At 69.8% G+C, this 111,679-nt stretch carries 120 protein-coding genes, 2 pseudogenes and 1 riboswitch (2 of these 123 cut by a window edge); of the genes and pseudogenes, 54 read left to right on the top strand and 68 right to left on the bottom strand.

Translation table 11 applies throughout. The features are described from left to right. The 6 genes from FG385_RS07015 to FG385_RS06995 form a co-directional block, all read left to right on the top strand. Nucleotides 1-257, top strand: partial view of a biliverdin-producing heme oxygenase gene (locus FG385_RS07015; RefSeq protein WP_139095784.1) — the 3' end only. 400 nt of this gene lie to the left of the window's left edge; the window shows 257 of its 657 coding nt (coding positions 401-657); the start codon falls outside the window, past its left edge; its stop codon occupies nt 255-257. A gap of 161 nt (nt 258-418) precedes the next feature. Beyond that, nucleotides 419-1,039: a superoxide dismutase gene (locus FG385_RS07010; RefSeq protein WP_139095783.1), complete on the top strand. Its 621-nt coding sequence runs from the start codon at nt 419-421 to the stop codon at nt 1,037-1,039. Nucleotides 1,040-1,143: 104 nt separating this feature from the next. Then, entirely contained in the window at nt 1,144-1,515 is a 372-nt protein-coding gene (locus tag FG385_RS34715) for a hypothetical protein (RefSeq protein WP_235022425.1), read from the top strand. Continuing rightward, nucleotides 1,410-2,324: an MFS transporter gene (locus FG385_RS07005; RefSeq protein WP_235022434.1), complete on the top strand. Its 915-nt coding sequence runs from the start codon at nt 1,410-1,412 to the stop codon at nt 2,322-2,324. Before FG385_RS34715 ends, FG385_RS07005 begins: the two co-directional genes overlap by 106 nt. A gap of 33 nt (nt 2,325-2,357) precedes the next feature. After that, entirely contained in the window at nt 2,358-3,122 is a 765-nt protein-coding gene (locus FG385_RS07000) for an arylamine N-acetyltransferase family protein (RefSeq protein ID WP_139095782.1), read from the top strand. Nucleotides 3,123-3,294: 172 nt separating this feature from the next. Then, nucleotides 3,295-4,254 carry a hypothetical protein gene (locus FG385_RS06995; RefSeq protein ID WP_139095781.1) on the top strand — a complete coding sequence of 320 codons (960 nt, stop codon included), beginning with the start codon at nt 3,295-3,297 and terminating at the stop codon, nt 4,252-4,254. 248 nt (nt 4,255-4,502) lie between these two features. On the opposite strand, the gene FG385_RS06990 is transcribed toward FG385_RS06995, so the two are convergent. The 9 genes from FG385_RS06990 to FG385_RS06950 all read right to left on the bottom strand — a co-directional run bounded on the left by FG385_RS06990 (nt 4,503) and on the right by FG385_RS06950 (nt 13,369). Further along, nucleotides 4,503-5,276 carry an inositol monophosphatase family protein gene (locus FG385_RS06990; protein ID WP_139095780.1) on the bottom strand — a complete coding sequence of 258 codons (774 nt, stop codon included), beginning with the start codon at nt 5,274-5,276 and terminating at the stop codon, nt 4,503-4,505. Beyond that, nucleotides 5,273-5,962, bottom strand: coding sequence for a glycerophosphodiester phosphodiesterase (locus FG385_RS06985; protein WP_139095779.1), 690 nt, complete (start codon nt 5,960-5,962; stop codon nt 5,273-5,275). Before FG385_RS06985 ends, FG385_RS06990 begins: the two co-directional genes overlap by 4 nt. Beyond that, nucleotides 5,959-6,984, bottom strand: a complete 1,026-nt coding sequence (locus FG385_RS06980) for an ABC transporter ATP-binding protein (RefSeq protein WP_139095778.1) — start codon at nt 6,982-6,984, stop codon at nt 5,959-5,961. Before FG385_RS06980 ends, FG385_RS06985 begins: the two co-directional genes overlap by 4 nt. A gap of 4 nt (nt 6,985-6,988) precedes the next feature. Further along, nucleotides 6,989-7,795 carry an ABC transporter permease gene (locus tag FG385_RS06975; RefSeq protein WP_139095777.1) on the bottom strand — a complete coding sequence of 269 codons (807 nt, stop codon included), beginning with the start codon at nt 7,793-7,795 and terminating at the stop codon, nt 6,989-6,991. Further along, a complete protein-coding gene (locus tag FG385_RS06970) occupies nt 7,792-8,652 on the bottom strand; it encodes an ABC transporter permease (RefSeq protein ID WP_139095776.1) in 861 nt (286 codons plus the stop codon). The genes FG385_RS06975 and FG385_RS06970 overlap by 4 nt, the downstream gene beginning before the upstream one ends. Continuing rightward, complete coding sequence (locus tag FG385_RS06965; RefSeq protein WP_139095775.1) at nt 8,645-9,754, bottom strand: extracellular solute-binding protein; 1,110 nt, start codon at nt 9,752-9,754, stop codon at nt 8,645-8,647. Before FG385_RS06965 ends, FG385_RS06970 begins: the two co-directional genes overlap by 8 nt. Before the next feature lie 289 nt (nt 9,755-10,043). Continuing rightward, entirely contained in the window at nt 10,044-11,327 is a 1,284-nt protein-coding gene (locus FG385_RS06960; protein WP_139095774.1) for an MFS transporter, read from the bottom strand. A gap of 107 nt (nt 11,328-11,434) precedes the next feature. Continuing rightward, nucleotides 11,435-11,857: a MarR family winged helix-turn-helix transcriptional regulator gene (locus FG385_RS06955; RefSeq protein ID WP_139095773.1), complete on the bottom strand. Its 423-nt coding sequence runs from the start codon at nt 11,855-11,857 to the stop codon at nt 11,435-11,437. 54 nt (nt 11,858-11,911) lie between these two features. Further along, nucleotides 11,912-13,369 carry an NCS2 family permease gene (locus FG385_RS06950; RefSeq protein WP_139095772.1) on the bottom strand — a complete coding sequence of 486 codons (1,458 nt, stop codon included), beginning with the start codon at nt 13,367-13,369 and terminating at the stop codon, nt 11,912-11,914. Between the two features lie 16 nt (nt 13,370-13,385). Between FG385_RS06950 and FG385_RS06945 the strand changes: the two genes are divergently transcribed. Beyond that, on the top strand, nt 13,386-13,673 hold the full coding sequence (locus FG385_RS06945; protein ID WP_235022424.1) for a DUF2530 domain-containing protein: 288 nt from the start codon (nt 13,386-13,388) through the stop codon (nt 13,671-13,673). A gap of 11 nt (nt 13,674-13,684) precedes the next feature. On the opposite strand, the gene FG385_RS06940 is transcribed toward FG385_RS06945, so the two are convergent. Genes FG385_RS06940 through FG385_RS06930 form a run of 3 tightly spaced genes read right to left on the bottom strand, consistent with a single transcriptional unit; the run spans nt 13,685 to nt 17,621 of the window. After that, the gene (locus tag FG385_RS06940) at nt 13,685-14,104 is read right to left on the bottom strand and encodes a hypothetical protein (RefSeq protein WP_139095771.1); all 420 of its coding nucleotides are present in this window, start codon (nt 14,102-14,104) and stop codon (nt 13,685-13,687) included. A 60-nt stretch (nt 14,105-14,164) separates the two neighbouring features. After that, nucleotides 14,165-16,873, bottom strand: a complete 2,709-nt coding sequence (locus FG385_RS06935) for a sacsin N-terminal ATP-binding-like domain-containing protein (RefSeq protein WP_139095770.1) — start codon at nt 16,871-16,873, stop codon at nt 14,165-14,167. Next, a complete protein-coding gene (locus FG385_RS06930; RefSeq protein WP_139095769.1) occupies nt 16,863-17,621 on the bottom strand; it encodes a DUF3027 domain-containing protein in 759 nt (252 codons plus the stop codon). The genes FG385_RS06935 and FG385_RS06930 overlap by 11 nt, the downstream gene beginning before the upstream one ends. Before the next feature lie 50 nt (nt 17,622-17,671). Here FG385_RS06930 and FG385_RS06925 point away from each other — a divergent pair, with 50 nt between their 5' ends. The 3 genes from FG385_RS06925 to FG385_RS06915 are packed head-to-tail and all read left to right on the top strand — an operon-like array spanning nt 17,672 to nt 20,663. Next, nucleotides 17,672-18,448 carry a glutaminyl-peptide cyclotransferase gene (locus FG385_RS06925; protein ID WP_139095768.1) on the top strand — a complete coding sequence of 259 codons (777 nt, stop codon included), beginning with the start codon at nt 17,672-17,674 and terminating at the stop codon, nt 18,446-18,448. A 23-nt stretch (nt 18,449-18,471) separates the two neighbouring features. After that, nucleotides 18,472-20,151, top strand: a complete 1,680-nt coding sequence (locus FG385_RS06920) for an MFS transporter (RefSeq protein WP_139095767.1) — start codon at nt 18,472-18,474, stop codon at nt 20,149-20,151. 14 nt (nt 20,152-20,165) lie between these two features. Continuing rightward, nucleotides 20,166-20,663, top strand: a complete 498-nt coding sequence (locus tag FG385_RS06915; protein ID WP_139095766.1) for a DUF2771 family protein — start codon at nt 20,166-20,168, stop codon at nt 20,661-20,663. Here the strand turns inward: FG385_RS06915 and FG385_RS06910 are convergent. Then, nucleotides 20,660-21,046 carry a cold-shock protein gene (locus tag FG385_RS06910; RefSeq protein ID WP_139095897.1) on the bottom strand — a complete coding sequence of 129 codons (387 nt, stop codon included), beginning with the start codon at nt 21,044-21,046 and terminating at the stop codon, nt 20,660-20,662. The genes FG385_RS06915 and FG385_RS06910 overlap by 4 nt on opposite strands. A 135-nt stretch (nt 21,047-21,181) precedes the next feature. Between FG385_RS06910 and FG385_RS06905 the strand changes: the two genes are divergently transcribed. Continuing rightward, nucleotides 21,182-21,403 carry a hypothetical protein gene (locus FG385_RS06905; protein ID WP_139095765.1) on the top strand — a complete coding sequence of 74 codons (222 nt, stop codon included), beginning with the start codon at nt 21,182-21,184 and terminating at the stop codon, nt 21,401-21,403. On the opposite strand, the gene FG385_RS06900 is transcribed toward FG385_RS06905, so the two are convergent. After that, complete coding sequence (locus FG385_RS06900) at nt 21,369-21,992, bottom strand: HAD family hydrolase (protein ID WP_139095764.1); 624 nt, start codon at nt 21,990-21,992, stop codon at nt 21,369-21,371. The two genes, FG385_RS06905 and FG385_RS06900, sit on opposite strands and share 35 nt — an antisense overlap. A gap of 83 nt (nt 21,993-22,075) precedes the next feature. Between FG385_RS06900 and FG385_RS06895 the strand changes: the two genes are divergently transcribed. Together FG385_RS06895 and FG385_RS06890 are read left to right on the top strand one after the other, a co-directional pair. Continuing rightward, nucleotides 22,076-22,681 (top strand): TetR/AcrR family transcriptional regulator, encoded by a 606-nt coding sequence (locus tag FG385_RS06895; protein ID WP_139095763.1) that lies wholly within the window; start codon nt 22,076-22,078, stop codon nt 22,679-22,681. Nucleotides 22,682-22,684: 3 nt separating this feature from the next. Next, the gene (locus tag FG385_RS06890) at nt 22,685-23,641 is read left to right on the top strand and encodes a R2-like ligand-binding oxidase (protein ID WP_139095762.1); all 957 of its coding nucleotides are present in this window, start codon (nt 22,685-22,687) and stop codon (nt 23,639-23,641) included. 66 nt (nt 23,642-23,707) lie between these two features. On the opposite strand, the pseudogene FG385_RS06885 reads toward FG385_RS06890, so the two are convergent. Next, nucleotides 23,708-23,971, bottom strand: a pseudogene (locus tag FG385_RS06885) (VOC family protein); the annotation flags it as partial. A 10-nt stretch (nt 23,972-23,981) separates the two neighbouring features. Next, the gene (locus FG385_RS06880; RefSeq protein ID WP_139095760.1) at nt 23,982-25,619 is read right to left on the bottom strand and encodes an AMP-binding protein; all 1,638 of its coding nucleotides are present in this window, start codon (nt 25,617-25,619) and stop codon (nt 23,982-23,984) included. Nucleotides 25,620-25,674: 55 nt separating this feature from the next. Here FG385_RS06880 and FG385_RS06875 point away from each other — a divergent pair, with 55 nt between their 5' ends. Further along, nucleotides 25,675-26,430: a PhzF family phenazine biosynthesis protein gene (locus tag FG385_RS06875; RefSeq protein ID WP_139095759.1), complete on the top strand. Its 756-nt coding sequence runs from the start codon at nt 25,675-25,677 to the stop codon at nt 26,428-26,430. Continuing rightward, a complete protein-coding gene (locus FG385_RS06870; RefSeq protein WP_139095758.1) occupies nt 26,430-26,804 on the top strand; it encodes a YccF domain-containing protein in 375 nt (124 codons plus the stop codon). Before FG385_RS06875 ends, FG385_RS06870 begins: the two co-directional genes overlap by 1 nt. On the opposite strand, the gene FG385_RS06865 is transcribed toward FG385_RS06870, so the two are convergent. The 7 genes from FG385_RS06865 to FG385_RS06835 are packed head-to-tail and all read right to left on the bottom strand — an operon-like array spanning nt 26,801 to nt 32,015. Then, entirely contained in the window at nt 26,801-27,601 is an 801-nt protein-coding gene (locus FG385_RS06865; protein ID WP_139095757.1) for a metallophosphoesterase, read from the bottom strand. The genes FG385_RS06870 and FG385_RS06865 overlap by 4 nt on opposite strands. A 30-nt stretch (nt 27,602-27,631) precedes the next feature. Further along, on the bottom strand, nt 27,632-28,429 hold the full coding sequence (locus FG385_RS06860; protein WP_139095756.1) for an HAD-IIA family hydrolase: 798 nt from the start codon (nt 28,427-28,429) through the stop codon (nt 27,632-27,634). Beyond that, nucleotides 28,426-29,538, bottom strand: coding sequence for a sulfate/molybdate ABC transporter ATP-binding protein (locus FG385_RS06855; RefSeq protein ID WP_139095755.1), 1,113 nt, complete (start codon nt 29,536-29,538; stop codon nt 28,426-28,428). Before FG385_RS06855 ends, FG385_RS06860 begins: the two co-directional genes overlap by 4 nt. Then, nucleotides 29,535-30,350, bottom strand: a complete 816-nt coding sequence (locus FG385_RS06850) for an ABC transporter permease (protein ID WP_139095754.1) — start codon at nt 30,348-30,350, stop codon at nt 29,535-29,537. The genes FG385_RS06855 and FG385_RS06850 overlap by 4 nt, the downstream gene beginning before the upstream one ends. Continuing rightward, on the bottom strand, nt 30,331-31,098 hold the full coding sequence (gene modA / locus FG385_RS06845; protein WP_139095753.1) for a molybdate ABC transporter substrate-binding protein: 768 nt from the start codon (nt 31,096-31,098) through the stop codon (nt 30,331-30,333). The genes FG385_RS06850 and modA overlap by 20 nt, the downstream gene beginning before the upstream one ends. After that, entirely contained in the window at nt 31,095-31,499 is a 405-nt protein-coding gene (locus tag FG385_RS06840; RefSeq protein ID WP_139095752.1) for a TOBE domain-containing protein, read from the bottom strand. Before FG385_RS06840 ends, modA begins: the two co-directional genes overlap by 4 nt. A gap of 33 nt (nt 31,500-31,532) precedes the next feature. Next, nucleotides 31,533-32,015 (bottom strand): MarR family transcriptional regulator, encoded by a 483-nt coding sequence (locus tag FG385_RS06835; protein WP_200834334.1) that lies wholly within the window; start codon nt 32,013-32,015, stop codon nt 31,533-31,535. Between the two features lie 91 nt (nt 32,016-32,106). Here FG385_RS06835 and moaA point away from each other — a divergent pair, with 91 nt between their 5' ends. The 4 genes from moaA (at nt 32,107) to FG385_RS06815 (ending at nt 34,826) form a co-directional block, all read left to right on the top strand. After that, nucleotides 32,107-33,168: a GTP 3',8-cyclase MoaA gene (gene moaA, locus FG385_RS06830; RefSeq protein ID WP_139095751.1), complete on the top strand. Its 1,062-nt coding sequence runs from the start codon at nt 32,107-32,109 to the stop codon at nt 33,166-33,168. Between the two features lie 7 nt (nt 33,169-33,175). Next, nucleotides 33,176-33,433 (top strand): MoaD/ThiS family protein, encoded by a 258-nt coding sequence (locus FG385_RS06825; RefSeq protein WP_139095750.1) that lies wholly within the window; start codon nt 33,176-33,178, stop codon nt 33,431-33,433. Nucleotides 33,434-33,913: 480 nt separating this feature from the next. Continuing rightward, entirely contained in the window at nt 33,914-34,543 is a 630-nt protein-coding gene (locus tag FG385_RS06820; RefSeq protein WP_139095749.1) for a LysM peptidoglycan-binding domain-containing protein, read from the top strand. Nucleotides 34,544-34,601: 58 nt separating this feature from the next. Continuing rightward, on the top strand, nt 34,602-34,826 hold the full coding sequence (locus FG385_RS06815; protein WP_139095748.1) for a hypothetical protein: 225 nt from the start codon (nt 34,602-34,604) through the stop codon (nt 34,824-34,826). 85 nt (nt 34,827-34,911) lie between these two features. Here the strand turns inward: FG385_RS06815 and FG385_RS06810 are convergent, their stop codons facing one another. From FG385_RS06810 to FG385_RS06795, 4 genes are all read right to left on the bottom strand, one after another. Beyond that, the gene (locus FG385_RS06810; RefSeq protein ID WP_139095747.1) at nt 34,912-35,856 is read right to left on the bottom strand and encodes a molybdenum cofactor biosynthesis protein MoaE; all 945 of its coding nucleotides are present in this window, start codon (nt 35,854-35,856) and stop codon (nt 34,912-34,914) included. A 67-nt stretch (nt 35,857-35,923) separates the two neighbouring features. Next, a complete protein-coding gene (gene moaC, locus FG385_RS06805) occupies nt 35,924-36,394 on the bottom strand; it encodes a cyclic pyranopterin monophosphate synthase MoaC (RefSeq protein ID WP_139095746.1) in 471 nt (156 codons plus the stop codon). 10 nt (nt 36,395-36,404) lie between these two features. Beyond that, a complete protein-coding gene (locus tag FG385_RS06800; RefSeq protein WP_139095745.1) occupies nt 36,405-37,835 on the bottom strand; it encodes an NAD-dependent malic enzyme in 1,431 nt (476 codons plus the stop codon). A 12-nt stretch (nt 37,836-37,847) separates the two neighbouring features. Beyond that, the gene (locus FG385_RS06795) at nt 37,848-38,036 is read right to left on the bottom strand and encodes a hypothetical protein (RefSeq protein WP_139095744.1); all 189 of its coding nucleotides are present in this window, start codon (nt 38,034-38,036) and stop codon (nt 37,848-37,850) included. Between the two features lie 84 nt (nt 38,037-38,120). Here FG385_RS06795 and FG385_RS06790 point away from each other — a divergent pair, with 84 nt between their 5' ends. After that, nucleotides 38,121-40,352 (top strand): helicase-associated domain-containing protein, encoded by a 2,232-nt coding sequence (locus tag FG385_RS06790; protein ID WP_139095743.1) that lies wholly within the window; start codon nt 38,121-38,123, stop codon nt 40,350-40,352. A 57-nt stretch (nt 40,353-40,409) separates the two neighbouring features. On the opposite strand, the gene FG385_RS06785 is transcribed toward FG385_RS06790, so the two are convergent. From FG385_RS06785 to FG385_RS06760, 6 genes are all read right to left on the bottom strand, one after another. Then, nucleotides 40,410-41,024, bottom strand: a complete 615-nt coding sequence (locus FG385_RS06785; RefSeq protein ID WP_200834333.1) for a DUF742 domain-containing protein — start codon at nt 41,022-41,024, stop codon at nt 40,410-40,412. A 2-nt stretch (nt 41,025-41,026) separates the two neighbouring features. Next, nucleotides 41,027-41,449 carry a roadblock/LC7 domain-containing protein gene (locus FG385_RS06780; RefSeq protein ID WP_139095742.1) on the bottom strand — a complete coding sequence of 141 codons (423 nt, stop codon included), beginning with the start codon at nt 41,447-41,449 and terminating at the stop codon, nt 41,027-41,029. A 140-nt stretch (nt 41,450-41,589) separates the two neighbouring features. After that, nucleotides 41,590-42,198, bottom strand: a complete 609-nt coding sequence (locus FG385_RS06775; protein ID WP_139095741.1) for a GTP-binding protein — start codon at nt 42,196-42,198, stop codon at nt 41,590-41,592. Further along, entirely contained in the window at nt 42,179-42,946 is a 768-nt protein-coding gene (locus FG385_RS06770; RefSeq protein ID WP_139095894.1) for a DUF742 domain-containing protein, read from the bottom strand. The genes FG385_RS06775 and FG385_RS06770 overlap by 20 nt, the downstream gene beginning before the upstream one ends. A gap of 50 nt (nt 42,947-42,996) precedes the next feature. Beyond that, a complete protein-coding gene (locus FG385_RS06765; RefSeq protein ID WP_200834332.1) occupies nt 42,997-43,458 on the bottom strand; it encodes a roadblock/LC7 domain-containing protein in 462 nt (153 codons plus the stop codon). 4 nt (nt 43,459-43,462) lie between these two features. Then, entirely contained in the window at nt 43,463-46,198 is a 2,736-nt protein-coding gene (locus FG385_RS06760; RefSeq protein ID WP_235022422.1) for a sensor histidine kinase, read from the bottom strand. 384 nt (nt 46,199-46,582) lie between these two features. On the opposite strand from FG385_RS06760, the gene FG385_RS06755 reads away from it, so the two are divergent. Together FG385_RS06755 and mdlC are read left to right on the top strand one after the other, a co-directional pair. Beyond that, nucleotides 46,583-47,371, top strand: coding sequence for an ABC transporter ATP-binding protein (locus FG385_RS06755; protein WP_139095739.1), 789 nt, complete (start codon nt 46,583-46,585; stop codon nt 47,369-47,371). Beyond that, nucleotides 47,372-48,937 (top strand): benzoylformate decarboxylase, encoded by a 1,566-nt coding sequence (gene mdlC / locus FG385_RS06750; RefSeq protein ID WP_139095738.1) that lies wholly within the window; start codon nt 47,372-47,374, stop codon nt 48,935-48,937. A 68-nt stretch (nt 48,938-49,005) separates the two neighbouring features. On the opposite strand, the gene FG385_RS06745 is transcribed toward mdlC, so the two are convergent. The 4 genes from FG385_RS06745 to FG385_RS06730 form a co-directional block, all read right to left on the bottom strand. Further along, nucleotides 49,006-49,782, bottom strand: coding sequence for an ABC transporter permease (locus tag FG385_RS06745; RefSeq protein ID WP_139095737.1), 777 nt, complete (start codon nt 49,780-49,782; stop codon nt 49,006-49,008). After that, a complete protein-coding gene (locus FG385_RS06740; protein WP_139095736.1) occupies nt 49,779-50,543 on the bottom strand; it encodes an ABC transporter permease in 765 nt (254 codons plus the stop codon). Before FG385_RS06740 ends, FG385_RS06745 begins: the two co-directional genes overlap by 4 nt. Before the next feature lie 4 nt (nt 50,544-50,547). Continuing rightward, entirely contained in the window at nt 50,548-51,552 is a 1,005-nt protein-coding gene (locus tag FG385_RS06735) for an ABC transporter substrate-binding protein (RefSeq protein ID WP_160148738.1), read from the bottom strand. 427 nt (nt 51,553-51,979) lie between these two features. Then, the gene (locus tag FG385_RS06730) at nt 51,980-54,472 is read right to left on the bottom strand and encodes a sensor histidine kinase (protein WP_139095734.1); all 2,493 of its coding nucleotides are present in this window, start codon (nt 54,470-54,472) and stop codon (nt 51,980-51,982) included. A gap of 197 nt (nt 54,473-54,669) precedes the next feature. Here FG385_RS06730 and FG385_RS06725 point away from each other — a divergent pair, with 197 nt between their 5' ends. Further along, the gene (locus tag FG385_RS06725) at nt 54,670-55,626 is read left to right on the top strand and encodes an ABC transporter substrate-binding protein (RefSeq protein WP_139095733.1); all 957 of its coding nucleotides are present in this window, start codon (nt 54,670-54,672) and stop codon (nt 55,624-55,626) included. On the opposite strand, the gene FG385_RS06720 is transcribed toward FG385_RS06725, so the two are convergent. Beyond that, nucleotides 55,623-56,237: a TetR family transcriptional regulator gene (locus tag FG385_RS06720; protein WP_139095732.1), complete on the bottom strand. Its 615-nt coding sequence runs from the start codon at nt 56,235-56,237 to the stop codon at nt 55,623-55,625. The genes FG385_RS06725 and FG385_RS06720 overlap by 4 nt on opposite strands. 62 nt (nt 56,238-56,299) lie before the next feature. On the opposite strand from FG385_RS06720, the pseudogene FG385_RS06715 reads away from it, so the two are divergent. From FG385_RS06715 to FG385_RS06695, 6 genes and pseudogenes are all read left to right on the top strand, one after another. Then, nucleotides 56,300-57,202, top strand: a pseudogene (locus tag FG385_RS06715) (FAD-dependent oxidoreductase); the annotation flags it as partial. 175 nt (nt 57,203-57,377) lie between these two features. After that, nucleotides 57,378-57,662 carry an aromatic-ring hydroxylase C-terminal domain-containing protein gene (locus FG385_RS35415; protein ID WP_327436818.1) on the top strand — a complete coding sequence of 95 codons (285 nt, stop codon included), beginning with the start codon at nt 57,378-57,380 and terminating at the stop codon, nt 57,660-57,662. Between the two features lie 8 nt (nt 57,663-57,670). Further along, nucleotides 57,671-59,323 carry a DNA repair helicase XPB gene (locus tag FG385_RS06710; RefSeq protein ID WP_139095731.1) on the top strand — a complete coding sequence of 551 codons (1,653 nt, stop codon included), beginning with the start codon at nt 57,671-57,673 and terminating at the stop codon, nt 59,321-59,323. Nucleotides 59,324-59,430: 107 nt separating this feature from the next. Beyond that, nucleotides 59,431-60,015: a DUF4175 domain-containing protein gene (locus tag FG385_RS06705; protein ID WP_139095730.1), complete on the top strand. Its 585-nt coding sequence runs from the start codon at nt 59,431-59,433 to the stop codon at nt 60,013-60,015. Nucleotides 60,016-60,056: 41 nt separating this feature from the next. Next, nucleotides 60,057-60,815: a DUF4253 domain-containing protein gene (locus FG385_RS06700; RefSeq protein WP_139095729.1), complete on the top strand. Its 759-nt coding sequence runs from the start codon at nt 60,057-60,059 to the stop codon at nt 60,813-60,815. Between the two features lie 25 nt (nt 60,816-60,840). Continuing rightward, complete coding sequence (locus FG385_RS06695) at nt 60,841-61,638, top strand: DUF72 domain-containing protein (protein ID WP_139095728.1); 798 nt, start codon at nt 60,841-60,843, stop codon at nt 61,636-61,638. A 3-nt stretch (nt 61,639-61,641) separates the two neighbouring features. Here the strand turns inward: FG385_RS06695 and FG385_RS06690 are convergent, their stop codons facing one another. Continuing rightward, a complete protein-coding gene (locus tag FG385_RS06690) occupies nt 61,642-62,220 on the bottom strand; it encodes a type 1 glutamine amidotransferase domain-containing protein (protein ID WP_139095727.1) in 579 nt (192 codons plus the stop codon). Nucleotides 62,221-62,411: 191 nt separating this feature from the next. Here FG385_RS06690 and FG385_RS06685 point away from each other — a divergent pair, with 191 nt between their 5' ends. The 4 genes from FG385_RS06685 (at nt 62,412) to FG385_RS06670 (ending at nt 66,133) form a co-directional block, all read left to right on the top strand. After that, a complete protein-coding gene (locus FG385_RS06685) occupies nt 62,412-63,134 on the top strand; it encodes a helix-turn-helix domain-containing protein (protein ID WP_235022420.1) in 723 nt (240 codons plus the stop codon). 66 nt (nt 63,135-63,200) lie between these two features. Further along, complete coding sequence (locus FG385_RS06680) at nt 63,201-64,013, top strand: MurR/RpiR family transcriptional regulator (RefSeq protein ID WP_139095725.1); 813 nt, start codon at nt 63,201-63,203, stop codon at nt 64,011-64,013. A gap of 11 nt (nt 64,014-64,024) precedes the next feature. Further along, complete coding sequence (locus FG385_RS06675) at nt 64,025-65,161, top strand: M20 family metallopeptidase (RefSeq protein WP_139095724.1); 1,137 nt, start codon at nt 64,025-64,027, stop codon at nt 65,159-65,161. Between the two features lie 21 nt (nt 65,162-65,182). Then, nucleotides 65,183-66,133: an o-succinylbenzoate synthase gene (locus FG385_RS06670; RefSeq protein ID WP_139095723.1), complete on the top strand. Its 951-nt coding sequence runs from the start codon at nt 65,183-65,185 to the stop codon at nt 66,131-66,133. Nucleotides 66,134-66,199: 66 nt separating this feature from the next. Here the strand turns inward: FG385_RS06670 and FG385_RS06665 are convergent, their stop codons facing one another. Beyond that, the gene (locus FG385_RS06665) at nt 66,200-68,566 is read right to left on the bottom strand and encodes a xanthine dehydrogenase family protein molybdopterin-binding subunit (protein WP_139095722.1); all 2,367 of its coding nucleotides are present in this window, start codon (nt 68,564-68,566) and stop codon (nt 66,200-66,202) included. Between the two features lie 128 nt (nt 68,567-68,694). Here FG385_RS06665 and FG385_RS06660 point away from each other — a divergent pair, with 128 nt between their 5' ends. Next, nucleotides 68,695-68,907: a PspC domain-containing protein gene (locus FG385_RS06660; RefSeq protein ID WP_139095721.1), complete on the top strand. Its 213-nt coding sequence runs from the start codon at nt 68,695-68,697 to the stop codon at nt 68,905-68,907. Nucleotides 68,908-68,965: 58 nt separating this feature from the next. Here the strand turns inward: FG385_RS06660 and groL are convergent, their stop codons facing one another. The 4 genes from groL to FG385_RS06640 form a co-directional block, all read right to left on the bottom strand. Continuing rightward, complete coding sequence (gene groL, locus FG385_RS06655; protein ID WP_139095720.1) at nt 68,966-70,597, bottom strand: chaperonin GroEL; 1,632 nt, start codon at nt 70,595-70,597, stop codon at nt 68,966-68,968. Nucleotides 70,598-70,842: 245 nt separating this feature from the next. Continuing rightward, a complete protein-coding gene (locus FG385_RS06650; protein WP_139095719.1) occupies nt 70,843-72,189 on the bottom strand; it encodes a serine/threonine-protein kinase in 1,347 nt (448 codons plus the stop codon). Nucleotides 72,190-72,214: 25 nt separating this feature from the next. Then, the gene (locus tag FG385_RS06645) at nt 72,215-72,421 is read right to left on the bottom strand and encodes a cold-shock protein (RefSeq protein ID WP_139095718.1); all 207 of its coding nucleotides are present in this window, start codon (nt 72,419-72,421) and stop codon (nt 72,215-72,217) included. 101 nt (nt 72,422-72,522) lie between these two features. Continuing rightward, nucleotides 72,523-73,137 (bottom strand): AIM24 family protein, encoded by a 615-nt coding sequence (locus FG385_RS06640; protein ID WP_139095717.1) that lies wholly within the window; start codon nt 73,135-73,137, stop codon nt 72,523-72,525. A 73-nt stretch (nt 73,138-73,210) separates the two neighbouring features. Between FG385_RS06640 and moeA the strand changes: the two genes are divergently transcribed. Then, nucleotides 73,211-74,413: a molybdopterin molybdotransferase MoeA gene (gene moeA, locus FG385_RS06635; protein ID WP_200834346.1), complete on the top strand. Its 1,203-nt coding sequence runs from the start codon at nt 73,211-73,213 to the stop codon at nt 74,411-74,413. A 10-nt stretch (nt 74,414-74,423) separates the two neighbouring features. Here the strand turns inward: moeA and FG385_RS34310 are convergent, their stop codons facing one another. Further along, the gene (locus FG385_RS34310; RefSeq protein WP_200834330.1) at nt 74,424-74,591 is read right to left on the bottom strand and encodes a hypothetical protein; all 168 of its coding nucleotides are present in this window, start codon (nt 74,589-74,591) and stop codon (nt 74,424-74,426) included. Nucleotides 74,592-74,815: 224 nt separating this feature from the next. On the opposite strand from FG385_RS34310, the gene FG385_RS06630 reads away from it, so the two are divergent. The 3 genes from FG385_RS06630 to FG385_RS06620 are packed head-to-tail and all read left to right on the top strand — an operon-like array spanning nt 74,816 to nt 78,764. Then, the gene (locus FG385_RS06630; RefSeq protein WP_139095715.1) at nt 74,816-75,535 is read left to right on the top strand and encodes a phosphatidylserine decarboxylase; all 720 of its coding nucleotides are present in this window, start codon (nt 74,816-74,818) and stop codon (nt 75,533-75,535) included. A 3-nt stretch (nt 75,536-75,538) separates the two neighbouring features. Next, the gene (gene pssA, locus FG385_RS06625; protein WP_139095714.1) at nt 75,539-76,492 is read left to right on the top strand and encodes a CDP-diacylglycerol--serine O-phosphatidyltransferase; all 954 of its coding nucleotides are present in this window, start codon (nt 75,539-75,541) and stop codon (nt 76,490-76,492) included. A gap of 55 nt (nt 76,493-76,547) precedes the next feature. Continuing rightward, a complete protein-coding gene (locus tag FG385_RS06620; RefSeq protein WP_139095713.1) occupies nt 76,548-78,764 on the top strand; it encodes an AAA family ATPase in 2,217 nt (738 codons plus the stop codon). A gap of 24 nt (nt 78,765-78,788) precedes the next feature. Here FG385_RS06620 and FG385_RS06615 read toward each other — a convergent pair whose 3' ends face one another. Further along, the gene (locus FG385_RS06615) at nt 78,789-79,421 is read right to left on the bottom strand and encodes a LytR C-terminal domain-containing protein (protein WP_139095712.1); all 633 of its coding nucleotides are present in this window, start codon (nt 79,419-79,421) and stop codon (nt 78,789-78,791) included. Beyond that, nucleotides 79,418-79,726, bottom strand: a complete 309-nt coding sequence (locus FG385_RS06610) for a DUF3263 domain-containing protein (protein ID WP_139095711.1) — start codon at nt 79,724-79,726, stop codon at nt 79,418-79,420. Before FG385_RS06610 ends, FG385_RS06615 begins: the two co-directional genes overlap by 4 nt. Nucleotides 79,727-79,853: 127 nt before the next feature. On the opposite strand from FG385_RS06610, the gene FG385_RS06605 reads away from it, so the two are divergent. From FG385_RS06605 to thiD (FG385_RS06585), 5 genes are all read left to right on the top strand, one after another. After that, on the top strand, nt 79,854-80,417 hold the full coding sequence (locus FG385_RS06605; protein ID WP_139095710.1) for a peptide deformylase: 564 nt from the start codon (nt 79,854-79,856) through the stop codon (nt 80,415-80,417). 247 nt (nt 80,418-80,664) lie between these two features. Continuing rightward, nucleotides 80,665-81,579, top strand: coding sequence for a S1C family serine protease (locus FG385_RS06600; RefSeq protein ID WP_139095709.1), 915 nt, complete (start codon nt 80,665-80,667; stop codon nt 81,577-81,579). A gap of 190 nt (nt 81,580-81,769) precedes the next feature. Further along, complete coding sequence (gene thiC, locus FG385_RS06595; RefSeq protein WP_327436817.1) at nt 81,770-83,398, top strand: phosphomethylpyrimidine synthase ThiC; 1,629 nt, start codon at nt 81,770-81,772, stop codon at nt 83,396-83,398. Then, nucleotides 83,398-84,216, top strand: coding sequence for a bifunctional hydroxymethylpyrimidine kinase/phosphomethylpyrimidine kinase (thiD, locus tag FG385_RS06590; RefSeq protein WP_139095708.1), 819 nt, complete (start codon nt 83,398-83,400; stop codon nt 84,214-84,216). Before thiC ends, thiD (FG385_RS06590) begins: the two co-directional genes overlap by 1 nt. A 5-nt stretch (nt 84,217-84,221) precedes the next feature. Continuing rightward, a complete protein-coding gene (thiD, locus tag FG385_RS06585) occupies nt 84,222-85,046 on the top strand; it encodes a bifunctional hydroxymethylpyrimidine kinase/phosphomethylpyrimidine kinase (protein ID WP_139095707.1) in 825 nt (274 codons plus the stop codon). Here thiD (FG385_RS06585) and FG385_RS06580 read toward each other — a convergent pair. The 4 genes from FG385_RS06580 to thiO form a co-directional block, all read right to left on the bottom strand. Further along, a complete protein-coding gene (locus FG385_RS06580; protein ID WP_139095706.1) occupies nt 85,043-85,510 on the bottom strand; it encodes a MarR family winged helix-turn-helix transcriptional regulator in 468 nt (155 codons plus the stop codon). The two genes, thiD (FG385_RS06585) and FG385_RS06580, sit on opposite strands and share 4 nt — an antisense overlap. Before the next feature lie 73 nt (nt 85,511-85,583). Further along, a complete protein-coding gene (thiG, locus tag FG385_RS06575; RefSeq protein WP_200834329.1) occupies nt 85,584-86,345 on the bottom strand; it encodes a thiazole synthase in 762 nt (253 codons plus the stop codon). A 4-nt stretch (nt 86,346-86,349) separates the two neighbouring features. Beyond that, nucleotides 86,350-86,550, bottom strand: coding sequence for a sulfur carrier protein ThiS (gene thiS / locus FG385_RS06570; protein WP_139095705.1), 201 nt, complete (start codon nt 86,548-86,550; stop codon nt 86,350-86,352). Next, nucleotides 86,550-87,638 (bottom strand): glycine oxidase ThiO, encoded by a 1,089-nt coding sequence (gene thiO, locus FG385_RS06565; RefSeq protein ID WP_139095890.1) that lies wholly within the window; start codon nt 87,636-87,638, stop codon nt 86,550-86,552. The genes thiS and thiO overlap by 1 nt, the downstream gene beginning before the upstream one ends. Continuing rightward, nucleotides 87,633-87,741: riboswitch (TPP riboswitch) on the bottom strand. It overlaps the preceding gene by 6 nt. Nucleotides 87,742-87,771: 30 nt before the next feature. Here thiO and thiE point away from each other — a divergent pair. Further along, complete coding sequence (gene thiE / locus FG385_RS06560; protein ID WP_139095704.1) at nt 87,772-88,431, top strand: thiamine phosphate synthase; 660 nt, start codon at nt 87,772-87,774, stop codon at nt 88,429-88,431. Here the strand turns inward: thiE and FG385_RS06555 are convergent. The 3 genes from FG385_RS06555 to FG385_RS06545 all read right to left on the bottom strand — a co-directional run bounded on the left by FG385_RS06555 (nt 88,428) and on the right by FG385_RS06545 (nt 91,581). Further along, nucleotides 88,428-89,252, bottom strand: a complete 825-nt coding sequence (locus FG385_RS06555; protein ID WP_139095703.1) for a hypothetical protein — start codon at nt 89,250-89,252, stop codon at nt 88,428-88,430. The genes thiE and FG385_RS06555 overlap by 4 nt on opposite strands. Before the next feature lie 128 nt (nt 89,253-89,380). Then, nucleotides 89,381-90,856 (bottom strand): MFS transporter, encoded by a 1,476-nt coding sequence (locus tag FG385_RS06550; RefSeq protein ID WP_139095702.1) that lies wholly within the window; start codon nt 90,854-90,856, stop codon nt 89,381-89,383. Continuing rightward, complete coding sequence (locus FG385_RS06545) at nt 90,853-91,581, bottom strand: GntR family transcriptional regulator (RefSeq protein ID WP_139095701.1); 729 nt, start codon at nt 91,579-91,581, stop codon at nt 90,853-90,855. Before FG385_RS06545 ends, FG385_RS06550 begins: the two co-directional genes overlap by 4 nt. Nucleotides 91,582-91,806: 225 nt before the next feature. On the opposite strand from FG385_RS06545, the gene FG385_RS06540 reads away from it, so the two are divergent. Then, on the top strand, nt 91,807-92,814 hold the full coding sequence (locus FG385_RS06540; protein WP_407645466.1) for an SIS domain-containing protein: 1,008 nt from the start codon (nt 91,807-91,809) through the stop codon (nt 92,812-92,814). Further along, the gene (locus FG385_RS06535) at nt 92,811-93,725 is read left to right on the top strand and encodes an N-acetylglucosamine kinase (protein WP_139095699.1); all 915 of its coding nucleotides are present in this window, start codon (nt 92,811-92,813) and stop codon (nt 93,723-93,725) included. Before FG385_RS06540 ends, FG385_RS06535 begins: the two co-directional genes overlap by 4 nt. Here the strand turns inward: FG385_RS06535 and FG385_RS06530 are convergent. Beyond that, nucleotides 93,703-94,353, bottom strand: coding sequence for a DUF3159 domain-containing protein (locus FG385_RS06530; RefSeq protein ID WP_139095698.1), 651 nt, complete (start codon nt 94,351-94,353; stop codon nt 93,703-93,705). The genes FG385_RS06535 and FG385_RS06530 overlap by 23 nt on opposite strands. A 217-nt stretch (nt 94,354-94,570) precedes the next feature. On the opposite strand from FG385_RS06530, the gene FG385_RS06525 reads away from it, so the two are divergent. From FG385_RS06525 to FG385_RS06505, 5 genes are read left to right on the top strand one after another with little or no spacing between them, the layout of a single operon-like run. Further along, the gene (locus tag FG385_RS06525) at nt 94,571-95,374 is read left to right on the top strand and encodes an SGNH/GDSL hydrolase family protein (RefSeq protein WP_139095697.1); all 804 of its coding nucleotides are present in this window, start codon (nt 94,571-94,573) and stop codon (nt 95,372-95,374) included. A gap of 36 nt (nt 95,375-95,410) precedes the next feature. Then, on the top strand, nt 95,411-95,875 hold the full coding sequence (locus tag FG385_RS06520) for an OmpA family protein (protein ID WP_139095696.1): 465 nt from the start codon (nt 95,411-95,413) through the stop codon (nt 95,873-95,875). Further along, nucleotides 95,875-96,108, top strand: coding sequence for a hypothetical protein (locus FG385_RS06515; RefSeq protein ID WP_139095695.1), 234 nt, complete (start codon nt 95,875-95,877; stop codon nt 96,106-96,108). Before FG385_RS06520 ends, FG385_RS06515 begins: the two co-directional genes overlap by 1 nt. 13 nt (nt 96,109-96,121) lie before the next feature. Then, nucleotides 96,122-96,601: a DUF6932 family protein gene (locus FG385_RS06510; protein WP_139095694.1), complete on the top strand. Its 480-nt coding sequence runs from the start codon at nt 96,122-96,124 to the stop codon at nt 96,599-96,601. After that, on the top strand, nt 96,595-97,479 hold the full coding sequence (locus FG385_RS06505; RefSeq protein WP_139095693.1) for a hypothetical protein: 885 nt from the start codon (nt 96,595-96,597) through the stop codon (nt 97,477-97,479). The genes FG385_RS06510 and FG385_RS06505 overlap by 7 nt, the downstream gene beginning before the upstream one ends. Nucleotides 97,480-97,719: 240 nt before the next feature. Here FG385_RS06505 and thpD read toward each other — a convergent pair whose 3' ends face one another. The 8 genes from thpD to FG385_RS06465 form a co-directional block, all read right to left on the bottom strand. Further along, nucleotides 97,720-98,613, bottom strand: a complete 894-nt coding sequence (thpD, locus tag FG385_RS06500) for an ectoine hydroxylase (RefSeq protein ID WP_407645465.1) — start codon at nt 98,611-98,613, stop codon at nt 97,720-97,722. 58 nt (nt 98,614-98,671) lie between these two features. Then, nucleotides 98,672-99,061, bottom strand: a complete 390-nt coding sequence (locus FG385_RS06495; RefSeq protein ID WP_139095691.1) for an ectoine synthase — start codon at nt 99,059-99,061, stop codon at nt 98,672-98,674. A gap of 13 nt (nt 99,062-99,074) precedes the next feature. Continuing rightward, nucleotides 99,075-100,325 carry a diaminobutyrate--2-oxoglutarate transaminase gene (ectB, locus tag FG385_RS06490; RefSeq protein WP_139095690.1) on the bottom strand — a complete coding sequence of 417 codons (1,251 nt, stop codon included), beginning with the start codon at nt 100,323-100,325 and terminating at the stop codon, nt 99,075-99,077. Between the two features lie 52 nt (nt 100,326-100,377). Then, on the bottom strand, nt 100,378-100,875 hold the full coding sequence (gene ectA, locus FG385_RS06485; protein WP_139095689.1) for a diaminobutyrate acetyltransferase: 498 nt from the start codon (nt 100,873-100,875) through the stop codon (nt 100,378-100,380). 217 nt (nt 100,876-101,092) lie between these two features. Next, the gene (locus FG385_RS06480; protein WP_200834328.1) at nt 101,093-101,839 is read right to left on the bottom strand and encodes an Abi-alpha family protein; all 747 of its coding nucleotides are present in this window, start codon (nt 101,837-101,839) and stop codon (nt 101,093-101,095) included. Nucleotides 101,840-101,869: 30 nt separating this feature from the next. Then, nucleotides 101,870-102,190 (bottom strand): LapA family protein, encoded by a 321-nt coding sequence (locus FG385_RS06475; protein WP_139095688.1) that lies wholly within the window; start codon nt 102,188-102,190, stop codon nt 101,870-101,872. A 7-nt stretch (nt 102,191-102,197) separates the two neighbouring features. After that, on the bottom strand, nt 102,198-103,058 hold the full coding sequence (locus tag FG385_RS06470) for a class I SAM-dependent methyltransferase (RefSeq protein WP_139095687.1): 861 nt from the start codon (nt 103,056-103,058) through the stop codon (nt 102,198-102,200). A gap of 66 nt (nt 103,059-103,124) precedes the next feature. Beyond that, nucleotides 103,125-104,087 carry a ring-cleaving dioxygenase gene (locus tag FG385_RS06465; protein WP_139095686.1) on the bottom strand — a complete coding sequence of 321 codons (963 nt, stop codon included), beginning with the start codon at nt 104,085-104,087 and terminating at the stop codon, nt 103,125-103,127. Nucleotides 104,088-104,184: 97 nt separating this feature from the next. Between FG385_RS06465 and FG385_RS06460 the strand changes: the two genes are divergently transcribed. Beyond that, a complete protein-coding gene (locus FG385_RS06460) occupies nt 104,185-104,628 on the top strand; it encodes a MarR family winged helix-turn-helix transcriptional regulator (protein WP_139095685.1) in 444 nt (147 codons plus the stop codon). A 286-nt stretch (nt 104,629-104,914) separates the two neighbouring features. Here the strand turns inward: FG385_RS06460 and FG385_RS06455 are convergent, their stop codons facing one another. From FG385_RS06455 to FG385_RS06435, 5 genes are all read right to left on the bottom strand, one after another. Next, nucleotides 104,915-105,772 (bottom strand): amidohydrolase family protein, encoded by an 858-nt coding sequence (locus FG385_RS06455; protein ID WP_139095684.1) that lies wholly within the window; start codon nt 105,770-105,772, stop codon nt 104,915-104,917. Then, nucleotides 105,769-107,331: a benzoate-CoA ligase family protein gene (locus FG385_RS06450; protein ID WP_139095683.1), complete on the bottom strand. Its 1,563-nt coding sequence runs from the start codon at nt 107,329-107,331 to the stop codon at nt 105,769-105,771. The genes FG385_RS06455 and FG385_RS06450 overlap by 4 nt, the downstream gene beginning before the upstream one ends. Nucleotides 107,332-107,344: 13 nt before the next feature. Further along, nucleotides 107,345-108,763 carry a benzoyl-CoA 2,3-epoxidase subunit BoxB gene (boxB, locus tag FG385_RS06445; RefSeq protein ID WP_139095682.1) on the bottom strand — a complete coding sequence of 473 codons (1,419 nt, stop codon included), beginning with the start codon at nt 108,761-108,763 and terminating at the stop codon, nt 107,345-107,347. 3 nt (nt 108,764-108,766) lie between these two features. Beyond that, a complete protein-coding gene (gene boxC / locus FG385_RS06440) occupies nt 108,767-110,383 on the bottom strand; it encodes a 2,3-epoxybenzoyl-CoA dihydrolase (protein WP_139095681.1) in 1,617 nt (538 codons plus the stop codon). Between the two features lie 64 nt (nt 110,384-110,447). Continuing rightward, nucleotides 110,448-110,852, bottom strand: a complete 405-nt coding sequence (locus tag FG385_RS06435) for a hypothetical protein (protein WP_235022418.1) — start codon at nt 110,850-110,852, stop codon at nt 110,448-110,450. 71 nt (nt 110,853-110,923) lie between these two features. Between FG385_RS06435 and FG385_RS06430 the strand changes: the two genes are divergently transcribed. Together FG385_RS06430 and FG385_RS06425 are read left to right on the top strand one after the other, a co-directional pair. Next, the gene (locus tag FG385_RS06430) at nt 110,924-111,337 is read left to right on the top strand and encodes a CoA-binding protein (protein WP_139095680.1); all 414 of its coding nucleotides are present in this window, start codon (nt 110,924-110,926) and stop codon (nt 111,335-111,337) included. 59 nt (nt 111,338-111,396) lie between these two features. Then, nucleotides 111,397-111,679 carry the start of a glycosyltransferase family 39 protein gene (locus FG385_RS06425; protein ID WP_139095679.1) on the top strand. It continues 1,574 nt past the right edge of the window, so the window shows 283 of its 1,857 coding nt (coding positions 1-283); it begins with the start codon at nt 111,397-111,399; its stop codon lies off the right edge, out of view.

Below are 111,679 nucleotides of genomic sequence, written 5' to 3'. Positions count from 1 at the left end.
GGTACCTCGGCGATCTCGCCGGTGGCCAGGCGGTGCGGGGCCTGCTCGCGCGCACGTACGGCGTCGAGGGGCCCGGTGCGCTCTTCTACCACTTCGACCTCGAAAGCGTCCCGGCCTTCCGCAAGCGCTATCGCGGCCTGCTCGACGAAGCACCGTGGGACGAAGCCGAACGGCAGCGCATCGTCACCGAGACGCTCGTCGCCTTCGAGTTCAACGTCGCGGTGCTCGCCGACCTCGCCGCCGAAGCCGGCGCGTGATCACCCGCACACGCGGATTGACCTGAAGCAAACTGGAGATTGCAGGCTTGCGGCGGGTATCTTCCCGGGGTTTGGCACGCTCCGTCCCCGGTTAGCCACCCGATACGGTTGCTACTAGGTTGGTAGCGCAGGGATTTTGCGCACACGAAGAAGGAGGGCTGATGGCCCGGTACGAGCTTCCCGATCTGGACTACGACTACGGCGCCCTGGCTCCGCACATCTCCGCTCAGATCAACGAGCTGCACCACAGCAAGCACCACGCCGCCTACGTCAAGGGCGCGAACGACACCCTGGACAAGCTCGCCGACGCGCGCGACAAGGGCGACTTCGGTTCGATCGTCGGGTTGGAGACCACGCTGGCCTTCAACCTGGCCGGCCACGCGAACCACGTCGTGTGGTGGAAGATCCTCTCCCCCGAGGGCGGCGACAAGCCGACCGGCGAGCTCGCGCAGGCGATCGACGACGCGTTCGGCTCCTGGGACAAGTTCCAGGCGCAGTTCACCGCGGTCGCCACCACGATCCAGGGCAACGGCTGGGCCGCGCTGTCGTGGGACCCGGTCGGCAAGACGCTGATCACCCAGCAGCTGCGCGACCATCACAACAACCTGATCCTGCCGACCGTCCCGATTCTGCTCGTGGACGTGTGGGAGCACGCGTTCTACCTGGACTACAAGAACGTCAAGGCGGACTACGTCAAGGCGCTCTGGAACATCTACAACTGGGCCGAGGTCAGCAAGCGGTTCGACAACGCCGTCTCCGGCGGCAACGGCCTGCTGCTGTAGAAACACGACTACGGCAACGGGGTCCTTCCGATCGGGAAGGGCCCCGTTTCTTGCCGCCGGCAGGACTTGACCTCGACTTGACTCGAAGTCCTAGCGTCGTCGCCATGGCATCGACGGCGATCGCGGGCACGCGGCACGGGCCTCGCGCGATGCGGGCGACACTGCTCGGCGTCAGCACCATGACGATCATGGCGAGCGCCACGATCACGCCCGCCCTACCGGAGACGGAGCGGCATTTCGCCGCCCAGCCGCAGGCCGAACTGCTCGTCCGCCTGGTCCTCACCCTGCCGGGCCTGGCGATCATGCTCTCCGCACCGCCGCTCGCGCGGCTGAGCGTGCGGTGGGCCGGGTCCGGGTGCTCGCGGCGTGCCTGGGGCTCTACCTCGTGGGCGGCGGCTCAGGTCTGGTGCTGGACTGGCTCCCGGGGCTGCTCGCCGGACGGTCCGTGCTCGGCATCGGTATCGCCGGGATCATGACCACCTCGACCGCGCTACTGGCCGACCTGCACGAGCCCGAACAGCACAGCCGCGTGCTCGGCTGGCAGGGCGCGGCGATGGGTTTCGGCGGCGTGGTCGCGCTGCTGCTCGGCGGGCTGCTGGCGGCGCTCAGCTGGCGCGGGCCGTTCGGGATCTACCTGCTGGCGCTGCCGTTCGTGGTCCTGGTGCTGCGCTACGTGCCGGAGCCCGGCGTGCGCCACGCCGCCACCGGAAACGTGGACGCGAACCCGTGGACGCCCCGGTTGCTCGGCCTGTACGCCATGATGTTCGTCGGGATCGTGGTGTTCTACACCGTCCCGACGCAGGCGCCGTTCTGGCTGGCGGAGGTCGGCGGTGCCGGGCCCGCGGTGACCGGGGCGCTGATCGCGGCGGTGAACCTGGTGATGACGCTGGTCGGGCTCACCTTCGGGCGCTTGCGTGCCCGCTGGGATTTCCCCAGGCTCGCGGCCGCCCTGTTCGCCGCCTACGCCGTCGGACTGATCGTGATCGGGTTGGCGGGATCGCTGTGGGTGACGGCGCTGGGCATGCTCGTGGTGGGCCTCGGAATCGGGCTGCAGAACCCGACCATGAACGGGTGGGTGGTCGCCTCGGTCGCGCCCGGCGCCCGCACCCGCGCGCTCGGCTTCCTGACCTCGGCGCTGTTCCTGGGCCAGTTCGGCTCGCCGCTGCTCGCGCAGCCGGTGATCGGCTCGGCCGGGCTCGGCGGCACGTTCGCCTTCGCCGGTCTGCTCGGCGCGCCCGTCGCGATACTGCTGGCCGTCGCCGGGCTGCGGCGCCGCGGGGCTTGACCTCGACCCTGGTCGAGGTGCGAATGTACCGGTATGGATGTCGATGGCTATCTCGCCCGGATCGGCGCCGCCCGGCCGTCCGCGCCGACCGCGGAAGCGCTGGCGGACCTGCATGAGCGCCACGTCACGACGGTTCCCTTCGAGAACCTCAGCGTGCACCTGCGGGAGCCGATCGTCCTCGACGAGGAGAAGCTGGTCGAGAAGATCGTCCGGCGGCGGCGCGGCGGGTTCTGCTACGAACTGAACGGGGCGTTCGCGGCTTTGCTGCGGGAACTGGGGTTCGCGGTCTCGCTGCTGCCCGCGCGCGTTTCGAGGGGCGGCGACGGGTTCGGCGCGCCGTTCGATCACCTGACGTTGCGCGTCGACCTCGACGAACCGTGGCTGGCGGACGTCGGCTTCGGCCGGTTCGCGCGGCGGCCGTTGCGGTTGGCCGCATGCGAGCCACAGGCCGACGCCGAAGGCGAGTTCATGCTCCTCGACGCCGCGGGCGGAGACATCGACGTCCGGCACAACGGTGAGCCCGCGTACCGGCTCGAGCAGCGGGCGCGGGAGCTCGAGGACTTCGTGCCGTCCTGCTGGTGGCAGGCGACGTCCCCGGACTCGCATTTCACCCAGGGTCTGCTGTGCACGCTCCCGACGAGTTCGGGCCGGGTGACCCTGACCGGCGACCAGCTGATCGAGACGGTGGACGGGAAGCGGGTCGAGCGGGAGCTCTCGCCGGACGAGGTCCTCGAGGCGTACCGGACGTATTTCGGGATCTCCCTGGAGACGGCTCCCGTCGCCGGGGCTTTCGGCTGACCGGGCCCCGCCACCGGAATCTCTCCCGGCGACGGGGCCCGCCCGTTCCCGAACTGACTGCCGCTCCCACCACGAAGCGGACAAGATGAGGTTAGCCTAACCTCATCTTGTCGCGCAAGGGGAACGCCACCGCCCTGATCGAGTGACCCGACCGGTAGGTAACCTGCCGGGCGTGAAGACGTCGACCGTACTGGGGATCGTGCTGGCGGTGCTCTTCTCGTTCGCCGGCGTCGCCACCGCCGCGGGTTACCTGTGGGCCCAGGCCGACAGCGACCATCCTCCCGCCGCCCGCGCGCTGCCCGCCCAATGGCCGTCCAACGGTGGCACGGCGTTGCGCCCGGTGCCGATGCCGACCGGTGAGATGGTGACCGCTCTCCCGCCGGACACCGCCGGGCAGGTGCTCTGCCAGTCCCTGAGCCTGGCGCGGTGGGAGGCGCTCCTCGGCGGCAAGGCACTCCGCGAAGTCCGCGGCGCGGACTGCCACATCGTCACGACGACCACGGACATCACGCTCGCCCTCGACTCCGGCCCGGCGAACCTGCAGGAGCCGCGCGAAACCGAGGTCGCGGGACATACCGCTCAGCTCGAATACCTGCCGCCCAAGGTCAGCAGCCGGCTCGACGTGCGGCTCGCCGACGCCCCGGGATCCAGCCAGATCAAGCCGTACCTGCGGGTCGAACTACGCGGCGACGCACCGGCACTCGACACGCTGGCCGAGTCCATCGCGTCGGAAGTCGTGGCGGCCACGACGAAACCCGGTCCCGCGCTCCCGCCGGTCCGCGAGAACGGTTCGATCCCCCTCGAGCGTCCGGCGCCGACCGCGATCGCCGACCTGCCGTTGCCGATGATCTCGTGGCAGCTGTGCGCGGCGCTGACCCGCGAACTCGGTGGCACGGCCCGCCCCTACATCGACGGGCGCTGCATGGTGCGCGGTGTCCAGGCCGCGTATACCGACACCGTGTCACCGCGCGCTTTCCCGCTCAGCCTCGCCGGGCGGCCGGCGCTGATCACGGACAACCTCGTCGCGGTGCGGTTGACCGACGGCACCTCACAGGAACTCGCGTTCACCGGCGACCGGCGCTCGCTGGAGAAGATCGCCCGGGCGGTGCTCCCCCGCCTGCTCGGGCACTAGTGTTTCGTGATCTTGTTGTCTTTGCGCGCGGGTGTGTTTGTTTGCCAGGGTGCTGAGTTGGCCCTCGGCGTCGCTGAGTTGGCTCGGGGCGTTATCGAGTTGGCCGGCCGCTGTCGCCGGGGGCACAGTCAGCGACCGGACCAGCCAACTCGACACCGCAGCGGACAAACCCACCGACCCTACGGGCAAACACGGCAACGTAAACCGGGCAGGATCACACGACACTAGGGAGCCCGCGAAAGCCGGACTCACCCGCGGCGGAAGCCCAACTCGCGGATGGACTGGGCGAGGGCGGGGGGTGCGGCGAGCAGGCCGCCATCGCCTGCGGCGGGTAGGACGGTCTCGCGGCCGTCGCGGCCCAGCACCGCGCATCCCGCCTCGCGACAGAGCAGGACCCCGGCGAGGACGTCCAAAGTGGAGTATCCGCCGAGCACCACCGCTGACGCGCGCCCCGCCGCGACGCTGGCCAGCGACAGCGCCGACGAACCGAGCACCCTCGTCGTGCACTGCTCGGCCGCCAGCGCCGCGAGAAGCTCGTTCTGCCCCGGCCAAGGCCGCCAGGCGGCCCATTCGGTCAGCACCAGCGCCCCGGGCAACTCGCGGGTGTCCGCGCACCGGATCGGCCTGCCGTCGAGCCGGGCGCCGCCGCCCCGCGACGCGCCGAACACCTCGCCGCGCGACGGGTCGGCCACCACTCCGGCGAGCGCGCCCGCCGAGTCCGCGACCGCAAGGCTGAACGACGACCACGGCAGGCCGTGCGCGAAGTTCGTCGTGCCATCGACCGGATCGACGTACCAGGTCGGCTCCCCGCCACCGCTCGTGCCGTACTCCTCACCGACGATCCGGTGCCCGGGGTAGCGTTCGGCGATCCTCGCCCGCACCTCGCGTTCCACGTCGAGGTCGGTCTCGGTCACGAAGTCCGCGGGCCCGCTCTTCGTGGACACCGTCGCGGGCCGCCGCTGCCGGATCCGGTCGACCGCCCACAGCGCGAGTTCCTCCGCGAAGTACAGGTACTCGCTCACTCGCCTTCCTCCCGCAGCGAGAGGAAGTGCCGCAGCCGGTTGGTGATCACCGCGTCCACCCCCATTTCGAGCATCCGCGCCATGTTGCTCGGGCTGTCCACAGTCCAGGTCGACACGCGCAGCGCGAGTTCGTGCATACGCTCGACCACCTCCCGCGTCAGCAGCGTCCACTGTGGATTGAAGAACTCCGGCTTCAGTTCGGCCAGCAACTCCGCCGCCGGTAACTCCGGCTCGTTCCACGACAGCGCGATCCGCGCCTCGGGCCACCGCTTCCGCACCCGCCGCAGGCTGTCCAGGTGCCCGGCGAACACCGTCCGGTCGAAAGCGTCGTAGCGGGCGACGATCTCCGCCGTGGGTTCCGCGGCGGCGGGCACCGGCAGGTCCGCCATCAGCCCGCCGTCACCCGCGACCAGCAGGCGCATCACCTGCTCGAAGCCGGGAATCTCGTACCGCCCGTGCCGGTTCCGCCTCAGTTCGGCGAAGTCGGCGTCGGCGACCGGCACATCACGGGCCCACAGCCGGGTCAGCGTGCGGTCGTGCAGCAGGACGACCGTTCCGTCGCGGGTAAGCGCGAGATCGATCTCCACGAGGTCGGCGCCCTGTTCCAGGGCGGCGAGCACCGCGGGCACGGTGTTCTCACGATGTCCGTGCGGATCGCCGCGGTGCGCGATCGCGAGCGTGCTCATACGAGCCGCCCTTCGCGGTAGACGAGCGCCCGCGCAAACCGGACGCGCGGCTCTCGCAGCGCGAAATCCGGGGCCACGAAGGCCCGGAGCCGCAGGGTTCCCACTTCGACGACGACCTCCTTGTAGTGCCCGCGGGGCAGTTCGCGCACGACGCTCCCCGCGGGCCCCGGCCCGTCCGGGGTGAGCCGCACATCCTCCGGCCGCACCCGGATCTCCACGGGTTCGGCCACCGTTCGGCCGATGCCGGCGCATGGGACGGTCAGGCCGTCCACCAGGATTCCCGCCTCGGCGGGTGTGCCGGTGAACGTGTTCATCGTGCCGAGGAACTCCGCCACGAACCCGGTCTCCGGGCGGGCGTACAGATCCGCGCCACCGGCGTACTGCTCGACCGCACCCGCGTTCATCACCGCGATCCGGTCCGAAATGGACAGCGCCTCGTCCTGATCGTGGGTGACCACGACCGTCGTGATACCCAGCCGCTGCTGGATCTCGCGGATGTCGTCACGGACCTTGACCCGCAGCTTCGCATCCAGATTGGACAGTGGTTCGTCGAGTAGCAGCACCTTCGGTTCGAGCACCAGCGCCCGCGCCAGCGCGACCCGTTGCTGCTCGCCGCCGGAGATCGCGTGCGGTGACGAGTGCACGTGATGGGTCAGGTTCACCAGGCCGAGCGCGTGCTCCACCCGCTCGGCGATCTCGCGCTTCGGCAGCTTCCGCAGTTTCAGTCCGAACGCGACATTCCGGAACACCGACATATGCGGCCACAGCGCGTAGTTCTGGAACACCATCGCGGTGGGCCGCCGTTCGGGCGGGTCGGCGGTGACGTCCTTGTCGCCGATCAGGATCCGGCCGGAATCGGGTCGCAGGAACCCGCCGATCATCCGCAGCGTCGTGGTCTTCCCGCAGCCGGACGGGCCGAGCAGGCACACCAGTTCGCCCGCCTCCACCTTGAGATCCAGCCCGGGGATGATGCGCCGGCCACCGAGTTCCTTCGTGACACCGGTCAGGGTCAGTGCGGCCATTTCCTCACCTCAGCTGGAATCCGGCGGCGAGCCGCCCGCCCATGACGTGCTTGCGGACCAGCAGCATGAGCACGGTGGACGGCACGGCCAGCAGGATCGCGAACACCGCCGCCGCCTGCTCCGGATAGTTGTTGACGAGTTCGTACATCTTCGTCGGCATGGTCACGTACGTGGGCGCGCCGACCAGGTAGGTGCCCTGTGCCTCGTCGAACGCGGCAAGGAAGGACATGATCATCGCGGTCGCGATCCCGGGCAGCGCCAGCGGCAGCGTCACCTTCGCGAACACGCCGAGCGGCCCGGCCCCGGCGTCGCGCGCCGCCTCTTCGAGGCTGCGTGGCACAGCCGCGAACGCCGCGGACGGGATCCAGGTCATGAACACGATCGTGCCCAGCAACTGCACGATCACCACCCCGGCGAACGTGGTCATCAGGTTCAGCCCGTAGAACAGTCCCGCCAGCGCGACGTAGAGCCCGATCTTCGGGAACGCGTTGGTCGCGAACAGCGACACCAGCAGGAAGCGCCTGCCGGGAAAGGAAAACCGCGCGAACGCGTAGGCCGCGGGCAGGCAGATCGCCGCCGAAACCAGGGTCACGATCGGCGCGAAGGTGAACGAGAGCCCGACGGAGGACGACAGGTCGTTGCCGGAGAACACGAACGACCACCACCGCAAGGTCCAGCCGTCCGGTGTCCACGACGGATAGTGCCAGGACGTCACGAACGCCCGCAGGGCAAGCCATACCAGCGGTCCGAGCATGAACACCGCCACCAGCGCGACCCACAGCGCGAGCGCGGCGCGGCCGGCGATCCTCATCGCGCGCTCCGCACGTTGGCCCGCACGTACCAGACGCCGATCAGCGCGGCGGCGACGAACACCACCATCGCCATCACCTCGGACTGCTGCGGTTGGTTGAACGAGATGAAGTAGTTCGTCATGGTGACGCCGAGCATGTTGGGCGACGCGGGCCCGGTCATGTACGGCACCGTGAAACTGCCCATCACGTTGATCGCCGTGAACGTCGTGACAATGACGACGGACGTGCTGCTCATCGGCAGAATCACCGCGCGGACCGTCCTGGCGACCGACGCGCCCGCGTCACGAGCCGCCTCGATCTGCGCATCGGGCACCGCGGCGAACCCGGAAGTCAGCAGCAGCACGCCGAACGGCACGCTGGTCCAGATCTCCCCGATGGTGATCGCGCCCATCGTGTAGGACAGCGTCGGCGCGTTCCAGCCGAGGTGCTCGGCGAACGTGCGGAAGAACCCGTCGGAGGCATAGAAACCACGGATCGCGTACGCACCGATGACCACCGGGATGAACAGCGGCACCACCGACAGCGCGGCCAGCAGCTTCGCCGTCCGGCTCCCGGTCAGCCGCACATGCAGCGCGATCGCGCCCGCGAGCAGCAGCACCACGACCACGGTCAGCACGGTGACGGCCAGGGTCACCACCAGGTCACGCAGCACCTGCGGATCGCCGAGCACCTCGGCATACGCGGCGAAGGTGCCGCTCGAGGCGAGGTGCTGGTTCTGGGCGATCGCGGCGATCACCGAGTTCGGCCCGCCGCCGAATCCGAAAGTGTAGAGCACCGCGGCGACCACCGGGAAGCCGATGAACGCGGCGATCACCAGGATCGGCGGCGAGGCCAGTAAAAGCGGCTTGCTACGCAACCTGCGCCTGCCACTGCTGGTTCAGGTCGTTGTTCACATTGGACTGGTACGGCTGCCGGAAGTCGTTGTTGGACATGCCGTCGAACTTGGCCTGCTCCCCCGCGGGCAGCTTGCTCAGGTCGATCGCCGGGAACCCGTTCATCGCGTCCACGATGCTCGCCTGTGCCTGGGGAGTGAGCAGGAAGTTCAGCAGTTTGCTCACCGCGGCGGTCCGCGTGTCGTTCTTCGGCACGCCGAGGTAGGCGCCCTGCCCGGTGAACGACGGGTCCGAGATCTGGGTGACCTTCACGGTGGCGGGCAGCGTGCCCTTCGCCTTGGCGGTCAGCGCCTGGTCGACCCACACCGGAGCCATCCAGATGGTCCCCTTGCCGAGCAGATCGAGCACGCCCTGGTTGCCGTTGGGGTAGGTGTGCTGGTAGACGGACGGGCCGAGGTCCTTCAGCGCCGACAGGCCCTGGGCCCAGTACTTCTCGTCGGCCTTGTCGTAGCTCGTGGCCAGTTTCGTGCGCGCGTCGGCGGGCACGTACTTGTCCAGCACGGTGGTCACGAACGACTGGCCGGAGCCGCCGCTGTTGGGCGAATTGTAGGTGAACTCGCCGGGGTTCGCCTTGATCCAGGCGAGCAGATCGTCGAGCGTTTTCGGCGGGCTGGTCACATGTGCCGAGTCGTAGGCCAGTGCGACGGACGTGCCGCGGTAGGGCAGCGCCATGCCGTTCACCGGGGCGAGCAACTGCGGCGGGACGGCGGAAGTGTCGGCGTCCGGTTTGGCCAGCAGGCCGCTCGACGCCGCTGTCGTCGTGATGCCCGAGTCGATCAGGTCGAAGCCGAAGTCGTGGCCCGTCTTGACCGCACTGCCCAGTTTGGCCAGTTGTGTGGTGGAGTTCTGGCCGTGCAGATCGAAGGTGAGCTTGACGGTGTAGCCGGGGTCGGCCTTTTCGAAGGCGGGGATCAGCGTGTTCTGCCACAGGCTCTGCACGTTGACATCGCCGTCGGCATACAGCCTGATTTCCTTGCTGCCGCCGGAACCGCTGCTCGCGCCGCCGCATGCGGCCAGGGTCGCCGCGGAGAGAGTAGCGAGGACCGCAACTAGAATTTTTCGCACGGCCGCAAGCCTGCGTGAGCGTCTGTGCCATTACTAGAGCGCGCTACCAACGGTCGGTGATCATTCTTCAGTTCGTAACCCGCTGTCTGGCAACCGGCAAGAATCGGCGGCGCTTTACCGCGCAAGGTCCGTTTACCAGGGAACAACGCCCCTTGCCGTGGACAGAACCGCCGGTAGGCCCGTCGTCGCCCAGCGTGGCGAGAACGACGAAGATCCCGGCTCCACGCGAGCCACGATCAGGTCGGCAACCTCCTGCCGGACTGCTCCGCGGAGTCCTCCGGCTCGGCCGCTAGCGCACCTGCTTCGCGTGGCTCACCGCGCCGACGCGTCCGCTGGAGAACAGCACACGCAGCCCGGCGGGCCGGTAGCCCGTCGCGACCCCGCGCCGCGCGAGCACGGCCGCGCAGGCGACCGCCGCCAGCACCGAAATCGCGCCACCGATGTAGAACGGCGACCGGCCGCCGAACGTGCTAGCCATCCAGCCGACCATCGGCCCGCCGATCGGGTTGCCGCCGATCAGCACGAGCACGTAGATCCCCATCACGCGGCCGCGCATCTCCGCGCTGACCGCGGTCTGGACCAGCGAGTTCGCCGTGTTGAGGAAGGTGATCGTGGCGAACCCGAGCGGGATCAGCGCGATCCCGAACGCCAGATACGTCGGCATGAACGAGGCCACGAACTCGACCGCGCCGAGCCCGAACGCGGCCGCCAGCAGCAGTCGCACCCGCGGCCTGCCCTTCGCGCCCCGCCGCGCCGCCAGCAGCGAACCGGTGAACGTGCCGACCGCGAGCAGCGTCGACAGCATCCCGTACCCGTCCGCCTGCGTACCGAACACGTTGCCGGCCACGATCGCCAGCGACGTGAAGAAGGTGATCCCGAACGTGCTGACGAAGAACACCAGCACCATCACCGTCATCAGGTCCGCCCGCCCGCGCACGTAGGCGAGCCCGTCACGCAACTGCCCCTTCGCCCGCACGACGGCCGGGCCGCGGAAGAGCTTGTCCGGATTCATCAGCGCCAGACCGGTGATCACGGCGAGCGTGCTGACCGCGTTGGCCAGGAACATCCAGCCCGTGCCGACCCAGGTGATCGCGAACCCGGCGATCGCGGGCCCGACGATCCGGGCCATGTTGAACACCGACGAGTTGAGCGCGACGGCGTTCGGGATCTGCTTACGCCCCACCATCTCCGCGACGAACGCCTGCCGCGTGGGCACGTCCAGCGCGCTGAAGATGCCCAGCACGAAGCACAGCAGGTACACCTGCCACAGCGCGACCGCTCCACTCACGTCGAGCAGCCCCAGGACGAGCGCCTGCAGGCCCATCCCGCTCTGGATGACGATGCCCAGCTTGCGCTTGTCGACCCGGTCGGCGAGCACGCCCGCCCACAGTGACAACGCCAGCGTCGGGACGAACTGGAGCGCGACGGCGATACCGAGCGCGATCGGGTTGTTGCCCGAGAGCTGGAACACCAGCCAGTCCTGCGCGATGCGCTGCATCCAGGTGCCGATGTTGGAGATGACCTGACCGGAGAAGAACAACCGGTAGTTGCGCACGCGCAGCGACGCGAACATACCGCGCTTGTTCGGCGGATCCTCGGCGGTCGCCGGTGGTGCCTGGCCCCGGGTAGCTTCCGTTGTCGGATAGGACTTCGCCTGGCTACCCGTGTCTGGCCGCACCGTTACCCGTTCCCCGCCATTCTGTCGATGATCTCCGCGGCTCTCGCGAGTACCTCTCGTTCGTCGCCGCTCAGTTCCGCGAGCTTGCGGTCCAACCAGGCCTCCCGCACCGAGATGGTCGCCTCGACGAACGAGGCTCCCGCTTCGGTCAGCGTGACGATCGCCTGCCGCCCGTCCGTGGGATGCGGCGTGCGCGCTACGTACCCCATCTCCTCGAGCGCGGTGATCACCCGCGTCATCGACGGCGGCTGCACGCCCTCCTTGGCGGCCAGCCTGCCTGGCGTGAGCGCCCCGCACTTGTGCAAAGTGGACAGTGCGGCGAGCTGCGTCAGTGAGACGTTCTGGTCGGTCCGCTGCGCCCGAAGCTTCCGGTTGAGTCGCACGACGGCGAGCCTCAACCGGCCGGCCAACGCTGGCTCACGCATTTCGGGCACATAGTTAGCCTACCTCACGATCCACCCGCGCGCGTGTGCGGTTCGTTACCGTAACGCCGCCTGGATCGGACCGACGGCGAAGTAGGCGACGAACGCGACCGCGATCACCCACATCAGCGGATGGATCCGGCGGGCCTTGCCGGTCGCCGCCCGGATCACCACGTAGCTGATGAAGCCCGCGCCGATCCCGTTCGCGATCGAGTAGGTGAACGGCATCACCACGATCGTCAGGAACGCCGGGAGCGCGACCGAGAAGTCGGTGAAGTCGATGTCCCGGACCTGCCCGATCAGCAGCGCGCCGACGACGACGAGCGCGGGCGCCGCGGCCTCGACGGGTACGGACTCGTACAGCGGGGTGAGGAACATCGCGGCGATGAACAGCACGCCGGTGACGATGTTGGCCAGCCCCGTGCGCGCCCCCTCGGCGATGCCCGACGCGGATTCGACGAACACCGTGTTGGAGCTCGCCGAACCGAACCCGCCCGCGGCGCCGGCGAGCCCTTCGACGAACAGCGCGCGGCCGACCCGCGGCAACTGGCCGTCCGGGCCGAGCTGGCCGGCCTCCTTCGCGAGCCCGGTCATCGTGCCCATGGCGTCGAAGAAGTCGGCGAGGACGAGGGTGAACACCAGCAGGATCACGGTGATGATCGGCAGCCGGGTCCAGGCGCCGAACGAAATGTCACCGACGAGCGACAGGTCCGGCAGGCCGAGGACATTCCCCGGCAGGGCCGGGTAGCCGAGGTTCCAGCCCTTGGCGTTGGTGCCGCCCGACGGGCCGGCGTGCACGATGGCCTCGACGATGATCGCCAGCACGGTCGTGCCGAGCACGCCGATCAGGATGCCGCCGCGGATCTTCTTCGCCACCAGGGTGCCGGTGAACAGGAGCCCGACCACGAACACCGCGGTGGGCCACGACGCGATCGAACCGCTGATGCCCAGCCCGACCGGGACGGTCGTGTTCGCCGCGTCCGGCAGCCGCCGCACGAACCCGGCGTCGACGAGGCCGATGAAGCAGATGAACAGCCCGATCCCGGCCGCGATCGCCGATTTCAGCGCGGCGGGCACGGCGTTGAACACGGCCGTGCGGAAGCCGGTGAGCACCAGGACCACGATGACCAGGCCCTCGATCACGACCAGGCCCATCGCCTCGGGCCAGGTGACCTGCGGGGCGATGGTGACCGCGACGAGGCTGTTGATGCCGAGGCCGGTGGCGATGGCGAACGGGTACTGCGCGATCAGCCCCATCAGGATCGTCATCACCCCGGCGACGAGCGCGGTGACCGCGGCGACCTGCGGCACCGGGAGGATGTGGCCGAGGACGTCCTTGTGCGCGCCGGAGTCCGAAGGCGAGAAGCTGCCGATGATCAGCGGGTTGAGTACCACGATGTAGGCCATCGTGACGAACGTGACCAGACCGCCCCGGATCTCGCGGCCGGTGGTCGAGCCCCGCTCGCTGATCTTGAAGAAGCGGTCGACCGCGGATCGCGTGTACTGCTGAGTCATCGGTAGCCTTCCTGATGTGACCGACCCGATCAACGGTGGCGATCGTAAAGGCTCCCTGCGGCCGGTACCGGAACTGCCCGCCAGGCTGACGGCGCTGCTGCCGATCGTGATCGCGGGCACGAGCGCCTGGTTCGCCGGTTTCGTCGTGTTCGCGATCCTCGACTTCGGTGGCGGCCGGACGCCGAGCATCTGGCTGTGGACGTGCCTGGCCGGGGTCGTGATCAGCCTGATCGGGATCGGGATCATGACCTGGCAGCGGGCCGCGGCCCGGCGCGGATCGCGGTCGGCCCAGACCGGGATCTGAGGTCGGAGAGGCTAGCCGTCCTGGTTGATCAGCGTGGTGAGCAGGTCCACGATCTGCTGCTGGCCGGCCGCCTGGACGTCGAACTTGCCACGCATCTCCGCGAAGCCACGGTCGACGTTCTCGAAACGGCCGTCCACGTGCTCGAAACGGCCGTCTATGTGCTCGAAGCGGCGGTCCATGTGCTCGAAGCGGCGGTTCATATCCTGGCGGAGATCGTTCAGGTCCTCGCGCATCGCGTTGAAGCTGCCGGTGGTCGCCTGGCGGAAGTCCCGGATCTCCTTGCGCATCTCGGCGGCGTCGCGGTCTGCTCCTCTCGCGAGTACCCGCGCCGCCGCCGCGTCCTGCTCCGCGCGGTGGACGCGAGGTTTGAGGTCGGCGACGTCGGACTCCAGCGAAGTCATCCGGTTTTCCATGTCATCGGGCTGAGGCATGACCAGGATCGTACCGGGGCCACAATCCGGCCGAACCGCGTCCGCGCACGTCACTGCACGTCAGGCCAGCAATGTCAGCGGGTCCGGATCGTCGAGCAGGGCCGTGATCAGATGCCGGTCCGCCCAGTGGCCCGAGGCCCAGGCGAACGCCCGCGCGAGCCCGGCCGGGCTGTCCTCGGCGTGATGTTCCCCGTGAAACCCGTTACTTTCCACCCACCACGGCGCGGCGCGCTTGACTCCGTCGATCTCGACCGCCAGCTCCTCGTGCACCACGACCCCGCCTTCGGGGAACGGGATGTCGAGCAACTCGGCCGCGAGCCGGATCGCGGTCAGCTCGGACCACGGCAGAAACTCGCCCTCGGGCAGCCGCGCGGAGATCAGCTCGCTCAGCAGCGGCACATCCAGCAGTTCGGCGAGCCGCCCGGCGTCCGAGCGTGCCGCGACGAGCCGTCCCGGCGGCCAGACCGCGGCGAGCCAGGGCCGGTCCAGGACCGCGGCCCGCTCAGCGTCGACCACCGAACCGTCGACGGCGCGGACTCGCTCCGGCGCGTCGAGCCGCGACCAGTCCAGATCCGCGTCGGCGAGGGCCGCGTACGTCCGCGAGACCAGGCCGGGCGCGATCGTGCGCGCCGGGTCGCCGAGGCGGTCCAGCAGATCGGCCGCGTCGTCGAGGCCCGTCACCGCCAGTTCCGCCCGAACCCCCGCGAGCGCCAGCACCTCCGGCGTCAGGCCGACGTCGGGCACCGGGTCGTACAACCCGGCGAGCCCTTCGGCCTCCGGCAACCGCCACTCCTGGGGCGCCCGCCCGGCCAGCAGGGCGTTCCGCGCGATCCAATCGCCCGCCTCGCCGGACAGCGCATGCCACGTCTCGCGTTCGCCGGCGAGGATCCGCAGCGCCTCCGGCCAGGCCTCGTCCGCCACGAGATCCAGGTCGCGGATACCGTCTTCGGTCACCACGAACCCGTTGAGCACACCGACGCCCGCGAGCGCGTCCGGCGACCAGTCCTCGGCGAAGTCGCCGTCCAGTACGGAAAGCGCGCCATCCTCACCGAGCGCCTCCGGATCGAACACCGCCAGCAGCGGCGAAGTCGGCAGCACCAGCTCGTCGGCTCGCCGCCAGCCGTCCCGCGACGGCAACGCGAGCGCGCCTAGCCCGTCGACGGGACTGTCCGATTGCAGGCGCAGCACGGCATCCGCGAGGGGTCGGACGTCCAAACCGGACTGAGCGTCCTCGACGCTCCGTTCGACCGCCTCACGCAAGGCCGGCGATTCCAGCAAGTCCGCGGAGTCGGCCCGTTTCGCACCGAGCCGTTCCAGCAGCGGATGCGCGGCATCGGGATGCACGAGCCGCAACCCGACCACGTCGGCCTCGTCGATCAGCTCGAGCACATCGGCGGACGCGCCGTACAGGAACGTGCCCCGCGGGCCCGGCAACGTCCGGCCGTCCGCGAGCGGAGCCGGCAGGGCGCCGAGGTCGTCGGCCGACACGGAATGCGCTTCCAGCAACGGCAGGAGCGCGTCGTATAGCGAATACCACCACGACGGCCGGCGTTCGAGGCCGGTCAGGATCTCGACCAGCTCGGGCACTTCGAGTGGGTTCGCCTCGACGATCGCGAGCGCCCGGGCCACGTCCGGCCCGGAAAGCGAAACGAGCCGCGGCACCACTCCGCCGAGCAGTTCGACGAGCTCCGGTGACTCGACGGTCAGCACGCGCGCGCCGAGCGCGGGCAGCTCCTCCGGCCCGGGAAGCCAGGGCTGGCCGCCTAGCTCCCGCAGCACGGCCTCGCGCAGCTGTCCGTCCACTTCGGACAATGGGAAGCCCGGCTTCGGCACCAGCGACAGCCGCTGCCGCGCCGGGAACTTCCTGACCAGTGCGGGATACGAGCGGGCAAGGCCGGTGAGGTCGGTGCCGGGCAGCACGCGCCGCCTGGACGGTTCCATCGGCACCGGCGCGATCAGCCGGGCCGGGAGCGACAGGCGCTCGTCGGTCGGCGTCGGTGCACGCAGGACGTCGCTTTCCAGCGGCACGGGACCTTCGTCGACCGGCACCGCCCACAGCGCTTCGGGCGTCTGGTGCGTCAGCCAGCGGCGGACCGCGCCCTCGGGGGAGTCGATCTCGACCACGTCGTCCACGGAGGACCGTCGCCACACCGAGCCCGCCACGTCGATCCGCGCCAGCCATGGCAACGCCAGCAACAGGTCCTCGGCCTCGGCGGACGCGCGGGCCAGCAGTTCAGCGGGATCGATCCCGTCCCGCAACGGCAGCCGGACCTCGGTGTCGAACCCCTCCGGCACGTCCTCCTCGGCGGGCCACGGCAACCGCAGCACCGGCACTTCGCCCCGCGAGACGGCCTCTCGCGTGCGGGCTTCGGAGAAGGCGACCCCTCCGCCCCGCGAGATCACGCCCGGCTCGGAACTGACGGCGAGCACCGCGGCGAAGCCGACGCCGAACTCGCCGACCATGCCCTCCTTGGCCGAGGCGCGCAGCGAGGACAGCGAAGCAACCCCGCGCGCGTCGAGCGGCGTACCGGTGTTGGCGACCCGCAGCTCACCATCCACAACGGACACTCGCAGTACGGCGGGTGCACCGGCGTCCTTCGCGGCGTCGGCCGCGTTCTGCGCCAGCTCGACGAACAGCCGGTCGCGGTAGGCGCCGACCCGCAGGTCGCGCTCCGCGTTGGTGTCCTCGATCAGGCGGGTCGGCGAGTCGGCCCACGCCCGCAGCACGGAGGTTCGCAGCGCCTCGGTGCCGAACGGATCACTGCTCATCCATGTCCAGCAGCGAATCGTCGTAGACCAGCTCGGCGACCGGCACCGACGGGGTCGCTTCGACCTCGACCTCGGAATGCGCGCCGCAGCCGTACTCGACGTTCACCACATGCCCGTCCGCGGGCGAGAACTCGTTCCCGCACGCGCCGAACCCGGCCCGCAGCGAACCCGCGAGCGGCAGGTAGAAACCGCAGGTGCCGCATACGGCCGGCGCGCTGCGCGCCATGTCGGAACGCGGCCCGAACTCGCCGGAGCGCCAGCGCGACGCGGCCTCCAGCCGGCCGGTGCGGGACATCACGTGCACCCGGCCGAGACCGGCTTCGGTGGCGACCTCCTCGACCGCCGGATCGTCGGACCGCAGGTACCCCGGCACCAGGCGCGGATCGTCCTCGCTGGTCGGGAAGATGTCCCCGACGCCGAGGTCGCCGGGGCGCACGCGGCGCTCCCACGGCACCCAGTTCGGCGCGACGAGCGCGTCCGGGCCCGGGGTCAGCGCGACCTCGCTGACGGTCACGGCCGAATCCGGCCCGGCCATCGCGACGGTCACCGACCACCGCCAGCCGCGGTAGCCGGGCATCGTCGCTTCGAACAGGTGACTCGCGGACATGGCGTCCTCGTGGACGACACCGGCGTGCGGGCCGACCTGCTCAGCCCCGGCATCGGCCACCGCGGCTTCGCGCGCGAGCTCCACGGCGTCGACCAGGGCCCGCTGGACCGAGCCGTCGTCCAAGGTGAGCAGGAGGGTCATAGGCTCATTGTGCAGCGGCGTATTCACACGCGTCATGTCAGGGTAAGGCCGTGCGCATCCTGCTGTCGGTCTGCCTCGCACTGGTCACGGCGCTGGCCGCCTGTGCCGCGAGCGCTCCGCGAACGCCTGACTCCGTTCCGCAGCTGCGGGTGCGGGTGCTCGGCACCCTGCCGCACGACACTTCGGCCTTCACCGAGGGCCTGGAACTCGACGACGGCCTGCTCTACGAGAGCACCGGGCTCGTCGGGCGGTCCGAAGTGCGGGCCGGTCCGCCCGGCGCCGCGCCGACCGTCCGGGCGGCGCTGCCGGCACCGCTGTTCGGTGAGGGGATCACCGTCGTCGGCTCGAAGCTGTGGCAGCTGACCTGGCAAGACGGGATCGCGATCGAGCGGGACGCCCGTACCCTCGCCGAGCTGCGGCGGGTCAGCTACCAGGGCGAAGGCTGGGGGCTATGCCACCAGCAGGACCGGCTGGTCATGAGCAACGGCTCGGACCAGCTGACCTTCCGCGACCCGGTGAGCTTCGCGCCGCTGGGCACCGTGACCGTCCACGCGGGCGGCCAGACGTTCGACCAGCTCAACGAGCTGGAGTGCGTCGGCGGCACCGTCTACGCCAACGTGTGGCGGACCAACACGATCCTGCGTATCGATCCGGCCAGCGGCGCGGTCACCGCCCGGATCGACGCATCCGGCCTGCTCACGAGCGACCAGCAGCGGCAGGCGGACGTGCTCAACGGGATCGCGGCGATCCCCGGCACGGACGAGTTCCTGATCACCGGCAAGCTCTGGCCCGAGCTGTTCCGGGTGAAATTCACCGATCAGGGTTGATCCCTGAGCACGGCGACCTGCGGATGAGGCAAGATTGGGGCGTGGGGCGCAAACGGAAGTGGACGCCGGAGCCCGGGTCCGGGCAGAGCTGGCGCCCGTCCACGCACACCCGCGCCACGCCGACGGCCGACGAAGCGCCCACGGGCGCTGTCCATTCGTCCCCTCCCCGCTCGTCGGTTCCGCCGCGAGGCGCCCGGCCGTACCCGCCGCGGCAGAGCGATCCGCCGCCACGCCGCACTGAGCCGCTGTACGAGCACTACGGCACCGACGGATATCCCCGCGGCTCGCAGCGTCACGAGGAGCCGCCGCCGCACGAGCACCGCACGGAGGCCGCGGCGGGCGCGATGCCGCGGATGCCGAAGAAGATCACCGTCACCCGCGTGGCCGCGATGCGCAGCCGCGAACTCGGCGGCAAGGCGGTCGGCGCGTTCCAGCGCGCGGCGAAGGCCGACGGGGCGGACAAGTCCGGCCTGACAGCGCTGACGTACGCGGTGATGCTCAACTACGCCAGCGACGCGGCGATGGCCGTCGCGCTGGCCAACACGCTGTTCTTCGCGGCCACCAGCGGCGAGAGCAAGGACCGCGTCGCGCTGTACCTGCTCATCACCATCGCGCCGTTCGCGCTCGTCGCACCAGTGATCGGCCCGGCGCTGGACCGGATCCAGCGCGGGCGGCGGCTCGCCATGTGCGTGTCCTCACTCGGGCAGGGCCTGATGGCGGCCATCATGGCGCTGCACTTCAACGACTGGGGGCTCTACCCGGCCGCGCTGGGCATGATGGTGCTGTCGAAGTCGTTCACCGTGCTCAAGTCCGCGGTCACGCCACGGGTCGTACCGGGCGGGGTCACGCTGTCGAAGACCAACGCACGGCTGACCGTGTTCGGGCTCGCCGCCGGCGGGGTGTTCGGCGGGATCGCGAGCGGCGTCAACTCGGTGACCGGCTCGGCCGGCGCGCTGTGGTTCACGGGACTGATCTGCGTCGCGGCCGCCGTGCAGTCGATGCGCATCCCGTCCTGGGTCGAGGCCACCGAAGGCGAGGTACCCGCCTCCCTGAAGGCGCACCCTGGCAAGAAGAAGCGCCAGCCGCTCGGCCGGGATGTCGTGATTTCGTTGTGGGGCAACGGTTCCGTGCGGGTGCTCACCGGGTTCCTGATGATGTTCGCCGCGTTCGCGGTGAAGGCGCACGCCGAACAGCAGGGCCAGGGCCCGTTCACCCAGTTGCTCCTGCTCGGCATCATCGGCGCCGCCGCCGGCGCCGGCGGGTTCGTCGGCAACGCGCTCGGTTCACGGCTGCAGTTCGGGCATCCGACGCAGGTGGTGCTCGGCAGCCTCGGCGCCGCGCTCGCCTCGACGGTGCTCGCCGCGATCTTCGCCGGCATCGCGACAGCCGCGATCGTCGGTCTCGTCGGCGCCACCGCGAGCGCGCTCGCGAAGATCAGCCTCGACGCGTCGATCCAGGCGGATCTGCCCGAAGAGTCGCGCGCGTCGGCGTTCGGCCGCTCGGAAACGGTGCTGCAGCTGGCCTGGTGCTTCGGTGGCGCGGTCGGCCTGCTGCTGCCGCCCACGTACTGGATCGGGTTCCTGGTCGTGTCGCTGCTGCTGGCGATCGGCCTGGCGCAGACGTTCCTGCTGCAACGCGGCGGCGCGCTGCTGCCGTTCCTCGGCTCGAAGCGGCCCCGCCACCCGGCCCGCACTTCCGCCTAATTAGTGTTTAAGTCATGCGGCGGAGTGGTTGGCTAGGGCTGTTGGCGGCGGGAGCGCTGGCACTGACGGGATGTTCGGCGACGGTCGGCCCGCCCGAGGTCACGTTCTACGGCGACGGGCATTCGATCGCCACCGGCCCGGCGGTCCACTGCGACGCGCTCGTGCGCAACTGCGACAAGAACCCCGAGGACATCGTCACGCTCAACGTGCGCAAGGGCATGCCGGTGCAGATCTCGGTACCCACGGAACTGAGCAAGACGCCGTGGCTGGTGAACGTCCAGTACGCCGACGCCAAGGGCGACCTGCAGGTCAAGCAGCAGTTCTTCGCGCCGGGCAGCACGCTCGCCTACACCGCGACCCCTGGCGGCGCGGACAACCAGCTTGTCGTGGTCGAGGTGCAGCAGATCGGCGCGGCCTACGCCGCCGACCAGGACGGGAAGCCGATCCTCGACGAGAACGGCAACCCGCAGCTGGTCGCCCGCGCGTACTGGTCCCTGCAGATCAAGCCTTAGGGATCGAGGTCACGCGCGACCGCGCGCATGACCTCGGCGATCCGCTTGGTGTTCTTGCGGTCGGGATAGCGGCCGCGGCGCAGATCGGGCTGCACCTTCATTTCCAGGAGCTTGATCATGTCCTCGATGAGGCCGTGCAGCTCCTCGGCCGGCCGTCGCCGCGCTTCCGCGACCGAGGGCGGGGAGTCGATCAGCCGGACGGACAGGGCCTGCGGCCCGCGCCGGCCGTCGGCGACCCCGAACTCGAGCCGCTGACCTGCTTTGAGTGCCTCTACCCCGGGAGGTAGCGCGGTCTTGCGGATGTAGACGTCCTCGCCACCGTCCTGTGTGACGAAACCGAACCCCTTCTCCGCGTCGTACCACTTGACCTTGCCGGTCGGCACTTCCCTCACCCGTTTCTTCACTCTGCATCGTCAGCTCGTCTGCACGACGAACGCGCCCCGGGCGTACCCAGGACGCGTAGCGACCAGCCTATCCCGCCACACGCCCTGTGGAGAAGTGCGTTCTACGCTTTACCCATGAACGACGCAGCGAAAACCGCCGAAGGCAAGCCCTGGCTGATGCGGGTGGGAATCGGCGTGTTCGCCGTCGGAGTACTCGGCGTGCTCGCCGTGTTCGTCATGTTCGCCGCTGGGATGCACGATCTGCCGGTATGGCTGAGCCTCGTCGCCGGCGTGCTGACCCCGCTAGGGATGGTGCTCGGGTTCATCGCACTGGTTCAGGAGCACCGAAAGCGCTGAACCACGCGGGAAACTCCGCCAGGCTGTCGAAGATCACCTCGGCACCGGCGGCGGCGAGTTCCTCGCGGCTGCACGGGCCGGTGGTGACCGCGATGGGCGTGATCCCCGCCGCGAGCGCGCCGCGCACATCGCCGAGATGGTCGCCGGCGTAGGCCTTCGCGCCGTGCTCGGTCAGCGCCGCCGCCTTGCCGTCGGCCCACAGTTCGCCGACCAGCACGTCCACCTCGAAGCCGAGCGCCTTGATGTGCCTGGCCGCGTTCGGCCCGTACTTTCCGGTCACCACAACGGTCTGCCCGCCCGCGCGACGCACCGTTTCCAGTGCCGCGTGCGCGCCCGGCAATGCGATCGTCGAGGGGACGACGACCTCCGGGTACAGCTCGCGGTACCGGGCGACGAGTCCGGGGATCAGCTCCTCCGGCGCCCCGCAGTCGCGCAACACCATGTCGAGCGGCGGGCCGAGGTTGCTCGCGAAGTACTCGCCGTCGAGTCGCAGCCCGGCCTCTTCGCCGATCGCGTTCATCACCGCGACCATCCCCGGCCGCGGATCGATCAGCGTCATGTCCAGGTCGAAGCCCACCGTTGTCCCCACGCCGACCACCGTAGCTTGCTTTACAGCGCCGCCATTCGAGTCAAGAACATTGACATTTGCGCTGATCGTGTCAAGCTAGGTCTGTGTCCGAGATCACCTCGTCGTTCGCGGAACGGACCAAGGCCTCGCTGCGGGAGACCCTCCTCGACGCGGCGACCGTGCTGCTCGCCGAGCACGGTCACGCCGGGTTGCGCATGGCCGACGTCGCCGCGGCGGCGGGCGTGAGCAGGCAGACCGTCTACAACGAGTTCGGCAACAAGACGGCGCTGGTGGAGGCCGTCACGTTGCGCACGACGGCGGAGTTCCTCGAGGGCATCCGTGTCCGGTTCGAGTCAGCACCCGATCTGGTCACCGGGATCCACCACGCGGTCGTGTACACGATCGAGCACGGCCGCGAGAACAGGTTGGTCGCCGCCGCCCTGGGGACTCAGGCCGGCGAGGACCTGCTGCCACTGCTCACCACGAGAGGCGCGCCGGTGCTGTCGGCCGCGTCGGAGATGGCCGCCACGCAGTACCGGGCGAGGCTGCCCCTGCTCGGTGAGCGGGCGGCGGACCTGCTCGCCGAGACCGTGACCCGGCTGGTGCTGAGCCATCTCGTCCTGCCCACCCATTCCGCCACCGAAGCGGCCGACATGGTGTGCGCCGCGGTCGGCCCCATCGTCGATCATTATTTGTCCACAATGGAGTGAGAGATGACCGGAACACTGGCCCGCACGGGCTTCACGTCGCTGCGCCGTGGCGGGCTCAACTGGGACGCGTTCCCGCTGCGTCTTTTCGTCAAGGGCAACAAGAAGTTCTGGAACCCCGCCGACATCGACTTCAGCCAGGATCGCGAGGGCTGGGAGTCGCTCGACGACGAGGAACGCCGCTCGGCGACCTACCTGTGCGCGCAGTTCATCGCGGGCGAGGAGGCGGTCACCGAGGACATCCAGCCGTTCATGAAGGCGATGGCGACCGAAGGCCGGTTCGGCGACGAGATGTACCTGACCCAGTTCTGCTTCGAGGAGGCCAAGCACACCGAGGTGTTCCGGCGCTGGATGGACGCGGTCGGGCTGACCGAAGACCTCACGCCGTTCGTGTCGGAAAATCCCCACTACCGCAAGCTTTTCTACGAGGAGCTGCCGGAGTCGCTCGGGATCCTCGCCGATGATCCCAGCCCCCTCAACCAGATCAGGGCGAGCGTCACGTACAACCACGTGATCGAAGGCAGCCTCGCGCTCACCGGGTACTACGCGTGGCAGAAGGTGTGCACGCGGCGCGGCATCCTGCCGGGTATGCAGCAGCTGGTGAAGCACATCGGCGACGACGAGCGCCGGCATATGGCGTGGGGCACGTTCACCTGCCGCCGGCACATCGCCGCGGACGACTCGTTGTGGGACGCGGTCCAGCAGCGGATGGGCGAGCTCCTGCCGCATGCGCTGGGCATGATCCAGTGGGTCAACGACCAGTTCGAGGAGCCGCCGTTCGAGAACGACCCGCAGGAGTTCATCGACTACGCGGCCGACCGGGCGCAGCGAAGGCTGGGCGCGATCGAGTCCGCGCGCGGGGTCCCTGTCGAGCAGATCGACCTCGACTACTCGCCCGAGCAGCTCGAAGAAACCTTCGGCGAAGAAGACGCCAAAGCCTTCGCCGAGGCCGTCTCCTCCTGACCCACGCGCGCGAGTCGGGCTCTAACCGCAGGTGAGAGCCCGACTGGCGAAGGGGGTCGGCTGCGGTCAGGGCTGTGGCTGCGAGATGTTCACCAGCCAGTGCACGCCGAACCGGTCGACGCACCAGCCGAACTCGTCACCCCACATCTGCTTCTCCAGCGGTGTGCGCGCGGTCCCGCCTTCGGACAGCTTCGCCCAGTAGCCGCGCAGCTCGTCGGCGTCGTCGCCGCTGAGGCTGACCGACATCGTGTTGCCCGGCTGGTACTCCATATCCGGCGGCAGGTCCGAGCGCATCAGGGTGAACCCTCGCTCGGTTTCGAGCAGGCTGTGAAAAGTCAGCTCACGCGTGCCGAGCCGCCGCCGCGTTCTGCAGGCCCAACAGGGACACTGCCTGCTCGCGCATCTCCACCTTGCGGATCTTGCCGGTGATGGTCATCGGGAACTCGTCGACGATGTGCACGTACCGCGGGATCTTGTAGTGGGCGAGCTTGCCGGTGCAGTACGCACGCAACGACTCGGCGTCCAGCGGCGCGGCGCCTTCGCGCATCCGGATCCACGCCATCAGCTCCTCGCCGTAGCGCTCGTCCGGCACGCCGATGACCTGCGCGTCGAGGATGTCCGGGTGGGTGTAGAGGAACTCCTCGATCTCGCGCGGGTACACGTTCTCGCCACCACGGATGACCATGTCCTTGATGCGGCCGGTGATGTTGAGGTACCCCTCGTCGTCCATGACCGCCAGATCACCCGTGTGCATCCAGCGCGCCTTGTCGATCGCCTCCGCCGTCTTGTCCGGCTGTTCCCAGTAACCGAGCATCACCGAGTACCCGCGCGTGCACAGCTCGCCCGGCTCGCCGCGCGGCACGGTCAGCCCGGTCTCCGGGTCGACGACCTTGACCTCCAGATGCGGCCCGACCCGCCCCACCGTGGACACCCGGCGTTCGATCGAATCGTCGGCGCGGGTCTGCGTCGACACCGGCGACGTCTCGGTCATGCCGTAGCAGATCGACACCTCGGCCATCCCCATCCGCTCGATGACCTGCTTCATCACCTCCACCGGGCAAGGCGAGCCAGCCATGATCCCGGTGCGCAGGCTCGACAGGTCGTAGGAATCGAAATCGGCGCACGCCAGTTCGGCGATGAACATCGTCGGCACCCCGTACAGCGACGTGCACCGCTCGGCCTGCACGGCTTCGAGCGTGGCCTTCGGGTCGAACGCCGGGGCCGGGATGACCATGCAGGCGCCGTGGCTGGTCGCCGCGAGGTTGCCCATCACCATGCCGAAGCAGTGATAGAACGGCACGGGAATGCAGATCCGGTCGGCTTCGGTGTAGTTGCACAGCTCCCCGACGAAGAAGCCGTTGTTGAGGATGTTGTGGTGGGAAAGCGTGGCGCCCTTGGGAAAACCGGTCGTGCCCGAGGTGTACTGGATGTTGATCGGGTCGTCGGCGGAGAGCCGGATTTCCGCGAGCGCCGCCGGGTCGGCCTGCTTTCCGTTCTCCAGCAAGGAATTCCACAGCTCGTCACCGATCAGCACGACGTGCTGCAGGCGCTGGCAGCGCGGCCGGACCTCGTCGATCATGGCGGCGTAGTCGGAGCTCTTGAACTCCTTCGCGGACACCAGCATCCGGATTCCGGCCTGGTTGAGCACGAATTCCAGCTCGTGCGAACGGTAAGCGGGGTTGATGTTGACCAGGATCGCGCCGATCTTCGCGGTCGCGTACTGGGTGAGTGTCCACTCGGCACAGTTGGGCGACCAGATGCCGACCCGGTCGCCCTTGCCGATGCCGAGCTCGAGCAGCCCCAGCGCGAGCGCGTCGACCTCGGCGGCCAGTTCGGCATACGTCCAGCGGCGGCCCCGGTCGACCAGCGCGTCACGAGCACCGAACGCCTGCACGGTCCGGTCGAAGTTGTCACCGATGGTGTCGCCCAGCATGGGCACGTCGGAGGTTCCCGAGGAGTAGCTCGGCACGGCAGGCATGGTTCTCCTCCTGGAAATGGTCAACAGTGACTCGCCCCGAGTCTAAGGTGGGGATATGCGCCTGTACATCGTCGACGCGTTCACCGGGACGGCCTTCGCGGGCAACCCGGCCGGCGTCGTCCTTCTGGACGAGCCGGCCGATCCCGCCTGGATGCAATCGGTCGCGGCCGAGCTGAAACACGCCGAAACGGCCTTCGTCGAGGTGGGTGGCGAGGGTCCGAAATCGCTGCGCTGGTTCACTCCGACGGTCGAGGTCGACCTGTGCGGGCACGCGACCCTCGCGACCGGCCACGCGCTCGGCGGCTCGCAGGTCTTCACCACGCGCAGCGGCGAACTCCGCACGACGGCCGAGGATGGCTGGGTGCACATGGACTTCCCGGCCGACCCACCGGCCGCGGCCACCGACGAGATCACCCTGCCCGGGGTGACCGTCAAGGAGGTGCTGCGCGGCAAGTGGGACATCCTCGTCCGCGCCGGTGACGCCGGCGAGGTCCGGGGCCTCGAGCCGGATCTGGACACCATCGCCGGCTGGGACGCGCGGTGCGTCATCGTGACCGCGCCGGGTGACAGGCCGGGGATCGACTTCGTCAGCCGCGTGTTCGGCCCGGCCGTCGGCGTCCCCGAGGACCCGGTGACCGGATCGGCGCATTGCGCGCTTTCGCCGTACTGGTCGGCCGAGCTTGGCCGGGACGAGCTGGTGGGCGAGCAGGCGTCGGCACGCGGCGGCACGGTCCGCGTGTCGTTGCGGGGAGACCGGGTCGGGCTGGCCGGGCAGGCCGTGACCACGGTGCGCGGGGAGCTGATGGTCTGATGCGACTGCTGCTGAACGTGATCTGGCTGGTGCTGGCCGGGTTCTGGATGGCCGTGGGGTACGCGGTCGCCGGGCTAGTCTGCTTCGTGCTGATCGTGACGATCCCGTTCGGCATCGCCTCGTTCCGGATCGCGAACTACGCGCTGTGGCCGTTCGGCCGCACCGTCGTCGACCGGCGGGACGCGGGCGTGGGCTCCGTGCTCGGGAACATCGTGTGGATCATCGTCGCCGGCTGGTGGCTCGCGCTCGGGCACATCGTGACCGGGCTGCTGCTGTGCATCACGATCATCGGGATTCCCCTCGGCCTCGCGAACTTCAAGCTGGTGCCGATTTCGCTGATCCCGCTGGGCCGGGCGATCGTTCCCGCTCCCTAGTCTTCTGGCTCCCACGGCAGCGGCACCACCAGGCACGGTCCGCCGGCGAACAGCCCGCCGTCCACGCCCAGCACCGTGCCCCCGGCGTACAGGTACGGCGCCTCGATCTGCGTGGGATGGATCCCCAACTGGTCGGCGATCACGCTGTGCCCGTGCACGATCCGTTCGCCACCGAGCTGCGCCAGCAGCTGCGCGGCGACCTCGCCGCCGTGCGGCCCGCGGAACGCGTACCTGGTCGTCATCCGGCGCCAGACGTCCCACCATGCGGCGATGTCGTTGCCCGCGAGGATCTCCTGCGCGGTCTCGTTGATCTCCTCCTCGGTGTCGCCCCAGTCGAGGTACTCGAGCGTGTCCGAATGCAGCAGCAGGTGCTCACCGGCGTGCGCGACCAGCGGCCGCGTCGACAACCATTCGACGTGATCGTCGGTCAGCGCGTCCTGGTCCTCGGACACCCCGCCGTTGATCTCCCAGCTTCGCGCGAAACTGCGCGGACCGAAGTCCGAAGGCACCTCGGTGGCGCCGAAGTGGTACATGCCCAGCAACAGGATCTCGTGGTTGCCCAGCAGCGCCTCGACCGACCCACCGGCCGGCACCGCCTGCTCCTGCAGCCGCATCACCAGGTCGATCGCACCGATCCCGTCCGGCCCGCGGTCGACGAAGTCGCCGAGGAACCACAGGTGCGCGTCCGCACCGCACCAGCTGTCGTTCTCGTCGATCAGCTTGCTCTCGCGCAGGGCTTCGGCGAGCTCGTCCCGATGCCCGTGCACGTCGCCTACGACATACGTCGGGACATCCACCCCTCCGACGATAAGCCCCGGTCAGTCCCGCTATCCGACCAGCCCGCCGGTGAACGGGTCCTGCGTGCGCCCGACCAGGTCCGCGACCGAGTCGACCACCATCGTCGGCCGGTACGGGTAGCGGTCCGCGGTCTCCTTCGTCGAGATACCGGTGAGCGCCAGGATCGTCTGCAGCCCGGCTTCGATCCCCGAGTGCACGTCGGTGTCCATCCGGTCACCGATCATGATCGTGCTCTCCGAATGCGCGCCCAGCGATCGCAGCGCCGAGCGCATCATCAGCGGGTTCGGCTTGCCCACGAAGTACGGCGAGCGGCCGGTGGCCCGCTCGATCAGCGCGGCGATCGACCCTGTCGCGGGCAGGCTGCCTTCGAGGCTCGGTCCGGTGGCGTCGGGGTTGGTCGCGATGAACCTCGCACCCGCTTCGATCAGCCGGATCGCCGCCGTGATCGCGGTGAAACTGTACGTTCGCGTTTCGCCCAGTACCACGTAGTCCGGATCGCGGTCGGTAAGCACGTACCCGGCTTCGTGCAGCGCGGTGGTCAAGCCCGCTTCGCCGATGACGAACGCCGAGCCGTTCGGGCGCTGACTGTCGAGGAACTTCGCGGTGGCCAGCGCCGAGGTCCAGATCCGGTCCTCCGGCACGTCCAGCCCGGTCCGGTGCAGCCGCGCCCGCAGGTCACGGGGGGTGTAGATCGAATTGTTGGTGAGCACCAGGAACGGCGTGTCGTGGGCGCGCAACTCGGCGAGGAACTCGTCGGCGCCGGGGACCAGGTGCTCCTCGTGCACCAGGACCCCGTCCATGTCGGTCAGATACGTCCACTGGGTCATGTTCCGGGATTATCCGTGACGCGGAGTGTCTCCGTCGAGGGCGAGGGCGAGGGCCCGGCGGTAGCTGGATAAACGGTCACCGTCGTCGCCTTGATGTCGAGCCGGACGGGCGTACCCGGTTCGAGCCGCAGGTCGGCGACCGCCGCCGGGGTGAGGTCGGCGGCGAGGCCCGCGTCGGTGCGCAGCCGGATCACCGGACCGTGTGGTTCGAGCGCGGTCACCGCGGCGGCGATCGTGTTGCGCGGGCTGCCCGGATGCGCTTCTCCACCGGGGTAGACCGCCACCGCGTTCGGCGCGAACACGGCGACGGCCGGTCCACCCATCGTCGTGTCCTCGGCGAGCATGCCCGCGATCAGCCGCCCAGCCTCCGTGCGGAGCCCGCCGCCGACCGCGATGCCTGCGATCAGGTTGAGCCCGGCGATCCGCGCGGTGAAGGCGGTCCGCGGGGCGGCCAGCACCTCGCGCGTCGGCCCGCGCTCCACCGCGCGGCCGTCGGTCAGCACCAGCACGTGATCGGCCAGCGCCAGCGCGTCCAACGGATCGTGCGTGACCAGCACGGTCGCGCGCTTCCGCTGGAGACCGAGCACCCGGCGCAGGAGCCCGCGGATCGCCGGGGCGGCGTCGACGTCGAGCGCGGCCATCGGCTCGTCGAGCAGCAGCAGGTCCGGCTCACCGGCGAGCGCCCGCGCGATCGCGACCCGCTGCGCCTGCCCGCCGGACAGCTGCGCCGGCTTGCGCTTCTCGAACTGTGCCGCGTCCACCTCCGCCAGCCAGCGCCGGGCGATCTCCCGCGCGCCGGCCCGCCCGGCGCCCTTCGACCGGGGCGAGAACGCCACGTTGTCCAGCACGGAAAGGTGCGGGAACAGCAGCGGATCCTGGGACAGCAGCCCCACCGACCGGTCGTGCGGCGGCAGGCCGTGCAGGTCCTTCTCCCCGAGCCGGATCTTCGCCCGCCGCGGCCGCAGCAGGCCCGACAAGCTGCCGAGCAGGCTGGACTTGCCCGATCCGTTGGGCCCGAGGATCGCCAGCACGGACCCTGCGGGTACCTTGAAGTCCACCGAGAGGTCGAAGGTGCCGCGGGTCAGCTCGATCTCGGCGCGCAGCGTCACACGGCACCCCCCTCCACCGCGCGTGGGCGCGCCACGATGATCACCACGAGCGCGACCACCACCAGCAGCAGCGCGACCGCGACCGCACTGTCGATGTCGGCCTGCACCTGCGTGTAGACCTCGAGCGGCAGCGTCCTGGTCACACCCTCGAGGCTGCCGGCGAACGTGATCGTCGCCCCGAACTCCCCAAGCGACCGCGCGAAGCTCAGCACCGCGCCCGAGCCGAGCGCCGGCAGCAGCATCGGCAGCGTGACCCGGCGGAACACCGTCCACGGCCTCGCGCCCAGCGTGGCACCTATCTGTTCATAGGAGTCGCCCGCGTTCCGCAGCGCGCCTTCGAGGCTCACCACGAGGAACGGCATGGCCACGAAGGTCTGCGCGATCACCACCGCGGTCGTGGTGAACGGCACCGTCACGCCGAGGGTCACGTCGAGCAGGTACCCGAGAAAACCCTTGCGACCCAACAGGTACAGCAGCGCCAGCCCGCCGACGACCGGCGGCAGCACGAGCGGTAGCAGCACGATCGCGCGCAGCACCCGGATGCCGGGCACCGCCGACCGGGCGAGCACGACCGCGAGCGGCACGCCGAGCACGATGCACCCGACCGTCGACATCGCGGCCGTCTCGAACGAAAGCCGCAGCGCCGCGAGTGAGGAGTCGGACACGATCAGCGACGGCAGCCGGCTCAGGTCCGTGCGGACCAGCAGCCCGACGACCGGCAGCACGACGAGTGCGAGCGCGAGTCCCGCGGGCACCCACAGCGCCCACGGGACCTTCGCGCGCGGAACGGGGTTACTTGGCCGGCGTGCCAAAGCCCACCTTGGTCAGCTCGGCCTTGCCCTGCGCGCCGAGCACGAACTGCTCGAACTGCCGCGCGAGATCGACCTGCGGGGCGCCCTTGACCACGGCCATCGGGTAGTTGTTGATCGCCTGTGCCGATTCGGGGAAGTCGACCTGGGTCACCTTGCCGGGTGCGCTGTTCGCGTCGGTCACGTAGACCAGGCCGGCGTCCGCGTCCCCGGACTCGACCTTGGTCAGCACCTGCTTGACGTCGTCCTCCTCGCTGACCGGCTTGAGCGTCACGCCGGTGCCCTTCTCGACCTTCTGCGTGGCCGCGCCGCACGGCACCGGAGCCGCGCACACGACGACCTTCAGCCCCGGCCTGGTGAGGTCGGCGAAACCCTTGATGCCCTTCGGGTTGCCGGGGGCGACCGCGATGGTGAGCTTGTTGGTCGCGAACACCGTCGGCGAGCCGTCGATCGACCCGCCCTGCACCGCCTTGTTCATGTTCGTCTGGTCCGCGGACGCGAACACATCGACCTTCGCGCCGTTGTTGATCTGCTGTACGAGCGTCGAGGAGCCGCCGAAGTCGTACTTCACCGTGACGCCCGGATGCGCCGCCTCGAACTCGGACTTCAGCGCGTTGAACGACTCGGTCAGCGAAGCCGCGGCGAACACCGTGAGCGTCTTCGCCGGTGGCGCGCTGCTGCCGGACGAGCTCGAACCGCAGCCGGTGGCCAGCAACGCGACACCGGCCAGTACGGCTAAGACCTTCTTCAACGCTCTCCTCCTGGAGTCTCTACGACGACCGTCGTCGCCTTCACCACCGCCACCGCGAGCACGCCGGGCCGCAGCCCCAGCTCGCGTACCGCCTCGGTGCTCATCAGCGACACCACCCGGTGCGGCCCGCACTGCAGCTCGACCTGGGCCATCACCTTGTCGGTGAGGACGTCGGTGACGAGCCCGACGAACCGGTTCCGCGCGGAGCGCCCGACGTCCGAGGGATCCTCGGGGCGGGCGGCCTGGGAGCGGGCGAACGCGGCCAGCTCGGCGCCGTCGACGACCTTCCGGCCGGCGGCATCCACACTGGAACCGAGCTGCCCGGCACGAACCCAGCGGCGCACGGTGTCGTCGCTGACGCCGAGCAGGCCGGCGGCTTCTGAGAACCGAAATTGCGGCATGGCCGCGACATTATCGCCGTGGCTGCGGAAAAACTAGGCGCTTGCGCCCTCATCGAGGATCTCGTTACGCATCAGACGCTGGATCTCGCGTTGATAACGTTCCACTATGTCCCGTTCCTCCGGCGAGAACCTTTCGAGCACCTGCTCGACCGCGTCCAGCGCCGAGTCGAACAGCGGCGCGTACTTCTCCTCGTCGAGGGGCAGGATCTCGACGAGGACCTTGCGGCGGTCCTGCCGGTCGCGCACGCGGCGGACGAACCCGGCTCGCTCGAGCCTGTCGATGACACCCGTGACCGCACCCGTCGACAGGCCTGTGAGCTGGGCTATCCGGCCCGCGGTCAGCGGCCCTTCCGCGCGCGAGGCCAGATCCAGTGCTTTGTGATCGGTGCCGGACAGGCCCATCCGCTGCGCGATCCGCGCATGCCGCAGCACGGCGAGCGTGCTGCCTTCGCGGCCGAGGTCGGCGAACCGCGCGAGCACGTCGGGCGGCACCGGGTACCTCGGCTCGACTGCCATCGACCGCTTTCCTCCCGGCCCTTGAAACACGGCGTGTTCTCAATATTCTAGTGATCGTCGCTCCGGGGTGACTCGGGTTAGGCTGGTGCCAATGAGTGCGGTGAATCTCGGTCTGCCCCGTCTTCGGGGTCCCCATGTCGTGTCCGAAGCAAGGCCGGACAGCCCGGCCCTCATCGACACCTTCGGGCGGGTGGCCACCGATCTCCGGGTCTCGCTGACGGATCGGTGCAACCTCCGGTGCACCTACTGCATGCCGGCCGAAGGCCTCCCGTGGCTGCCGGGCGAGGACGTGCTGACCGACGAAGAACTGTTGCGGCTGTTGAGAATCGCGGTCGAGCGGCTCGGCGTCACCGACATCCGGCTCACCGGCGGCGAGCCGATGCTGCGGCCCGGCCTCGAGGGGCTCATCGGCCGCATCGCGGCACTGCGGCCCCGGCCCCGGCTCTCCATGACGACCAACGGAATCGGCCTCGCCAAGCGGGCCGCGGGGATCGCCGCGGCCGGGCTGGACCGGATCAACGTCTCGCTCGACACGACGGATCCGGAGACGTTCCGCACGATCACCCGCCGCGACCGGCTGTCCCACGTGCTGGACGGTCTCGAGGCGGCCCGCGCGGCCGGGCTGAACCCGGTCAAGGTCAACGCAGTGCTGCTGCGCGGGGTCAACGAGCACGAGGCCGCGAGCCTGCTGCGGTTCTGCCTCGACCATGGCTACCACCTCCGGTTCATCGAACAGATGCCGCTGGACGCGCAGCACGGCTGGAACCGCCGCGACATGGTGACCGCGGAAGAGATCCTCGGCCTGCTGCGGAAGGAGTTCGAGCTGACGCCGAGCCCCGTCGAGCGCGGTGGCGCGCCGGCCGAACGCTGGCAGGTCGACGGCGGTCCCGGCGAGGTGGGCGTCATCGCCTCGGTGACAAGGCCGTTCTGCGCCGCCTGCGAGCGCACCCGGCTGACCGCCGACGGCGCGGTCCGCTCCTGCCTGTTCAGCAACGACGAGACGGACCTGCGCGGGCTGCTCCGGTCCGGTCTCGGCGACGAATCGGTGGCCGACGCGTGGCGGATGACGATGTGGGGCAAACTCGCCGGCCACGAGATCAACGACGCCGGATTCGCGCAGCCGCTCCGGCCGATGAGCGCGATCGGGGGCTGAGTCGGCCTTGACGACCACGGTGCTGGTGCGTTATTTCGCGTCCGCGCGGGCCGCGTCGGGAGTGGAGCAGGAGACGCTCCAGCTGCCGGCCGGCACGTCCGTCAGCGACGTGCTCGGGGTCCTGCGAGGGCGGCATCCGGAGAAGCTGCCGAAGGTACTCGAAGCGGCCAGTTTCCTGCTCGACGGAATCGCGGTCCGTGATCGCTCGCGTACGGTCCCGGACGGGGCGGAGCTCGATGTGCTCCCCCCGTTTGCCGGCGGTTGACCGGAGGTTTCCAGCCCGTTTCCGGGCCTTCACGAACGGCCCAATCGCGCCCAAACGACGTGACACAGGCCTCACGATCAGTGAAATATCTCGGGCAGGAAACGGGACGATAACGGGCCGTCGACCAGGGGAAACAGCTAGATCGCAGAAGGTTGCGTGCCGTTACTGTGATGTAGGTCACGCACCGAATAATTTCCGATCACGGTCTCGGTTACGTACCGTCGCTTTTCGGCTGGCCCCGACCGGCCACGCAAGACCGGGATTCCGAAGCGCCAAACCCTGTCCGGCGGAATCCCGGACAACAAACCCCGAGCGAAAGTAGCTTCCGGACAGGGACGGAGGGAGCCCGAGCCGCGTCCAGTACGCGGGCCGGGCCGGCGACCTGGATCCCGCCGGGAAGCCACGGGCCCGCGAGGGCCCGCCCCGTAAGCCTGGTCCCCTCAGGGCAGGCTCGACGGCGCGGAGGCCCGAGTAGATCGAATGTCCTACCGAGGCAAGCACCGCAGGATGTCCCCCGCCGCCCGCCACATCGCCCGCGTTGCTGTCGCGGGTATCGCGGTCGGCACCCCGCTGGCAATCGCTGCGACCCCCGCGCAGGCCGCCAGCGTGAACTGGGACGCCATCGCGCAGTGCGAGAGCGGTGGCAACTGGAGCACGAACACCGGTAACGGCTACTACGGCGGTCTGCAGTTCACGCAGAGCACCTGGAAGGCCTACGGCGGCACCGGCAGCCCGCAGGGCGCGTCCCGCGAGCAGCAGATCGCGGTCGCCGAGCGGGTCCTGCAGGGCCAGGGGATCGGCGCTTGGCCGGTCTGCGGCAAGAAGGGCGGCTCTTCGTCCGTCAGCGCCAAGAGCTCGACGACGACGCAGAAGAAGAGCACGGCCCCGAAGAAGGCCACCCCGAAGAAGTCCGTGGCGCCCCAGCAGGTGACCGCGCTGCCGACGTCGAACCCGAACGGTGACTACACCGTCGCGGCCGGCGACACCCTGTCGAAGATCGCGAAGCAGTTCAACGTCGACGGTGGCTACCAGAAGCTCCAGCAGCTGAACTCGCAGTACATCCCGAACCCGAACCTGATCCTGGTCGGCCAGAAGATCGCCACCAAGTGACCTGCTGAAGGTCACCCGCGGCGCGATCAGCTGTGGGCCCCACCGCCTCCCCCGTGCGGTGGGGCCCACAGCGCCCCCCAACCCCGAGATCCACACCCAGCCCGCCGAGCCCGACGTCCGCGACGCTGAGTTCGGCGCTCCAGACGCCGAGTTCGACACTCGGGACGCCGAGTTCGACGCCCGCGACGCTGAGTTCGACGCCCGCGACGCTGAGTTCGACGCCCGCGACGCTGAGTTCGACGCCGCAGACGCCGAGATCTACGTCCAGGCCGTCGAGATCTAAATTCGAGACGGCGAGTTCGACACGCCAGACGCCGAGTTCGCCCCTCGCCGCCGCGCAGAGGGCTCGCAGGCGCTGCGGCCTCCGGCTACGGGGAGTTGACCCACTCGTCGGTTCCGTCGGCGAAATGCTGGTGCTTCCAGACCGGCAGCTGGGCCTTCACCTCGTCGACCAACTCGGCGCAGGTGGCAAAGGCCTCGGCACGGTGGTCGGCCGCGACGGCGACCGCCAACGCGACGTCGCCGATGGCCAGGGCGCCCAGCCGATGGCTCACGGCCACCGCGCGCACGCCGGCACCCCGGCGACGGGTCACCTCGGCAACCACCCTGCCCAGCACATCGCCGGCACTGGGGTGACCCTCATAGAACAGGGTCTCGACCGACTTCCCGCCATCGTGGTTGCGCACCACGCCGCCGAAGGTCACGACGGCACCGGCAGCCTGGTCGTCGACCAGTTCCGCATGGGCCTCGACCGACAGCGGCTGCTCGGTGACCTGCGCCAGCGCGATCCGGGGCGGCGCCACGTCGTGCGCCGCGACAGCGCCGGTTTCGGTGGGCCGCGGGTGGTCACCGCCGGAAAGCTGGTCCACCGCGTGGTCCAGCACGCCGTCGAGCACGCCGAGCCCGTCCTTCACCCCGCCACGCGAGCCCGGCAGGTTGACCACGAGCGTCCGGCCGGCGACCCCGGCCAGCCCTCGCGACAGCACCGCCGTCGGCACCTTCGGCAGACCGGCACTCCGGATCGCCTCGGCGAGGCCCGGCAACTGGTGGTCGAGCACCGCCGCCGTCTCGTCCGGGGTGCGGTCCGTCGGAGAGATGCCGGTCCCGCCGGTCGTGATGATCACGTCGACGTCGTCGTTCAGGCAGGTGCGCAGCGCCTGGCCCACCGGCTCGCCGTCCGGGACGACGACCGGCTCCGTGACGTCGAACGAGCGCTCGGTCAGCCAGTCGACGATCACCGGGCCCGTCGTGTCCGCGTACACCCCCGATGCCGCCCGGTTCGATGCGACGATCACCCGTGCCGTGCGCTTCATGGCCGCTCCTGCGTCTTGCGGGACACCCGCACCCGGTCGCGCCGATGACCGGCTTCGCGATTATCGGTCATCGTCGCTCCCAAGTCCCGGTCTTCCCACCGTCCTTGCGCTCGAGCCGCACCGCGTCGAGCGTCGCCGCCGGGTCGACGGCTTTGATCATGTCGTGCAGCGTCAGCCCGGCGACGGCGACCGCCGTCAGCGCCTCCATCTCGACGCCGGTCCGATCGGTGGTCTTGGCCGTCGCCTGGATACCGATCTCGGCTTCGCCAAGGGAGAACTCGACCTTCACCCCGGACAGCGCGATCTGGTGACACAGCGGGATCAGCTCCGGCACCTTCTTCGCCCCCATGATCCCGGCGATCCGCGCGGTGGCCAGCGCGTCACCCTTCGGCAGCCCGTTCGACGACAGCAGCCCCACCACCTCGGCCGTCGTGTGCACGACTCCGGTCGCGATCGCGGTGCGGGCCGAGGCCTGCTTGGCGGAGACGTCGACCATCCGGGCCGCACCCGCCTGGTCGACGTGGCTCAGTTCACTCACATGGGCAAGGCTAGTCGCGCGCGCCCCGCCGGTTCAGAGTGGCGGGCCGGCCGGCGGCGGCCGAGCGGCGCGCGGCGTTCTTCACAGCCTCCGCCACCGCGGGCGCGACACCCGAGTCGAACACACTCGGCACGATGAACGAGGCGTTCAACCGGTCGTCCACCACGTCCGCGATCGCGTTCGCCGCGGCGATCAGCATCTCGTCGTCGATGTCGTGCGCCTGCGCGTCGAGCAGGCCGCGGAACACGCCGGGGAACGCCAGGACGTTGTTGATCTGGTTCGGGTAGTCACTCCGGCCGGTCGCGACGACCGCGGCGTGCTTCTGCGCCTCGAGCGGGTCGATCTCCGGATCCGGGTTGGCGAGCGCGAACACGATCGCGTCCTTGGCCATCGTCGCGACCTGCGCGGCCCCGAACAGGTTCGGCGCGGAGACCCCGATGAACACGTCCGCCCCGACGAGCGCGTCGTGCAGGCTTCCGGAGACGTTGTCCTTGTTGGTCGTCTCCGCCAGGCGCCGCAGGTTGTCGTCCAGGTTCGCGCGGCCGGAGTGCACGATGCCATCGATGTCAGCGGCGATGATGTCCGCCGGTTTGGTGTGCTGCAGCAGCCGGATGATCGCCGAACCCGCGGCACCCGCGCCGCTGACCACGATCTTGCAGTCCTCGATCTGCTTTCGGACCACCCGCAGCGCGTTGCGCAGTGCGGCGAGCACCACGATCGCGGTGCCGTGCTGGTCGTCGTGGAACACCGGGATGTCGAGCTGCTCGCGCAGCCGCTTCTCGATCTCGAAGCAGCGCGGCGCGGCGATGTCCTCGAGGTTGATCCCCGCGTACACGGGCGCGAGGGCCTTGACGATCTTGATGATCTCCTCGGTGTCCTGGGTGTCGAGGCACACCGGCCATGCGTCGACGTCCGCGAACTTCTTGAACAGCGCCGCCTTGCCCTCCATCACCGGCAGGGCGGCGGCCGGGCCGATGTTGCCCAGCCCCAGCACGGCCGATCCGTCCGTCACCACGGCGACCGTGTTGCGCTTGATCGTGAGGCGGCGGGCGTCGGCCGGGTTGGCCGCGATCGCCTGGCATACGCGGGCCACGCCCGGGGTGTACGCGCGGGACAGATCGTCACGGTTGCGCAACTGCACCTTGGGGCTCACCGACAACTTGCCGCCCAGGTGCATGAGGAACGTCCGGTCGGAGACCTTGCGCACTCGCACGCCGTCGAGCGCGTCGAGTTCCTTCGTGACGTCATCGACGTGGTCGGCGTTGGAGACGTTCGCGGTGATGTCGACGACGATCGCATCCGCACGCGACTCCACCACGTCGAACGCGGTGAGCACGCCGCCCACCCGGCCGACGGCGGTCGTGAGATCTCCGGCCGCACTCGCCGACGGCGGCGCCTCCACCCGAACGGTGATCGAATAACCGGGGCCGGGAACCGGCACTGTCGTTACCCCTTACTTGTTGATCTCAGTCTTCGGGTGCACGTAGGGCACGGTGTCCAGCGGGAACGTCACGTCACCGTAGGGCGAAAGCGCGCCCTGCCGGTCCGCCGCGAGTTCGCTCACCGGGTGCTCACCGTCTGGCACCTTCGGCCAGGTCGGGTCGATCCGGCCGGCTTTCTTGCCGTTGTCACCTTTTGCCACGTCGTCCTCCCGTTCGCCTGTGTGGCCTTCAGTTTGCCTCAACGCGAGCGGCCCCCGGAGGCCAGGGCGGTATCCTTTGCTGTGATGCCCGCGACCTCCCTGGCGGATTGGCTGCGCTCCGCGTCCGACGACGAGCTCGCCGCGCTCCTGCAGGCCAGGCGTGACCTGGCCACTCCGCCGCCCTCCGACAGCACCGTGCTCGCCACCCGCGCGGGCACGGCCGGTTCGACGGCACGGGCGCTGGAGGATCTGGACACGTTCACCCTCGCGGTGCTCGATGCGATGCTGGTCGCCGGAGCCGACGCCGAAGCCGTCCCGGCCGCCCGGATCGCCACGCTCGTCGGCGCCGATCCGCCGCCCGCCCTGTCTCGCCTGCGCGGGCGCGCCGTGGTGTGGGGCGACGAGGACGCGCTGCGTGTGGTACCCGTCACACGCGAAATCGTCGGCCCGTTCCCCGCCGGTCTCGGCGCCTCTGTGCCCGAGCTCGCGGACGCCGACCTCAGCGAAGTGAGCGAGGACGAGCACGCCGTGCTGAGCGCGCTCGCCGCCGGTCCGCCCATCGGGCGCAGTAAGGATGCGCTCACCCGGGTCCCGCTGGAGGACGCCAAGACCCCGGTCCAGCGGCTGCTCGCCCGCGGGCTGCTGCTGAGGCGGGACGCGGAGACGGTCGAGCTGCCCCGCGAGGTAGCGCTGATCCTGCGCGGCGGGCGCTCGTGCTCGCCCGGAGCCCTGCGCGAGCCGGAGCTGCCCACACACCCGCACCAGCAGTCCACAGTGGACGAAGCTGCGGCCGGCGAGGCTGCGGAGTTCCTGCGGCACATGGAATCTCTGCTTGCCCAGTGGTCCGAACAACCGCCGCCGGTGTTGAAGTCGGGCGGGCTGGGCGTGCGAGAGCTGCGCAAGCTCGCCCGTGAGCTCGAGGTCGACGACGCGCGCGCGACGCTGCTCGCCGAACTCGCCGTCGGCGCCGGCCTGGTCGCCGACAGCGGCACGACCACGCCCGAGTGGGTCCCGACGACGCTCACCGACTCGTGGCTCGCGTCCGCCCCGGGGCAGCGGTGGATCATCCTCGCGCAGGCCTGGCTGGAGTTGCCCCGGCTACCGGGGCTCGCCGGCCAGCGAGACGCGAAGGACAAGGCGATGGCGCCCTTGTCCGACGACCTGCGCCGCCCTCTCGCGCCCGTCAACCGCCGCCGTGTCCTCGAAGCGCTCGCCGGGCTTCCTGCCGGAGCGGGTGTACGGAGCGTCGAGGAGCTTGTCACGGTGCTCGCCTGGCGCGCGCCGCGCCGCGGTGGGCGCCTGCGGGACGAGACGGTGCGCTGGACGATGGCGGAGGCGTCGACGCTGGGCGTGATCGCTCTCGGAGCGCTCACCAGGGCCATTGCCGCGCTGCTCGAAGACGACCGCTCCGGGGCGCTGGAGGCGATGGTCGGTGCGATGCCCGCGCCGATCGACCATGTACTGGTGCAGGCCGATCTCACCGTCGTCGCGCCGGGCCCCCTCGAACCGGAACTCGCGGCGGAGATCAAGACCGTGGCGGATGTCGAGTCCGCCGGGCCCGCGACGGTCTACCGGATCACCGAGCACACGGTGCGCCGCGCGCTCGACGCCGGGAAGACCGCGGACGAGCTGCACGGCCTGTTCGGCAAGCGCTCGGCCACCCCGGTACCGCAGGCCCTGACGTACCTGATCGACGACGTCGCGCGGCGGCACGGCAGGCTGCGCGGCGGGGCGGCCGCGTCCTTCCTGCGATGCGACGACGAGGTGCTGCTCGCCGAGGTGCTCGGCAACCCGGTCGCCGAGGAGTACGAACTGCGCAAGATCGCACCGACGGTGCTGGTCAGCCCGGTGCCGCTGGCCGAGGTGCTCGACGGGCTCCGCGCGGCCGGGTTCGCGCCTGCGGCCGAGGGTTCGGACGGGCGGGTGCTGGACCTGCGGCCGAGCGGGCGGCGGGTACCCGCTCGCACGAGGAACGCACGCCGGGTCCTGCCCGAGCCGGGCGGCGCGAACCCCGAGCAGATCGCCCAGGTGATCGCTCACCTTCGCGCCGGCGACCGTGCCGCGAGCCGGCGCCGTGGCGCGGAGGTGCGGCTGCCCGGCGGTGGCGGTGGCTCGGACACCGCTGCGACGATGGCATTGCTGGCGCGGGCGAGCCGAGAGCAGCGCGAGGTGTGGATCGGGTTCGTGGACTCGCACGGGACTGCGAGCCAGCGAATCCTCACCCCGGCCCATGTCGGCGGCGGGATGCTGCTCAGCACGGAGGACGAGCGGTATCCCTTGCACCGCATCACGTCCGCCGCGCTCGTCGAGGATTAGGCGCAGCGAAAGCCCAACTCGCGGGCAGCGAAGGCCGAACTCGCGAGAGAGGGGCGGTTAGAGGGCGCGGAGGCCCGCCAGGACGCGGGCCATGAACTCGCGCGAGGAGCGGTCCCCGAAGGACAGGCCCGGCTGGTGCAGCACCACGAGCTCCAGATCGTCCATATCGCTCACCAGCACCTTCACCACGTTCAGCGGCAGGCGCAGGAAAGCGGCGATCTCCGCGATCGACCGGGCATCGGCGCACAGGTCGCAGATACGTCGATGCTGCACCGACCGCGTGCCCTGATACCGGCGCCCACGGTCGCTTGTGGACACCAGCGTCTCGAGCGCCAGCTCGTAGTCCGGCCGGGTGCGGCCGCGCGTATGCGCGTACGGGCGCATCATGGTGCGCTGCCGGATCGCGACCTGGTCCGGCGCCGGAACCTCCGGCAGCGCATGCCGTCCGGTCGGGTAATCCCCTTCCGCCGCAGGGGTTTTCGCGGGCCGCTCGCGCTGCACGGGCGGGGTCCGGCGCTGCATGCCGCCCAGCGAGCGAACCCGCATCAGCACCGCGGAGCGATCCAGCGTGAACCTGGCGGGCGAATCGACCTCCGCACGCTCGGCGCCCTGATGCAGGGCATCCCAGGCATCAGGGGCGGAGTCCTCTGGGCGGTTCGGGAACCCTCTCATCGCTAGCCGCGCACACCACCCTGCAGCTGCATGCGCAACTCGGGCGTCATCTGCTGCCCGACCCGGTCCACCAGCAAAGTCATCTCGTAGGCGACCGTGCCGATATCGCAGTTCGGTGCAGCCAGCACGGCCAGGCTCGACCCGTCGCTGATCGACATCAGGAACAGGTAGCCGCGCTCCATCTCGACCACGGTCTGGTTCACCGCGCCGGCCTCGAAGCACCGCGCGGCACCGAAAGTGAGGCTCACGAGCCCGGACGCCACGGCGGAAAGCTGATCGGCGCGGTCCTTCGGTAATCCGTCGGACGCGGCGAGCAACAGCCCATCCGCCGACACCACGACGCCATGTGCCGCACCGGGCACCCGGCGTACGAAATCCGTGATCAGCCAGCCGAAGCTGCCCGCGTGATAGGCCGGGGCGCTCACGCCAACCTCCTCGCTCTCCACTCGTGGTCGCGATTATTCCTTGCCAGGGTATTCCTCACCACGCCCTTGTCGACCCGGGAGAACGGGTGGTTCCCATCTTCACCCCAACGGCCGTACCCGGAACGTGAGCGTGCACCTACTCAGCCCGGTTGCAGTGCCGTGTCTCGGGCGATCGCGTGCTCCACGACCGAGATCAGCACCTGCTTGGCGGACTCCCGTTCCCGTGCGTCACACGCGATGATCGGGACGTGGTCACCGATCGTCAGCGCGTGCCGGACGTCCTCGATCTGGTGATGCAACAACCGGTCGAAGCAGTTGATCGCCACGATGTAGGGGAGTTTCCGGTTCTCGAAGAAGTCGATCGACGGAAACGCGTCGGCCAGCCGCCTCGTGTCCACGAGCACGACGGCGCCGATCGCACCGAGCGCGAGATCGTCCCACATGAACCAGAACCGGTGCTGGCCGGGAGTTCCGAAGACATACAGGACGAGATCGGAATCCAGGGACAGCCGGCCGAAGTCCATCGCCACGGTGGTGGTGATCTTGTCGGGAGTCGCGGAGATGTCGTCGACCGAGAGGCTCGCCTCGGTCATCTGCGCTTCCGTGGTGAGCGGATCGATCTCCGACACCGCACCGACCAGGGTGGTCTTGCCCGAGCCGAAGCCACCGGCCACCACGATCTTGGCCGACTGCGTCGGCCCGCTGGCCGCCGACGTGTTCGTGTCGGAGTCAAATTCTCCGAAGCCCACTGAGCACCCTCTCCATGAATTCGATACTGGGGCGATCGCCGACGGCGGCGGTCGCGGTGTGCACCAGGACGAGGCCGAGTCCGGCGACGTCGCCGATGAGCACGCGGACCACGCCGAGCGGCAAACGTAGGTAGGCGGCCACCTCGGCCACCGAGCGCGTATCCAGGCACAGCCCGCAGATGGACCGGTGCTCGGGCACCTTGACCCGGTCGAGGACACGCCCGCGCTCGCTGGTGGAGACCAGCGCTTCGATGGCGAGGTCGTACTTGGGTCTGGTACGCCCGCCGGTACGGAAATACGGCCGCACGAGCCCGGAGGTCTCGGCGGGGGCCGGTGGCGGTGGGGTGGCCGGCACCGGCGGGATCGACGGCAGGCTGGGGTGGCCGCTGTAGCCGGGCCCCGGGTGGCTCGCCGGGCCCGGCCCCGGCGCGACCGCGTGGTACCCGGACAGCTCGCCCGGTCCGGCGAACTCACCGCTCGGCGGGCCGCCGTCACCGCGCGTGCCGAACAGTTCCGAACCCGGCCCCGAAAGCAGCCGGTCACCGAAATCGGTCACCCGGTACTCACTTCCCCCATAACCCGGTCCGGGCGCCAGGCCGCTCACCGCGTCTCTGTCCCCGGCGGAATCCGCCCGCCGCTGCCGCCATTCACGGTCGACGCGGGCGCGGAACTTCGTCCAGTCCTCGTCGGCCAGCGCGTTCCGCGGTTCCTCAGGATCCGAGCCGGGATCCGCGGCGTTCCTGCCCATCCGGTCCCCGTCCAAGTCCGCGTCCACTGCTGCTCCTTAGTGCCGGCGCGTCAGGCGCGCGCGGCCCCTTGCAGTTGGGCCCGCAACTCGGGCGTCAGCTGCTGCCCGACCCGGTCGACGAGGAGCGTCATTTCGTACACCACAAGCCCGATGTCACTGTCCGGGGCACCGAGTACCGCAAGGCATGAACCATCCGAAACGGACATCAGGAACAGGAAGCCGTTGGCCATCTCGACCACGGTCTGCGCGACCGGGCCGCCTTCGAACACCTTCGCCGCACCGCGGGCGAGGCTGGTGAGCCCGGAGGCCACCGCCGCCAACTGGTCGGCCCGGTCCTTGGGCAGGCCACGCGAAGCGGCCAGCATGAGCCCGTCCGCCGACACCACGACAGCGTGTGCGGCGCCGGGGACGCGGTGCACGAAGTCCGTGATGAGCCAGGCGAACCCGTTCTGCATACCCTGGTGATTCTGGGGTTTGGCGCCACCCGGCTGCAGCGATCCCGCGCGTGTCACTCCGTCACTCCTCACTGCCGTATTCGGGCGAGGACAGCTCCCCGCCGGATACCGAAACGCTCTGTCCGGGCCGCTCCCGGAGGGCATGGCGCCCAGACCGGTAGCCCTGCTGGAAGCTCACCATACGGTCCCTCGCCGCCGTCGCCGACCGGCTGATCGCGCTCTGTCCAGGCGTTGCGGAAGTGGTGTCGGTGAACGACACGCCGTTCGACTCCGACGCGGAAACCGAACCGGGAACCAGGTGGGCGTTGGGCACGCGTTTGGGCAGTCCGGCGTCGGTCGTCTCGTCGTTCGTGGGTTCGAGCAGCGACTGCGCCTTCTGCCAGCCCTCGTCGGCCGCGCTTCGCCACACGTCGTCGAGCATCGGCGTCGACTCCGGCTGTTCCGGTTCTTTCGCGGCCGGCTCCTCGAGATTCCCCGTCATCGAGTGCTCGGACGCCTCCTCCCCGCGGGTGTTCTGATCCTCTTCACCTTCTTCGCTGAACCAGCGGGAGACGACCGACTGGTAGATCGGCAGCCGCTTGGTGGGCGCGTCGTCCTCGAGTGCGCCGTTGTGCTGGACCGGCTCCGCTGCGGGTTCCGGCTCCGGTGTGGTGATGGGGATGTACTGCGGTTCCCGTTTCGGCAGCTCGAGCGGGGTGGACCGGCCGGCGCCGTTGCCGTTCGCGGGCGGCGAACCGGTGCCCCGGCTCAGATACGCCGCGCTCGACGAGCCCGCGACCAGATCGTCGAGGCTGATCGGCTGGGCGAGGGCGGTCAGCCCGCCGGCCGCCGACTGCTCGGCCGCGACCGAAGCCGGGCGCGGGCGCTGGGCGGGCACGGACGGGATCTCCGGCAGCGAGGACTCCGCCTGCGACGGCGGCGGGGCGGGAGCCTCGACGACGATCGGGCCGAGCAGCTCGGCCGGCACCAGGACACGGGCGATCACACCGCCCTCGATGTCCTCGTTCTCGCGGACACGGACCTCGACGCCGTGGCGCTGCGCCAGCCGCGCCACCACGTACAGGCCCATCCGCCTGGTCACCGACACGTCCAGGTCCGGCGGGTCGGCCAGCCGCTCGTTGGCCTCGATCAGCTGCTCCTCCGACATCCCCACGCCGCGGTCGGTGATCTGGATGGCCAGCGCCTTGCGCCGGGTCACCACGGCCCGCACGCTCACCTTCGTCTCCGGCTCGGAGAAGTAGGTCGCGTTGTCGAGCAGTTCGGCGAGCAGGTGCACGAGGTCGTGCACGGTCAGCCCGCGCACCGCGACCTCCGGGATCACGCCGACCTCGACCCGGGCGTACTGCTCGATCTCCGACACCGCGGCACCGATGACGTCCGCGGCCGAGACCGGCTTCGGCACCGACTTCGCGAGCCCGGCTCCGGAAAGCACCAGCAGGCTTTCCCCGTTGCGCCGCAAGCGGGTCGAGAGGTGGTCGAGTTCGAACAGGCTCGCGAGGTGATCGGGATCCTGCTCGTCGGCCTCGAGCCGGTCGATCACCCCGAGCTGGCGTTCCACCAGCCGCTGGGACCGGCGGGAGAGGTTCACGAAGATGCCGTTGACGTTCTCGCGCAGCAAGGCCTGCTCGGCAGCCATCTTCACGGCCTGCTCGTGCACTTCGTCGAACGAGCGGGCGACTTCGCCGATCTCCTCGCGTGTGGTGATCGGCACCGGTTCGACCGATTGTGCCGCTGCCACCATGGGTTCCGGGTCGTCGAGGATCTTCGTGACGGTTGCCGGCAACCGGCTGTAGGCGATCTCCAACGCGCTCGAGCGAAGTACGCGAAGCGGCTTCAGCATGACCCGGGCGATGATGAAGGTCAGCAGCAGCGCGAGGGCGAGTGCGGCGGCCACGATGGCAATGTCCCGCCAGGCGGCCATCCTCGCCTGATCCGCGAGCGCCGCGGTGTCCGCGCGCAACTGGCCGAGCAGATCGCTCTCGACCGTCCGCAGCTTGCCGAGTGAGGAGGTGCTGTCCGCGGCGAGCAGACGCGGATCGATGCCGAGCGAAGGCGAATCGGCCCTGGCGAACGCCGTCGCGGCGATTCCCGCCCTGCCGTCGATGTCCGGCCCGCTGGCCGTGTCCGTGTACAACTGGCGCTGGTCGGACGTCGCGTTGGTCTGGAACAGGTCGAGCGCGGCCTGCGCGCTGAACTGCGCGGCGCGAGCCTGGTCGAGCAGGAGGCCGGTGAACTGGTTGCGGATCGCGGCGATCTCCAGCGCTGCGTCCTCGCGGGCGGTGAACTCCTTGATCTGGCTGATCGCCTGGATCGTCGTGCCCTGCCGAAGCAGGTCGTGGTCGGTCGAGGAGGCGGTCGTCTCGCGGCCCATCTGAACGAGCGAGTCGAGGACCGAAGAATAGGTGTTGAACGCGGCCTGCTCCGAATACGGCGGGGTGTTCACCGCGGTGCGCAGCGGGGCGAGCGCGTCGAGCCGTTCGAGCCCGCGGTTGTAGTTCTCGCGGCTCTGCGGGTCACTGACGTTGAGGTTGGTCGCCGCGGCGCGCAGCGCCGACACCGCGATATCGGTCTGGAAGATCTGCTTGTTCAGCGTGCTCTGCAGGTCGACGTCGCCCGGGTTGACGATCTTCGCGACGGCGAGCATCCGCTCGCCCTGCAACTGCTGCACGACGTCGGTGACCTTCGTGGCCAGATCGACCTGAGCCGTTGTCTGCTGGAGCTGATCGGCTTGCTTCAGTTCGTCGACGGCCCGCAGCCCGCCGAGCACCAGCGCGGTCACGGTCGGGATGGCGAGCACGAGGCCGAGCTTGGACCGCAGCTTCCAGTTTCGTAGGCTCAGCCGGGAGCCAGACGACGAGCGCGACGACGTCTGCTTCGCAGGAATTCCCGCTACCTCCGGGGTGTCTTCTCTCGGCACCGCTGTACCACCGTCATTCCCGCCAGCATTCGGTCAACCTCGTGTGTGCAGGTGCAGAGGGTAGCGAAGAGCCCGTGAAGATGTAACCCTTCCTGAGTAACGGGCTGTGAAGTAGCTCCGTAAAGTCCGCTGACCTGATAGAACTTCCCCGGGCTGAACTAGGTCTAAGCACTCTCAGTAGATCATTAGTGACACACCACCAGATCGAGTGATCTGTACCACTCGATCCCGGGACCTCCGGCGAAAGACGAGGAGACCTGCAAAGTGCCCACGATGCTCGAGGTGAGCGATCTCAACCACCGGTTCGGCACCGGGGAGAACGTGCATCTTGCGATCCGCGATCTGACGTTCACCGTCGAAACCGGCCAACTGGCGTGCATCGTCGGCCCGTCGGGCTGCGGCAAATCGACATTGCTGCGCTGTATCGGGGGCCTGCTCACGCCCAGTGAAGGCACCGTCAAGCTGCACGGCGACCAGGTTTCCGGGGTGCCCGAGGATCTGGCGGTGGTGTTCCAGGACTACAGCCGTTCGCTGTTCCCGTGGCTCACCGTCGCGGGCAACGTCGAGTTCCCGCTGCGGTCCCGGCGGCTGCCGCGCGCCGAGCGGCGCGCGCGGGTGCGGGAGGCGCTCGACTGGGTCGGACTCGGTGACACGCAACGGAAATTCCCGTGGCAGCTGTCCGGGGGCATGCAGCAGCGCGTATCGATCGCACGGGCGCTCGCGAGCCGGCCGGCGCTACTCCTGATGGACGAGCCGTTCGCCTCCGTCGACGCGCAGACCCGGTTCGAACTGGAGGACCTGCTGCGGCGGGTGCAGCGCGAGCAGGGCAGCACCGTTCTGCTCGTGACACACGACATCGACGAAAGCGTGTACCTCGCGGACCGCGTCCTCGTCCTGTCCTCCTCGCCCGCATCCATCGTCGCCGATCTGACGGTCGATCTCCCCGGGGAACGGGACCAGATCGCCACCCGCGAATCGGCCGAATTCGTGGCGCTGCGCGGCGAAGTAGCGCGATTGCTGCAGAAACGCGAAGTGGCGCAGGAGGCGAACTGAATGGCGCAGACCGTCCGGGACGCCGTCCGCGCGCTCATGCGGGACTGGAAACTCACCACGGTTTTCGGCAATCCCGGCAGTACCGAACTGGCCTTCCTGGCCGACTGGCCGGACGACTTCCGGTACGTGCTGGGGCTGCAGGAGTCCAGTGTGGTCGCGATGGCGGATGCCTTCGCGCAGCTGACCGGAAACGCGGCCGTGGTCAACCTGCATTCCGCCGGCGGCCTCGGGCATGGGCTGGGCAGCCTGGTCACGGCGTTCCACAACCGCGCGCCGGTGCTCGTCATCGCCGGTCAGCAAGCGCGTTCGCTGTTGCCGGGCGATCCCTTCCTCGGTGCGCTCGAGGCCGCGGAGTTTCCCAAGCCCTACGTGAAATGGAGCTGCCAGCCGGCCCGTGCCGAGGACGTCCCGGCCGCGTTCGCACGGGCGTACCTGCTGGCGACCCAGGCCCCGCGCGGACCGGTTTTCCTTTCCGTACCGGCGGATGACTGGGATGCGCCTGCCGTGCCGGTCCCGGCCAGGCCGCGGATCGCCGACCCCGCGCCGGATCAGGAAGCGCTTTCCGCCGTCGCGTCCGCTTTGGACGCGAGCACGCGGCCCGCGCTCGTCGTCGGTGCGGCGGTGGATGCCGACGACGCCGTCGAACTCGCGGTCGGTCTCGCCGAGAAGACCAACGCCGCGGTGTGGGCAGCGCCGTTCTCCGCGCGCAGCTCCTTCCCGGAGGATCACCCGCTGTTCTCCGGTTTCCTGCCGCCGAACCGAGGGGGCGTCGCCGCCGCCCTGGCCGGCTTCGACTGCGTGGTGGTGCTCGGCGCGCCCGCGTTCACCTACCACGTCGTCACCGAGAGCGGGCCCGAACTGCCTGAGGTGCACGTGCTGAGCGACGACCCGCACCTACTGGCGAGAGCGGCCGGCAACGGCGTGCTCGCCTCGCCGCGAGCCGGCATCGCCCGCCTCACCGAACTGGTGCGCGCGACCGGCCGGGCCGCCCCGGAGCCGCGGCGGCGACCGGCACGCGTTCCCGAACCCGTTGCCGGCGAACCGCTTTCGGGTGCGTTCGTGTACCAGACCCTGGCGGATCTCGTGCCCGCCAACGCACTCGTGGTCGAAGAGGCGCCGACGAACCGTCAGGACATGCAGGCGCATTTCCCGATCACCGCACGGGGGCGCGGTTATCTCACGATGTCCAGCGGCGTGCTGGGCTACGGTCTGCCGGCGGCGGTCGGCGCGGCGCTGGCCGAACCCGCGCGGCCGGTGGTCGCCGTCCTCGGCGACGGCGGCAGCATGTACGGCATCCAAGCACTGTGGACGGCCGCGCGGCAGCAGACCGCGGTGCTGTTCGTCATCCTCGACAACGGCGAGTACGCGGCCGTCCGCAGGCACGCGGTGCGCACCGGCGCCGGGAAAGTCCCCGGCATCGAGCTGGGGGGCCTCGAGTTCCGCGATCTGGCCCGCGGCATGGGCTGCGCCGCGCACGACGTGCGGACCCCGGCGCAGCTGCGCACCGGAGTCACCACCGCCCTCGCTTCAGCGGGCCCGACGCTGCTCCACGTACGCCTGTCCTAAGAAATGCCGTGAGGGACCCCCTCACGGCACATAAGGGCATGAGGGGGTCCCTCACGGCACGCGGCGGCTCAGGCCGACAGTTGTTCGGGGTGGAAACCGGGGTGCCAGGCCAGTGCCCTGCGCTCCACCGCCGACAGCAGCAGGTTGGACAGGTACCCGAGCACGCTCACCAGCACGATCCACACCCACATCTCGGGCAGCAGGAACCCGCCCTGCGCGTTGACCAGCTGGTAGCCGATCCCGCTGGCGACGCCGGTGAGCTCCGAGACGATCATCAGGATGATCGCGATGGACAGCGCGAGCCGCATCCCCGCGAACACCTTCGGCAGCGCCGCCGGCAGCACCACGCCGAGGACCCAGTGCGGCCTGCTGATCCGGAACGCTCTCGACGTGTCGAGCTTGATCTCGTCCACCGACCGCGCGCCGTCGATGGTGTTGAGCAGGATCGGCCAGATCGTGCCCCACAGGATCGTCACGATCTCCATCCGCGGCCCGATCCCGAACGCCACCAGGAACACCGGCACCAGCAGGGTCGCCGGCACCGAGCGGGCGAAGAAGAACATCGCCGACACGTAGTCGGTGATCACCGGCGACCGGCCGAGCGCGAGCCCCACCGGCACGCCAACCACCACCGCGATCAGCCAGCCCAGCGCCAGCCGGCCGAGGCTCGGCAGGAGATCACCGGTCAGCACGCCGGGGGTGAACACCGTCCCGGCCACCTCGGCGATCTTCAGCGGCGGCGGGAAATACGGGTTGCGCGCGCTGACCGTGACCCACTGCCACAGCAACAGAAACGCGATGAACACCAGCCAGCGCCGGATGAACGCACGCAGGCGGCCGCTCACACCGCACCTCCCGTCGCCGCCCAGCCGAGCCACCGCCGCTGCAGGCCCAGCAATCCAATGTTGACCAGGTAGCCGACGAGTCCGACGAAAATGGTGCCGGCAAGCACGATGTCCATCCGGAGCGCGGAGCTGCCCCAGAAATAGACGTACTGCCCGACGCCGATGCTGTTCCCGCTGAGGAACTCGGTGCTCACCAGCACGATCAGCCCCACCGCGGCGGACAGCCGGACGCCGGTCATCACGAACGGGGCGACGCTTGGCAGGATCACCGCGTACACCAGGCGGGTCCGCGGTGTGCGGAAGGCCCGCGCGGTGTCGAGCACCTGCCGGTCGATCTCGCCGAACGCGTACATCGTGTTGAACAGGATCGGCCAGACCGACGCGAAGGTGGCGAGCGCGATCTTCGTCTGCGCCCCGCTGCCCAGCAGCAGGACGACCAGCGGGATCAGCGCGACGGTCGGCAGCGGCCGGAGGAACTCGATCACCGGCCCGGTGAGCAGTCGCAGCGGCCGGAGACCGCCGAGCAGGATGCCCAGCGGAACCGCGATGACGGTGGCGAGCAGGATCGCGATGACCCACGACAGCAGCGTCGACGCGGCGTCGCCGAGGAACTTCGGGTCACCGAGCAGCCTGAAGAACTGGCCGAGGACGGTCGAGGGCGGCGGCAGCACCCCCGCCTTGATCACCCCCGAACGGCCGACCGCCTCCCACAGCGCGAGGAAGGCGGCCAGCCCGGTCAACCGGCGAAGAACGGTACGCACGGCTTCAGACTTGTGGGGTCGGTACGAGGTAGTCGCTCGCCTTGAGCTGCTCGGTCATGCCGCCGTAGTTCTGCAGCAGGGTGATCACGCGCTGGAGCTGCGTGGCGTTGTTCGCCGTCGGGAACGTGTCGATGTTCATCAGCGTCGCGGTGGCCTGGTCGACACCGGACAGCTCGGGCAGGATCTGGGACACCTTCGACCGGTCCGCCGCGTCCTTCTGCGCCGGGATCATCGCGCGCTGGAAGGCCGCGATCGTCTTGGGGTTGGCCGAGATGAACTGGGACGTCGCGATGTACCCGGTCTGCGGCAGGTTGGCGGTCGACCCGGTGATGAGCTTCAGCACCGGCTGCAGGCCCTGCTTCTGCTCCGAGGTGGTGAGGAACGGTTCGACCTCGACCCCCGCGTCCAGCTGCCCGCTCACGATGGCGGCCGGGATGTTGGGGAACGTGACCGGGAGGTACTTCGGCGAGTTCGGGTCGACGTCGTTGTCCTTGAGCGTCGCGCGCACGAGCATCTCGGCGAGCGACCGCGCGGCCTGGATACCGATCTTCTTCCCGGCCAGGTCCTTCGCGCTGGAAATGCCCGAGTCCGGCTTCGCGACGACCACGACGGAGTTCTCGTTCGCGGCGTTGCCGTCGACCACGATCTTCGCGTCGAGGGTCTTCTGCGCGATCGCCTGGTAGTACGAGACGTAGTTGACCACCGCGATGTCCAGCTCGCCCTTGATCAGCGCGGGCACGGCCTGCGGGCCCACGGTGAACGGCTTGATCGTCACGTCGAGGCCCTGGTCCTTGAAGTAGCCGTACTTCTCGGCGAGCTTGCTGCCCGCGCTGCCCTGGCTCTGCAGGATGCCGACGGTGATCTTGCTCTTTTCGAGCCCGCCGGAGGACGAGTTCGAGCCCGAGTCGCTCGAGCTGGAGCCGTTGAGGACGCTGCACCCGGCCAACGGCGCGGCCACGGTCGCGCCGAGAGCGAGCCGGAGGAACCGGCGGCGAGTGGCGCTACTCACATCTGTTGACATTAACGCTCCTGACGCGGCGTATCGACAGCTGGAAATTTGACTACGTCCCGTGATTCGGGAAGCATCCCATCCGCGTCACGAATGAGTGATTACCACACGGGGTTCGAGCCCGGGCGAAACCTATCGCAATACTGGTTACTGCAACAGTGCGATTTGATCATGATCTGGTATACGCCATAACCCGCGCCCTGCTAGCCACGGCGGGGCGAAAAGCCCGGCGACGCGTGGCCACCGGCCCTGATCTGCGGAGTAGGTCCAGACCACTTCGGGTAATTGGTCGGTCGCAAAACCGCTCACCCGAACGGGGGCTTGTCCACCTGGCGGAAAACAGCGAACAGCTTGGAATGGCTGCGACGTTCGGCCTATCCCCCGTACACCAGTCCACCGGCAAAATTTGCAATCGGCAAATTGGCGACTATTTGCCCGAAATGTCTTCTTCCCGGCGGGTGATGGCTCTGGCCTCGCGGGCCCGGTTGAAACCGTGCTGCAGCCGCGCCATCCGGCCACGCACGGAGTCCGGGTCCAACCGCAGCGTCGGCGAGTCGGCCGGCTCCGGTCTCGCGGCCGCGCTGCCGTTGAGCCGCTCGGCGATCGAACCGCCTGGCTCGTCGTTCTCGGGCCACTCGGGCTGTGGGGCCGGCGCAGCCCCCTCGCCACCCCGCACGGGCCAGTGCTCGCCCGTGTTGTGGAACCACTGGGACAGCACGGCCTGGTAGGCCGGCATCCGTTCGGTCGGCGCGTCGTCCTCGAGGTGGTACCGGTCCTGGTCGTCGTCGTCCTCCGACGGCCAGTCCGGCCCCGGCTCGCCCTCCACCGGCGCGCGATGGGACACATCAGCCGGCACGGACAGCGGCGAGTCGACCACGGGCACGGGTTGCGGCTCGGGCACCGGTACCGGTTCGGGTTCGGCGGCGGGGGCGGGCCTTGCCTGCTGCTCGACGGCGAGCGCGGCGGGCACGACGACGGTCGCCACGAGCCCGCCGCCGTCGGCCGAGCGCAGCCGCACCCCGATGGCATGCCGCCGGGCCAGGGTCGCGACGACGAACAGGCCCATCCGGCGCGACGCCTCGACGTCGACCTCGGGCGGGGTGGCCAGCCGCGCGTTCGCGCGCTGGATCTCGGGTTCGGGCATACCGGCGCCCGAGTCGGTGATGTGCACCTGCCACGCGCCGTCGTCGCCGATCGCGCTGACCACGGTCGCCGTGCTGTCCGCCGGCGAATACAGCGTCGCGTTCTCGAGCAACTCCGAGATCACGTGCACGAGATCGCTGGCGACCCCGCCGCGGATCGCCAGATCCGGTGTCGCGGTCAGCTCGATCCGCTGGTAGTGCTCCACTTCGGACAGCGCGGCGCCGATGATCTCCTCCGCCGGCACGGGTTCCGTCCGTCCCTCGTCGAGATCGTGCCCCGAGAGGACGAGCAGGTTCTCGCTGTTGCGGCGCATCCGGGTCGCGAGGTGGTCCAGTTCGAACAGCCCGCCGAGCGTGTCCGGATCCTGCTCGCCCGCCTCCATCCGGTCCAGTACGGACAGCTGGCGCTCGACGAGGTTCTGGCTGCGGCGCGAAAGGTTGACGAACATCGCGTTCACGTTCTCGCGCAGCAGGGCCTGCTCACCGGCCAGCCGGACGGCCTCGCCGTGCACCGCGTCGAACGCGCGCGCGACCTGGCCCAGCTCCTCCCGGCTGGACACCGGCACCGGATCGACGCCGCGCCGGCGTGCCGCCCCCTCGGGATGCGGGTCGGCGAGGATGTCCTGCACCGCGGCCGGCAGCCGGTGCTCGGCGACGTCCAGCGCGGTCCGGCGCAGCGCGCGCAGCGGGCGCAGCAGCGATCGGGCGATGATCACCGCGAGGACGGCGCACAGCACGAGCACCCCGAGCACGACGCCCGCGTTCGTGATCGCCGACCGGCGCGCGTCGGCGGCCATCGAGTCGATCTTGGTCTGGGTTTCCGACTGGAGCGCCTGCTGCACCTGGTAGGCGAGGTTGATCGTGTAGGTCGAGGCGGTGTCCCACTGCTGCGGGTCCAGGCTCGAGAGGTTCTGCCCCATCTCGGCGTGGGTGATCGCCGCCTCGACCATGTTGTTGGCGGTGTCGACGATCAGGCCGATCACGGTGTCGTCGTACATCCGCTGCTCCGCGGGAGTGGCGAACTTGCGGTAGTCATTGAGCGCGGCGGAAAGCTCGGCGTCGGCGCCGAGTAGGGCCCGCAACTCGTCGGTGGAGAGCCTCCCCTCCTGCAGGGCCTCGGCGAGCAGCGCGCGCTTGACCGACATCTCGTCCTTGACCCTGGCCAGCGCGCTCGCGGCGAGCCGCAGCCTGGCCACGTCAGGATCGGTCACTTCCGCGACCGCCTGGTCGGACAGGTCGAGCATCCCGGAGATCAGCTCGCTGTAGGAACGCAGGGTAGCGTCCGCGGGCAGGTTCGAATGTTCGGTCGCGAACCGCAGCCCGGTGAGCACGTTGGTCCGCGCGATGGTCGCCTGCAGTTCGGTGACGCCCTTCGGCGACAGCCGCGTGCGGTCGATGTCGAGTTGCTTGCCGACCGCCCCGATCGCGGCGTCGACCTTGGCCCGCTGATCACGCAGGTCGGTCAGATCGCCGCGGCGACCGCCGGCCACGAAGCGGACGCTCAGGTCGCGCTCGCGCTGCAACTGGTGGATGACGTCGTTGACGCCGGCGTCGACGCGCCCGTGCGCCGACAACTCGGCCAGCTCGTCGGCATGCACCAGGTCTTGCCGCACGTTCAACCCGGCCAGCGCGAGCACGGCCACGGCCGGGATGAGCAGGACGGCGATGAGCTTCGTGCGGAGCCGCCAGTTGCGGAGCCGCCACCGGCCGCCGGCCCGGATCTCAGGCCGCCGCTGTCGTGCGTCACCACCATCGGGACGCTTGCGCGGACGGGCCATCGCCTTCCTTCGTTAGCTGCCTTTGATGAACACGCACCGTTACCAGCCGGAAGCCACTAACCTACTAGCGAGGAACCAGTACGGTGCGCAGACCAAGCCGATATCTACTCTCGGTGCGATCCGTCCGGGATGGTATTGGCCCGGGATCCTAAGCTCCACCCACCACCGTGATTTCCTTCGCCCGGCAGGGGGGTCGAATGCGAAGAGTAGCGATCTTGCTGGTCGCAGGCCTCGGTCTGCTCACCGCGTGCAGCAATCCCCTCGGGAGCGGGCAGCCGGCACCGGCCGCGGGGCTGGAACGCACGGAGCTGCGGGTGGGCGTTGGGAACCCGATCGATACCGCGCCGCTGCGGATGGCCGTCGCCGACGGCTCGTTCACCCGGGCCGGGCTGCGCGTCGACCTCGTCGAGGAACCCACTCCCCACGCCGGGCTCGACGGTCTGGCGGCCGGCAAGCTGGATGTGGCGTTCGCCACTGACGTCGCCCTGTTCACCGCCGCGGCCCACGGCACCGCACTGCAACTTCAAGGTGAGGCTTACACCTCGGCGCCTTACACGATGGCGCTGGTGACGCTGCCGGGCTCGGACTACACGGATCTGGCGAGCAAGAAGGCCCCGAAGATCGTGGTAGCCGGGGAGAACGGTCTGGGCGCGCTCGCCGCGCGGTCGATGTTCGCGACCGCGGGCGGTGACCCCACGAAGATCAAGTTCCACACCCGCTCGTACGCGGACATGCCGGCCGCGCTGCGGGACGGCTCCGCCGACGCGGCGATGATGCCGGAGCCATACATCACGAGGGCGCAGCAGCAACTGGGCGCGCGAGTGCTGGCGGACTCCTCGCGCGGCGCGACGGCGAACTTCCCGGTCTCGGCCTACGCGGCCGGCGGACTGTTCGCGCGGGCCAACCAGCGCACGCTCGCCACCTTCCGCCGCGTGCTCGCCGACGCACAGCAGCGGGCGGCCGACCAGGCCCTGGTGCGGCAGGCACTGCCCAGCATCGGCGGCATCGACGCGACCACCGCGGCGCTGATCTCGCTGGGCCAGTACCCGACCTCGCTCAGCGGCGTACGGCTACAACGCGTGGCCGACCTCATGCACAGCACCGGTCTGCTCGCCAACCGCCTGGACGTCCCCTCCCTGCTCCCCCGCGCCTAGAGAACCGCTTCCAGGCCTTCGGCCAGCAGCTGGAAGCCCTGCTCGGCCTCGTCCACGGCGACCGGATAGGCCTCGTCGGCGGTCGAGCCCGCCGAGACACGGGCGTTGTTCGTCAAGGCGAGCCGCCAGCGCACGGCGGCGATCTGCGCCGCGGCGAGCGAAGCCACCAGCGGCGTCACCTCGACCTTCTCACGCAGGGCGTCCGCCAGCGCGCGCTCCCCGGATTCGTTGAACGCCAGCATCCGGTTCATCAGCGCGGGCGTCTCCCGCACCAGCCGGTACAACTCGAGCACCTCTTGCCGGTCGGACAGCCCGGTGATCGGGTCGCGATCGCGCAGGGCTTCGAGGAAATGCGCCCGTAGCGCGGCCAGCGGCCGTGCCTGCCCGCCGCGCACCACGCGCGCCGCCTCGGTTTCGTGGTCGGCGAACCGGTGCACGACCAGGTCCTCCTTGGCCGGGAAGTACGTGAACAGCGTCCGGCGCGAAACCTCTGCGGCCTCGGCGATCTGGGTGATCGACACCTCGGCGTACCCGTGCACGAAGAACAAGTCGATGGCGGTGTTCGAGATCGTCTCGCGGGTTCGCGACTTCTTCCGTTCGCGCAGGTTCACTTGCCCATGCTAACACCTGGTGCTACTTTGCACTCAGTCTACTTTTGTACTGAGGGGAGATCATGGACGTAGTCATCGTGGGAGCGGGCCCGACCGGGCTGACGCTGGCCCATGAACTGGCGCTGGCCGGGGTGCGCACGACCGTCGTCGAGCGGCTGGACGAGCGAATGGAGCAGACCAAGGGCGGCGCGATCCAGCCCCGCACCGCGGAGCTGCTGGACATGCGCGGGCTGCTCGACCCGATACTGGCCCGCGCCGTACCACGCGAAACCGAAGGTGGGCACTTCGCGCTGCTGCCGGTACCAGTGGACGCGAAGCCTTGGCGCACCAGGCATCTAAACCCCATTTCGATTCCACAGTGGATGGTCGAAGAGGAGCTGGAACGGGCTGCGGGAATCCAGGTGCTGCGCGGGCACGAAGTCACCGCCGTCGACCAGGACGAGGAGGGCGTCACCATCACCGCGGGTATGGCGAGCCTCCGCGCGCGCTACCTCGTCGCTTGCGACGGCGCGCACAGCACCGTCCGCAAGCTCCTCGGCATGCCGTTCCCGGGACGTGATGGCACGTACCGCGCGGTGCTCGCCGACATCCGGTTGTCGTCGGCGTCTGATCTGGTGCCGCGCGAGTCCGGGCATATCAGCTCGCTCGTCCGGGAGGCCGGCGAGTACTGGGGCATGCTCATGCCGATCGGCGGGGACAGATTCCGCTTCACTTTCGGGCCCGAACGCGAAGTCCAGACCGCGCTCACCGCAATCTACGGTGAGCAGACCCGCCTGGCCGAGGTACTGACGCACTCCCGTTTCGGTGACGCCACCCGGCAACTCGAGCATTACCGGCAGGGCCGCGTGTTCTTCGCCGGGGACGCCGCGCATATCCACCCACCGCTCGGCGGCCAGGGCCTCAACCTCGGCGTGCAGGACGCGATGAACCTCGGCTGGAAGCTCTCCGCGAAGATCGCCGGGCGGGTCGACATCCTGCACACCTACCACGACGAGCGGCATCCACCCGCTGCCCGCGTGCTTCACCACACCTCGGCGCAACGCGTGCTCGCCAATCCCGGCCCGAGCGGTGACGTGGCGGCGCTGCGCGACATTTTCACCGACCTCATGCGCCTCCGACACGAACCGGTACCTCGCCGGGATGATGTCCGGGCTCGACGCGCCCGGCCGGGTGCCCGACTTCGACCTGGTCACCGACGAGGGCCCGGTCCGGCTGGCCGAGTTGCTGCGCTCCGGTCGCGGCCTGCTCCTCGACCTGGGCGAGCACGAGTGGCCGTCAGGTTGGGCGGACCGAGTCGACGTCGTGCGCGCGAAAGCCGACGAGGACTACGAAGCGCTGCTACTCCGTCCGGACGGAGTCGTGTGCTGGTCCGGTGAAGGCCCCGTCACGCGGGCGCTGACCACGTGGTTCGGGCAGGCCGTATAAAGGAGGGCGTGACAGATGGCCCGTTGATCGTTCAGTCCGACAAGACCGTGCTGCTCGAGGTCGACCACGGGCAGGCCGAGGACGCCCGGATCGCGATCGCGCCGTTCGCCGAACTCGAGCGCGCGCCCGAGCACGTGCACACCTACCGCATCACCCCGCTGGCGCTGTGGAACGCGCGCGCCGCCGGGCACGATGCCGAGCAGGTCGTACACGCGCTGACCTCGCACTCGCGGTTCCCCGTGCCGCAGCCGCTGCTCATCGACATCGTCGACACGATGGGCCGGTTCGGCCGGCTGCAGATCGCCAACGACCCGGCGCACGGGCTGGTCATGACCACGACCGACCGGGCCGTGCTGGAGGAGGTGCTGCGCAACAAGAAGATCAGCCCGATGCTGGGCGCGCGCATCGACGACGACACGGTGCTGGTGCATCCGTCGGAGCGCGGCCGGCTCAAGCAGGCGCTGCTCAAGGTCGGCTGGCCGGCCGAGGACCTTGCCGGCTATGTCGATGGTGAGGCGCATCCGATCGCGCTCGACGAGCAGGGCTGGGCGCTCCGCGACTACCAGCGGCGGGCCGCGGACGCGTTCTGGGCGGGCGGCTCCGGCGTGGTCGTTCTTCCTTGCGGCGCGGGCAAGACGCTGGTCGGTGCGGCCGCGATGGCGCAGGCGCAGGCGACCACGCTGATCCTGGTCACCAACACCGTCGCCGGCCGGCAGTGGAAGCGCGAACTGGTCGCGCGTACCTCGCTGACCGAGGACGAGATCGGCGAGTACTCGGGGGAGAAGAAGGAGATCCGCCCGGTCACGATCGCGACCTACCAGGTCATCACCCGCAAGACGAAGGGCGAGTACCGGCATCTGGAACTGTTCGACACGCGAGACTGGGGCCTGGTGGTCTACGACGAGGTGCACCTGCTTCCCGCGCCGGTGTTCCGGATGACGGCGGACCTGCAGTCGCGCCGCCGCCTCGGGCTCACCGCGACGCTGGTGCGCGAGGACGGACGCGAGGGCGATGTGTTCTCGCTGATCGGGCCGAAGCGGTACGACGTGCCGTGGCGCGATATCGAGGCGCAGGGCTGGATAGCGCCCGCCGAATGCACCGAAGTGCGCGTGACGCTGACCGACAGCGAGCGGCTGAGCTACGCGACGGCCGAGGCGGAAGAGAAGTACAAGCTCGCTTCGACCGCGCACACCAAGAACGCGGTGATCAGGTCCATTTTGGACAAGCACCCCGGTGAGCCGGCGCTGGTCATCGGCGCGTACCTCGATCAGCTGGAGGAGCTGGGTGCCGCGCTGGAGGCGCCGGTGATCCAGGGCTCGACGAAGAACAAGGAACGCGAGGCCCTGTTCGACGCGTTCCGCCGTGGCGAACTCGGCCGGCTCGTGGTGTCGAAGGTCGCGAACTTCTCCATCGACCTGCCCGAGGCCTCGGTCGCGATCCAGGTGTCCGGCACGTTCGGCTCCCGGCAGGAAGAAGCCCAGCGGCTCGGCCGGCTCCTGCGCCCCAAAGGCGACGGGCGGCAGGCACATTTCTACTCGGTGGTCGCACGGGACACACTCGACGCGGAGTACGCGGCCCATCGCCAGCGTTTCCTGGCGGAGCAGGGGTACGCGTACACGATTCGCGACGCGGACGCCTTCCTGTCCGGCGAGCTCGGTTGACGACCGTTCCAGCTTGGTACGCGCCGCGGTGTGGGTGGCGGAACGCCGCTTCGAAAACAGCACCGCGGTCCACGCATGGGTCACGCCGGGCGTGCAATCCTGGGGGCGTGACCGAGCATCTGCGCCACCGGTTGCCCACGACAGCACTGGTGCCGCGGTACGTGACGGCGTTGATCGCCGCCTGTGTGGCGGGGGTGATCAGCGGGCTCGGCAGTGCCCATTTCCTCGGTTCGAACGGGTTCCAGCGCGCGGTCCCGGCCCTGCTGGTCGCGGTCGTCGTCGGGTTCGCGGTCCTGGCGGTCAGCGCGTTCCTCGTCGCCCGCCAGTCCGACCGCGAGACGATCGAGCGCATCGCACGGCATCTCTTGTGGGTGGTTTTCGTGGTCGGCGCGCTGCCCGGGCTGATCTGGTTCGCGCTCTGGCTCTCCGCCGGAAGCCCGCAGTCGCTGTACGGCGTAGCCGCCGTCGTACTGGCCGGGCTGCCCGTGCTCGTGGCCGCCCGCAGGTCTGCCGCACTACCGCTGACCACCGGTTTCTGCCTGCTCTTCGGGATCGCGGCCGTGCTGGCCTGGCACTGGCTGTTCCTCCTGCTGCCCATCTCCACGGCGGTCAGCGGCGGCTGGCTGCTGGTCCTGGCACTGCTCTGGTACGCCCGTCGGCGGCGGCCCGAAAATGTCGTACCCTCGAACTAGTGTTCGGACGCGTTGGCACCATCTAGTCGCGAGGGGAATCGATGACCACCGCCGCTTCATTCGAGACGCTGCCGGGCCTGCACCTGCCCGCGGGCCACTGGCACGGCCCGATCTGGCTGTCCGACGAGCCGTTGACCGAGCCCGGCCAATACCGGGACTGCATCGATGCGTTCGAGCGCACCGGCCTGTGGCCCGTGCTCGTCCCGCACGACGAACGGTTCGCGGCCACCGGGGAGGACTGGGTGGACGACCGCCGACGGCTGGGCCCGGCGGTGCACCGGATCGAAACGGTCGACGTCGGCCAGACGCTCGCCCGCTGGTGGGATCCGTTCTGCTGCGCCGGCGGCACCGGCTGCCTCCGCCCGTACGGGGCGAACTTCCCCGGTCTGGCAAGAAAATCGCAGCTGAGGGTGGATCCGCTCGCGGAGGCGGGCAACACCGGCTCGATTCTCGCGCGCCGCGGCATGTACCGGCTCGGCCTGGTCGCCGTCGAGCGGCCGGCGGACGTCCCGGCCACGCTCGGCTGGACCGGCATGATCAAGTCCACCGACCAGGTCGCGGCCGTGTCGGCGGTGCTGCGCAGCTGGGAGGACCGGTTCGGCGCGACGCTCGTCGTGCTGGGCTTCGACGAGCTGGAGCTTTCGGTCGCCGCGCCGCCACGGCTGCAGGGACGCGCGCTCGTGGTCGCGGCCGAGCACAGGGCGTTCTCGGTGCGGAGTTTCTCGGGCCAGCCGGGCAACCTGCGCGAGTACGCGGCAAGTCTGGTACACAAGCGCCATTGGCGGTTCTCATGGGACTGAGGAGGGTGCGATCGGTGAGCTGAGGATCGGCACTTCGGGCTGGCGGTACCCGGCGTGGCGGGGCACCTTCTACCCGCGCGGCCTCGCGCAACGGCGTGAGCTGGAGTACCTCTCGGCCCGGATGAACACGGCCGAGATCAACGGCTCGTTCTACTCGCTGCAGCGGCCCGAGCGGTACCGGGCGTGGTCCGCGCAGACGCCGGAGGGCTTCGTGTTCGCGGTCAAGGGCGGCCGGTTCATCACGCATATGAAGCGGCTGGTCGGCGTCGAAGTGCCGCTGGCGAACTTCTTCGCGAGCGGCGTGCTGGCGCTGGGGCACAAGCTGGGCCCGATCCTGTGGCAGCTGCCGCCGACGCTCGCGTTCGAGCCGGGGCGGCTCGCCAACTTCTTCGCGCTGCTCCCACGAACCACGCGCGCCGCCGCCGAACTCGCGAAGAAGCACGACGACAAGGTCAAGGGCGAACCGCATACGGATGCCGGCCCCGACCGGCCGCTGCGGTACGCCCTGGAGGTCCGCCACCCCAGCTTCCAGACCGCGGAGTTCCCCGAGCTGTTGCGAGACAACGGGATCGCGTCCGTCGTCTCCGATTCCGCCAGCACCTGGCTTACTTTGGAGGAAGTCACGGCTGATTTCGTCTACGTCCGCCTGCACGGCGCGGAGGAGCTGTACGCGAGCGGGTACAGCGATGTGGCCCTGCGGTCGTGGGCCGGGAAGATCCGCGCCTGGCAGGCGGGCCGTCGCGACGCCTACGTCTACTTCGACAACGACGCCGAGGTGCGAGCACCGCACGACGCCATCGCGCTGGCGGCGCTCATGGCGTGAGCTTCAGGCGCTCGTCGCCTGCTCGCGATGCTTACCCTCCGCGAACTCCTCGACCAGTTTCCCGCAGAACGCGGGCAGGTCGTCAGGTTTGCGGCTGGTCACGAAACCGTTGTCCACCACCACTTCCTCGTCGACCCAGTCCGCACCCGCGTTGCGCAGATCCGTCCGCAAGCTCGGCCAGGAGGTCATCCGCCGGCCACGCACCACGTCCGCCTCGACCAGGGTCCACGACGCGTGGCAGATCGCCGCGACGGGCTTGTGCTGCGCGAAGAACGTGCCGGCGAAGCGCACCGCGTACGCGTTCATGCGCAGGAAGTCGGGGTTGGCCACGCCGCCCGGCAGCACGAGAGCGTCGAAATCGTCCGCCGAGACGTCGGTGACCACATGGTCGACCGGGAACGTGTCCCCCCTGTCGAGATGGTTGAAAGCCTGGATCTTGCCGCCGCTGGTGGAAATCAGCGCCGGCCGCCCGCCCGCCTCCTGCACCGCCCGCCACGGCTCGGTCAGTTCGACCTGCTCGGCCCCCTCAGGCGCCACCATGAACGCGACGCGCTTCCCGGCGAGTTCGTTCGCCACGACGATTCTCCTTTCCTTGCCTCAGGCGCCGGCGGGCTTGACCGCGCTCAGCGCCGCTGATCGCTTGATGCGCGGTGCCGGTTCGCCCTTTCATGTCGACGAAACAGGCATATACCCGCCGGCCCGGACGCACGAAACATGGCGGTAGCATGTTCGGCAGACGCACATCCCGTGGTGCGGTGGAAGGGTCCTCGACGATGTCGGACACCCCAGCCGCGGGCCGCGGCCCGCATTTCGTCCAGTCGGTGGCGCGCGCGTTCGCCGTTCTCCGCGCTTTCGACGCCGCCCATCCGTCGCTGGCTCCCAGGGAGGTAGCCAGGAAGACCGGCCTCGATGGGGCAACGGCGCGGCGCATGTTGTCGACCCTGGCCGACCTGGGCTACGTCCGCGGTGACGGCGGGGCGTACCGGCTCACCCCGCGCACACTCGAACTCGGTTGCGCCTACCTGTCCACCCTCGCGCTGCCTCACCTGGCACAGCCGCATCTGCAGTCACTCGCCCACGCACTCGGCGCGACGGCGTCGCTCGCGGTCCTCGACGGCGACGACGTGTTCCAACTGGCCGTGCTCCCAGGCTTCCGCCGTGACGCGACCACGGTCGGCACGCGGTTCAACGCGTGGGAAAGCGCGTCAGGGTTCGTCCTGCTCGCCGGAGTTCCCGATGACGAGTTCGAGCGACGGCTGCGGGCCCATCCCGACCAGACGGACCTGCGTGACGACCTGAAACACGTACGGGCCCGTGGCTGGGCGTTACTCGGAGGCGCTGTCGCCGCGCCCGTGCGCAACCGGCAGGGCAAGGTCGTCGCAGCGATCGAGGTGTTCGTGCGCCCCGACCTGACCCCCGGCATCGCCGTGCACGAGGACGTGCCCGAACTCGTACGGACCGCCCACGCCATCGAAACCGACCTCGCCAGGCACTGAGCACTTGCAATTCGAAAGATCGATTGCGACCATCGACTTCACTGCAATCGATCTTACGGAGCGGGCGTGCTGGCCGAACGGATCCGCGAACGGGCGGACGACCTGTCGAAAACCGACCGGCTCATCGCGGAGTACCTGCTCCACCACCGCGACGAAGTCCCGTTCCTGCGCGCGGCCGAAATCGCCGAACGCCTCTCCGTGAGCGCCGCGAGTATCACGCGCTTCGCGCAACGGCTCGGCTTCGACGGCTATCCACGCCTGCAGGACGAGGTCCGCCACGAGCTGCGCACCGCGCTCGCGCCACCTGCCCTCCCCGCGCAGGGCGAAGGCCGCTTCGCTTTGCTGTGGGAGCGCGAGTTGCGGAACCTCGAACAGCTGCGTGGCCTGCCCGAAGATCTGCTCGACGGCGCCGCCCGCATGATCGCCGAAGCTCGCACTATCTGGGTCGTCGGCGGCCGCGCTTCGCAGCCGCCGGCCGAGATGCTCGCCTACTCGCTCAACCGCGTCCGCGATCGCGTCCGAAAGCTCGGCCCCACCGCCCTGCACGAGCCGGAAGCACTGCTCGACGTCCGCGCCGGTGACCTGCTGGTGGCGCTCACCTTCCGGCGCTACAGCGCGAGCACCGCCGAAATCGGACGGCTGTTCGCCGCCCGGGACGTACCGATCCTGCTGATCACCGACGACGGCAGCCCTTCGCTTGCTGCACACGCGAAGCTCGTCCTGCGGGTCTCGCTCAACGCTCCCGGGGCATGGGCATCGATGACCGCGGTCAGCAGCCTGTCCCTCGCGCTCACGCTCGGCGCCGTCGGCTATTGCGGCAGCGATCGCCTCGAAGAGGGCGAGCGACTCGGTCGCGCATTGCACGCCTTCGAAGACTAAAGGAGACGGATATGAAAGCGTTGCTGGACTGGGTAACCGGGCATCGGGGCGACATGCTCGCGGACCTGCGGGCGTACGTCGAGCTCGAATCTCCCAGCAGTGACAAGGATTCCCTGAACTCCACATTGGCGTGGCTGGGTTCCTGGCTCGACGAGCGGCTCGGCGAGCCCCAGCGGCTCCACCGGGTCGACGGCGGTGCGCGGGGCGACATCGAGGTGCGCGACTACCCGGGTCGCGGCGAGAAGCCGGTCCTGGTGCTGTGTCACTACGACACGGTCTGGCCGCTGGGCACGCTCGCCGAAATCCCGTTCCGGATCGACGGCGATCGTGGCACCGGGCCAGGCATCTTCGACATGAAATCCGGTCTCGTGCATGCCGTATGGGCACTGAAAGCGCTTTCCGCGGCGGGGCTCGAACGCCCGCCGATCCGCTTGCTGCTCACCGGCGACGAGGAAACGGGCAGCATGTCCTCGCGTCCGGTGATCGAGGCGGAGGCGGCGGGCGCGGCGGCGGCGCTGGTACTCGAGGCGAGCGCGGACGGCGCGATCAAGACCGCCCGCAAGGGCGTCGGCATCTTCCGCGTCGACGCGACCGGCATCGAGGCGCACGCCGGTCTCGACCCGGAAAAGGGATGCAGCGCGATCGACGAGATCGCGCGCGTCGTGCTGTACCTGCACGCACTGTCCGACCTCGGCAAGGGCACCACGGTGAACGTCGGCTTGCTCGAAGGCGGGACAGGCACGAACGTGGCCGCCGGCAAGGCGAGCGCCCAGCTTGACGTCCGGGTCGCGAGCCAGGAGGAGGCCGAGCGGATCGACCGCGCGCTGGCGGACCTGCGCCCGCACGACCCGCGCGCGACGCTCACCGTGTCCGGCGGCTGGAACCGGCCGGTGATGGAGCGCACGGAGACCACAGCCGGCCTCTACGAACGCGCTCGCGTGCTCGCCGCCGAAGTGGGCCTCGACCTGCGCGAGTGTTCGGTCGGCGGCGCGAGCGACGGCAATTTCGTCGCCGCGCTCGGGATTCCCGTGCTCGACGGGTTCGGCGCGGTCGGCGATGGCGCGCACGCGCGGCACGAGCACATCAGTGTCACCGGCATGCTCGAACGCACCGCGCTCGCCGCGGCTGTGCTGCACGCGCTGAGCTGAACGGCTGCGACAATGGGCGCCATGCGCCTCGTGTACGCCATCCCCCTGCACAACCGGTTCCGCGGCATCACCGTCCGGGAGGGTGTGCTGCTGCGGGGGCCGGCGGGGTGGGGCGAATTCTGCCCGTTCGCCGACTACTCGGACGCGGAAAGCTCCCCGTGGCTGGCCTCGGCGGTGGAGGCGAGCGAAGTCGGCTGGCCGGCGCCGGTGCGCGACCGGGTCGAGGTGAACACCACGGTTCCGGTCGTCTCGCCGGAGCGGGCGCACGAACTGGTGGTCGCCTCGGGCTGCCGCACCGCGAAGGTCAAGGTGGCCGATCCCCGTTCGTCCCTTGTGGACGATTGCGATCGGGTCGCCGCGGTCCGCTCGGCGCTCGGTCGGGGTGGTGCGATCCGGGTGGACGCGAACATGGCCTGGGACGTCGATACCGCGGTGAAGTCGATCCGCGAACTGGACCGGGCCGCCGGCGGGCTGGAGTACGTCGAGCAACCCTGCCCGTCCATCGAGGACCTCGCCGCCGTCCGGCGGCAGGTCGGGGTGCGCATCGCCGCGGACGAGTCGATCCGGCGGGCCGAGGATCCGTTGAAAGTGGCCGTCGCCGGCGCTGCGGACGTCGCGGTGATCAAGGTCGCGCCCCTCGGCGGTGTGCGGAGGGCGCTCGAGGTGGCCGAGGCATGCGGGCTGCCTTGCGTGGTCTCGTCCGCGGTGGAGACGAGTGTCGGCCTGGCGGCGGGGCTCGCACTCGCCGGGGCGCTGCCTTCGCTGGAGTTCGCGTGCGGGCTTGGGACACGATCCTTGCTGACCGGGGATGTCACCAGCGCGGAGCTGTCCCCTGCGGACGGTTACCTGCCGGTGCCGAGGACTGCGCCGGAGCCGGACCTGGCCGAGAATGTGGCGGCGCCTGCCGACGTGCGGGACCACTGGCTCGCACGACTCGAACGGGTCGAAGCGAGCCGGCGGATGTCGAGCTGACCGTTCTGAATGTCGAGTTCGGCGTCTTGAACGTCGAACTTGGCGTCTCGAACGTAGATCTCGGGGTTAGGCGACGGCTTCGTCGGCGTCCTCGGACTTGGCGCTTTCGCGGATCGGGAGGGTGTCGAAGGCCGCGGGGGGCTCGCGCCAGGGGTCGGTCGGTTCGCCTGACCGGGCGGCCTGGATCGCCTGCCATACCCGCTGCGGGGTGGCCGGGATGTCGATATGCCGCACGCCGAGATGCCGCACCGCGTCGATCACCGCGTTCTGCACCGCGGGCGTCGAACCGACCGTCGCGGATTCGCCGATTCCCTTGGCGCCCAACGGGTTCCGTGGCGAGAGAGTCTCCGTGTTGGACGCTTCGAGATCGGGCACGTCGGCCGCGGAAGGAACCAGGTAGTCGGCGAACGAGGCCGTCACCGGGTTGCCGTCCTCGTCGAAGAGGACCTGCTCCCACAGCGCCTGCGAGATCCCCTGCACCGCGCCGCCCTGCTGCTGTCCTCGCACGAGCAGCGGGTTCAGCACGCGGCCGCAGTCGTCCACCGCCACGTGGCGCAACGGCTTCACATACCCCGTCTCGGTGTCGACTTCGACGACGGAAACGTGCGCGCCGAACGGGAAGGTCGCCCCGGCCGGTTTGAAGTCCGTGGACTCGGCGAGCGGCGTGCCCTCCTCCTGTGCGACCGAAGCCAGCTCCGCCCACGTCATCGTCGCCGTCGGAACACCTTGGACGCCAAGGGTTCCGTCCTCGGTCAGCACGATGTCGTCGACCGCGGCCTCCAGTTTGGACGCGGCCAGTTCTTTCGCCCGCCGCAACACGAGTTCCGCCGCCTCGTGCACGGCACTGCCGCCCAACTGCAGCGAACGCGAGCCACCGGTCCCGCCACCGCGCGGCACCTCGGCGGTGTCCGACTGCAGGAACCGCACCCGCTCCAGCGGGATGCCCAGCGCGTCCGCGACGAGCATCGAGAACGCCGTCGGATGCCCCTGGCCGTGCCCGGAGGTGCCGACCTTGATCCGCGCGCCGCCGTCGGTGTCGATCTCGACCGCCGCGAACTCGCCCGCGCCGCCCCCGGTGATCTCCACATAGGCCGACATCCCGATGCCCAGCAGCGCGCTCTCCCCGGCTTCGATCCGCCGCGCCTGCTCGGCCCGCAGGTCCTCGTACCCGGCGATCCGCAGCGCCTCGCGCAGCGGGAGGTCGTAGTCACCGGTGTCGTAGCTCGCGCCGGTCAGCGTCGTGTACGGGAACTGGTCCGGCTTCAGGAAGTTACGCCGGCGCAGTTCGGCCGGATCGATGTCCAGTTCGGCCGCGGCCAGGTCCACCAGCCGCTCCAGCATCGCGGCCGCCTCCGGGCGCCCGGCACCGCGGAAGGCGCCCATCGGCGTGGTGTTCGTCAGCGCGGCGATGCCCGCGTAGCTGAGCTTCGGGATGTCGTAGACACCCTGCACCATGGTGCGCGTCGGCCCGAGCGCGAGCCCGCCGCCGAAGCCCGCGTACGCACCGGTGTCACCGATGACGCGGGCGCGCAGGCCGACGATGGTGCCGTCGGAGCGCAGGCCGAGTTCGCCGAACTGCACCTGACCTCGGCCGTGCGGCATCGCCTGCAGGTTCTCGGAACGGGTTTCGGTCCACCGCACGGGCCGTCCGAGCCGCCGGCACGCCTCGATGACCACCGCGTGCTCGGCGATGATCCCCGCCTTGCCGCCGAACCCGCCACCCACATGCGGGGTCACCACGTGGACCCGGTCGGTCTCCCAGCCGAACACCTTCGACACGGCCGCGCGGAACCCGTGCGGCATCTGGGTCGAGACGTACACCGTCGCGTCGTAGTCGCCATCACCGGGAAGGGCCGCGATCGCGTTGCCCTCCATCGGGGCGACGGCAAGACGCTGGTTCTCGATCCGAGCGCGCACCACCACGTCGGCCCCGGCCAGCACTTCGTCGTCCGCGTCGCGGGCTCCGGTCGCGATGTTGGAGCCCAGCTCCGGGAACTGAGTGGGCGCATCGGGGTCAAGCGCCTGCTCCGGGTCGATGACCGCGGGCAGCGGCTCGTAGTCGACGTCCACCAGTTCGAGCGCGTCCGCCGCGGCGACCGCCGACTCGGCCACGACCGCAGCCACGGGCTCACCGACGAACCGCACCCGGTCGGACGCCAGCGGATACCGCACGCACTGCGCGTTGACTTCGAGGAACGCCGGCAACGACGGCAGCCCGAGATCCTCGGCCGTGTAGACGGCGACGGCCCCGGAGGCCTTCGCGGCCTCCGTGGTGTCGATCGCGGTGATCAGCGCGTGCGCGAACGGGGAGCGCACGAACGCCACGTGCAGCGCGCCCTCGAACTGGAGATTGCCCACATAGCTGCCCTGACCGCGAAGCAGCTCCGGATCTTCGACACGGCGGACCTCGGTACCCAGCAGTGAACCCGGCATGGCACCGACTCTATAGCGGAGATCGCGTACTGCCCACGTGGACCAGCTCCAGCTCAGGGATGGAAACCCGGGTGGGTTCAGGGCCGTTCCCTGATGTCCACGGGGTCTGCCCGGCCGACCATGGAGTCATGACAAACAACGTGAACACCATCAAAAAGCTCCGCCGCAGCACGAGCGACCGCATGATCGCCGGAGTCTGTGGCGGCTGGGCCGAGTACCTCGGCGTGGACGCGTCGATCCTGCGGATCGCGATGGTCGCGCTCACCGTCTTCAGCGGCGGCGCGGCCGCGCTCGTCTACGGCGCCTGCTGGTTCATCACGCCCGAAGACACCGCCGAATAAGCGGAAGGGGCTCCGGCGCCGAAACGCCGAAGCCCCTTCCGGGCACTAATGGACGACCTCAGAAGTCCATGCCGCCCATGCCACCGGACGGGTCACCGGCCGGCATGGCCGGAGTCTTCTCCGGCTTGTCGGCGACGACCGCCTCGGTGGTGAGGAAGAGCGCCGCGATCGAAGCGGCGTTCTGCAGCGCGGAGCGGGTGACCTTCGTCGGGTCGGGCACACCGGCCGCGAGCAGGTCCTCGTACACGCCGGTCGCGGCGTTGAGGCCGTGACCCGCGGGCAGGTTCCGCACCTTCTCCACGACGACGCCGCCCTCGAGGCCGGAGTTCACCGCGATCTGCTTGAGCGGAGCCTCGACCGCGACCTTGACGATGTTGGCACCGGTGGCCTCGTCGCCGGTCAGCTTGAGACCCTCGAAGGCGATCTCGGCAGCCTGCAGCAGGGCGACGCCACCACCGGCGACGATGCCCTCCTCGACGGCGGCCTTCGCGTTGCGCACCGCGTCCTCGATGCGGTGCTTGCGCTCCTTGAGCTCGACCTCCGTCGCGGCACCGGCCTTGATGACGGCCACGCCGCCGGCCAGCTTCGCGAGCCGCTCCTGCAGCTTCTCACGGTCGTAGTCCGAGTCGGAGTTCTCGATCTCCGCGCGGATCTGGTTGACCCGGCCCTGGATCTGGTCCGCGTCGCCGGCACCCTCGACGATGGTCGTCTCGTCCTTGGTGATGACGGCCTTGCGGGCGCGGCCCAGCAGGTTCAGGTCGGCGTTCTCCAGCTTGAGGCCCACGTCCTCGCTGATCACCTGGCCACCGGTCAGGATCGCGATGTCCTGCAGGATGGCCTTGCGGCGGTCACCGAAGCCGGGCGCCTTGACGGCGACGGACTTGAAGGTGCCGCGGATCTTGTTGACGACCAGCGTGGCCAGGGCCTCGCCCTCGACGTCCTCGGCGATGATCAGCAGCGGCTTGCCCGACTGCATGACCTTCTCCAGGACCGGGAGCATGTCCTTGACGTTGGCGATCTTCGAGCCGAACAGGAGGATGTACGGGTCCTCCAGCTCGGCTTCCTGACGCTCCGCGTCGGTGACGAAGTAGCCCGAGATGTAGCCCTTGTCGAAGCGCATACCCTCGGTGAGCTCGAGCTCGAGGCCGAAGGTGTTCGACTCCTCGACGGTGACGACGCCTTCCTTGCCGACCTTGTCGAGCGCCTCGGCGATCAGCTCGCCGATGGTGCGGTCCGCGGCCGAGATCGAGGCGGTGGCAGCGATCTGCTCCTTGGTCTCGACCTCCTTCGCGGCCTTGTGCAGCTGCTCGACGACAGCCTCGACGGCCGTCTCGATGCCACGCTTGAGGGCGATCGGGTCGGCACCGGCGGCGACGTTGCGCAGACCCTCGCGCACGAGCGCCTGGGCGAGCACGGTGGCGGTGGTGGTGCCGTCACCGGCGACGTCGTCGGTCTTCTTGGCGACTTCCTTGACGAGCTCGGCCCCGATCTTCTCCCACGGGTCCTCGAGCTCGATCTCCTTGGCGATGGAGACACCGTCGTTGGTGATGGTCGGCGCGCCCCACTTCTTTTCGAGCACGACGTTCCGGCCCCGGGGGCCGAGCGTCACCTTGACGGCTTCGGCGAGGGTGTTGAGGCCGCGCTCGAGACCACGGCGGGCGTCCTCGTCGAACGCGATCAGTTTGGCCATTGCGGTGTTGTCCTCCGGTATTGGGCGCTGCGTGGCCATTCCTGGTTCGGGTGCCAGCAGCAGGACACGTCCTTCGGCCAGGCTCGGTGCCCGCGACGGACGACTTTCCCCGGTTACACCCCGGTTCCGGCCTCACCGTCCCGACCTTTCAGGCGAGCGGTCGGCGACCGCCCGTCTAGCACTCGACGGTGCCGAGTGCCAACCTCGTGTTTAGCACTCTCGACTCCAGAGTGCAAGAAGCACACTCAGGCAGACGGCTTGATGGAGATGGTGGCGGGCGGCGGATTGTTCGAGGACGGCGCGGTGCTCGCGCCGCCGCTCGGGCCGACGGGGATCTCGGGCGCGGACGGCGAACCGCCCCTCGTCAAAAGGACGACGGCCACCACCGCACCAGCCACGACGAGGGCCCCGAGCAGCAGCCACAACCACAGCAGCCGGCGCTTCTTCAGTGCCTGTTGCGGCGGGTACCCCTGCGGCGGGCCGTAGCCGTACCCCGGCTGGGGCGCGCCGAACGGCGGGCTGTGGTAGCCGGACTGGTGGTAGCCCTGCGGCGGGCCGTACTGCTGCTGCGGCGGGTATTGCTGCCCCCAGCCCGGCTGCTGCCCCCACCCGGGTTGCTGGGGGGCGGGCTGCTGGGGGTACGGCTGGGATTCCGGCGTCCACGGGCGGCCGGGCTGCTGCCCGTACCCCGCCGGATCGCCCTGCTGTCCTGGCTGCACGCGCACCACCTCCGGGCTCTGGTCCGTCGCGGCCGGGCCGAGGGCCTTGCGCGCGCTGGCGATCAGCTCGACGCAGTCGTCGTAACGGTCGGCCGGGTTCTTCGCCATCCCCTTGCGCACGACATCATCGATCGCCGGGGGCAGTGACACCACCCGGGACACCGGCGGCGGTTCCGCGGCCAGGTGTCCCTTGATGACGGCCGGCACGTCGCCGGAGAACGGCGGCCCGCCGGTGAGGCAGGCGTAGAGCACACAGGCGAGCGCGTACTGGTCCGTCCGGCCGTCGAGCGGTTCACCCCGCAGATGCTCGGGCGCGGCGTAGGTGGGCGAGCCGAGAAAGTCACCGCCACGGGTGCGGTGCCCCGTCGTGCCGCGGCGGGTCAGCCCGAAATCCGCGACGTAGACGTGCTCGCGCGCCGACTCCCGGCTCGTGACCAGCACGTTGGCCGGTTTGACGTCGAGATGCACCAAGCCCCGGTTGTGCAGGCTGTCCAGCGCGTCGGCGACCTGGTCCAGCAGTCGCAGCGTGCGGTCGGGCGGGATCGGGCCCGCCGAAATCAGGCTCGCCAGATCCGCCCCGTCCACCAGGCGCATCGCGATGTAGTGCATGCCGTCGATCTCGCCGAAGTCGTACAGCGGAACGACATTGGCATGATCGATGGCCGAGGTGTTGCGGGCCTCGTCGACGAAACGCTCGCGGAACTCGGCGTCCGCACCGAGGTGCTCACCGATCACCTTCAAGGCCACCTTGCGCCCGAGCCGGACGTCGGTGGCCCTGTACATGACGCTCATGCCGCCCTTGCCGAGCACACCGTCGATGCGGTAATTGCCCAACCGGCGACCGGTGAGGTCCCCCGACACTTCGCCTGTCACGTAGCGAAGCGTAGCCGCCCGAGAGCTATGAGAGTTTTCGGACGTCCGCTGCCTGGCTGCGACCGTCGCGGCCGGCCTGGATCTCGAACTCCACCTTGTCCCCCTCGTCGAGGGTGCGGAATCCGTCGGACTGAATCGCCGAGTAGTGGACGAATACGTCCGGGCCGTCGGGCGAGGCGATGAACCCGTAGCCCTTCTCGGAATTGAACCATTTGACCGTGCCGACTGCCACGGCGTCCTCCTTGCCACCAAAGAACACTGGGAGACCGTGCCGAACCGGTGTCCCGAGATGCGATCACGCTACCGGATTAATGGCGGCGGGCAATGGCTAATTCACCGAGATTTTCGAGCCTGAACCAGTACGGTGCCCGGCCCGGCGAAGTCGAGTGCCAGCCCGTCGCCCGTCCTGATCGACTGCGGGCCGGCGGGATCGAGCGCGCGCAGGCGGCATTGGACACTGTCCGGATAGGCCAGCAGGTACTGCGGGCGCACCGTGATCAGCTCACCTGCCTCGATCGTCAGCGCGTCGACCGGGCCGGCGCAGGCGAGCACGAGCGGTCCGGTTCCGCTGTAGTGCTCGAGAAAGCCGCCGTCGCTGCCGAAGAGCGCCTGCAGCGCCTGCCAGCCCGCATCGACGCGGACGGTGGACGGCCGCGCGAGGAAGGCCTGCTTCGCGACGTTCCAGCCGGTGCGGCCGTCGAACTCGAGCGGGTAGACGTCACCGGGGCCCTCGGGCGCGAGATCCACCCAGCCGCCTTCCTTCGGCGCGGTGAACACCGACGGCGAGCCCTTGCCGTGCGCGCGCAGACCCCCGCGCGCCTGCTGCACCTCGGTGACGCCGAAGCTGTTCGCGATCAGCGTGCCGGGCACGGCCTGTACCGCCTCACCGGGCGCGAGACTGATCCGCGCCACTCCGAACGCCGGCGTGTGCCGCGTGTGGACCTGCAACGTTCTCCCCCCGGAAGGTCGATCGAAACGGGGTGAGTGTCGCACGCGGCGCGGACGAGGCAGGATGGTCACCGTGGTTTCCGTTGACGAGTACCGTGCCGAAATCGTTTCCCTCCTGGGCACCGCGCCCGCGGTGAGCCTGCCGCTGGCCGACTGCGCCGGCCTCGTGCTCGCCGAGGACGTGCTCGCGGGCGTCTCGCTGCCGCCGTTCGACAACTCCGCGATGGACGGCTACGCCGTGCGCGCGGCCGACGTCGCCGGGGCGAGCCAGGACAGCCCGGTGGAACTGCCGGTCGGTGAGGACATCCCGGCCGGCCGCGTGGACGTGCCCGAACTGCCCCCGGGCACCACGCACCGGATCATGACCGGCGCGCCCATGCCGCCGGGCGCCGACAGCGTCGTCATGGTCGAGCGCACCGACGGCGGGACGGAGCGGGTGCGCATCCACGAGGCCGCGGTACCGGGCGCCCATATCCGGCACGTCGGCGAGGACGTCACGAAGGGCTCGGTCGCGCTGACGAAGGGCACCGTGCTCGGCCCGGCTCAGCTGGGCCTGGCGGCCGCGGTCGGGCTGGACAAGCTGACCGTGCGGAGGCCGTTGCGGGTGCTCGTCGTGTCCACCGGTTCGGAACTGGTGGTGCCGCCTCGCGAGCTCAAGCACGGGCAGATCTACGAGTCCAACAGCATCACGCTCGCCTCCGCGATCCGCGCGCTCGGGTGCGAGGCCGAGGTCGCGATGAGCATCGACGACGTGGGCATGTTCCGGTGGAGCGTCGAACCCCGGCTGGGCGAGTTCGATCTCGTGGTCACCTCCGGCGGGGTGAGCGCCGGCGCGTACGAGGTGGTCAAGGACGCGCTGACCGGGCTGGGCGTGAAGTTCCAGAAGGTCGCGATGCAGCCGGGCGGCCCGCAGGGCAACGGCCGGTGGAACGGCATCCCGGTGGTGACGCTGCCAGGCAATCCGGTGAGCGTGCTGGTGTCGTTCGAGGCGTTCCTGCGCCCGGCGATCCTGACCGCGCTCGGCCACGGCACCGTCGACAGGCATCGCGTGCGAGCCACCCTGACCGAACGGCTGCGCTCGCCGGCGGGGCGGCGGCAGTTCCGCCGGGGCTACTACTCGCAGCGCGACGGCCAGGTGACCGGTGAAGTCGGCCCGCGCGGCGGCCCCGGTTCGCACCTGCTCGCCGCGTTCACGCAGGCCAACTGCCTGATCGTGCTGCCGGAGGACGTCACGGAGGCAGCGCAGGGCGCCGAAGTCGACGTATTGCTGTTCTGAGGGAAGCGGGTCACTCGCCGCGGCCCGCCGGCGTGGCGCCCTCACGCGCGGCGCTCACGATCGCGACGGCCGTCGCCAGATCGACCAGGCAGGGGAACGGCACGCTGCAGATGTCCCGCCGCCACTGATCGAACAGCTCCCCCAACCACCCGTCGGGTGCGAGTTCGGGCGCTGTCATGACGGGATCCTCTCTGCTGTTACTACGTTCTGCATCGGCCGGTGCGACTTTGCGTTACTGTTTCGGTCGGATTGGTAACAGCGATGGCCCCGGATGGGTGCACCCTCAGACCGCACCGACGCTCCACCGGGCGGTAGCGTGGTTACCCAGATCGGCGAACCGCCACGCCGGTCGAGGCCCGGTTGAGACCAACCGGTTACCTTTGCCGAACCCACGGGAACGTGATGAGCCCCAAACCGCCGGAGCAGGCGGGCAACGCCGTTGCCCACGCCCTGCAACTGGCTCGTGAAACCCTTCCTCCGATGCACCCGGCCGGCCGGCCGTTCGTCGCCGGCGGCCTCGCCGCGACACTGCTGCTGCGCCGCCTGTCCAAACCGCTCGGCACGATCGTCGGGCTGGCCACGCTGGGCACCGCCGCATTCTTCCGCGAGCCGCGCCGCGTGCCGCCGGAGCGCGACGGCCTCGTGCTGGCCGCGGCGGACGGTCTCGTGTCGCTGATCGAGCAGGCCACCCCGCCGCCCGAGCTGGGCCTGCCTGCCGAGCCGCGCCAGCGGGTGAGCGTCTTCCTGTCCCTCTTCGACGTGCACGTGCAGCGTGCACCCGCGACCGGGATCGTGGAACGCATTGCGTACCGGCCGGGCAAGTTCCTCTCCGCCGACCTCGACAAGGCCAGCGACGACAACGAGCGCAACTCCGTGCTGCTGCGCACGGTGGACGGCCACGAGCTGGTGATCGTCCAGATCGCGGGACTCATCGCGCGCCGCATCTTGTGCGAAACGGCCGAAGGCGACAAGATCTCGGCCGGTCAGACCTACGGGCTGATCCGCTTCGGCTCGCGTGTCGACCACTACCTGCCCCCGGGCAGCCGGATCCTGGTCGGCAAGGGCCAGCGCACGATCGGCGGCGAAACCCCGCTCGCCGAGCTCCCGCAGGGGAAGGACTAGGGCATGGTCCGGGTGGTGACCCCGAGCGTCCGGCTGCTGCCGAACGCGATCACGGTGCTCGCGCTGTGCGCCGGGCTGTCGGCCGTGCAGTTCGCGCTGACTCACGACTATGTGCTCGCCATCGGCGCGATCGGGGTGGCCGCGGTACTCGACAGCCTCGACGGCCGGATCGCGCGCCTGCTCGACGCCACGTCGAAGATGGGCGCCGAACTGGACTCGCTGTCCGACGCGATCTCCTTCGGTGTCGCGCCCGCGCTCGTCCTCTATATCTGGCATACCGACGCCCAGCGCATCGGCTGGGTCACGTCGCTGGTTTTCGCGGTCTGCATCGTATTGCGGCTCGCTCGCTTCAACACGCTGCTCGACGTAGAGAAACCGCCGTACGCCAACGAGTTCTTCGTCGGCGTACCGGCACCGGCCGGCGGTCTGCTGGTCCTGATGCCGGTCGTCCTGTCCCTCCAGTACGGCACGGGCTGGTGGTCGGCCGAGCCGGTGGTCTGGCTGTGGACCGTCGGCATCGCGCTGCTGCTGATCAGCCGGATCCCGACGCTGTCGCTCAAGACCGTCAAGGCCCCCGCGAAGGCGGCCGCGCCGCTGCTGGTCGGGGTCGGCCTGCTGGCCGCGGCGATCATCCAGTACCCGCTGCTCGCGCTGGTCGCGGCGTTGCTGCTGTACCTCCTGCACATTCCTTACTCGATCCGCCGCTACCGCTGGCTGGCCAATCACCCGGAGGCGTGGGGCGTACCGCTGCGGGAGCGGCGGGCGATCCGGCGCAGCACGCGAAGGCTGCGGCTGCGGACCCCGAAGCTCGCGGGCGCCGGGCGGCTCGCGGTCCGGTTGCCGCGCACGGGCCCCGGGCATGTCGTGCGGGTCCGCACCTTCCCGCCGGACGGCGAGCAGCGCAACCGTCGCCGTAGCTGGCGGCGGATGGGCCTGCGCCAGCGAGGGGACCGGTAGGACGCTGCCGCGATCGACCCCGAGCTCGTCGCCCAGTAGAACGTAAGGTGAAGCCGTGAGTTCGCCTCAGATCACGCTGACTCTGCGCCACACGCCCTCCGCGCTGGACACCCGCCGTGGCGTCGTGCGGCTGCACCCCGAGGTACTCGACGCGCTGGGGCTGCGTGCCTGGGACGCGGTCCACCTGACCGGCGCCCGCCGCAGCGCGGCGCTCGCCGCACCCGCCGAGCCGGGCAACCCGCCGGGGACGGTGCTCGCGGACGACGTGACGATGTCCAATCTCGGGGTCGCCGAAGGCGCAGAGGTCGTGCTCGCCCCCGCGGCGGTGTCGGCCGCGCGGTCGGTCACCGTCGCCGGATCCAGGCTCGCGAGCGGCTCGGTTTCGCCGCATACGCTGCGGCTCGCGTTGATCGGCAAAGTCATCACGGTCGGCGACGCGGTATCGCTGCTGCCACAGGACCTCGCGCCGGCGCCCGGCGCGGATGTCGCGTCGGTCCGCGGTCAGCTGTCCCGCGCGATCGGCGCCACCTGGACCTCGGAACTGCTGACGGTCACGGCGACCGAACCGGCCGGAGCGGTCGCCGTCGGCCAGTCGACGGTGGTGAGCTGGCGCAACGGCGCGGCCACCGCCTCACCGGCGCCGGCGCCGGCGGCGGTTTCGGCACCGGCGCCCGCGCCGCAGCCGGTGTTCGAAGAGGACGGGGAAGCGGTACCGGTGACCGACCTGGTGGGCGCGCAGGCGCAGGCGCGGACCCTCGCCGAATGGTTCGACCTCGCGTTCCGCCGCCCCGAACTGCTGGCCCGCCTCGGCACGACGGCGCGGCTCGGAGTGCTGCTGTCCGGCCCCGAAGGCGTTGGCAAGTCGACGTTCGTCCGCTCGGTCGCCGCGGCCGAGAAGGTCCGGGTGCTGAGCCTCGCCGCGCCCAATATCGCCGTCCTGGAGCCGAATTCGGCCGCGGCCGCGTTGCGGGAGGCGATCGCACAGGCGAGCACCGGCGAGCCGACCGTGTTGCTGGTGACCGACATCGACGCACTGCTGCCCGCGGCCAACCAGCCCCCGCTCGCGACGATCGTGCTCGACGAGTTGCGCACGGCGCTCGGCAAGCCGGGGTTCGCGCTGATCGTGACGACGGCCCATCCCGAGGCCTGCGACTCACGGCTGCGCGGGCCCGACCTGCTCGACCGCGAACTGTCGATCCCCTTGCCGGACGGGAAGATCCGCACGGAGCTGCTGCGGATCCTGCTCCGCGACGCACCCGTCGAGTCCGGTGTGGACTGTGGCGAGCTGGCGGAGAAGGCACCGGGTTTCGTGGCCGCCGATCTCATCGCGTTGCGCCGGGACGCCGCCCTGCGTGCCGCGCTCCGCCAGCGCGACGCCGAGGAACCTCGGATCTCCCAGCAGGACCTGCTGGCCGCGCTCGCGACCGTCCGGCCGATCTCGATGTCCGCTTCGGACACCCTGGCCACCGGCGGGATCACGCTGGACGACGTCGGCGACATGACCGAGGTGAAGCAGTCGCTCACCGAGGCCGTGCTGTGGCCGTTGCGCTACCCGGATTCCTTCGCCCGCCTCGGTGTCGCGCCGCCGCGCGGGGTGCTGCTCTACGGGCCGCCCGGCGGGGGCAAGACGTTCCTGGTGCGCGCGCTGGCCGGCACCGGCGCGCTGAGCGTGTTCGCGGTCAAGGGCGCGGAACTGCTGGACAAGTGGGTCGGCGAGTCCGAACGCGCCGTCCGCGAACTGTTCCGCCGCGCCGCGGAAGCCGCCCCGTCACTGGTGTTCCTGGACGAGATCGACGCGCTCGCCCCAAGGCGCGGGCAGTCCAGCGATTCCGGTGTGGCCGACCGGGTGGTGGCGGCGCTGCTCACCGAACTCGACGGGATCGAACCGGTACGCGACGTGGTCGTGCTCGGCGCGACGAACCGGCCGGACCTGGTCGATCCGGCGCTGCTGCGGCCGGGGAGGCTGGAGCGGCTCGTCTACGTCCCGCCGCCGGACGCGGAAGCCCGCGCCGAAATCCTGCGCGCCACGGCCAAGAACACGCCCTTGGCGTCCGATGTGGACCTGACCGGGATCGCGGCCGCGCTGGAGGGCTACTCGGCGGCGGACTGCGCGGCCCTGATCCGCGAGGCGGCGCTGACCGCGATGCGCGAGTCCCTGGACGCGAGCGAGGTGACGGCCGCGCACCTGAGCACCGCGCGCTCGGTCGTCCGCCCCTCGCTGGACCCGGTCCAGCTGGCCTCGCTCGCCGCCTACGCCGCCCACCGCCAATAACCCCGAGATCTACCTTCGCGTGCGCTACGAGCCCTTGGCGTGCAGCCCCTGGTAGTCGTTCGTGACGATGACGATCACGCCGGGGCTGGCGTTCTGGATGCCCTCGAATCGGGGCGCGGCCTGCATGTTGTACGCGGCCGCGATCGCCCTCGCCGCGGTTTCCTCGTCCGTGCCCGGGGTGTAGTACGCGGTGGTCGTCGGGATGATCCCGTACGGATAGTTCGACACCTCGGCGACGTTCCAGCCGCCGGCGCGCAGGTCGTCGGCGGCGCGCGCGGCGAGCCCCTTGATGGTGCTGTTGTTGTACACGCGCACCGGCACCCACTTGGCCTCGGCCTGGCCGACGGGCACACCACCGTTCGGCGGCGCCGGCTGCGTCGCCGAAGCGCCCGGCGGCGACGCGGGCTGGCTCGTGGCGGGCGGCGGACCGGCCGTGGTCGTCGTCGGAGGCGCGGCGGACGACGCCGTCGGCGGCGCCGCGCTCCCACCCGGACCGGACGGCGGCGGTGCGGCGGAACTCGACGGCTGGGCGGTGTTGCTGGGGCCGCCACCGGACACGGCCGTCACGATGCCGACGATCGCGGCGCCGGCGGCGATCACGAGCAGCACGACCCCGGCCAGGCGCATCGGCCGGGACAGGCCCTGGAAGAAGTTCATCGTCCCTCGATCCCCAGCCGCCGGGCGACGCGGTTGCGCGCTCGCGTGGTGCGCAGCTTCCGCAGCCGCTTCACCAGCATCGGGTCGGCCGCCACCGCCTCGGGCTTCTCGAGCAGCCGGTTGAGCAGCTGGTAGTACCGCGTCGGCGAGAGGTTGAACTGCTTGCGGATGGCTTCTTCCTTGGCCCCGGCGTGGCGCCACCACTGGCGCTCGAAAGCCAGGATCGCGACCTCGCGCTCGGACAGGCCGGCAGCCGCCTCGGGCGGGGACGGCCGCCCGCCGGCCATCGACTCCGCGGCGTCCATCTAACTCCTCAACTCACCGAAGAACACGGTTGTCATTCCGCGGCGCCATTCAACCATGGCCAGGGGTATCAGGTGCGGGATCACGGCCCGGCGCGTCACGGTCCGCCAGTAGGTACGATCGCCGATTGTGACGATTCACCCCATCCGCATCGCCGGCGATCCCGTGTTGCACAACCCGACGCGGGAGGTCGAGAAGTTCGACGAAGAACTGCGCACGCTCGTCGACGACATGTTCGAGACCATGTACGCCGCCGAGGGGGTGGGCCTCGCCGCCAACCAGATCGGGCTCGGCCTGCGGCTGTTCGTCTACGACTGCCCCGACGACGAAGGCGTCCGGCACAAGGGTGCCGTGGTGAACCCGAAGCTCGAGACGTCGGCGATCCCGGAGACGATGCCGGACCCGGACGACGACTGGGAAGGCTGCCTCTCCGTCCCCGGCGAGTCGTACCCGACCGGCCGGGCCGCGTGGGCGAAGGTCACCGGGTTCGACGCCGACGGCAGCCCGCTCGAGGTGGAGGGCACCGGCTACTTCGCCCGCTGCCTCCAGCACGAGACCGACCACCTCGACGGCTATCTCTACCTGGACCGGCTGATCGGGCGGCACGCCAGGGAGGCCAAGCGGATGCTCAAGCGCAACAAGTGGGGCGAGCCGGGCCTGTCCTGGCTGCCGCCGAAGGAGCAGGCCGGCTGACGAGCCACTCGCGGCCACCCCGTCGCGGACAGGCGATGTTCCCGCTCGGGGCCGGGATCGCGCTCAGCGGGTGGTATCTGGGCGAACGCCCGGCCTCATCCTGATTTCGCTCCTGGTGAAAGGGACGCACGGCCGGACACTTCGGGCGCACACTGGTGACAACCAGCAGCCGCGAAGCGGCTTCCACCAGGGGTGGTGGTCGGGCCGGCGGGTGGGGGTAATGGTGTAATTCGGGGTGGTGGTCTCGGTGGATGACTCCGACTTCCTCGACGCCTATTCGCGAACGGTCAGCACGGTCGCGGCGGAGGTGACGCCGCATGTGGCGAGCCTGCGGCTGGCACGCGGCGGTGGTTCCGGCGTCGTCTTCAGCGGCGACGGCTACCTGATCACCAATGCGCACGTCGTCGGGCGGGACCGGCGCGGGGTGGCGACCTTCTCCGACGGCACGGAAGCGGACTTCACGGTGGTGGGCGCGGACGCGCTGTCCGACCTCGCGGTGGTCCGGGTCGGTGACGCGCCGCCGCCGGCGACGCTGGGCGACGCGGACAAGCTCGTCGTCGGGCAACTGGTGGTCGCGGTCGGCAGCCCGCTCGGGCTCGCCGGATCGGTGACGGCCGGGGTGGTCAGCGCGCTCGGCCGGTCCCTGCCGGTCCGCACGGCCAGGGCCGGGCGTGTGATCGAGAACGTGATCCAGACCGACGCGGCGCTGAACCCCGGCAACTCCGGTGGCGCGCTCGCGGACTCGAGCGGCCGCGTGGTCGGCGTGAACACGGCTGTCGCGGGTATCGGGCTCGGCATGGCGGTGCCGATCAACGGCACGACGCGCCGGATCGTCGACACCCTGCTGGTCGAGGGCAAGGTGCGGCGCGCGTACCTCGGCGTGGTCGGTGTCCCGGCGCCGCTGCCGGACGAGGTCGCCGAGCACACGGGCCAGCGTGCGGGCCTGCGCGTGGTGGAGGTGGTCCCGGGCGGCCCGGCCGCGCGGGCGGGTCTGCACGCGGGGGACCTGGTGCTGACCGTCGGGCGCGCGCGGGTGTCGGACGCGCAGGACATCCAGCGCCAGCTGTTCGGCGAGGTCATCGGCACCCGCCTGCCGATCACGGTGCTGCGCAACGGCGCGATGGTGGACGTCGTCGCGGCGCCGACGGAACTGACCGGCTGACGGTGCTCTGATCAGGTGCGGGTTCCGCACTTGTCCTCGCCGCCCCCGCGTGGCAAGGTCGAAAGCACAACAAAAATTCGCGGGAGCTCGCGCCTTGGCGGGCTGAGAGGGTGGCTGGTGTCCGTTCGGACCCGGTGCCGCCGACCGCCGAACCTGACCGGGTAATGCCGGCGTAGGGAGTGACTCTGCTTTGACGACCCTGGAGAACAACACTGCCGTCAGTGTCACCACCGGGCCGATCACCGGATCACGGAAGGTCTATCACGCGGGCGAATCGGGCCTGCGCGTGCCCGCCAGGCGGATCGACCTCTCCAACGGTGATCACTTCGACGTCTACGACACGTCGGGCCCGTACACGGATCCGGACGTCAAGATCGACGTCCACAGTGGACTCCAGCCGCTCCGCAGCGGCTGGTCGCGGGAGCACAACACGCAGCTCGGCTGGGCCAAGGCCGGGGTGATCACGCGCGAGATGGAGTTCGTCGCGGCGCGCGAGCGGGTCAGCCCCGAGTTCGTCCGTGACGAGGTCGCGCTCGGCCGGGCGATCATCCCGGTCAACCGCAGGCATCCCGAGAGCGAACCCATGATCATCGGGAAGAACTTCCTGGTGAAGGTCAACGCGAACATGGGCAACTCGGCCGTCTGGTCCTCGGTCGAGGAAGAGGTCGACAAGATGGTGTGGGCCACCCGCTGGGGCGCCGACACGATCATGGACCTGTCCACCGGAAAGCGCATTCACGAGACGCGGGAATGGATCCTGCGCAACTCGCCGGTCCCGGTCGGCACCGTGCCGATCTACCAGGCGCTGGAGAAGGTCGGCGGGGAACCGGAAAAGCTCTCCTGGGAGAGCTACCGCGACACGGTGATCGAGCAGTGCGAGCAGGGCGTGGACTACATGACCGTGCACGCCGGCGTGCTGCTGCGGTACGTGCCGCTCACCGCGAACCGCGTCACCGGCATCGTCTCGCGCGGCGGTTCGATCATGGCCGCCTGGTGCCTCGCGCATCACCGGGAATCCTTCCTGTACACGCATTTCGAGGAGCTCTGCGAGATCCTCCGCTCCTACGACGTCACGTTCTCGCTCGGTGACGGCCTGCGTCCCGGTTCGATCGCCGACGCGAACGACCGCGCGCAGTTCGCCGAACTGGAGACCCTCGGCGAACTGACGCACATCGCGCGCGAACACGACGTGCAGGTCATGATCGAGGGCCCCGGCCACGTGCCGATGCACAAGATCAAGGAGAACGTGGAGCTCGAGGAACGGCTCTGTGGCGAGGCTCCGTTCTACACCCTCGGTCCGCTCGCGACGGACATCGCACCGGCCTACGACCACATCACCTCGGCCATCGGCGCGGCGCAGATCGGCTGGTACGGCACCGCGATGCTGTGCTACGTCACCCCGAAGGAGCACCTCGGCCTGCCGAACCGGGACGACGTGAAGACCGGCGTGATCACCTACAAGATCGCCGCGCACAGCGCCGATCTCGCCAAGGGGCACAAGTACGCGCAGGAGTGGGACGACGAGCTGTCCAAGGCCCGCTTCGAGTTCCGCTGGAACGACCAGTTCAACCTGGCGCTCGACCCGGACACCGCGCGCTCGTTCCACGACCAGACCCTGCCGGCCGAACCGGCCAAGACAGCGCACTTCTGCTCGATGTGCGGGCCGAAGTTCTGCTCGATGCGCATCACCCAGGACGTCCGCAAGTACGCCGAGGAGCACGGGCTGTCCACTGTGGACGCGATCGAGGCCGGGATGCGGGAGAAGTCCGAGGAGTTCGGCGAGCACGGCAACCAGGTCTACCTGCCGGTCGTGGATTGATGTCCGGCACGCCGCGGACCGCCCTCACCATCGCCGGATCCGATTCCGGCGGTGGTGCGGGCATCCAGGCCGATCTGCGGACGTTCTTCGCCTGCGGCGTGCACGGGATGACGGCGATCACCGCGGTCACCGTGCAGAACTCCCTTGGCGTGCAAGGGTTCACCGAGATCCCGGCGGACGTGGTGACCGCGCAGATCAGGGCGGTCGCCGACGATATGGGCGTGGACGCGGCCAAGACCGGGATGCTGGCCACCGCGGAGATCATCGAGGCGGTCGCCAAGACGCTCGACGAGGTCCGCATCGGACGGTCGGCCGGCACGCCGTTCGTGGTGGATCCGGTCGCCGCTTCGATGACCGGGGATCCGCTGCTGCGCGAGGAGGCCCTGGAGGCGATCCGCACGGAACTGTTCCCCCGGGCCACGCTCGTCACGCCGAACCTCGACGAGGTGCGGCTGCTGACCGGCGTCGAGGTGACCGACCGGGAAAGTCAGCGCCGCGCGGCGGACGCCCTGCTGGCGTTCGGGCCGCAGTACGTGCTGGTCAAGGGCGGGCATCTGGAGACCGACCCGGAATGCGTGGACCTGCTGTCGGACGGTTTCCAGTACATCGAGTTGAGCGGCCCGCGGTACCAGACGAAGAACACCCACGGCGGCGGTGACACGCTCGCCTCGGCGATCACGGCGTCCCTGGCGCAGGACCTCGGCGTGCCCGACGCGGTCGCCGAGGGCAAGCGGTTCATCGAGCGGTCGGTGCTGGACGCCTACGAACTCGGTGCCGGTGTCGGCCCGGTGTCGCCGTTCTGGCGGCTGCGACACTAGAGGGCATGGTTCCTAGTGCACTGACGATCGCGGGTTCCGATTCCGGCGGGGCGGCGGGACTGCAGGCTGATCTGCGGACCTTCCTGACCTGCGGGGTGCACGGTCTCGTCGCGGTGACGGCGGTGACCGTGCAGAACACGCTCGGCGTGCACGACCGGTCGGACGTCCCGCCGCAGATCGTCGCCGGGCAGATCGAAGCGGTGGCCGCGGACATGGGCGTGAGCGCGGCCAAGACGGGCATGCTCGCCTCGGCGGAGATCATCAAAGCCGTCGCCGACGCGTGCGACCGGGCGGGCATCGGCCGGGACCACGCCGTTCCGTTCGTCGTCGACCCGGTCGCGGCGTCGATGCACGGCCACGCGCTGTTCGACGAGGACGGCTTGTCGGCGCTGCGGGACCTGCTGCTCCCACGGGCGACCGTGCTCACCCCGAACCTCGACGAGGTGCGGCTACTGACCGGCCTGACCGTGACGGACCACGCGGAGATGCATGAGGCGGCGATGGCCCTGCACGCGCTGGGGCCGCGGTACGTCCTGGTCAAAAGCGGACACCTGACGCAGGACCCGGAATGTGTGGACGTCCTCTACGACGGCGAGTCCTTCCTGGACCTACCGGGCCCGCGCATCGCGACCCCGCACACGCACGGCGCGGGCGACTCGATGGCCTCGGCGCTCACCGCCGGTCTGGCGCGCGGGATGACGGTGCAGGACGCGGCGAAGTTCGGGAAGTGGTTCGTCAGCAACGCGGTCGCGAACGCGTATCCGATGGGCGCGAAGGTCGGCCCCGTTTCGGCGTTCTGGCGGCTGGCGCCGGAACAACGCGACTCCTAGTCGTCGTCCGACAGGAGGGCTTCCAGCGCCACCAGGCCCCTCGCCAGATCCTCCTGCAGTTCCGGCGACAGCCGGTCGATGCGCTTGTTCAACTCGTGCACCCGGGTCGACCGGAGGCCGGACATCATGCGCTCGCCCTCCTCCGTCGCGGTGGCCAGCCACGCCCGCCTGTCGATCGGGTCGGGCTCGCGGCGGGCGTACCCCGCGTCCACCAGGCCGGCCACGATCCGCGACATGGTCGCCGCCGCCACGCCTTCCTTCGCCGCCAGGTCACCCAGCCGCATCGAGCCGGACACGACGAGCGTCGCCAGCGCGGAGATCGAACCGTGGCCAGGGCCGGGCGACCCGGTCTGCCGCAGCGATCGGGACAGCCTGCCGACCGCCAGGAACAAGCGCCCGGCGACATCCTCGGTCGTCGACGTGTCCACCTCGGGCTCCTTCTGTTCGCCTGCCCCCCGGTCCATCAAAGGGTGCCGACAACCATACGTGGTCCGGGTGCCGGAGTGCGGTCAACATCCGAATCCGGACGTTTCGCCCTTACCTGGCCGGAGACGACGCCTGTGCCCAGAAGCGCTGCGGGATCCGCCCGGCGCCCCGGGCCAGCCGCCCGGCGAGCACCGCCGAGCGCATCGCGTGCGCCATCCGCTCCGGGTCCTGCGCCCTGGTCACCGCGGTGGACAGCAGGACCGCGTCGCAACCCAGCTCCATCGCCAGCGCCGCGTCCGACGCCGTCCCGATACCGGCGTCGAGCACGATCGGCACCCCCGCCCGGGACACGATGAGCTCGATGTTGTGCGGGTTGCGGATCCCGAGCCCGGTGCCGATGGGCGCGCCGAGCGGCATCACCGCCGCGCAGCCCGCTTCCTCCAGGCGCAGCGCGAGCACCGGGTCGTCATTGGTGTACGCGAACACCGTGAACCCGTCGGCCGCCAACTGCTCCGCGGCGTCGAGGGTTTCAACGGGATCGGGCAGCAGCGTCCTGTCGTCGGCGTGCACCTCGAGCTTGATCAAATCCGTCTCGAGGGCCTCCCGCGCGAGCTGCGCGGTCAACACCGCCTCCGCCGCGCTCCGGCAGCCCGCGGTGTTCGGCAGCAGGCGGATGCCCAGCCGCCGCACGAGTTCGAGCACCCCGGACCCGCCGTCGGCGTCCGCGCGCCGCATCGCGACCGTGGTCAGCTCGGTCCCGGAGGCGACCAGCGCCCGCTCCAGCACCGCGAGGTTCGCCGCGCCGCCGGTGCCGATGATCAGCCGGGACCCCAGCTTGTGCTCCCCGATCGCCAGCGTGTCGCCGTCCAGCATGCGCTCACCCACCTTGTACCGCCGTCAGGATCTCCAGCCGCGCACCGGCCGGCACGATCGCACTGTCCCAGTCGCCCCGCCGGACGACCACTCCGTCCAACGCCACGGCGACCCCCTTCGGCGCCGTGCCCAGCGCCCTGAGTACCCCGGTGACGGTCGTCTCCGCCGGGAACGCCCGCCACTCGCCGTTGACCTGTACTTCCATCACTTCCCTCCCAGCCGGTGTGGATCCGCCGCCACGACCTGCTCAGGCGGGGCTTCGCCGTCGAGCCACGCGACGATCGCGTCCGCGGTCACGGGGGCCATCAGCAGACCGTTGCGATGATGCCCGGTCGCCGCGTACACGCCCTCGTCGAGCTCACCGATGAACGGCAGCGCGTCCACGCTCGCCGCGCGGAAGCCCGCCGCGGTCTCGACGAGTTCGTACTCGTCGATGCTCGGGAAGAGCCGTGCCGCGCCTTCGAGCAGCTCACGCACGCCCCGCGCACCCACCGTCTCGTCGAACCCGGCCTCGTACTGCGTCGCCCCGAGCACCAGCTCTCCGCCGGCGCGCGGCACCAGGTAAACCGGGCGCCCCTCGACCACGGCGCGGACCGTGCGCGACGGCGGTGGCAGGCTCGTCCGCCGGGCGCGCAGCCGCAGGATCTCGCCCTTGAGCGGTCGCACCGCCAGCGCCTGATGCAGCCGCCCGCTGCGGGCACCGGCAGCGATCACCACGGCGTCGCAGTTCAGCTCGCCCGAAACCGTCCGGACGCGGCCCGGACCGACGTCGATCGCGTCGTCGTCGACGAACTTCACGCCGTGCCGGATCGCCGCGGCGTGCAGTGACCGCAGCAGCCTGCGGTTGTCGACGGCAAGGTCACCCGGCACCAGCAGGGCGCGAACCCCGTTGACCCCCGGTTCGAGCGACCGCAGCCGGCGGCCGGCGACGGACTCGACCTCGCGGCCGACCGACCGGAGGTACTCCGCGAGCACGCCCAGCTGATCGGCGTCACCGCGGTCGAGCGCGACCACGACCGTGCCTGCCGTGGACAGTCCCGGGTCACCGCCATCGGCGGACAGCGCGGCCGCGAACTCCGGCCAGCGCCGCAGCGACTCCTCGCCCAGGCTCAGCGCGGCTTCCTCGCCCGGCCAGGCTTCGGTGATCGGCGCGAGCATGCCGCCTGCCACCCACGAAGCCCCTCGTCCTGGCGACGGGTCGAGCACCGTCACGCGATGCCCGGCGGCCGCGGCGCGCCAGGCCACGGACAGGCCGATCACGCCGCCACCGACGACTGCCAGCTGGTTGACCACAGAAATCACGCTCCCTGCGCCGGCATGATCCGGATCAGGTTCCACGGTCGGAGCGGTGACGGCTCCCTCTCAGCCCGTGCCTCGGGCTCCCGTGCGGACATCACCACTCTAGCTCGTGAGCTAGCGTGAAGACATGCCAGGCCTCACCGGAGACGAGATCAGGAAGCGGCTCGACGCGGCGCGGCTGTACCTGTGCACCGACGCGCGCGCCAGCCGCGGCGACCTCGCGGAGTTCGCCGACGCGGCGCTGTCCGGCGGCGTCGACATCATCCAGCTTCGCGACAAGACCGGCGGCGCTCCGCTGGAGGCCAAGCAGGAACTGGCCGCGCTCGAGGTGCTCGCCGAAGCGTGCGCCCGGCACGGCGCCCTGCTCGCGGTGAACGACCGCGCCGACGTCGCGCTCGCCGTCGACGCGGACGTGCTGCACCTGGGGCAGGACGACCTGCCGGTCCCGCTGGCCCGCCGGATCATCGGCGACGCACCCGCCATCGGCCGGTCGACGCACGCGATCGAAGAGGCCAAGGCCGCGGAGGTGGAGCCCGGCGTGGACTACTTCTGCACCGGCCCGTGCTGGCCGACGCCGACCAAACCCGGCCGCCCGGCCCCGGGGCTCGAACTGGTGCGCGCGACAGCGGGGTCGAAGCGGCCGTGGTTCGTGATCGGCGGGATCGACCACGAGCGCCTGCCCGAGGTGATCGAGGCAGGCGCGACGCGCGTCGTGGTCGTGCGGGCGATCACCGAGGCGGAGGACCCGGCCGCCGCGGCGCGCCGGATCGTCGCGGCGCTGCCTTAGCCCGGCGCCGAAGTGGGGCTGGCGCTCTCCGTTGGCGTCTGCGCCGGGGTCTGGGAGGCGCTGCTCGGCGGCGCCACCTGCTGCGTCGGCGTGGTTGACGTCGGAGTCTGGCTCTGCTGAGTCGACGGGGCCGTCGAGTTGGACGGCTGTGACGACGGTGTCTCGGTGACCGTCGTGGTCTCCTGTGTGGTGGTCGGGGTGCCGGCCGGGGACCTGCCGACGACCTGGCTGAACGTCGTACCCGAACCGCCCGAGACCGCGTGCCCGGTGAGTTTCTCGAACCCGGTCAGCGCGAACATCCCGATGACGAACGCGGCGACGCTGGTGGTGACGATGAGGAACCACCGGTTACGCCACCACGGCGGCTTCGGCCGGGGCTCCACCGGCTTGGGGATGTACACCGTGCGTTCGCCGTCGGCGGACTGCCCGGCGCCGGCTACCGGAAAACGCTGGGTGGGCTGCAGCTGCGGCGGCAGGTTGAGCTGCTGTGTCCGCTGCTGCGGCGGCCCCGGACTTCGCTGGACGAGCGGGTTGGCCGGCCGCGTCGCCGGCGGTTCGACGTAGCGCGTCTCCTGCCGCAGGCGGGTGTCGGTCAGGACCGAGGCCGTCTTGCGGGCGGCCTCCCTGGTGCGGCGCAGTGAGCGCAGATACAGCTCGCCGCCGACGGTGGTGATGATGCTGGCGATACCGGCGCCCACCACCGTGCCCGCCACCCCGAGTGTCGAGCCCAGGAACGCGGCGGTGATCGCCGCCAGTGCCGAAGCGGCCACTTGTGCCGGTTTGAGACCTGTTCTCCCGGTCTCCTTCTCTTCCCCGGTCATGATCCCGATCTGCTCGCAAGGTCGCCCAAACTGTTACCTCAACGTGCTTGTCGACCGGAATGCTCCCAGCGTTAGCCGATTCGTGAGCAGCGCCACGGCAGGCAACCGTCCACTATGGACTTCACAGATTACCCACGCAGATGCGCCGGCGGCGCTTCCACCGCGCAGTGCAGGCAGTTCCCGAGATCCATTTTCTGTTGCGGCACAACTGGTCCGGGCGCCAGCACGGAGTTGCGGACGCCGACCGCGAGCAACCCGCCCAGCACGGCGAGCCCGGCGCACACCAGCAGCGACATCCGCCAGCCGGCGGTGAGCGCGCCCGGATCGGCATACGACTCGCCGCCGAGCCCGGCGATCGCGGGCAGTACCGCGATCGCGATCAGGCTTCCCGCGCGGGCGATCGCATTGTTGACCCCCGACGCCACCCCGGCGTGCTCGTCGGGCACCGCGGCCAGCACGGTCGCCGTCACCGGCGCGACCATCGTGGCCAGCCCCAGCCCGAAGACCACGACGCCGGGCAGCACCGAACCGAGATACGACGCCCCCGGCGCGACGCGCATCAGCAGGAGCATGCCGGCCGCCAGCACGAGCGGCCCCACGACCAGTTGCGTGCGCGGTCCGATCCGCTGCGCGAGCGCGCCCGACCGCCCCGACAGCAGCAGCATGATGATCGTGATGGGCAGTCCCGCGATACCCGCGGCGGTCGGCGAGTAACCGAGTGAGACCTGCAACTGCAGCACCAGCAGCATCATCACGCCGCCGAGCGCCGCGTAGACGACGAAGGTCAGCCCGTTGGAAAGGCTGAACGTCCGGTCGGCGAACATCGCGGGCGGCACGAGCGGAGCGGCTTCACGCACCTGCAGCCAGACGAACACGGCGAGCCCGCCGATGCCGGCCACCACGGCCCCGAGCACCAACGGGTCGGCCACCCCGCGCCCGGGCGCCTCGACCAGTGCCGCGGTGACCCCGGCGAGCCCGAGCGCGCCGAGCACCGAGCCCCGCACGTCGAGCTTGCCGGTGACCGTCTCGTCGCGTGACTCCGGCACGTACTTGCCGGCGAGCCAGACGCAGACCACCGCGATCGGCAGGTTGATCAGGAAGCCCAGCCGCCACGACCACACCTGCACGAGCAGCCCGCCGACCAGCGGGCCGACCGCCGCGGCGATCCCGCCGAGCCCCGACCAGGCCCCGATCGCGCGCCCGCGGTCCTCGCGGGCGAACGTCGCCTGCAGGATCGCCAGCGAACCGGGAGTCAGCAGCGCGCCGCCGATCCCCTGCAGCACCCGTGTCACGACGAGCATCGGCGTCGACACCGCGAGCCCGCACAGCACGGACGCGGCACCGAACCACACGACGCCGACGACGAACGTCCGCCGCCGGCCGTAGCGGTCACCCAGGGAACCCGCGATCAGGATGAGCGAGGCGAGCGCGAGCAGGTACCCGTCGAGGATCCACTGGAGGCCGGCGACCGAGGCGTTCAGTTCCTTGCCGATCCGGGGCAGCGCGACGTTGACGATCGAGCCGTCGAGCATCGCCATCCCCGAGCCGAGGATCGTGGTCGCGAGAACGCCGCGAGCCCGCGCCGTCCCCCAGCGGACGGTCATGGCCGGGTCAGCGTCGTTATGAACTTGTAGCGATCGCCCCGGTAGATCGAACGGACGAACTCGACCGGCTTCCCGTCGGCACCGAACGAATGCCGGGACAGCAGCAGCACCGGCATGCCGACGTCGGCTCCGAGCAACTCCGCCTCCTGCGGCCCGGCGAGCGAGGTCTCGATGGTCTCCTCCGCCCGCTCCATCTCCACGCCGAAGTGCTCACGCAGCACGGCGTAGAGCGAGCCGCCCGCCGAGACGTGCTTGCGCAGGCCCCGGAACCGGCTCAACGGCAGGTGGGTGGTCTCGAGCGCCATCGGCTCGCCGTCGGCAAGGCGCAGCCGCCGCATCCGCAGGATCTTGGCGCCGCTGCGGATGCCGAGCAGTTTCGACATCTCCGGTTCGGACGCCAGTTCCTCGATCTCGAGCAGCTTCGACGACGGTTCCCGGCCCTGAGCCCGCATGTCCTCTGTGTACGAAGACAGCTGCAGCCGCTGCGCGAGCTTGGGCTCGGCCGCGAACGTGCCCTTGCCCTGCACGCGGTGCAGGCGGCCTTCCGCGGTCAGATCGGCCAGCGCCTGCCGCACGGTGGTCCGGGACACCCCGAAATCCGTCGCGAGGGCGCGTTCGGTGGGGATGGGCGCACCGGGCGGCATGCTCTCGAGGAGGTCGAGCAGATGCTGCTTGAGTGCCCAGTACTTGGGCTCGCGCTGACCGCGCGTGGGTGACTCCACCATGAGCGACTCCCTCTTTTCAGGACGCACCGGGCGCAGGATGAAACTACCCCCTCGCCTCGTCACCACACCCGGGTTAATATTGGTCTAGACCTCAATGGGTCATTACTGCGAAGATGCAGGGAAACCTACCTGATCACGGCGAGGATCCACTTGGGCGACGCGGCGCTACGCGTGCACAATCGCGGATGACGAGAAGGGACGAGGATGACGAGCCCCGGACAGCACATGGCAGCCGAGATCGCGGAGCAACCCGCCGTGCTGGCCGGCCAGGTGGCCCGGCGCGCGGAGTTCGCCGAGGTGGCAGGGGTGATCGCCCGGCGGCCGCCCCGGTTCGCCCTGCTGGCCGCGCGCGGATCGAGCGATCACGCGGCGCTGTACGCGAAGTACCTGATCGAGGTACTGCTGGGGCTGCCGGCGGGCCTGGTGTCCCCGTCGACCGTGACACTGTACGGCGCCCGCCCCGACCTGCGCGACGTCCTGTTGATCTCGGTGAGCCAGAGCGGCGGTTCGCCTGACCTGCTGGAGTTCACCGAGACCGCGCGCAAGCAGGGCGCGCGGACGGTCGCGGTCACGAACACCCCGTCCTCGCCGCTGCGCAACGCCGCCGAACTGGCGGTGGACGTCGGCGCCGGCACCGAGCGCGCCGTCGCGGCCACGAAGACGTACTCGGCGACCCTGCTCGCGCTGTACCTGCTCATCGACGCGGTACGCGGCGGTGACGGCGCGGCCGCGGCCGAACTGGGCGGGCTCGCCGAGGAAGCGCTCCAGATCCCGGTACAGCGCGCGATCGACCGGTACCGCTTCGTCAACCGGATCATCACCACCGGCCGTGGCTACTCGTACGCGACGGCACTGGAGTCGGCGTTGAAACTCGCCGAGACGAGCTACCTCGCCGCCCGCGCGTACAGCGGCGCGGACCTCCTCCACGGCCCGGTCGCGGCGATCGACGAGGACACGGCGGTCCTCGCGGTGACCGGGTCCGGCCGCGGTGGCGCGGCGATGACCGACGTACTGAAAGCGGTTTCCGAGCGCGGCGCTGACGTCCTCGCGCTCGGCTCGGCCAGCGACGAGGTGCCGGCCGCGGTGCGGATCCCGGTGCCGAAGACCACCGAAGAACTGTCGCCGGTGCTGGAGGTGCTGCCCGTGCAGCGGCTCGCGCTCGGCCTCGCGATCGCGCGCGGTGGCGACCCGGACAACCCGCGCGGCCTGCGCAAGGTGACCAGGACGCGATGAGCTTCGTGGTCGGGGTCGACGCGGGCGGCACGTCAGCCCGCGCGGTCGCCGTCGCCGCGGACGGGACGGTGCTCGGCACCGGGCGGTCCGGCGGCGCGAACCCGAACTCCCAACCGCCCGCCACGGCCACGGCCCACCTCGCCGAGGCGATCGGTGGTTGCCTCGAAGGGCTGGACCCGCAGGACGCAAGCGCTTGCGTCGTCGGTATGGCCGGGACCAGCAAGCTCACCGACCCGGCCGTGGCCGCCCTCTTCGAGGAGACCTGGGCGCGGCTGGGCCTGAGCGGGGTGCGCGTACTGACAGACGCGGAGGTGGCCTTCGCGTCGGTGACGCGGGCGCCGGACGGCACGGTGCTGGTCGCAGGCACCGGGTCGATCGCGGGCCGGATCCGCAAGCGGAGGCTGGTCTCGACCGTCGGCGGCTACGGCTGGCTGCTCGGCGACGAGGGTTCGGCGTTCTGGCTGGGTCGCGAAGCGGTCCGGACCACTCTCGACGCGCTCAGCGGCGAACGCGAACTGGGCGAGCTCGCCCGGTCCGTGCTCGCGGCGGCCGGGATCGAGACCGCCGACCGCCGTCGCGCGTGGCAGCGGCTGATCACCGTCGCGAACGCCGAAGCCCCGATCCGGCTCGCCCGGTTCGCTCCGCTGGTCAGTGCCGCGGCGGACGCGAGACCGATCCTCGACCGGGCCGCGGACCTGCTCGCCGGGATCGCGCTGGCGGCGCGCGAGCCCGGCGAGGACACCCCGGTCGTGCTCGTCGGCAGCGTGCTCAGCGGTCCGGTCGGCGAACTGGTCCGCCTGCGCCTGACCGGTCTGGACGTCCTGACCAGCACGGACGGCATGTACGGCGCGGCCTGGCTGGCCGCCGTCGAGGCCTACGGCGACGGGGCTACTCCGCCTCGGCGGGTTTGAGCCGCAGCCCAGGGTGGTCGTCCGGAAGCGTCCGGTACAGCACCCAGCCGCTCACCGCGAGCGTCAGCGCCTGCAGCGGCCAGGTGAGTACCGTGCGTGCCACGCCGAGCGCGACCAGTTCCCCGGCCCACCACAGCGGCAGGTAGACCGCCACCCGCAGCAGGTACTGGCACGACCAGGTAAGGCTCGCGCGCGAATAGGCCCGCAGCAACGCGGGATCCTTGCGCCACCGGGTTTTCTGGCCGAGCACAAGCCCGACCACCACGCCGAGCAGCGGCCACCGCACCACGACGCTCGCCGCCCACAGCAGCGCGCTGGCCACATTGGACAGCAACTGGATCAGGAAGAAGTCCTGCGCGCGCCCGGTGTGCAGGGCGACCAGCGCGGCGACGATCACCGCCGCGAGGCTCACCACGACGGCGCGCGCCTTGTCCCCGCGGACGAGCCGGAACACGCCGACCGCGACCGCGGTCCCGATCGCCGCCCCCGAACCCCACGCGATCGAGTTGCCGGCGATCAGCCAGCCGAGGACGAAGGCGAGCGGCGGCAGGCTCGCGTCCACCGCGCCCTTGCGCCCGCCGAGCACGCTGGCCAGGGATTCTCGTTCGCGAATCGGAGGTGAGGTCACCCTTACATGCTGCCCGATTCCGATCGTCCGGGCGACAGATCCCGAGATCTTGACCACAGGCCAGGTCTCGATTCCAGTAATGGAGAGGCGCGAATGGCCGACAACGTAAGAAACTATGACTTCCGAGCAAACCGACGGTGGCGTAGCCAGGGAACAGCGCGGCATCCTCGGTTTGTTGCTCCTGGGGGTAGGGGTGCGCGAGAGAGGGGATCGCAGCGTGTACGGCTACGAAAGCTATGTCGCCTTGGGTGACAGCTTCACCGAAGGCCTGAACGACGAACTCCCCGACGGCACCTTCCGCGGCTGGGCGGATCGGCTGGCCGAAACGCTCGCCGGTGGCAGACCGGGTTTCCAGTACGCGAACCTCGCGCTGCGCGGGAAGATGCTCGCGGAGATCGTCGACGAGCAGGTGCCCGTCGCGCTCGAGCTCAGGCCCGATCTGGTGACCTTCTGCGGCGGCGGCAACGACGTCATCGTGCCCGGCACGGACGTCGACGAGATCTGCGCGAAGATCGACGAGGTGGTCGGCGCGCTCACCGGCGCCGGTATCGACGTGCTGCTGTTCAACGGTCCCGACACGAAGACGCTGTCGGTGATGAGTGTGCTGCGCGGGAAGATCGGCATCTACAACACGAACCTGTGGGCGATCGCGGACCGCCACGGTGCGCGGGTGGTCGACCTGTGGGCGATGGACGTGCTGCGGGACTTTCGCGCGTGGAGCGACGACAGGCTGCACTTCACTGCCGAGGGCCATCGGCGCATCGCGCTGCGGGCGGCGGAACTGCTGGCCGTGCCGGTGACCGGGGACTGGCGCGAACCGTGGCCGGCGCTGGAGGTGCCGCGAAGCTGGGTCACCCAGCGGCGCTCGGATCTGGCCTGGACCAAGACGCATCTGCTGCCGTGGATCCGCCGCCAGATACGCGGCGAGTCGATGGGCGACGGCCTGTCCCCCAAGCGGCCCGAGCTCACCCCGTACGTGATCCCGTCGATGCCGGCCGACGACCGCGCCTCCACCAGCTGAGTCGCGCCCGGCCTGACCTCGGCTTACAGTCGCGATGTGTCCGGTTCGCGGCTCTGGGTCCCGGTCGCGCCGATCGCGGTTGTGGTGACCGGCCTGCTGGCGCTGGCCGTGGTCACCGTCCAGGGCCCCCAGTTGCGCGCGCATCTGACCGGACCCGGCAGGGCCGCCGTGCAGGCCGAGATCGATCGCACGCTCGCCGCGGACCCGATCGTCTTCGGCCCGAACGCAACCGAACCGGGCGGCGGTGACGCGGTCGCGCGGCTCGCCGACGTGCTCATGGCCGCGCCTGCCGGGCTGACCTTCGAAGTCGGCGGGCACGTCGCACCTGCCCCGGACGGTGAGGCGGCCGCGATGGAACTGTCACGGGCCCGGGCAGACGCCGTGGTGAAAGCGCTTGCCGCGGCCGGGGTTCCAGCCGATCGGCTGACCGCGAAGGGCTATGGCGACACCCGGCCCAGCGCCACGGGTGAGGACCGGCGCGTGGACGTCAGGGTGCAGTGATGTTGTGGTTGTTCGGGCAGATCTGGCTCTGGCTGCTGGCGGCGTTCGTACTCGGCGCCGCCGCCGGAGCCCTGGTCATGCGGCGGGCGCGAAGACCGGCCCCGCCACCCGTGCAGGCCGAGCAGACGCAATGGCTCCCGAGACCGCCGGACGAGTACGTCGACCCGGAGCAACCGGACCGCGGCCACCGCTCCGGCACGCTCCCCATCGACTGGCCGCCATCCCAGAGTTGATAACTTTCTTCGCATGCCGCTCCCGCACTGGACCATGGAGGGGTTACTCCCGCCAGGGCGGCTCCCCGCCGACGTCGCCGACATCTACGAACGCCTGGTGTTCGACGCGCCCCACCAGAACGAGCGGGAGATCCTGTTCAGTGCCCTCAACAGTTACCTCGGCGCGGTCTCCCGGATCATCCCCGGCGGCCGCGCCTGGATCGGCGGCTCGTTCATCGCCCGCACCAAGCAGGTGCCCGGCGGACTCGACGTCGTCCTCATCCCGGACGACTGGGGCAACCTCAAACGCATGACTGGGCCCGCACGCGATTCGCTGTACGGCCTGGTCACGCTGCGCGGGGTGATCGTCGGCCAGCCCGCGATGTACCTGGACCAGGTGCAGCCGGTGGGCGGGCTGCTGGACGGCTTCCTGTGCTTCCCCGGTGACGAGGAGACCTGGGCGAGGACCTGGTCGGCCGACGGCACGCGCGGTTTCCCCGAGGTGATCTGGTGACCGAGTTCCGCAGGATCGCCGACGAAATCCCGGGCGGCACCTGGCTCGACGATCTCGCGCGCGCGTCGGCGATGGCCGCGCACGCGAAGTTCGAGCGCACGTCCAGCGCCCCGCTGCTGCGGGTGTCGATGCTCGGCACGACCAACCTCGACGCGTACACGTTCTCCGACATCAGCCGCGCGTTGCAGGACGCGACCGCGAAGGTCGGGCACATCATCCGCAATCCGCAGGCGGAGGTCACCTACGTCCAGCCGGCCGACCGCGACAAGGCGCCGCTGATCCAGCGGGGCCAGGCGGGCAACACGATCTTCTTCGGCTTCCCCGAGCCCGCGCTCGACGACGCGCTCATCCACGACGGCATCGAGAGCCTGTCGGAACGCGCGGTCAAGGAGTTGTGCGACTTCCTGCCCGCGAACGGCTCCGACGACGGCGCGCTCGACGCGGTGCTGGTGCAGCGCGACACCGTGCGCAACGCCGTCAGCGACATCGTGAACGCGGTGGTGAAGAACGCGGGAATCGGCATCCAGCTGACCCCCACCTCCGGCGAGGAGGTGGGCCGCAGCATGACGCTCGACCAGGCGAAAGTGCTGAACTCGAGCCTGCGCGAGTCCCGTGAAGCGGTCGGCTACGAGACTGTCTCGGGGCGGCTCGACGGGGTGCGCACGCGGCGGCGGATCTTCTACCTGGAGCGGGAATCCGGCGGCACGATCCAGGGCGCGGTCGCGCCGGATCTGCTCGGCCAGATCAAGGAAAACCTCGACCGACCGGTGACGGCTCGCCTGCGCGTCGTGCGCGCGACGACGATCGACGGCCGCCGCGGACGTCCGGTACACGAGCTGCTGGAGATCACGCCGGAAGTGAACCTCTTCGACCAGTAAGCGTGTTTGGCCGATTCCTGGTACGGGTAGACGACTGCGGCCCCGTGCCACCAGTCCCGATCTGGTGGCGCGGGGCCGCACCCGGTGCCCATTGTCAGCGGTCGCACAGGACTCACCCGAGCGAGGAACTGCCTACACCACCGGCGACAACCTCGGTCCGCTCCGTCGCCGAAGCGGTTGCGACACCGTAACAGGCTGCATCGGGTCGGCTACAACCGCCCCTACTGTGAAGTGGGACACTCAGCGCGTCACGGGAATGAATTCGCGGCTGCCGATGAACGTCGGCCGCGGCTTGGCCGCCGCGAACGGCTCGACCAGCGTGTTCTCGACGCTGTTGAACACCAGGAAGATGTTCGACCGCGGGAACGGCGTGATGTTGTTGCCCGAGCCGTGCATGATGTTCGAATCGAACCACAGCGCCGAGCCGGCGGGCCCGGTGAACTGCTCGACACCGTGTTCGGCGGCCAGTTCGGTGATGTGCTGCGGGCTCGGGACGCCGATCTCCTGCTCCTTGAGCGAGGCCTTGTAGTAGTCCTCGGGCGTCTCGCCCTCGCAGGGCACGAACGTGCGCTGCGAACCCGGCATGACCATCAGCCCGCCGTTGTACGGGTAGTTGTCGGTCAGCGCGATCGAGCAGCTCACGGCGCGCGGGCTGGGCATGCCGTCCTCGGCGTGCCAGGTTTCGAAGTCCGAGTGCCAGTAGAACCCGCTGCCCTTGAACCCGGGCATGTAGTTCACGCGGGTCTGGTGGAGGTAGACCTCCGAGCCGAGGATCTGCCGGGCGCGGTCGAGCACCCGCGGGTCACGGACCAGCTCGCGGATCAGCTCGCTGATCTTGTGCACCTCGAAGATGGACCTGACCTCGCCGCTGGCCTTCTCGGTGATCACGCGCTCGTCGGCCTTGAGCGTCTCATCACCGGACAACCGGACCAGCTCCTGCCAGTAGGCCTGCACCTCGGCCGGGGACAGCAGTCCCTCGACGATGTGGAACCCCTTGGCATCATGCGACGCGAGCGTCGCCGCATCGACGGGCCCGTCGCCCTCGCTGCCCCAAACCGTCGGATCGGCCCGGTCGAGCGGCTTCACCGGCCCGGTGACCCGGGTCGGGTAGCGGTCCTCGATACCGGTGTCCATCATGGTCAAAACGGTTCGCCTCCCTTATGGCTTCCCCTTTTTCGTGCGTGGTGGGTGGTCAGTCTTCGGTGACCAGCGGGTACACGCCGTTTTCGTCGTGCACCTCCCGCCCGGTGACGGGCGGGTTGAAAACGCACACGGTCCGCATGTCGGTCTTCGGGCGGACCTGATGCTTGTCATGGTCGTTGAGCAGGTACAGAGAGCCCGGCCTGAGCTGGAACGTCTCCCCGGTGGCCTTGTTGGTGACCTCGCCCTCGCCCTCGAAGACGAACACGGCTTCGATGTGGTTCGCGTACCAGAAGTCGTTCACCGTGCCCGCGTAGAGCGTCGTCTCGTGAACCGAGAACCCGACCTTCTCCTTGGCGAGGATTATCCGCTTGCTGCGCCAGTTCGGCGTTTTGATATCAGCGTCGGTGTCGGTGATCTCGTCGAGGGTACGGACGATCAAAACAACTCTCCTTCTACTTGCCCAGTACGGCTTTGACGGAGGCGTCGATGATCTCGAGGCCTTCGTCCACTTCGGACTCGGACAGCGTCAGCGGCGGCAGCAGCTTAGCCACCTCACTGTCCGGACCGGAGGTCTCCATCAGCAGCCCGCGGTCGAACGCGGCCGCGCACACCTTCCCCGCGACCTCGCCGCTGGCGAACTCCAGGCCGCGCGCGAGCCCCCGGCCCTTCGCGATGATGCCGCCGTCGTAGGCCTCGGCGATGCCTTCCAGCGCCGCGCCGACCCGTTCGCCCTTCGCGCGCGTGGACTTCTCCAGCTCGTCGTCGCTCCAGTAGGTGCGCAGCGCTTCCGCCGCGGTGACGAACGCGGGGTTGATCCCGCGGAAGGTGCCGTTGTGCTCGCCCGGTTCCCACACGTCCAGTTCGGGCTTGATCAGAGTGAGCGCGAGCGGCAGGCCGTAGCCGCTGATCGACTTCGACAGGCAGACCATATCCGGTTTGATGCCGGCGTCCTCGAAGCTGAAGAACGGACCGGTGCGCCCGCAGCCCATCTGCACGTCGTCCACGATGAGCAGGATGTCGTGCCGCTGGCACAGATCCGACAGGCCGCGCAGCCATTCGATACCGGCCGCGTTGATGCCGCCCTCGCCCTGCACGGTCTCCACGATCACCGCGGCCGGTTCGTTGAGCCCGCTGCCGGAGTCGTCGAGAAGCCGTTCGAAGTAGAGGAAGTCCGGGTACACGCCGTCGAAGTACTGGTCGTAGGGCATCGGCGTGGCGTGCACGAGCGGGATACCGGCGCCGCTGCGCTTCATCGAGTTGCCGGTCACCGACAGCGCGCCCAGCGTCATGCCATGGAAGGCGTTGGTGAAGTTGATGACCGACTCCTTGCCGGTCACCTTGCGAGCGAGCTTCAGTGCCGCCTCGACGGCGTTGGCACCGCCGGGACCTGGGAAGATGACCTTGTAGTCCAGCTCGCGGGGCTGCAGGATCTTCTCCTGCAGGGTCTCCAGCATGTCGCGCTTGGCGACGGTGAACATGTCCAGCGAGTGCGTGACCCCGTCACGCGCGATGTAGTCGAGCAGAGCCTGCTTGAGCACCGGGTTGTTGTGCCCGTAGTTGAGTGCTCCCGCGCCCGCGAAGAAGTCCAGGTACGGCTTGCCGTCCTCGGCGTAGAGGCGGCTGCCCAGGGCGCGGTCGAACACGACCGGCCACCCCCGGCTGTAGCTGCGCACTTCGGACTCGAGTTTTTCGAAGATGCTCACGTGCTTTTCCAACTCCCGACTGATTCCTGATCGGTGGCCAATTCCCACACTATTACCGGGAAAGCGGCCCGATCCGGTAGAGGTCCTCCGGCTCGTGCGGCTCGTCATCCGCGGGAAAGTCCGAGCTGTCGAACAGCCGCACCCGCTCCATCGACGCGTTCCAGCGCTTCGCGAACGACGCGAATGTTCTTATCGAGGCGTCGTTGTCAGGCGTGACCGTCGTCTCCAGGTAACGCACGCCGTCGCGCACCAAGCGGCTGAACAGCTCATCCAGCAACGCCCCGGCCAGGCCCTTTCCACGCTGCGCGGCGTCTACGGCGACCTGCCATACCAGCGCCGCATCGGGTGCGGCCGGTCTGCGGTACGCGATGACGAAACCGACCGCGCGACCGTCCACTTTGGCCACAACGGTGGTGCCGGCGAAATCGCGGCACCACAACAAATACGCATACGGCGTGTTGAGATCCAGCTTCTGCGAATCCCGTGCGATTCGCCATAGCGCAGCGCCGTCGGCCTTGGTCGGAGAGTCGATCAAGTGCTTTCCGGACATGTCAAAACAACCTAACAGAGGTTCTTGGGAGGTTCACCGAAGCATGATGCAGGCGGGCTAACTACCTGCAACGACGACGAAACACGTGTGACAATGCCAACAAAAGCGTATCTTTTGTGCCCGAAATATGCTATAGAGCAGCACGAAACCACCCCGTTGATCCCCGCCCTTAACAGCGTTGCCATCGGGGATTTCGTTACACGGTAGTTGGGGGACTTCAGGGCACGCGAGCCGGTAAAGACGGATCGCAGGCCGCCCAGAACCGGGTGCCGAACCGGGAAAGTCGCACGGCGTGCCGGACGAGCTTCGCCCGCTTCGCCGCGGCGCGCACCGCGCGCACCAGTTCGTCGGTCGTGAGAATCTCGTACTGCGAGCTCAGCGCCGCGTCTTCGGCGGTGATGTCCACCAGGCCGAACCCGGCCAGCCTGGTCAGGTAGCTGGGCACCTCGTCGGGCAGGGTCACCCCGGCCGCCTTGCCGACGGTCGAGGCGTTGCGCAGCAGGATCCGGTCCCCGCGGGCCACCACGTCGACGGCGGGATAGGCCTCACCGCCCGCGAGTACTGCCAGGATGCGGGCTTCGTCGGGAGTCAGGTCACGGAGCACGGTCGCGTAGAGATACTCGCGGGCACGGTCCCGGTCGAAGGTGGCCGAGCGGTCGAGAAGTTCCCTCATCGCCGCCCTCAGCGGCTCTGCCATCACCACAAGCTGGCCGGAGCCGTTCGACTCGGTCGACGCGGCGGTGAGCGCGACCACGTACGGGTCGTCGATCCGGTCCAGACGCCTGCGCAGGGTGGACAGCACCTGGCGCTCGACAAGGCGCAGGCCCTCGGTCGCGTTCTCGACTCCGGGCAGGCGCCGCCCGGCCGAGATACCGGTGCGCGCGGCCCAGCCCGCCAGCCGCCCGGCTCGCTGCAGCAGGGAGCTCTCCGCGTCCGGCACCGCCGGCAGGTCTTCGCTCGTCACGCCCGAGAGATTACCGAGCCGACCGTCAGGTCAGCGGAGTGCTCGGTGGGCCCGCTTGGTCGCCCTGCGCAACTGCATGATCCGGGCCGCGCCGATGAGCGCGACCAGCACCGCGCCACCGATCGCGGCCAGCAGCATCGCGACGCCGAGCGGGAGGCCGGCGCTCATGCCGAGGAACTGGACGGTGGCGGTGCCGAGGTTCTGCAGGATGAAGATGAGCAGGAAGACCAGGACGATGATGGCGACGATCACGGCGGCCCAGGTACCGCTTACCCGGGTGCGGTCGATCTTCGTCGGAGGGGTTGTGGCTGGTTCCGGGGACGGCGGGGCGGGTTCGTGGTCCTGCGTCATACGCGAATTATCGTCCGACCAGCGGCATTGTGCTCGATTCCGGCATCCGATCGGGTGACCAGACCAGCGTCACCATGCGGCGCGTACCCGCCCGGTCACCCGCGAGTGCGGCGGCCACGTCCGCGGTCCGGTCACGCGCGAGACACAGGCGACGGCGAGTGACCGCGACCAGCTCGTCGAACGGGACCGGGGCGGGCGCCTTCTGCCAGCGCACCTCCTCCGGCTCGACACCGAGCTCACGCAGCGCGACCACGGCGTCGTCCGCGGTGGGCCCGTGCGGGCGGTCGAGGTTGTGAAAGCGCTTCCACAGGTCGTTCATCTCAGCCAGCGGATGGGTGTCGGTCAGCTCGAGGACCACCCGCCGCGCGTGCCTGGCGAGCGCTTCGACGAACGGCGGCAGGTCCGGCACGTTGTAGAGGACGTTCGCGCAGACGATGACATCGACGACGCCCACCTGGTCGGCGACATCCGGCCACCTGCCTTCGATCGTCCGGTGCGGCACGGACAGTCCGGCGGCCCGCTCGGCGAACTCGGCGAGCAGTCGTGCGTTGGGGTCCACGGCCGTGACGTGCGTGATCGCCCGCGCGCACGGCAGGCTCGCCGCGCCCGCCCCGGCCCCGATGTCCAGCACGGTGCCGCCGTAGTCCAGGACCGCCCGGTGGGTCGGCGTCGAGGGCGCGCCGAGTTGGCTGTCAGCGCGGCGGACGAACACGTTCGGCGGCACCCCCCACGGCGATTCCTCCGCCCGCGCGAGGATCTCCGGCGGGATCGCCCACTCGGCGAGCTCCGCGGCCCAGCGCTCGACCGCGGTCACCGCCGGATCGTCTACTGTGGACTTTCCTGCGGGTTCGATGGCGGCGAAGTCCATCTGGCCAAGGCTATAGCCACACTTTCGCCACTTCGACCGCCTCCAGGGTGACAACGTCCTGGAGCGTCACGCCTGTGCCGGGTTGTTCTCGCTGGGTAGGTTCAGTTTCGGCAGGGCGTGCTCGATCTGCTCGCGGTCCGGCTCGAGCCACGGCGGGAGCTTGAGCGCGCGGCCCAGTTCCAGCAGGGGTTCGTCGATCGCGAAGCCCGGCTGGTCGGTCGCCACCTCGAGGAGCGTGCCGCCCGGCTCACGGAAGTAGATCGACCGGAAGTACTGGCGGTCCAGGATCGAAGTCACGTTCACCCCGCGGTCGACCAGTTCCGCGCGCCAGGATGCCTGCGTCGGCTCGTCGGGCGCGCGCCATGCGACGTGGTGCACGGTGCCGGTGGAGACGACCCCGCGCGGAGTGCCCGGCGTGACCACGACGTCGACCAGCGCGCCCGGCCCTCCCTCGCCGGCACCGAACCGCAGGCGGTTGGAGTCCTGTCCGGTGAAGGTCAGGCCCAACTCGCCGAACATCTCCGCGGTCGCGTCCTCCTCGGCGACGGACAGCGTCACCGAATGCAGGCCACGGATGGCGTGCTCGGCGGGCACATGTCCGTTGTCCCACGGATCCCGCGGGTCGCCCTGCGGATGCGCGACGAGCGCGAGCCGCAGCCCGTCCGGGTCGTCGAACGTGAGCACGTCCTCGCCGTCGCGGCTGGTGATGCGGCCGGTGGTGATGCCGGCTCGCCCGAGGTGGTCCTTCCACCATCCGATCGAATTCGCCGGGACGGAGAACGAGGTCGTGGTGGCCTGACCGGTGCCGCGCCGGCCCTTCGGCGCGTCCTTCCAGGGGAAGAAGGTCAGGAGTGAGCCGGGTACGCCGGACTCGTCACCGTAGTAGAGGTGATACGTGCCGGGATCGTCGAAGTTCACGGTGGTCTTCACCAGGCGGAGGCCAAGGGTGCGGAGGTAGAAGTCGGCGTTGCGCTGCGGGTCACCGCCGATCGCGGTGACGTGGTGCAGCCCGGTCGTCTTGATGGACATCGTTCCTCCTCAAGAGGCGTGTCATACAGAATCTAGGTCGAAAACCTCTTTCTGGCAAGATATATTCCGGTAAGAAAAGTCCACGTATACTCTTCGCGTGGCAGACGATGACGAGATAGTGACGTGGTGGGGCCTGGTCATCGAGGGCTACGTCGCGACGCAGGACAAGCTGATGGGCGAGATCGGCGAGCGGTTCGAACTGTCGCCCGCGCAGTTCGACATCCTTCTCCGGCTCGTGCGCACCCCGGGGTATCAGATGCCGATGACAAGGCTGGCCAACGAGGCGGCGCTGTCCAGCGGTGGTTTCACCAAGGTTGCGGACCGGCTGGAGGCGGCGGGCCTGATCGTGCGGCGGCCGAGCCGCGACGACCGGCGGGTGACCTACGCGTGCCTGTCCGAGCACGGCCGGAGCGTGGCCGAAAAGGCACGGCACGCCTGCGCTGAGATCCTCCGGCGGCGGGTGCTGGATCCGCTGGGCCCGGATGCGTCGAAGGCCCTCGCCGAAGCGATGCGAACCCTGCGCTCCGTCAACGGCGGCTGATGGCGGCTGATGGCTGGCGTGTCCGGCAGCGCCACCCCACGGCGGCAGGGGCGGCGGGGCGGCGGCCGAGGCGAGGGCGGCGGGCGCGAGGCGGGGCGGCGGGCGCGAGCGGGTTCGATGGCGGGAGCCGAACTCACGCCCGGCGAAAGCCCAACTCACGGGCAGCGAAAGCCCAACTCACCGACCGCGGGAGCCCGACTCACCACCCGCGAAAGCCCAACTCGCGGGAAGTGAAGGCCCAACTTGCGGGCGGCGGGAGCCCCGGGCGAGGGGCAGGGGCGGGCCCTTAGATGGCTAGGTTGGGGAAGAGTTTGGCTGCGTTGCCGGATAGGACGTCCGTTAGGACGCCGTCCGGTAGACCTAGCGACGCCAGGGCTCGCACGTTGCGGGCGGCGCCTGGGACGCCCGGCCAGTCCGTGCCGAACACGAACTTCCCGGCGAGGCGCTCGAAATCGAACCGCGCGTAGTACTCCGGGAGCTTCTTCGGCGGCAGGCCGGCCAGATCGAGCCAGACGTTCGGCCGGGCCAAGGCCATGAACGCCGCCGCGTCGTACCACCAGCCGCGGCCGCCGTGCGCGAAGACGAAGTCTACCTCCGGGAAGTCCTCGACCACGTCCGAAAGCAGCTCCGGATTGCCGAAACTCGTTCGTGCGCCCGGGAAACTGCTCATGCCCGAATGCAGGATCACCGGCACGCCCCGCTCCGCGCATACGTGGTACGCCCGGTACAGCTCCTTGTCCGCGGGCGAGAAGGCGCCGTGCACGGGGTGGATCTTCAACGCCACCGCACCGAGATCCAGCTGCCGCTCCGCCTCCGCGGCGACCGGATGGTGCAGGTACGGGTTCACGTTCGCGACCAGCCGGAACCGGACCGGGTTGTGGCGCACGAGCGGCAGGTTGTCCTCGATCGGCTGGATCCCCGTCGCGCGCGGGCTGTACTCGCTGAACAGCAGCACGCGATCCACGCCTTCGGACTCGAACAACGCGTCCAGTTTGGACGGAACCGGCACCCCGTCGGAGTCGTAGGCCGAGCGCCAGTCGTGCGGGCCGGAGAACTTCTCCGCCCATTCGCGCCAGGCCGGTTTGACCGTGCTCAGCCGCGGCGCGTGCACATGCGCGTCGACGACCGCCCTGCCATCGATCACGCGAGCGCTCCCGGGCGCAGGGAATCGCGGACCTGCTCGCGGATCACATTGCGGCGGATCTTGCCGGTCGCCGTCTTCGGCAACTCGGCCACCTCGACCACGGCTCGCGGCCGCTTGAACGAAGCCAGCCCTTCGCGGCAGAACTCGATCAGCACATCGGGCTCGATCGCGCGCCCGGCCACCGGGACCACGCACGCGACGGGCTTGTCGATTCCGTCCTCGTCGGGCGCCGCGACGACGGCCACCTCGGCCACGTCGGGATGCTGCAGCAGTCTTTGCTCCACTTCGGACGGTGAGACCCAGATCCCGCCCGCCTTGAGCATGTCGTTGAACCGGCCGAGGCAGGTGTAGGTGCCGTCCGGATTCCGGACGTAGCTGTCACCGGTCCGCAGCCACTCCCCCTGGAACACGCGCTTCGACGTCTCGTACCGGCTCCAGTAGCCGAACGCGGTCGAGGGCCCGCGCACGAACAGTTCCCCCGGCTCCCCTGCCGCCTCGACCGGCGCGCCCAGCGTGTCACGGATTTCGACGTCGTAGCCCGGCACCGCGGTACCCGTGGTGCCCGGGACGACCTCGCCGGGCCGGTTCGACAGGAAGATGTGCAGCGCCTCGGTGGACCCGATGCCGTCGAGGATCTCGACCCCGAACCGGTCCCGGAACCGCTCGAACAGCACGGCCGGCAGCGGTTCACCCGCGGAAACCGCCTGGCGCACCGAGGAAAACGCGTCGTCCGGGATGTCGCTGGCCAGCAGCGCCGCATAGAAGGTCGGCACGCCGAAGAACAACGTGGGACGGTGGGCGCGGGCCCGCTCGGCGACCAGTTGCGGCGAGGGGCGGCCGGGCTCCAGCACCGTGCTCGCGCCGACCGAGAACGGGAAGAACGCGGAATTCCCGATGCCGTAAGCGAAGAACAGCTTCGCGACGGAGAAGCACCTGTCCTCGGACCGGATGCCGAGGACGTCGCGAGCATACGTCTCGCAGACCGCGCGAATGCTCGCATGCCGGTGCATCGCACCCTTGGGCTCGCCCGTGGTGCCCGAGGTGTACAGCCACAACGCGGGTGAATCCTCCCACGTGCCGAACGGCGCGACCGGGTCCGATGTGGACAGTTCGGCCCAATCGTGCGTGTCCACCCCGGGGAAGTCCAGCGGATCCGCCCGGTCGAGCACCATCGACACGAGCTCCGGAGCCAGCGCCGCGGCCTCCTTCGCGGCGGCGGTGAACTCCGCGGACACGCACAGCACGCGCGCCCGCGAGTCGGCCAGCACCTTGCCCAGCTCGGCGCCGGTGACCATGGTCGATACCGGCACCGGCACGGCGCCCGCGTACATCGCGCCGAGGATGCCGGACAGCAGCTCGACCCCGTCGACCATGCACAGCATCACGCGCTCTTCCGGCCGCACCCCGAGCGCGGCCAGGCCGCCCGCGACGCGGTGCACCTCTTGAGCCAACTCGGCGTAGGTGAGCGTCCCGGTCGGGGTGATCACCGCGACGCGCCCGCCTTCGCCCGCACGTACATGCCTGTCGAGCAGGTAATCCACCGCGTTGAACCCCGCCATGAGCCCCGCCTCCCTAGAGGTGAACGTACTCGTAGTCGAACGGATTTCCGTTGATCCCCTGGCGCGGGGGCGCGACCCAGCCGGCGATCTTCCCTCGCTCGTACACCGGGTGCATGAGCGAGCGGACGAACGCCAGGTCCTCGCTGCTGGGCAGCCAGTGCTTCCGGCCGTTCTCCCAGGTCTCTCCGTCCACGATCGTCCCGTCCGGCGTGATGCGGTGACCGGAGTTTATGCCGACCGCGCGGTTGAAGCCAGGGTGCGGCAGGGCGAGCCGGAAGGAGATGCCGGCCTCCTCCAGGATCCGGTTCCAGCGCTTGACCCCGGACTGGCAGTCGGCGATGTACTCCTCGCGCAGATCCAGGTTCAGCAGCAGGATCTTCTGCAGCTCGTCGCTGTCCCACGTGCCGTCGTCACGGGGCCGCCGCAGCTCGGCGCTGTCGTCGGTGAGCTTGTGGTCGTCCTTGCGGCGCGGTTCGAGCCAGCGGCCCTTGAGCCCCGCCGTGTAGTAGTTCGCGGCGTTGGTGGAGGTTTCGCTGCCGAAGAGGTCAAGCGAGACGCTGTAGTGGAAGTTGAGGTAGCGCTGCACGATCTCCAGCGGGATCCCGCCGTGCGCGCCGATGTCCATCGTGTCGTGCTCGCGGATCAGCTCGGCGGAACGCTGCACCACCCGGTCGACACCCGTGGTGCCGACGAACATGTGGTGCGCCTCCTCCTTGAGCATGAACTCACACGTGCGCGAGAGCGGGTCGAACGCCGATTCCTTCAGCGTGCCCAGCTGGTACTTGCCGTCCCGGTCGGTGAAGTAGGTGAACATGAAGAACGCGAGCCAGTCCGCGGTCTCCTCGTTGAACGCACCGAGGATGCGCGGCGCGTCCGGGCTGCCGGAGTTGCGGTGCAACAGCGCTTCGGCCTCCTCGCGGCCCTCGCGCCCGAAGTAGGCGTGCAGCAGGTACACCATCGCCCACAGATGCCGGCCCTCTTCGACGTTGACCTGGAACAGGTTCCGCAGGTCATACAGCGACGGCGCGGTCAGCCCCAGTAGTTTCTGCTGCTCGACCGACGCCGGTTCGGTGTCGCCCTGGATCACGATCAGCCGCTGCAGGTCGGCGCGGTACTCGCCCGGCACCTGCTGCCATGCCGGTTCGCCCCGGTGCTCGCCGAACGCGATCGTGCGGTCGGGGTCGCGTTCGGCGAGGAAGATGCCCCACCGGTAGTCCGGCACGTTGACGTGGTCGAAATGCGCCCAGCCGTCGCGGCCGACGCTGACCGCGGTGCGCAGGTACACCCCGTGTGTCTCCAGCGTCGGGCCCATCTCGCCCCACCAGTTCAGGAACTTCGGCTGCCAGCCTTCCAGCGCGCGCTGCAGCCGCCGGTCCTCGGTGAGGTTGACGTTGTTGGGGATCTTGCTGTCGTAGTCGATCTTCTCCGGCACTGTTCACACCCGCTTGCGGTCGAAGGAAGCCTTCTGCCCGGTGCCGTAGCGGCGCAGCGCGCCCTCCGGCCCGGCGGCGTTCGGCCTGGTGAAGATCCAGTTCTGCCAGGCGGTCAACCGCCCGAAGATCTTGGTCTCGAGGGTTTCCGGGCCGACGAACCGGTGGTTGGCCTCCATCCCGGTCAGCGCGTCGGGGCTCAGCGCGGTGCGGCCCTCCAGCGCGATGCGGATCTCGTCCGCCCAGTCGATGTCGTCCGGCGCGTCGGTGACCAGACCCAGCTCGACCGCCTCCGCCGCCCCCAGCGAACGGTCGCGTTCCCGCTTCAACCAGTCCAGGTGGTCGCCGTCGCCGTAGAACCTGGATTCCAAACGCGACAGTCCATTCCCCATCGGGAAAGCGCCGAAGTTGGCCTCGGACAGCAGGATCGAAGCTCGCTCCTCGCTGTCCTCGTCGTCGATCGGAGGACCGTCCAACATGTACTGGCGGTCGCACGCCAGCGCCAGCTCCAGCAGCATCCCCGCGAAGCAACTGCCAGGCTCGATCAGCGCGATCAGGCTGCGGCTGGTGACGTCGAGCCGTTTGAGCGTGCGCTTGTAGTAGAGCGCCATCTCGTTCGACAGCCAGTCACCGCCGCCCAGCACGCGCTGTTCGTGCTCGAGCACCTCGGCCGGGTCACCCTCGGTGCGAATCACCCACGTGCCCAGCTCCGGCTCGTTCGTCCGCAAACGCAGAATCACGTCGTCGAGCTCGCGGGTCATCGCGAGGAACCAGCCGTCCTCGCCGGGCCCGCGGACGGTGATCTCGACGAGGCCGGCCGCCCGGTCCAGCCTCGCCGAGACGTTCGGATAGCGGATCTCGCCCTCGGTCTCGACCCGGTCGAGCGGCGTCAGCTTGATGCCCTTCGCGTCGGCGGGGCGGCTGCCGCGCGCGGCGATCTCGCGCGCCCGCGCGGCGACGACCTCCCGGAACTCCTGGCGCGGCACCAACTCGTCGACCAGCCGCCAGTCCACCGCGGTCTTGCCCTTGACCCCGTCCGGCCGGGTGGCGAACACGTCCGCCCGGTCCTTGCGGACGCGCCGCTTGTCGGTGACCCGCGTCAGCCCGCCCGTACCGGGCAGTACACCGAGCAGCGGCACCTCCGGCAGCGCGACGGTCGACGAGTTGTCGTCCACCAGCAGGATCTTCTCGCAGGCCAACGCGATCTCGTAGCCCCCGCCGGCGCAACTGCCGTTGACCGCAGCCAGATACACCTGCCCGGAGTGCTCCGTCGCGTCCTCGATCCCGTTGCGGGTCTCGTTGGTGAACTTGCAGAAGTTCACCTTCCACTCGTGCGAAGAACCGGCGAGCATGCGGATGTTGGCGCCCGCGCAGAACACCTTGTCCTTCGCGCTCGTCACGATCACCGCGCCGACCTCGGGATGTTCGAACCGCAAACGCTGCACGGCGTCGTACAGTTCGATATCGACACCGAGGTCGTAGGAGTTCAGCTTCAGCTCATACCCGGGAACGAGCCCGCCCTGCTCGTCGACGTCCAGCTCGAGCCAGGCCACCGGCGGCTCGACGCGCAGGTGCCAGTGACGGTAGGAACCCGGATCCCGGTCGAACGACACCTTCGTCATGGGACGATTCTCTACAGATACCTCTCGGTCGTCAATGTTCTGTAGACCGAAGGTGCGTGGTGACTCAGTCCGACGGGTCGATCGGGCGGATCGTCGCCTCCGGCAGCCGCCGGTCGACGGGCGGGCGGTTGCGGTAGTCCTCGACGGCCTGCTCCTCGCGCAGCCGGGTCAGCACCCCGATCGCGATACCGTGCGCCACCGCGACGATCAGCAGCAGCACACCCAGCCGCCCGACGACGCCGGGCAGCGAGCCACCGCCGGGGAAGCGCACGGTGGACAGCAACGCGAGCACACCCAGCACCGCCAGGTGGAACAGCACCACGACCAGCCTGGTCATCGAGGATTCGGCAGCGGGGTCACCCGCCGAATGCCGCAGGTACCGCTTGCCGCTGTGATAGATGATCTGACCGTCGATCACGACCGTCACGACCCCTACCACGAGGAAGGTCACATAGGCGTTCGTGTCCACGTCACCTGGCTACCCGCGCGCCAGGCAGTGAAACCCGGAATGCGCACCCGACCTGCGGGGTTGAACGCGGTATGGCTGACCTCGCCCAACGCGCCCTCGCCGCCGCGAACACGATCGCCGTCGTGGGACTGAGCCGGCATCCCGCCAAGGCCGCGCACTCCGTGCCGGCGAACCTGCAGGCCAACGGGTTCCGCATCATCCCGGTGCACCCGTCCGCGGACGAACTGCTGGGCGAGAAGGTGTACCGCTCGCTGAGCGACATCCCGGAGCCGGTGGACCTCGTCGACGTGTTCCGGCCCGCCCGCGAGGCGCCGGGCATCGCGCGCGAGGCCGTCGCGATCGGCGCGAAGACGCTCTGGCTCCAGCAGGGCATCGTCTCGCCGGAAGCACGCAGGATCGCGACCGAGGCGGGGCTGGACTACGTGGAAGATCAATGTACCGCGGTGGTACGAGCCCTGGGGCGGATAACTAAGCCCCAGGGTTGACCGGGAGTTCCCACCCGAGGGTTGACGATCGGCGGCGCTCGCTGCGGTTGAGTGGCCGCATGATCGTTCGCCGCCGGTGGGAACTCGCCGCCCTGCTCGCCGTCCTGACCGCTGCGGCACTGCTCTACGGCTGGGCGCTCGGTGGCCGCGTCGTCCAGCCGTACTACGCCGCGGCCGTACATTCGATGTCCCGGAGCACGGCGGCGTTCCTGTTCTCCGGCTTCGACCCCTCGGGCGTGGTCACGATCGACAAGCCGCCGCTGGCGTTCTGGGTGCAGGCGGTCGCCTCGTGGATCCTCGGCTACCACTGGTGGGTGATAGCGCTCGTCCAGGCGGCGGAAG

It is taken from the genome of Amycolatopsis alkalitolerans (assembly GCF_006152065.1).
Classification (GTDB): Bacteria; Actinomycetota; Actinomycetes; order Mycobacteriales; family Pseudonocardiaceae; genus Amycolatopsis_E; species Amycolatopsis_E alkalitolerans.
The sequence above is the reverse complement of the archived record's forward strand: the minus strand, read 5'-3'. Positions and strand labels throughout refer to the sequence as shown.

What these genes read in the sequence shown, in the direction of transcription:
- thiD (WP_139095707.1), top strand. Translation starts at nt 84,222, where the DNA reads ATGGTTCCTAGTGCACTGACGATCGCGGGTTCCGATTCCGGCGGGGCG.
- FG385_RS06515 (WP_139095695.1), top strand. Translation starts at nt 95,875, where the DNA reads ATGTTGTGGTTGTTCGGGCAGATCTGGCTCTGGCTGCTGGCGGCGTTC.
- FG385_RS06610 (WP_139095711.1), bottom strand. Translation starts at nt 79,726, where the DNA reads ATGGACGCCGCGGAGTCGATGGCCGGCGGGCGGCCGTCCCCGCCCGAG.
- FG385_RS07000 (WP_139095782.1), top strand. Translation starts at nt 2,358, where the DNA reads ATGGATGTCGATGGCTATCTCGCCCGGATCGGCGCCGCCCGGCCGTCC.
- FG385_RS06550 (WP_139095702.1), bottom strand. Translation starts at nt 90,856, where the DNA reads ATGACCGTCCGCTGGGGGACGGCGCGGGCTCGCGGCGTTCTCGCGACC.
- FG385_RS06810 (WP_139095747.1), bottom strand. Translation starts at nt 35,856, where the DNA reads ATGAAGCGCACGGCACGGGTGATCGTCGCATCGAACCGGGCGGCATCG.
- FG385_RS06950 (WP_139095772.1), bottom strand. Translation starts at nt 13,369, where the DNA reads ATGACTCAGCAGTACACGCGATCCGCGGTCGACCGCTTCTTCAAGATC.
- FG385_RS06665 (WP_139095722.1), bottom strand. Translation starts at nt 68,566, where the DNA reads ATGCCGGGTTCACTGCTGGGTACCGAGGTCCGCCGTGTCGAAGATCCG.
- FG385_RS06975 (WP_139095777.1), bottom strand. Translation starts at nt 7,795, where the DNA reads ATGAGGATCGCCGGCCGCGCCGCGCTCGCGCTGTGGGTCGCGCTGGTG.
- thiE (WP_139095704.1), top strand. Translation starts at nt 87,772, where the DNA reads ATGCCAGGCCTCACCGGAGACGAGATCAGGAAGCGGCTCGACGCGGCG.
- FG385_RS06580 (WP_139095706.1), bottom strand. Translation starts at nt 85,510, where the DNA reads ATGGACCGGGGGGCAGGCGAACAGAAGGAGCCCGAGGTGGACACGTCG.
- FG385_RS35415 (WP_327436818.1), top strand. Translation starts at nt 57,378, where the DNA reads ATGATGTCCGGGCTCGACGCGCCCGGCCGGGTGCCCGACTTCGACCTG.
- FG385_RS06770 (WP_139095894.1), bottom strand. Translation starts at nt 42,946, where the DNA reads ATGGGCAGGAACGCCGCGGATCCCGGCTCGGATCCTGAGGAACCGCGG.
- FG385_RS06890 (WP_139095762.1), top strand. Translation starts at nt 22,685, where the DNA reads ATGACCGGAACACTGGCCCGCACGGGCTTCACGTCGCTGCGCCGTGGC.
- FG385_RS06430 (WP_139095680.1), top strand. Translation starts at nt 110,924, where the DNA reads ATGGCTGACCTCGCCCAACGCGCCCTCGCCGCCGCGAACACGATCGCC.
- FG385_RS06685 (WP_235022420.1), top strand. Translation starts at nt 62,412, where the DNA reads ATGTCGGACACCCCAGCCGCGGGCCGCGGCCCGCATTTCGTCCAGTCG.
- FG385_RS06730 (WP_139095734.1), bottom strand. Translation starts at nt 54,472, where the DNA reads ATGGCCCGTCCGCGCAAGCGTCCCGATGGTGGTGACGCACGACAGCGG.
- ectA (WP_139095689.1), bottom strand. Translation starts at nt 100,875, where the DNA reads ATGTCCGGAAAGCACTTGATCGACTCTCCGACCAAGGCCGACGGCGCT.
- FG385_RS06820 (WP_139095749.1), top strand. Translation starts at nt 33,914, where the DNA reads ATGTCCTACCGAGGCAAGCACCGCAGGATGTCCCCCGCCGCCCGCCAC.
- FG385_RS06905 (WP_139095765.1), top strand. Translation starts at nt 21,182, where the DNA reads ATGAACGACGCAGCGAAAACCGCCGAAGGCAAGCCCTGGCTGATGCGG.
- FG385_RS06450 (WP_139095683.1), bottom strand. Translation starts at nt 107,331, where the DNA reads ATGGCGGGGTTCAACGCGGTGGATTACCTGCTCGACAGGCATGTACGT.
- FG385_RS06465 (WP_139095686.1), bottom strand. Translation starts at nt 104,087, where the DNA reads ATGTCCATCAAGACGACCGGGCTGCACCACGTCACCGCGATCGGCGGT.
- FG385_RS06675 (WP_139095724.1), top strand. Translation starts at nt 64,025, where the DNA reads ATGAAAGCGTTGCTGGACTGGGTAACCGGGCATCGGGGCGACATGCTC.
- FG385_RS34310 (WP_200834330.1), bottom strand. Translation starts at nt 74,591, where the DNA reads ATGACAGCGCCCGAACTCGCACCCGACGGGTGGTTGGGGGAGCTGTTC.
- FG385_RS06980 (WP_139095778.1), bottom strand. Translation starts at nt 6,984, where the DNA reads ATGGCCGCACTGACCCTGACCGGTGTCACGAAGGAACTCGGTGGCCGG.
- mdlC (WP_139095738.1), top strand. Translation starts at nt 47,372, where the DNA reads ATGGCGCAGACCGTCCGGGACGCCGTCCGCGCGCTCATGCGGGACTGG.
- FG385_RS06725 (WP_139095733.1), top strand. Translation starts at nt 54,670, where the DNA reads ATGCGAAGAGTAGCGATCTTGCTGGTCGCAGGCCTCGGTCTGCTCACC.
- thiS (WP_139095705.1), bottom strand. Translation starts at nt 86,550, where the DNA reads ATGGAAGTACAGGTCAACGGCGAGTGGCGGGCGTTCCCGGCGGAGACG.
- FG385_RS06545 (WP_139095701.1), bottom strand. Translation starts at nt 91,581, where the DNA reads ATGGTGGAGTCACCCACGCGCGGTCAGCGCGAGCCCAAGTACTGGGCA.
- FG385_RS06475 (WP_139095688.1), bottom strand. Translation starts at nt 102,190, where the DNA reads ATGACGCAGGACCACGAACCCGCCCCGCCGTCCCCGGAACCAGCCACA.
- FG385_RS06615 (WP_139095712.1), bottom strand. Translation starts at nt 79,421, where the DNA reads ATGAACTTCTTCCAGGGCCTGTCCCGGCCGATGCGCCTGGCCGGGGTC.
- FG385_RS06700 (WP_139095729.1), top strand. Translation starts at nt 60,057, where the DNA reads ATGACCACCGCCGCTTCATTCGAGACGCTGCCGGGCCTGCACCTGCCC.
- FG385_RS06880 (WP_139095760.1), bottom strand. Translation starts at nt 25,619, where the DNA reads ATGCCTGCCGTGCCGAGCTACTCCTCGGGAACCTCCGACGTGCCCATG.
- FG385_RS06835 (WP_200834334.1), bottom strand. Translation starts at nt 32,015, where the DNA reads ATGGCAGTCGAGCCGAGGTACCCGGTGCCGCCCGACGTGCTCGCGCGG.
- thiD (WP_139095708.1), top strand. Translation starts at nt 83,398, where the DNA reads ATGTCCGGCACGCCGCGGACCGCCCTCACCATCGCCGGATCCGATTCC.
- FG385_RS06870 (WP_139095758.1), top strand. Translation starts at nt 26,430, where the DNA reads ATGCGACTGCTGCTGAACGTGATCTGGCTGGTGCTGGCCGGGTTCTGG.
- FG385_RS06875 (WP_139095759.1), top strand. Translation starts at nt 25,675, where the DNA reads ATGCGCCTGTACATCGTCGACGCGTTCACCGGGACGGCCTTCGCGGGC.
- groL (WP_139095720.1), bottom strand. Translation starts at nt 70,597, where the DNA reads ATGGCCAAACTGATCGCGTTCGACGAGGACGCCCGCCGTGGTCTCGAG.
- FG385_RS06930 (WP_139095769.1), bottom strand. Translation starts at nt 17,621, where the DNA reads ATGACCCTCCTGCTCACCTTGGACGACGGCTCGGTCCAGCGGGCCCTG.
- FG385_RS06985 (WP_139095779.1), bottom strand. Translation starts at nt 5,962, where the DNA reads ATGAGCACGCTCGCGATCGCGCACCGCGGCGATCCGCACGGACATCGT.
- pssA (WP_139095714.1), top strand. Translation starts at nt 75,539, where the DNA reads ATGGTCCGGGTGGTGACCCCGAGCGTCCGGCTGCTGCCGAACGCGATC.
- FG385_RS06535 (WP_139095699.1), top strand. Translation starts at nt 92,811, where the DNA reads ATGAGCTTCGTGGTCGGGGTCGACGCGGGCGGCACGTCAGCCCGCGCG.
- FG385_RS06785 (WP_200834333.1), bottom strand. Translation starts at nt 41,024, where the DNA reads ATGAGAGGGTTCCCGAACCGCCCAGAGGACTCCGCCCCTGATGCCTGG.
- FG385_RS06555 (WP_139095703.1), bottom strand. Translation starts at nt 89,252, where the DNA reads ATGACCGGGGAAGAGAAGGAGACCGGGAGAACAGGTCTCAAACCGGCA.
- FG385_RS06860 (WP_139095756.1), bottom strand. Translation starts at nt 28,429, where the DNA reads ATGACCCAGTGGACGTATCTGACCGACATGGACGGGGTCCTGGTGCAC.
- moaA (WP_139095751.1), top strand. Translation starts at nt 32,107, where the DNA reads ATGAGTGCGGTGAATCTCGGTCTGCCCCGTCTTCGGGGTCCCCATGTC.
- FG385_RS06955 (WP_139095773.1), bottom strand. Translation starts at nt 11,857, where the DNA reads ATGCGTGAGCCAGCGTTGGCCGGCCGGTTGAGGCTCGCCGTCGTGCGA.
- FG385_RS07010 (WP_139095783.1), top strand. Translation starts at nt 419, where the DNA reads ATGGCCCGGTACGAGCTTCCCGATCTGGACTACGACTACGGCGCCCTG.
- FG385_RS06470 (WP_139095687.1), bottom strand. Translation starts at nt 103,058, where the DNA reads ATGGACTTCGCCGCCATCGAACCCGCAGGAAAGTCCACAGTAGACGAT.
- FG385_RS06915 (WP_139095766.1), top strand. Translation starts at nt 20,166, where the DNA reads ATGCGGCGGAGTGGTTGGCTAGGGCTGTTGGCGGCGGGAGCGCTGGCA.
- FG385_RS06960 (WP_139095774.1), bottom strand. Translation starts at nt 11,327, where the DNA reads ATGTTCGCGTCGCTGCGCGTGCGCAACTACCGGTTGTTCTTCTCCGGT.
- FG385_RS06935 (WP_139095770.1), bottom strand. Translation starts at nt 16,873, where the DNA reads ATGAGCAGTGATCCGTTCGGCACCGAGGCGCTGCGAACCTCCGTGCTG.
- FG385_RS06840 (WP_139095752.1), bottom strand. Translation starts at nt 31,499, where the DNA reads ATGCCGCAATTTCGGTTCTCAGAAGCCGCCGGCCTGCTCGGCGTCAGC.
- FG385_RS34715 (WP_235022425.1), top strand. Translation starts at nt 1,144, where the DNA reads ATGGCATCGACGGCGATCGCGGGCACGCGGCACGGGCCTCGCGCGATG.
- FG385_RS06510 (WP_139095694.1), top strand. Translation starts at nt 96,122, where the DNA reads ATGCCGCTCCCGCACTGGACCATGGAGGGGTTACTCCCGCCAGGGCGG.
- FG385_RS06790 (WP_139095743.1), top strand. Translation starts at nt 38,121, where the DNA reads ATGCCCGCGACCTCCCTGGCGGATTGGCTGCGCTCCGCGTCCGACGAC.
- thpD (WP_407645465.1), bottom strand. Translation starts at nt 98,613, where the DNA reads ATGGACACCGGTATCGAGGACCGCTACCCGACCCGGGTCACCGGGCCG.
- FG385_RS06670 (WP_139095723.1), top strand. Translation starts at nt 65,183, where the DNA reads ATGCGCCTCGTGTACGCCATCCCCCTGCACAACCGGTTCCGCGGCATC.
- FG385_RS06540 (WP_407645466.1), top strand. Translation starts at nt 91,807, where the DNA reads ATGGCAGCCGAGATCGCGGAGCAACCCGCCGTGCTGGCCGGCCAGGTG.
- FG385_RS06940 (WP_139095771.1), bottom strand. Translation starts at nt 14,104, where the DNA reads ATGCCTCAGCCCGATGACATGGAAAACCGGATGACTTCGCTGGAGTCC.
- FG385_RS06660 (WP_139095721.1), top strand. Translation starts at nt 68,695, where the DNA reads ATGACAAACAACGTGAACACCATCAAAAAGCTCCGCCGCAGCACGAGC.
- boxC (WP_139095681.1), bottom strand. Translation starts at nt 110,383, where the DNA reads ATGACGAAGGTGTCGTTCGACCGGGATCCGGGTTCCTACCGTCACTGG.
- FG385_RS06630 (WP_139095715.1), top strand. Translation starts at nt 74,816, where the DNA reads ATGAGCCCCAAACCGCCGGAGCAGGCGGGCAACGCCGTTGCCCACGCC.
- thiG (WP_200834329.1), bottom strand. Translation starts at nt 86,345, where the DNA reads ATGCTGGACGGCGACACGCTGGCGATCGGGGAGCACAAGCTGGGGTCC.
- FG385_RS06920 (WP_139095767.1), top strand. Translation starts at nt 18,472, where the DNA reads ATGAGGCAAGATTGGGGCGTGGGGCGCAAACGGAAGTGGACGCCGGAG.